This is a genomic window from Pseudomonas hormoni, from assembly GCF_018502625.1.
Lineage (GTDB): Bacteria > Pseudomonadota > Gammaproteobacteria > Pseudomonadales > Pseudomonadaceae > Aquipseudomonas > Aquipseudomonas hormoni.
The window spans coordinates 1434374-1543008 of record NZ_CP075566.1 but is presented as its reverse complement, the minus strand read 5'-3'; the positions used below and the strand labels follow the sequence as shown (position 1 = coordinate 1543008).

127 protein-coding genes, 5 tRNA genes and 1 pseudogene are annotated in these 108635 nt (G+C 58.6%); 41 read left to right on the top strand and 92 right to left on the bottom strand.

From position 1 onward, the window contains the following. The first annotated feature begins 92 nt into the window (after positions 1 to 92). Positions 93 to 350 (top strand): hypothetical protein, encoded by a 258-nt coding sequence (locus tag KJF94_RS07290; protein ID WP_214382243.1) that lies wholly within the window; start codon positions 93 to 95, stop codon positions 348 to 350. Between the two features lie 7 nt (positions 351 to 357). Here the strand turns inward: KJF94_RS07290 and KJF94_RS07285 are convergent, their stop codons facing one another. The 14 genes and pseudogenes from KJF94_RS07285 to KJF94_RS07220 all read right to left on the bottom strand — a co-directional run bounded on the left by KJF94_RS07285 (position 358) and on the right by KJF94_RS07220 (position 11823). Then, complete coding sequence (locus KJF94_RS07285; RefSeq protein WP_214382241.1) at positions 358 to 723, bottom strand: hypothetical protein; 366 nt, start codon at positions 721 to 723, stop codon at positions 358 to 360. Further along, the gene (locus KJF94_RS07280) at positions 720 to 2675 is read right to left on the bottom strand and encodes a hypothetical protein (protein WP_214382239.1); all 1956 of its coding nucleotides are present in this window, start codon (positions 2673 to 2675) and stop codon (positions 720 to 722) included. The genes KJF94_RS07285 and KJF94_RS07280 overlap by 4 nt, the downstream gene beginning before the upstream one ends. Next, positions 2672 to 3010 carry a phage tail protein gene (locus KJF94_RS07275; protein WP_214382238.1) on the bottom strand — a complete coding sequence of 113 codons (339 nt, stop codon included), beginning with the start codon at positions 3008 to 3010 and terminating at the stop codon, positions 2672 to 2674. The genes KJF94_RS07280 and KJF94_RS07275 overlap by 4 nt, the downstream gene beginning before the upstream one ends. A 44-nt stretch (positions 3011 to 3054) precedes the next feature. Then, a pseudogene (locus KJF94_RS07270) lies at positions 3055 to 6092 on the bottom strand (phage tail tape measure protein). Between the two features lie 27 nt (positions 6093 to 6119). Beyond that, positions 6120 to 6392: a DUF1799 domain-containing protein gene (locus KJF94_RS07265; RefSeq protein ID WP_214382237.1), complete on the bottom strand. Its 273-nt coding sequence runs from the start codon at positions 6390 to 6392 to the stop codon at positions 6120 to 6122. 47 nt (positions 6393 to 6439) lie between these two features. Further along, a complete protein-coding gene (locus KJF94_RS07260) occupies positions 6440 to 6823 on the bottom strand; it encodes a phage tail assembly chaperone (protein WP_214382236.1) in 384 nt (127 codons plus the stop codon). 9 nt (positions 6824 to 6832) lie between these two features. Continuing rightward, positions 6833 to 7480 carry a phage tail protein gene (locus tag KJF94_RS07255; protein WP_214382235.1) on the bottom strand — a complete coding sequence of 216 codons (648 nt, stop codon included), beginning with the start codon at positions 7478 to 7480 and terminating at the stop codon, positions 6833 to 6835. Between the two features lie 390 nt (positions 7481 to 7870). Then, the gene (locus tag KJF94_RS07250; RefSeq protein ID WP_214382234.1) at positions 7871 to 8287 is read right to left on the bottom strand and encodes a phage tail terminator-like protein; all 417 of its coding nucleotides are present in this window, start codon (positions 8285 to 8287) and stop codon (positions 7871 to 7873) included. Then, positions 8284 to 8880, bottom strand: a complete 597-nt coding sequence (locus tag KJF94_RS07245; RefSeq protein WP_214382233.1) for a hypothetical protein — start codon at positions 8878 to 8880, stop codon at positions 8284 to 8286. Before KJF94_RS07245 ends, KJF94_RS07250 begins: the two co-directional genes overlap by 4 nt. Continuing rightward, positions 8877 to 9248: a hypothetical protein gene (locus KJF94_RS07240; protein ID WP_214382232.1), complete on the bottom strand. Its 372-nt coding sequence runs from the start codon at positions 9246 to 9248 to the stop codon at positions 8877 to 8879. Before KJF94_RS07240 ends, KJF94_RS07245 begins: the two co-directional genes overlap by 4 nt. A gap of 15 nt (positions 9249 to 9263) precedes the next feature. Continuing rightward, positions 9264 to 9764, bottom strand: a complete 501-nt coding sequence (locus KJF94_RS07235; RefSeq protein ID WP_214382230.1) for a DnaT-like ssDNA-binding protein — start codon at positions 9762 to 9764, stop codon at positions 9264 to 9266. A 3-nt stretch (positions 9765 to 9767) separates the two neighbouring features. After that, on the bottom strand, positions 9768 to 10082 hold the full coding sequence (locus tag KJF94_RS07230; RefSeq protein WP_214382228.1) for a hypothetical protein: 315 nt from the start codon (positions 10080 to 10082) through the stop codon (positions 9768 to 9770). Positions 10083 to 10135: 53 nt separating this feature from the next. Next, the gene (locus KJF94_RS07225) at positions 10136 to 11104 is read right to left on the bottom strand and encodes a major capsid protein (protein ID WP_214382226.1); all 969 of its coding nucleotides are present in this window, start codon (positions 11102 to 11104) and stop codon (positions 10136 to 10138) included. A gap of 11 nt (positions 11105 to 11115) precedes the next feature. Next, on the bottom strand, positions 11116 to 11823 hold the full coding sequence (locus KJF94_RS07220) for a hypothetical protein (protein WP_214382224.1): 708 nt from the start codon (positions 11821 to 11823) through the stop codon (positions 11116 to 11118). Between the two features lie 111 nt (positions 11824 to 11934). On the opposite strand from KJF94_RS07220, the gene KJF94_RS07215 reads away from it, so the two are divergent. Beyond that, positions 11935 to 12402 (top strand): hypothetical protein, encoded by a 468-nt coding sequence (locus tag KJF94_RS07215; RefSeq protein ID WP_214382222.1) that lies wholly within the window; start codon positions 11935 to 11937, stop codon positions 12400 to 12402. 18 nt (positions 12403 to 12420) lie between these two features. Here KJF94_RS07215 and KJF94_RS07210 read toward each other — a convergent pair whose 3' ends face one another. From KJF94_RS07210 to KJF94_RS07185, 6 genes are all read right to left on the bottom strand, one after another. Beyond that, a complete protein-coding gene (locus tag KJF94_RS07210; RefSeq protein ID WP_214382220.1) occupies positions 12421 to 13509 on the bottom strand; it encodes a minor capsid protein in 1089 nt (362 codons plus the stop codon). Beyond that, a complete protein-coding gene (locus KJF94_RS07205; protein ID WP_214382218.1) occupies positions 13484 to 14944 on the bottom strand; it encodes a DUF4055 domain-containing protein in 1461 nt (486 codons plus the stop codon). The genes KJF94_RS07210 and KJF94_RS07205 overlap by 26 nt, the downstream gene beginning before the upstream one ends. Then, complete coding sequence (locus tag KJF94_RS07200) at positions 14941 to 16242, bottom strand: terminase large subunit domain-containing protein (protein WP_214382217.1); 1302 nt, start codon at positions 16240 to 16242, stop codon at positions 14941 to 14943. Before KJF94_RS07200 ends, KJF94_RS07205 begins: the two co-directional genes overlap by 4 nt. Then, positions 16229 to 16690 (bottom strand): DUF2280 domain-containing protein, encoded by a 462-nt coding sequence (locus tag KJF94_RS07195; protein WP_214382215.1) that lies wholly within the window; start codon positions 16688 to 16690, stop codon positions 16229 to 16231. The genes KJF94_RS07200 and KJF94_RS07195 overlap by 14 nt, the downstream gene beginning before the upstream one ends. Before the next feature lie 32 nt (positions 16691 to 16722). Further along, positions 16723 to 17346, bottom strand: a complete 624-nt coding sequence (locus tag KJF94_RS07190; RefSeq protein WP_214382213.1) for a putative metallopeptidase — start codon at positions 17344 to 17346, stop codon at positions 16723 to 16725. A 70-nt stretch (positions 17347 to 17416) separates the two neighbouring features. Continuing rightward, complete coding sequence (locus KJF94_RS07185) at positions 17417 to 17977, bottom strand: hypothetical protein (protein ID WP_214382211.1); 561 nt, start codon at positions 17975 to 17977, stop codon at positions 17417 to 17419. Positions 17978 to 18140: 163 nt separating this feature from the next. On the opposite strand from KJF94_RS07185, the gene KJF94_RS07180 reads away from it, so the two are divergent. Then, positions 18141 to 18569, top strand: a complete 429-nt coding sequence (locus KJF94_RS07180; protein WP_214382209.1) for a hypothetical protein — start codon at positions 18141 to 18143, stop codon at positions 18567 to 18569. A gap of 61 nt (positions 18570 to 18630) precedes the next feature. On the opposite strand, the gene KJF94_RS07175 is transcribed toward KJF94_RS07180, so the two are convergent. From KJF94_RS07175 to KJF94_RS07110, 14 genes are all read right to left on the bottom strand, one after another. Beyond that, positions 18631 to 18963 carry a phage holin, lambda family gene (locus KJF94_RS07175; RefSeq protein ID WP_214382207.1) on the bottom strand — a complete coding sequence of 111 codons (333 nt, stop codon included), beginning with the start codon at positions 18961 to 18963 and terminating at the stop codon, positions 18631 to 18633. A 402-nt stretch (positions 18964 to 19365) separates the two neighbouring features. Next, a complete protein-coding gene (locus KJF94_RS07170; protein ID WP_214382205.1) occupies positions 19366 to 19575 on the bottom strand; it encodes a hypothetical protein in 210 nt (69 codons plus the stop codon). A 140-nt stretch (positions 19576 to 19715) separates the two neighbouring features. Next, positions 19716 to 20393, bottom strand: coding sequence for a bacteriophage antitermination protein Q (locus KJF94_RS07165; protein ID WP_214382203.1), 678 nt, complete (start codon positions 20391 to 20393; stop codon positions 19716 to 19718). Continuing rightward, a complete protein-coding gene (locus KJF94_RS07160) occupies positions 20390 to 20971 on the bottom strand; it encodes a recombination protein NinG (protein WP_214382201.1) in 582 nt (193 codons plus the stop codon). The genes KJF94_RS07165 and KJF94_RS07160 overlap by 4 nt, the downstream gene beginning before the upstream one ends. After that, the gene (locus KJF94_RS07155; protein WP_214382199.1) at positions 20971 to 21219 is read right to left on the bottom strand and encodes a hypothetical protein; all 249 of its coding nucleotides are present in this window, start codon (positions 21217 to 21219) and stop codon (positions 20971 to 20973) included. Before KJF94_RS07155 ends, KJF94_RS07160 begins: the two co-directional genes overlap by 1 nt. Continuing rightward, complete coding sequence (locus KJF94_RS07150; RefSeq protein ID WP_214382197.1) at positions 21216 to 21686, bottom strand: NinB/YbcN family protein; 471 nt, start codon at positions 21684 to 21686, stop codon at positions 21216 to 21218. Before KJF94_RS07150 ends, KJF94_RS07155 begins: the two co-directional genes overlap by 4 nt. Before the next feature lie 92 nt (positions 21687 to 21778). Continuing rightward, positions 21779 to 22573 (bottom strand): ATP-binding protein, encoded by a 795-nt coding sequence (locus KJF94_RS07145; RefSeq protein ID WP_214382195.1) that lies wholly within the window; start codon positions 22571 to 22573, stop codon positions 21779 to 21781. Continuing rightward, positions 22563 to 23360, bottom strand: coding sequence for a phage replication protein (locus KJF94_RS07140; RefSeq protein ID WP_214382193.1), 798 nt, complete (start codon positions 23358 to 23360; stop codon positions 22563 to 22565). Before KJF94_RS07140 ends, KJF94_RS07145 begins: the two co-directional genes overlap by 11 nt. Beyond that, the gene (locus tag KJF94_RS07135) at positions 23360 to 23590 is read right to left on the bottom strand and encodes a hypothetical protein (protein ID WP_214382191.1); all 231 of its coding nucleotides are present in this window, start codon (positions 23588 to 23590) and stop codon (positions 23360 to 23362) included. Before KJF94_RS07135 ends, KJF94_RS07140 begins: the two co-directional genes overlap by 1 nt. Beyond that, entirely contained in the window at positions 23587 to 24447 is an 861-nt protein-coding gene (locus KJF94_RS07130) for a phage antirepressor KilAC domain-containing protein (protein ID WP_214382189.1), read from the bottom strand. Before KJF94_RS07130 ends, KJF94_RS07135 begins: the two co-directional genes overlap by 4 nt. A gap of 65 nt (positions 24448 to 24512) precedes the next feature. Then, the gene (locus KJF94_RS07125; RefSeq protein WP_214382187.1) at positions 24513 to 25130 is read right to left on the bottom strand and encodes a DUF8585 domain-containing protein; all 618 of its coding nucleotides are present in this window, start codon (positions 25128 to 25130) and stop codon (positions 24513 to 24515) included. A gap of 149 nt (positions 25131 to 25279) precedes the next feature. Next, on the bottom strand, positions 25280 to 25477 hold the full coding sequence (locus tag KJF94_RS07120; protein ID WP_214382185.1) for a hypothetical protein: 198 nt from the start codon (positions 25475 to 25477) through the stop codon (positions 25280 to 25282). 27 nt (positions 25478 to 25504) lie between these two features. Continuing rightward, the gene (locus tag KJF94_RS07115; protein WP_214382183.1) at positions 25505 to 25708 is read right to left on the bottom strand and encodes a hypothetical protein; all 204 of its coding nucleotides are present in this window, start codon (positions 25706 to 25708) and stop codon (positions 25505 to 25507) included. Between the two features lie 40 nt (positions 25709 to 25748). Beyond that, positions 25749 to 25979, bottom strand: coding sequence for a helix-turn-helix domain-containing protein (locus tag KJF94_RS07110; protein ID WP_214382182.1), 231 nt, complete (start codon positions 25977 to 25979; stop codon positions 25749 to 25751). A 101-nt stretch (positions 25980 to 26080) separates the two neighbouring features. On the opposite strand from KJF94_RS07110, the gene KJF94_RS07105 reads away from it, so the two are divergent. Genes KJF94_RS07105 through KJF94_RS07095 form a run of 3 tightly spaced genes read left to right on the top strand, consistent with a single transcriptional unit; the run spans position 26081 to position 28282 of the window. Then, positions 26081 to 26557 (top strand): hypothetical protein, encoded by a 477-nt coding sequence (locus KJF94_RS07105; protein WP_214382181.1) that lies wholly within the window; start codon positions 26081 to 26083, stop codon positions 26555 to 26557. Further along, positions 26535 to 27410 carry a hypothetical protein gene (locus KJF94_RS07100; protein ID WP_214382180.1) on the top strand — a complete coding sequence of 292 codons (876 nt, stop codon included), beginning with the start codon at positions 26535 to 26537 and terminating at the stop codon, positions 27408 to 27410. The genes KJF94_RS07105 and KJF94_RS07100 overlap by 23 nt, the downstream gene beginning before the upstream one ends. Then, positions 27407 to 28282: a hypothetical protein gene (locus tag KJF94_RS07095; protein ID WP_214382179.1), complete on the top strand. Its 876-nt coding sequence runs from the start codon at positions 27407 to 27409 to the stop codon at positions 28280 to 28282. The genes KJF94_RS07100 and KJF94_RS07095 overlap by 4 nt, the downstream gene beginning before the upstream one ends. An 876-nt stretch (positions 28283 to 29158) precedes the next feature. Here KJF94_RS07095 and KJF94_RS07090 read toward each other — a convergent pair. After that, positions 29159 to 29476 (bottom strand): hypothetical protein, encoded by a 318-nt coding sequence (locus KJF94_RS07090; RefSeq protein ID WP_214382178.1) that lies wholly within the window; start codon positions 29474 to 29476, stop codon positions 29159 to 29161. 537 nt (positions 29477 to 30013) lie between these two features. On the opposite strand from KJF94_RS07090, the gene KJF94_RS07085 reads away from it, so the two are divergent. From KJF94_RS07085 to KJF94_RS07045, 9 genes are all read left to right on the top strand, one after another. Then, entirely contained in the window at positions 30014 to 30262 is a 249-nt protein-coding gene (locus KJF94_RS07085; protein ID WP_214382177.1) for a hypothetical protein, read from the top strand. Further along, positions 30259 to 30474, top strand: coding sequence for a hypothetical protein (locus KJF94_RS07080; RefSeq protein WP_214382176.1), 216 nt, complete (start codon positions 30259 to 30261; stop codon positions 30472 to 30474). The genes KJF94_RS07085 and KJF94_RS07080 overlap by 4 nt, the downstream gene beginning before the upstream one ends. Next, positions 30471 to 30665, top strand: a complete 195-nt coding sequence (locus tag KJF94_RS07075; RefSeq protein WP_214382175.1) for a hypothetical protein — start codon at positions 30471 to 30473, stop codon at positions 30663 to 30665. The genes KJF94_RS07080 and KJF94_RS07075 overlap by 4 nt, the downstream gene beginning before the upstream one ends. A gap of 524 nt (positions 30666 to 31189) precedes the next feature. Further along, positions 31190 to 32125, top strand: a complete 936-nt coding sequence (locus KJF94_RS07070) for a coiled-coil domain-containing protein (RefSeq protein WP_348772791.1) — start codon at positions 31190 to 31192, stop codon at positions 32123 to 32125. A 7-nt stretch (positions 32126 to 32132) separates the two neighbouring features. Continuing rightward, the gene (locus KJF94_RS07065; protein WP_214384760.1) at positions 32133 to 32915 is read left to right on the top strand and encodes an ERF family protein; all 783 of its coding nucleotides are present in this window, start codon (positions 32133 to 32135) and stop codon (positions 32913 to 32915) included. Then, the gene (locus tag KJF94_RS07060) at positions 32899 to 33516 is read left to right on the top strand and encodes a lambda exonuclease family protein (protein WP_214382173.1); all 618 of its coding nucleotides are present in this window, start codon (positions 32899 to 32901) and stop codon (positions 33514 to 33516) included. The genes KJF94_RS07065 and KJF94_RS07060 overlap by 17 nt, the downstream gene beginning before the upstream one ends. A gap of 9 nt (positions 33517 to 33525) precedes the next feature. Then, positions 33526 to 34005: a single-stranded DNA-binding protein gene (locus KJF94_RS07055; protein WP_214382172.1), complete on the top strand. Its 480-nt coding sequence runs from the start codon at positions 33526 to 33528 to the stop codon at positions 34003 to 34005. Position 34006: 1 nt separating this feature from the next. Continuing rightward, entirely contained in the window at positions 34007 to 34363 is a 357-nt protein-coding gene (locus KJF94_RS07050; RefSeq protein WP_214382171.1) for a hypothetical protein, read from the top strand. Positions 34364 to 34457: 94 nt separating this feature from the next. Then, the gene (locus tag KJF94_RS07045; RefSeq protein ID WP_250548229.1) at positions 34458 to 34757 is read left to right on the top strand and encodes a hypothetical protein; all 300 of its coding nucleotides are present in this window, start codon (positions 34458 to 34460) and stop codon (positions 34755 to 34757) included. Between the two features lie 3 nt (positions 34758 to 34760). Here KJF94_RS07045 and KJF94_RS07040 read toward each other — a convergent pair whose 3' ends face one another. Continuing rightward, positions 34761 to 35198, bottom strand: a complete 438-nt coding sequence (locus tag KJF94_RS07040) for a hypothetical protein (RefSeq protein WP_214382170.1) — start codon at positions 35196 to 35198, stop codon at positions 34761 to 34763. A gap of 122 nt (positions 35199 to 35320) precedes the next feature. Between KJF94_RS07040 and yejK the strand changes: the two genes are divergently transcribed. Further along, positions 35321 to 36328 (top strand): nucleoid-associated protein YejK, encoded by a 1008-nt coding sequence (gene yejK, locus KJF94_RS07035; RefSeq protein WP_214382169.1) that lies wholly within the window; start codon positions 35321 to 35323, stop codon positions 36326 to 36328. A gap of 121 nt (positions 36329 to 36449) precedes the next feature. Here yejK and KJF94_RS07030 read toward each other — a convergent pair whose 3' ends face one another. After that, positions 36450 to 36671 carry a hypothetical protein gene (locus KJF94_RS07030; RefSeq protein WP_214382168.1) on the bottom strand — a complete coding sequence of 74 codons (222 nt, stop codon included), beginning with the start codon at positions 36669 to 36671 and terminating at the stop codon, positions 36450 to 36452. An 86-nt stretch (positions 36672 to 36757) separates the two neighbouring features. Continuing rightward, complete coding sequence (locus KJF94_RS07025; protein ID WP_214382167.1) at positions 36758 to 37246, bottom strand: hypothetical protein; 489 nt, start codon at positions 37244 to 37246, stop codon at positions 36758 to 36760. A gap of 98 nt (positions 37247 to 37344) precedes the next feature. Between KJF94_RS07025 and KJF94_RS07020 the strand changes: the two genes are divergently transcribed. Beyond that, a complete protein-coding gene (locus tag KJF94_RS07020; RefSeq protein WP_214382165.1) occupies positions 37345 to 37653 on the top strand; it encodes a hypothetical protein in 309 nt (102 codons plus the stop codon). 3 nt (positions 37654 to 37656) lie between these two features. Continuing rightward, positions 37657 to 38034, top strand: coding sequence for a hypothetical protein (locus KJF94_RS07015; RefSeq protein ID WP_214382162.1), 378 nt, complete (start codon positions 37657 to 37659; stop codon positions 38032 to 38034). Positions 38035 to 38080: 46 nt separating this feature from the next. On the opposite strand, the gene KJF94_RS07010 is transcribed toward KJF94_RS07015, so the two are convergent. Continuing rightward, positions 38081 to 38356 (bottom strand): hypothetical protein, encoded by a 276-nt coding sequence (locus KJF94_RS07010; protein WP_214382160.1) that lies wholly within the window; start codon positions 38354 to 38356, stop codon positions 38081 to 38083. 60 nt (positions 38357 to 38416) lie between these two features. Here KJF94_RS07010 and KJF94_RS07005 point away from each other — a divergent pair, with 60 nt between their 5' ends. Beyond that, positions 38417 to 40222 (top strand): DNA cytosine methyltransferase, encoded by a 1806-nt coding sequence (locus tag KJF94_RS07005; protein ID WP_214382158.1) that lies wholly within the window; start codon positions 38417 to 38419, stop codon positions 40220 to 40222. A gap of 32 nt (positions 40223 to 40254) precedes the next feature. Here KJF94_RS07005 and KJF94_RS07000 read toward each other — a convergent pair whose 3' ends face one another. Then, positions 40255 to 40524, bottom strand: coding sequence for a hypothetical protein (locus KJF94_RS07000; RefSeq protein ID WP_214382157.1), 270 nt, complete (start codon positions 40522 to 40524; stop codon positions 40255 to 40257). A gap of 98 nt (positions 40525 to 40622) precedes the next feature. Here KJF94_RS07000 and KJF94_RS06995 point away from each other — a divergent pair, with 98 nt between their 5' ends. Beyond that, positions 40623 to 41150, top strand: a complete 528-nt coding sequence (locus tag KJF94_RS06995; protein WP_250548228.1) for a DUF4406 domain-containing protein — start codon at positions 40623 to 40625, stop codon at positions 41148 to 41150. On the opposite strand, the gene KJF94_RS06990 is transcribed toward KJF94_RS06995, so the two are convergent. The 3 genes from KJF94_RS06990 to KJF94_RS30045 form a co-directional block, all read right to left on the bottom strand. Further along, positions 41129 to 41374, bottom strand: a complete 246-nt coding sequence (locus tag KJF94_RS06990) for a hypothetical protein (RefSeq protein WP_214382156.1) — start codon at positions 41372 to 41374, stop codon at positions 41129 to 41131. The two genes, KJF94_RS06995 and KJF94_RS06990, sit on opposite strands and share 22 nt — an antisense overlap. A 111-nt stretch (positions 41375 to 41485) precedes the next feature. After that, positions 41486 to 41728, bottom strand: a complete 243-nt coding sequence (locus KJF94_RS06985) for a hypothetical protein (protein ID WP_214382155.1) — start codon at positions 41726 to 41728, stop codon at positions 41486 to 41488. 104 nt (positions 41729 to 41832) lie between these two features. Further along, positions 41833 to 42132, bottom strand: a complete 300-nt coding sequence (locus tag KJF94_RS30045) for a hypothetical protein (protein WP_250548227.1) — start codon at positions 42130 to 42132, stop codon at positions 41833 to 41835. A 166-nt stretch (positions 42133 to 42298) separates the two neighbouring features. Here KJF94_RS30045 and KJF94_RS06980 point away from each other — a divergent pair, with 166 nt between their 5' ends. The 5 genes from KJF94_RS06980 to KJF94_RS06960 all read left to right on the top strand — a co-directional run bounded on the left by KJF94_RS06980 (position 42299) and on the right by KJF94_RS06960 (position 44799). After that, the gene (locus KJF94_RS06980) at positions 42299 to 42613 is read left to right on the top strand and encodes a hypothetical protein (RefSeq protein ID WP_214382154.1); all 315 of its coding nucleotides are present in this window, start codon (positions 42299 to 42301) and stop codon (positions 42611 to 42613) included. Continuing rightward, positions 42610 to 42798 (top strand): hypothetical protein, encoded by a 189-nt coding sequence (locus KJF94_RS06975; protein WP_214382153.1) that lies wholly within the window; start codon positions 42610 to 42612, stop codon positions 42796 to 42798. The genes KJF94_RS06980 and KJF94_RS06975 overlap by 4 nt, the downstream gene beginning before the upstream one ends. A gap of 272 nt (positions 42799 to 43070) precedes the next feature. Beyond that, positions 43071 to 43430 carry a hypothetical protein gene (locus tag KJF94_RS06970; protein ID WP_214382151.1) on the top strand — a complete coding sequence of 120 codons (360 nt, stop codon included), beginning with the start codon at positions 43071 to 43073 and terminating at the stop codon, positions 43428 to 43430. A 44-nt stretch (positions 43431 to 43474) separates the two neighbouring features. Continuing rightward, entirely contained in the window at positions 43475 to 43687 is a 213-nt protein-coding gene (locus KJF94_RS06965; RefSeq protein ID WP_214382149.1) for a hypothetical protein, read from the top strand. Beyond that, the gene (locus tag KJF94_RS06960) at positions 43687 to 44799 is read left to right on the top strand and encodes a phage integrase Arm DNA-binding domain-containing protein (protein ID WP_214384754.1); all 1113 of its coding nucleotides are present in this window, start codon (positions 43687 to 43689) and stop codon (positions 44797 to 44799) included. Before KJF94_RS06965 ends, KJF94_RS06960 begins: the two co-directional genes overlap by 1 nt. An 89-nt stretch (positions 44800 to 44888) precedes the next feature. Here the strand turns inward: KJF94_RS06960 and KJF94_RS06955 are convergent. From KJF94_RS06955 to thrS, 9 genes are all read right to left on the bottom strand, one after another. After that, positions 44889 to 44965: transfer RNA gene (locus tag KJF94_RS06955), tRNA-Pro, on the bottom strand. A gap of 89 nt (positions 44966 to 45054) precedes the next feature. Then, entirely contained in the window at positions 45055 to 45411 is a 357-nt protein-coding gene (locus KJF94_RS06950) for a MerR family transcriptional regulator (RefSeq protein ID WP_003179985.1), read from the bottom strand. Continuing rightward, positions 45392 to 45694, bottom strand: a complete 303-nt coding sequence (ihfA, locus tag KJF94_RS06945; RefSeq protein WP_002553164.1) for an integration host factor subunit alpha — start codon at positions 45692 to 45694, stop codon at positions 45392 to 45394. The genes KJF94_RS06950 and ihfA overlap by 20 nt, the downstream gene beginning before the upstream one ends. Positions 45695 to 45697: 3 nt before the next feature. Next, entirely contained in the window at positions 45698 to 48079 is a 2382-nt protein-coding gene (pheT, locus tag KJF94_RS06940; protein WP_214382147.1) for a phenylalanine--tRNA ligase subunit beta, read from the bottom strand. A 26-nt stretch (positions 48080 to 48105) separates the two neighbouring features. Then, a complete protein-coding gene (gene pheS / locus KJF94_RS06935) occupies positions 48106 to 49122 on the bottom strand; it encodes a phenylalanine--tRNA ligase subunit alpha (RefSeq protein ID WP_007905876.1) in 1017 nt (338 codons plus the stop codon). Between the two features lie 109 nt (positions 49123 to 49231). After that, on the bottom strand, positions 49232 to 49588 hold the full coding sequence (gene rplT, locus KJF94_RS06930; protein ID WP_007905879.1) for a 50S ribosomal protein L20: 357 nt from the start codon (positions 49586 to 49588) through the stop codon (positions 49232 to 49234). A gap of 28 nt (positions 49589 to 49616) precedes the next feature. Continuing rightward, positions 49617 to 49811, bottom strand: coding sequence for a 50S ribosomal protein L35 (gene rpmI, locus KJF94_RS06925; RefSeq protein ID WP_002553160.1), 195 nt, complete (start codon positions 49809 to 49811; stop codon positions 49617 to 49619). A gap of 60 nt (positions 49812 to 49871) precedes the next feature. Further along, positions 49872 to 50423 carry a translation initiation factor IF-3 gene (gene infC / locus KJF94_RS06920; protein ID WP_172668659.1) on the bottom strand — a complete coding sequence of 184 codons (552 nt, stop codon included), beginning with the start codon at positions 50421 to 50423 and terminating at the stop codon, positions 49872 to 49874. Continuing rightward, positions 50423 to 52345: a threonine--tRNA ligase gene (gene thrS, locus KJF94_RS06915; RefSeq protein ID WP_214382145.1), complete on the bottom strand. Its 1923-nt coding sequence runs from the start codon at positions 52343 to 52345 to the stop codon at positions 50423 to 50425. Before thrS ends, infC begins: the two co-directional genes overlap by 1 nt. Positions 52346 to 52718: 373 nt before the next feature. Between thrS and KJF94_RS06910 the strand changes: the two genes are divergently transcribed. Together KJF94_RS06910 and KJF94_RS06905 are read left to right on the top strand one after the other, a co-directional pair. Further along, positions 52719 to 53021, top strand: coding sequence for a hypothetical protein (locus KJF94_RS06910; protein ID WP_214382144.1), 303 nt, complete (start codon positions 52719 to 52721; stop codon positions 53019 to 53021). Between the two features lie 291 nt (positions 53022 to 53312). After that, entirely contained in the window at positions 53313 to 53525 is a 213-nt protein-coding gene (locus KJF94_RS06905) for a cold-shock protein (RefSeq protein WP_003179963.1), read from the top strand. Positions 53526 to 53597: 72 nt separating this feature from the next. Here KJF94_RS06905 and KJF94_RS06900 read toward each other — a convergent pair whose 3' ends face one another. Continuing rightward, on the bottom strand, positions 53598 to 53918 hold the full coding sequence (locus KJF94_RS06900; RefSeq protein WP_214382143.1) for an I78 family peptidase inhibitor: 321 nt from the start codon (positions 53916 to 53918) through the stop codon (positions 53598 to 53600). Positions 53919 to 54083: 165 nt separating this feature from the next. Further along, positions 54084 to 54389 (bottom strand): hypothetical protein, encoded by a 306-nt coding sequence (locus KJF94_RS06895; RefSeq protein ID WP_214382142.1) that lies wholly within the window; start codon positions 54387 to 54389, stop codon positions 54084 to 54086. A 132-nt stretch (positions 54390 to 54521) separates the two neighbouring features. Between KJF94_RS06895 and KJF94_RS06890 the strand changes: the two genes are divergently transcribed. Then, complete coding sequence (locus KJF94_RS06890) at positions 54522 to 54734, top strand: hypothetical protein (protein ID WP_033061806.1); 213 nt, start codon at positions 54522 to 54524, stop codon at positions 54732 to 54734. A gap of 32 nt (positions 54735 to 54766) precedes the next feature. On the opposite strand, the gene KJF94_RS06885 is transcribed toward KJF94_RS06890, so the two are convergent. The 8 genes from KJF94_RS06885 to KJF94_RS06850 all read right to left on the bottom strand — a co-directional run bounded on the left by KJF94_RS06885 (position 54767) and on the right by KJF94_RS06850 (position 62412). After that, a complete protein-coding gene (locus KJF94_RS06885; RefSeq protein ID WP_214382141.1) occupies positions 54767 to 55795 on the bottom strand; it encodes a nucleoside hydrolase in 1029 nt (342 codons plus the stop codon). Between the two features lie 43 nt (positions 55796 to 55838). Continuing rightward, positions 55839 to 56243: a D-ribose pyranase gene (gene rbsD / locus KJF94_RS06880; protein ID WP_214382140.1), complete on the bottom strand. Its 405-nt coding sequence runs from the start codon at positions 56241 to 56243 to the stop codon at positions 55839 to 55841. Next, positions 56240 to 57157: a ribokinase gene (gene rbsK, locus KJF94_RS06875; RefSeq protein ID WP_214382139.1), complete on the bottom strand. Its 918-nt coding sequence runs from the start codon at positions 57155 to 57157 to the stop codon at positions 56240 to 56242. Before rbsK ends, rbsD begins: the two co-directional genes overlap by 4 nt. A 58-nt stretch (positions 57158 to 57215) precedes the next feature. Further along, a complete protein-coding gene (locus KJF94_RS06870) occupies positions 57216 to 58235 on the bottom strand; it encodes a LacI family DNA-binding transcriptional regulator (RefSeq protein WP_214382137.1) in 1020 nt (339 codons plus the stop codon). Between the two features lie 3 nt (positions 58236 to 58238). Next, complete coding sequence (locus KJF94_RS06865; protein WP_008028232.1) at positions 58239 to 59216, bottom strand: ABC transporter permease; 978 nt, start codon at positions 59214 to 59216, stop codon at positions 58239 to 58241. Then, positions 59213 to 60766: a sugar ABC transporter ATP-binding protein gene (locus KJF94_RS06860; protein WP_214382135.1), complete on the bottom strand. Its 1554-nt coding sequence runs from the start codon at positions 60764 to 60766 to the stop codon at positions 59213 to 59215. The genes KJF94_RS06865 and KJF94_RS06860 overlap by 4 nt, the downstream gene beginning before the upstream one ends. Positions 60767 to 60822: 56 nt before the next feature. Further along, on the bottom strand, positions 60823 to 61779 hold the full coding sequence (locus tag KJF94_RS06855; protein WP_017337663.1) for a sugar ABC transporter substrate-binding protein: 957 nt from the start codon (positions 61777 to 61779) through the stop codon (positions 60823 to 60825). A gap of 183 nt (positions 61780 to 61962) precedes the next feature. Next, complete coding sequence (locus KJF94_RS06850; RefSeq protein WP_214382133.1) at positions 61963 to 62412, bottom strand: hypothetical protein; 450 nt, start codon at positions 62410 to 62412, stop codon at positions 61963 to 61965. A gap of 352 nt (positions 62413 to 62764) precedes the next feature. Here KJF94_RS06850 and KJF94_RS06845 point away from each other — a divergent pair, with 352 nt between their 5' ends. From KJF94_RS06845 to KJF94_RS06835, 3 genes are all read left to right on the top strand, one after another. After that, positions 62765 to 63853, top strand: a complete 1089-nt coding sequence (locus KJF94_RS06845) for an asparaginase (protein ID WP_214382131.1) — start codon at positions 62765 to 62767, stop codon at positions 63851 to 63853. Between the two features lie 157 nt (positions 63854 to 64010). Beyond that, the gene (locus tag KJF94_RS06840; RefSeq protein ID WP_214382130.1) at positions 64011 to 64301 is read left to right on the top strand and encodes a DUF1654 domain-containing protein; all 291 of its coding nucleotides are present in this window, start codon (positions 64011 to 64013) and stop codon (positions 64299 to 64301) included. 4 nt (positions 64302 to 64305) lie between these two features. Beyond that, positions 64306 to 64995 carry an endonuclease gene (locus KJF94_RS06835; protein WP_214382129.1) on the top strand — a complete coding sequence of 230 codons (690 nt, stop codon included), beginning with the start codon at positions 64306 to 64308 and terminating at the stop codon, positions 64993 to 64995. 109 nt (positions 64996 to 65104) lie between these two features. Here the strand turns inward: KJF94_RS06835 and KJF94_RS06830 are convergent, their stop codons facing one another. Continuing rightward, the gene (locus tag KJF94_RS06830; protein ID WP_214382128.1) at positions 65105 to 65470 is read right to left on the bottom strand and encodes an SPOR domain-containing protein; all 366 of its coding nucleotides are present in this window, start codon (positions 65468 to 65470) and stop codon (positions 65105 to 65107) included. A gap of 250 nt (positions 65471 to 65720) precedes the next feature. On the opposite strand from KJF94_RS06830, the gene csrA reads away from it, so the two are divergent. Continuing rightward, positions 65721 to 65912 carry a carbon storage regulator CsrA gene (csrA, locus tag KJF94_RS06825; RefSeq protein ID WP_008028241.1) on the top strand — a complete coding sequence of 64 codons (192 nt, stop codon included), beginning with the start codon at positions 65721 to 65723 and terminating at the stop codon, positions 65910 to 65912. 179 nt (positions 65913 to 66091) lie between these two features. Here the strand turns inward: csrA and KJF94_RS06820 are convergent, their stop codons facing one another. After that, entirely contained in the window at positions 66092 to 66547 is a 456-nt protein-coding gene (locus KJF94_RS06820; RefSeq protein WP_214382127.1) for a DUF2214 family protein, read from the bottom strand. A gap of 88 nt (positions 66548 to 66635) precedes the next feature. On the opposite strand from KJF94_RS06820, the gene KJF94_RS06815 reads away from it, so the two are divergent. Then, a complete protein-coding gene (locus tag KJF94_RS06815; protein WP_214382126.1) occupies positions 66636 to 67352 on the top strand; it encodes an alpha/beta fold hydrolase in 717 nt (238 codons plus the stop codon). A 53-nt stretch (positions 67353 to 67405) separates the two neighbouring features. Here KJF94_RS06815 and KJF94_RS06810 read toward each other — a convergent pair whose 3' ends face one another. Together KJF94_RS06810 and KJF94_RS06805 are read right to left on the bottom strand one after the other, a co-directional pair. Beyond that, a complete protein-coding gene (locus KJF94_RS06810; protein WP_214382125.1) occupies positions 67406 to 67846 on the bottom strand; it encodes a hypothetical protein in 441 nt (146 codons plus the stop codon). Between the two features lie 228 nt (positions 67847 to 68074). Then, positions 68075 to 68151: transfer RNA gene (locus KJF94_RS06805), tRNA-Val, on the bottom strand. Positions 68152 to 68334: 183 nt separating this feature from the next. Between KJF94_RS06805 and KJF94_RS06800 the strand changes: the two genes are divergently transcribed. Beyond that, the gene (locus KJF94_RS06800) at positions 68335 to 69618 is read left to right on the top strand and encodes an NAD(P)/FAD-dependent oxidoreductase (protein ID WP_214382124.1); all 1284 of its coding nucleotides are present in this window, start codon (positions 68335 to 68337) and stop codon (positions 69616 to 69618) included. A gap of 290 nt (positions 69619 to 69908) precedes the next feature. Here the strand turns inward: KJF94_RS06800 and KJF94_RS06795 are convergent, their stop codons facing one another. Then, the gene (locus tag KJF94_RS06795; RefSeq protein WP_214382122.1) at positions 69909 to 70850 is read right to left on the bottom strand and encodes a LysR family transcriptional regulator; all 942 of its coding nucleotides are present in this window, start codon (positions 70848 to 70850) and stop codon (positions 69909 to 69911) included. 124 nt (positions 70851 to 70974) lie between these two features. On the opposite strand from KJF94_RS06795, the gene KJF94_RS06790 reads away from it, so the two are divergent. The 4 genes from KJF94_RS06790 to aldA are packed head-to-tail and all read left to right on the top strand — an operon-like array spanning position 70975 to position 75726. After that, positions 70975 to 72270, top strand: coding sequence for an MFS transporter (locus tag KJF94_RS06790; RefSeq protein WP_214382120.1), 1296 nt, complete (start codon positions 70975 to 70977; stop codon positions 72268 to 72270). Positions 72271 to 72287: 17 nt separating this feature from the next. Further along, on the top strand, positions 72288 to 73472 hold the full coding sequence (rhmD, locus tag KJF94_RS06785; RefSeq protein WP_214382118.1) for an L-rhamnonate dehydratase: 1185 nt from the start codon (positions 72288 to 72290) through the stop codon (positions 73470 to 73472). 14 nt (positions 73473 to 73486) lie between these two features. Continuing rightward, positions 73487 to 74287: an aldolase/citrate lyase family protein gene (locus tag KJF94_RS06780; RefSeq protein WP_214382116.1), complete on the top strand. Its 801-nt coding sequence runs from the start codon at positions 73487 to 73489 to the stop codon at positions 74285 to 74287. A 14-nt stretch (positions 74288 to 74301) separates the two neighbouring features. Next, positions 74302 to 75726: an aldehyde dehydrogenase gene (aldA, locus tag KJF94_RS06775; RefSeq protein ID WP_214382114.1), complete on the top strand. Its 1425-nt coding sequence runs from the start codon at positions 74302 to 74304 to the stop codon at positions 75724 to 75726. Positions 75727 to 75869: 143 nt separating this feature from the next. On the opposite strand, the gene KJF94_RS06770 is transcribed toward aldA, so the two are convergent. The 18 genes from KJF94_RS06770 to truA form a co-directional block, all read right to left on the bottom strand. Beyond that, the gene (locus KJF94_RS06770; protein WP_214382112.1) at positions 75870 to 78287 is read right to left on the bottom strand and encodes a TonB-dependent receptor; all 2418 of its coding nucleotides are present in this window, start codon (positions 78285 to 78287) and stop codon (positions 75870 to 75872) included. Between the two features lie 67 nt (positions 78288 to 78354). Beyond that, positions 78355 to 79299 (bottom strand): FecR domain-containing protein, encoded by a 945-nt coding sequence (locus KJF94_RS06765; protein ID WP_214382110.1) that lies wholly within the window; start codon positions 79297 to 79299, stop codon positions 78355 to 78357. Continuing rightward, on the bottom strand, positions 79296 to 79805 hold the full coding sequence (locus tag KJF94_RS06760; RefSeq protein WP_214382108.1) for a sigma-70 family RNA polymerase sigma factor: 510 nt from the start codon (positions 79803 to 79805) through the stop codon (positions 79296 to 79298). The genes KJF94_RS06765 and KJF94_RS06760 overlap by 4 nt, the downstream gene beginning before the upstream one ends. 253 nt (positions 79806 to 80058) lie before the next feature. Next, complete coding sequence (msrA, locus tag KJF94_RS06755) at positions 80059 to 80508, bottom strand: peptide-methionine (S)-S-oxide reductase MsrA (RefSeq protein ID WP_214382106.1); 450 nt, start codon at positions 80506 to 80508, stop codon at positions 80059 to 80061. Between the two features lie 49 nt (positions 80509 to 80557). Then, positions 80558 to 81607, bottom strand: coding sequence for an ABC transporter substrate-binding protein (locus tag KJF94_RS06750; RefSeq protein WP_214382104.1), 1050 nt, complete (start codon positions 81605 to 81607; stop codon positions 80558 to 80560). Positions 81608 to 81616: 9 nt separating this feature from the next. Continuing rightward, positions 81617 to 83662 (bottom strand): ATP-binding cassette domain-containing protein, encoded by a 2046-nt coding sequence (locus tag KJF94_RS06745; RefSeq protein ID WP_250548295.1) that lies wholly within the window; start codon positions 83660 to 83662, stop codon positions 81617 to 81619. A gap of 633 nt (positions 83663 to 84295) precedes the next feature. After that, positions 84296 to 84372: transfer RNA gene (locus KJF94_RS06740), tRNA-Asp, on the bottom strand. Between the two features lie 102 nt (positions 84373 to 84474). Further along, positions 84475 to 84551: transfer RNA gene (locus KJF94_RS06735), tRNA-Asp, on the bottom strand. Between the two features lie 54 nt (positions 84552 to 84605). Next, positions 84606 to 84681, bottom strand: a tRNA-Val gene (locus tag KJF94_RS06730). Positions 84682 to 84796: 115 nt separating this feature from the next. Beyond that, complete coding sequence (locus KJF94_RS06725) at positions 84797 to 85573, bottom strand: SDR family oxidoreductase (protein ID WP_214382102.1); 777 nt, start codon at positions 85571 to 85573, stop codon at positions 84797 to 84799. Then, the gene (locus KJF94_RS06720) at positions 85570 to 86781 is read right to left on the bottom strand and encodes an O-succinylhomoserine sulfhydrylase (RefSeq protein ID WP_214382100.1); all 1212 of its coding nucleotides are present in this window, start codon (positions 86779 to 86781) and stop codon (positions 85570 to 85572) included. The genes KJF94_RS06725 and KJF94_RS06720 overlap by 4 nt, the downstream gene beginning before the upstream one ends. Before the next feature lie 66 nt (positions 86782 to 86847). Next, entirely contained in the window at positions 86848 to 88353 is a 1506-nt protein-coding gene (gene purF / locus KJF94_RS06715) for an amidophosphoribosyltransferase (RefSeq protein WP_007935163.1), read from the bottom strand. A gap of 41 nt (positions 88354 to 88394) precedes the next feature. Continuing rightward, the gene (locus KJF94_RS06710) at positions 88395 to 88955 is read right to left on the bottom strand and encodes a CvpA family protein (RefSeq protein WP_214382098.1); all 561 of its coding nucleotides are present in this window, start codon (positions 88953 to 88955) and stop codon (positions 88395 to 88397) included. Positions 88956 to 89054: 99 nt separating this feature from the next. Next, on the bottom strand, positions 89055 to 89720 hold the full coding sequence (locus KJF94_RS06705; protein WP_214382096.1) for an SPOR domain-containing protein: 666 nt from the start codon (positions 89718 to 89720) through the stop codon (positions 89055 to 89057). Then, entirely contained in the window at positions 89704 to 91011 is a 1308-nt protein-coding gene (gene folC, locus KJF94_RS06700) for a bifunctional tetrahydrofolate synthase/dihydrofolate synthase (protein ID WP_214382094.1), read from the bottom strand. The genes KJF94_RS06705 and folC overlap by 17 nt, the downstream gene beginning before the upstream one ends. Beyond that, entirely contained in the window at positions 91008 to 91928 is a 921-nt protein-coding gene (gene accD / locus KJF94_RS06695; RefSeq protein ID WP_214382092.1) for an acetyl-CoA carboxylase, carboxyltransferase subunit beta, read from the bottom strand. The genes folC and accD overlap by 4 nt, the downstream gene beginning before the upstream one ends. A 209-nt stretch (positions 91929 to 92137) precedes the next feature. Then, entirely contained in the window at positions 92138 to 92761 is a 624-nt protein-coding gene (locus KJF94_RS06690; protein WP_214382090.1) for a phosphoribosylanthranilate isomerase, read from the bottom strand. A 63-nt stretch (positions 92762 to 92824) separates the two neighbouring features. Then, positions 92825 to 93649 (bottom strand): tRNA pseudouridine(38-40) synthase TruA, encoded by an 825-nt coding sequence (gene truA, locus KJF94_RS06685; RefSeq protein WP_214384750.1) that lies wholly within the window; start codon positions 93647 to 93649, stop codon positions 92825 to 92827. A 188-nt stretch (positions 93650 to 93837) separates the two neighbouring features. Here truA and KJF94_RS06680 point away from each other — a divergent pair, with 188 nt between their 5' ends. Next, positions 93838 to 94497, top strand: a complete 660-nt coding sequence (locus KJF94_RS06680) for a M24 family metallopeptidase (RefSeq protein WP_214382088.1) — start codon at positions 93838 to 93840, stop codon at positions 94495 to 94497. Between the two features lie 177 nt (positions 94498 to 94674). Here the strand turns inward: KJF94_RS06680 and KJF94_RS06675 are convergent, their stop codons facing one another. The 7 genes from KJF94_RS06675 to leuC form a co-directional block, all read right to left on the bottom strand. Then, positions 94675 to 97311, bottom strand: a complete 2637-nt coding sequence (locus tag KJF94_RS06675) for a FimV/HubP family polar landmark protein (RefSeq protein WP_214382086.1) — start codon at positions 97309 to 97311, stop codon at positions 94675 to 94677. Between the two features lie 208 nt (positions 97312 to 97519). Then, complete coding sequence (locus KJF94_RS06670; protein WP_214382084.1) at positions 97520 to 98530, bottom strand: aspartate-semialdehyde dehydrogenase; 1011 nt, start codon at positions 98528 to 98530, stop codon at positions 97520 to 97522. A 281-nt stretch (positions 98531 to 98811) separates the two neighbouring features. Continuing rightward, positions 98812 to 99924, bottom strand: a complete 1113-nt coding sequence (gene asd, locus KJF94_RS06665; protein WP_046026895.1) for an aspartate-semialdehyde dehydrogenase — start codon at positions 99922 to 99924, stop codon at positions 98812 to 98814. A gap of 69 nt (positions 99925 to 99993) precedes the next feature. Then, positions 99994 to 101076, bottom strand: coding sequence for a 3-isopropylmalate dehydrogenase (gene leuB / locus KJF94_RS06660; protein WP_214382082.1), 1083 nt, complete (start codon positions 101074 to 101076; stop codon positions 99994 to 99996). Positions 101077 to 101156: 80 nt separating this feature from the next. Then, on the bottom strand, positions 101157 to 101924 hold the full coding sequence (locus tag KJF94_RS06655; RefSeq protein WP_214382080.1) for a class I SAM-dependent methyltransferase: 768 nt from the start codon (positions 101922 to 101924) through the stop codon (positions 101157 to 101159). Positions 101925 to 102060: 136 nt separating this feature from the next. Next, entirely contained in the window at positions 102061 to 102705 is a 645-nt protein-coding gene (gene leuD / locus KJF94_RS06650) for a 3-isopropylmalate dehydratase small subunit (RefSeq protein ID WP_157711688.1), read from the bottom strand. A gap of 11 nt (positions 102706 to 102716) precedes the next feature. Next, a complete protein-coding gene (gene leuC, locus KJF94_RS06645) occupies positions 102717 to 104135 on the bottom strand; it encodes a 3-isopropylmalate dehydratase large subunit (RefSeq protein ID WP_214382078.1) in 1419 nt (472 codons plus the stop codon). A 148-nt stretch (positions 104136 to 104283) separates the two neighbouring features. On the opposite strand from leuC, the gene KJF94_RS06640 reads away from it, so the two are divergent. Then, on the top strand, positions 104284 to 105174 hold the full coding sequence (locus KJF94_RS06640; RefSeq protein ID WP_214382076.1) for a LysR family transcriptional regulator: 891 nt from the start codon (positions 104284 to 104286) through the stop codon (positions 105172 to 105174). 66 nt (positions 105175 to 105240) lie between these two features. Further along, positions 105241 to 108519, top strand: coding sequence for a PAS domain S-box protein (locus KJF94_RS06635; protein WP_214382074.1), 3279 nt, complete (start codon positions 105241 to 105243; stop codon positions 108517 to 108519). The last annotated feature ends 116 nt before the right edge of the window (positions 108520 to 108635 follow it).

The following is a 108635-nucleotide window of genomic DNA, read 5'->3' as shown; positions in this document are numbered from 1 at the left end:
CCTCAAAAAGAATTCGCCAAAGGCGGTTGGCAGATCAGGAGGTTTGACAGTTATGGGATGTGAGCTACGTTCATCGAAACTCAGGAGATCCTATGAACATCACCGATGAAGTGCAGATTTCAAAACAGCTGGTAGATGCTTTCGACGTCCACATAAAAACATCAAACCTTCTACGATGGGTCAGATGGCGTCATACAGACGGATCGAGCGACACAGTGAGCGGCATGGATTTAAAGCTCACAGCTGTGGGACCTTTCGTCAAAATCGAACTAACGAAATCGGAAGTTTGGTTGATACGAGCAATCCACATCGACTCGATCAGCACAAAAGAATTGAAGCCGAAGGTTTAGCAGAAGATCAGCTCGGGCGTGGCGGTCTCTTCGTGAGGTCCGGGTAGTCGGGATTGCCATCCTTCCAGTTGCGCAGCGCGATCCAGTACGCCTTCCATTCGGCTTCTGTACCAGGCAATGCGTCGGGGTCCTCGAATTGGATTGCAGTCACATTATCCTTGGCGACTGGTAGCTCTACATCACGCCAAACGCTTTCAAAAACTGCCGCTTTGGAGCGCAGTGTTTCCTGTGTAACCGCCCAACTGCCATCAGCCTGCGCTGTGTAATCAGTCGAATTATCGCCTTCAGGCCTGGGCTCTTTCATTATGATCCATCCCTCCGGACACTCGCCGCCAACCTGCATAAAACTAGACCCAAGCTCCGCGTAATTCATGCTTTCACCTTCCATACTTTTACTCGGAACGGGAGTGCTCCTGTTGAGATTGCGCCCGGCGCGGTGCTGTTGACATAGCCGCCCACGTTGTAGATCAGGTATGTAATGGCGGTCCTTACGACAATCGTGTCATCCACCTGGCCGCAACTCGCCCCGCCCGCAACTGCGCCCGCGGCGATAGGGTAAGCGCAGTACCACTTACCACCCGACAGGAACTCTACTTCGGTGATCACGTTAAAGCCCGGAAATGGGTTGGCTGAAATGTATTGCGCGTTGAGTGCAGCGGTGGCCGGCGATCCTGCTGTTCCACCATTCGGGTAAATAATGATGAAATCTGTCGATGCCTCCAGCGCCGCGATCCGCGAGCCCTGCGAATTAACACTCGTGGCCAGCGCCGTAACATCAACGGTTCCGGGGTTGCTCACGCCGGTCGCACCAACAGTCACCCAAACAACCGTGACGTTTGTGCCGCGGGTTTCGGGACCTACCCGTGGAGTTCCGTTTGAGCCATCGGCAAGATATCCCGCAGTTTGATATGCCCAGTCGGTGCTGGTATTTCCTGCAACCCAACTGAGCGCCGCCGCTGATGGTCCGGCGACAGAGCCCCCGGACGACGCCCCTGATCTAATTGAGCGGTTGTGCGCTTGAAGCTGGTCAAGCTGAAATAGCCCCGGAGTACCCGCCGAGTTCTTGCCATGACCGCGAAGGACGGCGGCGGCGGGCGTCAGGCCGTCAGAATATTTGCCATTGGTGTCAGGCATGCGGAACGTGCTCGTGCCGTTACCTGTGGACGGCTTGCCGCGCTGCAACGGATCAGCGATCCAAGTAGCATCTGAAATAGCCTGCGAAGAATACAGCGCCCACAGATCAGGCCAGGTTGCGCGATCAACAAGCTGCCCATTATCAGGCAGCCCGCCGCCAGGTATCGAGGCCTCGGAAAGCGGCCAAGCGATCTTCATCCCAACCCACATCCCACCAGTTGCAGCGCCACCGTCGGCCGCCAGCATCTTGCCGGTGCAGCGCCAGCTCCCGCCTCCGAGTGATGTGAATTGCAGGACGTCGCCTGCGGCGGTGGTGATGCTTGCTGCCTTTGGCAGAATCAATGACGTCGCGTGATGGGTCAGCGTGACGACACCCGCGAACACCAGCGTACGCACAGCGCCGCTGGCGATGGAGTCAAATCCGGTGATGCCGGTGGTTCCGGTGATCGTGATCGTGTTAGCCGCCGAAGCGCCGATGGCGGGTGTCGCCGAACTGGCGATGGTGACGATGTCGGCGCTGTTCAACGCCCCGGTCAGCTTGCCCCCAGTCTTGTCGAACTTTCCCGCCAGCTCCACAACCGCATCGCTGACTTGTTTTTGCAGCTTGCCGATACCGGTCAACACGCTGTCTGTAGCGACCACCGCCGCATTAATCGAGGCGTCCAGACCAGTCAGCGCCGCCGATCGGACCCGGGCGGCGGTGTGGTAGAGATTGGTCGTACCCTCTGCCACTTGGTCGGTCGAACCCGGCGATGACGGGATCATCACGAAGGCCGTACCGCTCCAGCGATACTGCCGAGTTGGATTGCTCGGACTGTCGCCGTCATTGATCGCGATGTAGATCTTGCCGGTCTCGCCAGTGGCCGGAAAGTTTGCCAGGGTCGGAAACTCCAGCACGTCGTCGACATAACTCGGCAACTGCAATGCAGGAACGACACCGTTGACCAACTGCGCAATAGAGCTTCCTGCCGCACTGCCTGGAATCGCTGCGTCGGCCTTCGCCTGAGCCGCTTCCGCCGCGGCCTGAGCAGTGCCCGCATGAGCAACACCTTGCTCCGCTTTCGCCTGGGCTGCTGTGGTGCGGGTATCAAGCTCCGAAAAATTGGCGTTGATGACCGCCCCGCCCGACCGCAATGTCTGCCCGTTACCGTCGTTCGCAGCCCCGCCAATGTTGATTGGATCAATGCTCATGGGTGGAATGCCTGTTCGAAGGTTGCGGTCAGCATGTAGACGTCACCACCTGCATGCCGGGGCTGGTATTCGGCGCACTTGAAAAGCGCTGTGTCACCCAGCGGCTCAGTCCAATAAAAAGGGGTCGCGCCTCTTTGCCTGTCGAGGAAGGCCGCGATTTCCTTGATCCTGGCCTTTGGACCCGAGAAGGTCAGTGGCCACGACTGTGTTTTGTTGTTGATACCGTCCTCCGTGGTCTGCTCGTAGCCATCGCCAAATTTGGCTGACTTGGTGCGAAAGGTGACCGTGCCGGCGGGTTCCTTGTTGGGCACCCAGGTAAAAGTTTCCGTTGCCATGCTTTTCCCCGGCAAAAAATAACCCCGCCGAAGCAGGGTCTGGATTATCCGCGACCGTTGATGGCCGCCCATATTTGGCCGCCAGGCCGCAAGTCTCTGGCTATCTGCTCTTGTGCGCCCTGTTTGGCGGCACGCGCATATGCCTGTGCAACTGCTTGGCCGCCCCCATCGTCAGTGGCGGCCCCCTGACCTTCAGGCACGGCGAACGTCTGCTGGATTACCACCTGGTTGCTGCTTGAGCCCTGCTCTCCACTGCCGCCGATTGACATGACGCCCAGCTTGCCATTCGCAGTGCGGGTCAGTGGCATGATGGCCTCGTCCCCCGCCTCACCCATCACCCCGGTCTTGCCGTTGGCCATGCCGAACGCAGTCGGCTTGCTGACGATGGAGTTGGTGAAGGCTCCGCCCTCTGCAAACATCTGCACGCCCGATGACCAGGCACCACCTTTGGCTTGAATGCTGCCTGGAGTGAAACCTGAAAGGTCTCCCGAGTACCCACCCTGCGTAGACCCCGCCGACGATGCTCCGCCACCGAAGTAACTGGTAGCGGCGCCGAACAAGCTGCTCAGGAGTGCCGAACTGGCTTGCCGTGTGGCAATCCTCGCCATATCCGCCAAGATCGACTTCGCAAAATCCGCGAACGACAGCTTCCCGGTCATGGCGAAGTTGACGACCGCGTCTTCCATCGAGCTGAAGGCGTTGGCAAACAGGCTTTTCGTCTGCCCAGCAACGTCTCTCGCCGATTCCAGGTAGTTCTGCCATGCCGACGATGCGCCGGCGCTCCAGTCACCCTGGGCCGCTGTCATGTCGTCGTAGTTGGCCTGTACCGTGTCATGCAGATCCTGCTGTGTGGCTTTCAGCGCATCCAGCTTGGCGGTGTACTCCTCGAGGCTCATGCCGCGCGAACCATCGCCATACTGGTTGGCCAGTTCAAGGCTTTGCTGGTTGAAGCGATCGTCGATGCCGTTTTGCTGATCCGTCAGCCCGCGCTGTCGATCACCCTGGCCAAGGCCAGAAGCCGCACGCAACCCCTGCTGACGGAGCGTATCGACCTGCTGCTTCAGGGCGCTGGTGTAGGTGTTTACGGCCAGGGTCTGCTTACGCAGGCGGCCTTCTTCGTTCGTGGCAATGATCGACAGTTCACTGTCGCTATCCTGCTGCGCCTTGACCATAGCGCTGCGGGCGTCGGCAATCTTCTGGTCGATCTGAATCAGTTGCGCTGCAGTCGTGCCTTTTTTGTCTTGGCAGCTTCCAGCGCATCGATTTCTGACTGGTAGCCGTGGGCAACTTCCTCGGCCTGCTGTTGCAACAAACTGACGCGTTGTTCGGTGTAACTCGCCTGCGAAATGACGCCGGCGCGCTGTGAAGCTTCGAGCTCCTTGTCTGCGTTTTTGTAGTAGGCCAAGGTTTCAGCCAATACGTTCTTCGCGTTGTTGAAGCCGGTCAGGTCGACGCTGCCCGCAGCACCCTTCGGATCCTTGAACTTATCGTTGATGTTCGCCAGGTTCTTGTCGATCGCGGACTGATCAAGCCGTGAGTCGTTCGGGTCGACCTTGCGAATATCGTCGAGCTGTTTCTTGTAATCCTTGATGGCCTCGGCGCGTTTCTGCTCATTGGTCAGCGACGACTTGGTGAGCGCGTCGATCTTCGACATCGCTGTAACTGCATCGCGCTGTGCCTTGGCCTGCTCACCATCGTATTTGGCGATGTCGGCCGCCGCGGCCTTCTGGTCCTCAAGCATGTTGAGCTGATTGCTATACAGCTCAACCATCTCTTTCTGGTTTTGGAAGGCACCAATATCACCAGCCTTGGCTGACGCTAAATTGCGCTGGGCCTTCTCGATATCACCGTCAATATCGGGACGACCGATGTTCTTCAGATTGTCCGCAGCACGTGCTACAGCGTTGTAACCCTTTTCCCAGAAACTCAGGTTTTCGAGAATCTTCGGCGTGCGCTCATTGATTGCGTCCGCATATTCCTCGGTCGCGAGCTTCACCGCGCCAGCATGATCGCCCTGCTCTTCCAGCGCCGCGATTTGCGAGTACACCGAGGCTGTCAGGTAGTGGTACTGCTCGTTTAGCGCGGCCGATGCTTTGACCGGCTCATCAGCAATTTTCTCGAACTCAGCAACCGTTTCCTTGATAGCCCTGCCCGTAGCCTCCTGCATGGAGACAGCCGCTTGGGCGATGCCAGAAAAGCTTTCTCCTGCGATCTTGCCATTGCCGGCCAGCAGTGCGAGCACTTCGGCTGCTTGCCCGGTTGAGCCCACAGTTGCGCCGACTTGCCGAGCCATTACACCCAGCTGCTCTGCGCTCACTCCCGCAGAATTGCCAGTCAGAATCAGGCCCTTGCTGTACGCGTCTTGCTCCTCGCTGCCCTTGTAATAAGCGTATGCCAATGCGCCCACAGCAGCGGTTGCCAGGGCGATTGGACCGAGGACGGCAAGCAAGCCTGCGGCGGAAGCGCCAGCTCCGGCCCCCAACTGTGCGACCGCGCGAACACCGCTCCCCCAATCCCCTGACGACAGAGCGTTGCCCAACTGAACGACATTTTCCTGCGCCTGGCGGCTGCCGAGCTTCAGCCTGTCAAAGCCTGTGGCTGTTTTTTCGAGGGCTGCGTAATTGCCGTTCAGCTTACCCAGCGCAGAGTTGTACTGATCCTGACTAATGCGGCCGGCATCGAGGTGCTTGCCCAGCTGCTCGACCTGGCCGTCTAATTTCGCCATGGCGGCGCGGGCCGGATCAATCGCACCGAGCAGGCTGTTCAGCGCCTTCTGTTCGTCCAGGGTGGACTTGGCCAACGCTACCTGTTGCTTGTCGAGCTGCGCGGTGATTTTGGTAAATTCGGCTTCGCCATAGGCGCCGGTCTTTGTGAGCTTTGCCAGACTCTCGCGCTGCTTGGCCAGTTCCTGTGTAGTGGTCGCGCCTTTCGAAAGCGACTTTTCCAGCGCTTCCATCTCTTTCATCAGGCCGACGGCGGATTGCTCAGCGCGATCACCAGCCTTGGTCAGCTTGTCGAGATCGGTTGCAGCGTTGGCGGCATCAGCCGAATCGACCTTGATGCCGAGTTCTGCAATGTTCATCGACTCACCTTGAATAAGTGCCCGCCTTCACGGGCTGTTGTCGCGTGCTTTGGCCATGACCGCGATGGCCTCCGATTCCATAACGCGGATGTCCTGAAAAATGCGCGGGCGATCCTTGGCGGGAACGCCGACAAGTTTCATCACATCTGGCAGTACGCCGTAATCGAGGCCGGTCGCGCCGCATGTGCCTATGCGCCACTGAGTCCACATCGAATCCATGACGAGGAACGACTTCCAGTTGTCCGGCCAGACTTCGAAGGTTTCGTCGTAGTCCTCGGGCGAAAATCCGAACACCGCCATTTGCTCGGCAGAACTATCGGCCTCATAGAGCGCACGGGCAGCGGCAGTCAGTTTCCCAAGCGGGCCTTGCCGAATGCTTCGCTGTACGCCTTCACGACAGCGTCCGACACTCCGATGCAGCTCTTCACCAGAGCAGTTATCGACTCATCGTTGAGCTTGTCGCCAAAGCCCCACGACACCACTAGATCCTTGATTTGGTCGACGCCCTGCTCTACCTCTGCTGCAGTAATTTCCGAGAGGGTCGGTTCAGTCCCTTTGAAGCGTTCGCCGATGGCCGCTGCTTTTTCCTTCCAGGAGTCGAACAGCTCGGCCAGTGCGGTGCGGTCGCGATACTTGAACGTGAATGGCACCATTGCCGGTTTACCGCCGACCTGCGGGATAGCCACATCGACAGTGAATGTCGGCTTTGGCGCGATGGAAAACTTTGCCATGGGAACCCCTTAGGCGTTGTAGCGGGTTGGGCGAGAGGCGAACGACAACGTGATGGTCCGCGTCATGATGTTGTTGCGGCTCAAAGTCGGGGTCGCGGTGATCGACACGTACGCGTAGTAGTAAATGGTCGCGCCGCCCGGCAGGTTTGCACGCACCAGTCGCGGCTCTTTATCTTCGTCCGCCGCCTCAACGATCGCGACATAAGCCTGGGCGGGATCATCAGCGACTGGCAGCGTCATGCTGCTGGCCGACTTGTTGGTCGGCAGCTGACGGTCGTCATCGTCTTCAAGGAAGCCGTAGATGAGGAACTGCTGCTCACCGCCGTTGGCCGCCGGCTCAGTAATCTGTGCGATCTGCGTCCAACCAGAAGCCGCACGGACTTTGCCCGCACCGGAGCCAGCTGGGTAGTTCTTCACGCTGGTGGTGTCCACACCTTCAGCCGCGAACTCGCCCGCTTCCGAATCGATGACGCGGGCCGGGCGGCCGTTCAGCTTCGCCCAGGCAGAGTCGATGACAATTACGTCACCATCATTGAGGCCGTGCGCCGCAGCCGTGAGAAGCGCTGGCTTTGCGTTGGTGATGGCGGTGAAGGGTTTCGCAAGGCTCAGCGTGGCCGCGATCTCGAACGTGGTGCCGTTGGGAATCCTGACGCTCATGGGTTTTCCTCTTTGCAGAAATGACAAAACCCGCTCAATGGCGGGTTCTGGGGGGTTGCCCAACGGGCGAATTTTAGATGCTGCTATTCGACTTTCATGTTGCTTCGATACTCCTCCAGTGGGATGCCAGACTTTGAGCCGACGACCGCGCCGGCGAGTCCGCATTCTGGACAGCACGCGTGCTTGCCCTCATACCACCTGGTGATGTCACTCGGGATCAGCCACAGGCCACAACCAGTACAAAGGCACTGCTCACTGGCAACGATTTCCGCTCGATTATCCCAGCAATGGTTGTCTACCATCTCGCCCAAGACCTGCAGCCGCTGTTTCCTACTTTCATCCATAGTGAACACCCCTTCATCATTTCTCAGGGGATTCTACCTGCGTCGATCAGTTGGTGTCGGCTCGGTAAAGGAGCGAAACGGGCACGGTGAAGGTTGTGTCGTCTGGGATGCCAGGGCCTGGGTGAACTGGGCTCATGGTCACCACCGTCAACGGCCCCTTCGTGTTTCGTTCGTACAGCGGGAACAGCGCGGCGATCTGGTCGGCAATGACGCCGGCGTCCCCGCGATACTTGCCCGATGGCGTCACGATGCTGACCTGAAACACGCCGGTGTACAGCTTGTGGTCGCCGCCAAGCGTGTTGCTTGCGGTGTCGGCCGGCAGCGTGAACGCCTTCAGGTAGGTTTCGCCATCGACCGGCTTGTAGGTCTCGTTCTCGACGACGACCTTCAGGGGCGTTGGCCTGGCTTTCGCCCAGGCGATCAACTTGGCCTCATAGATCGAGGCGACGATGTTGTGGCTCATACCTGGTTGTTCCTGATGGCGTCATCGACGATTTGCTGGAAGCGGGCCACAGTGATGCGGACCATGCCACTGGGGGCCTGGGTCGAGTGGCCATATTCCAGCGGTATCGCATACGGCAGGTTGTTGATGAGGTAGGCCGTCTGCCCGGCGGTGAAGTCGCTGACCGCGGAGACCAGTGCAGCAATCGTCGCCTGGCCGCCGGGATCAACCTCGTCGAAGGTGACGCTCTCGACTACATCGATCGACAGGTGCCAGTTCGCGCGGAACCGGCCGCCGACGTAGCCTTCGGGCGCGACGATATCCATGCCGTCGTTCAGCTTTCGCCCAGGCTTGAGGCGTCCCGCCTTCGTAAGGTTGGCCTGATTGCTACGCAAGTCGCTGTTGTGATCGTCTACGGCTTTGTTGTACTGGCTGGCCACTGCGTTCTGCGCCCAGATCTCGGGGTTCCCCACTGGTGACATGCGGATAACGCTGCTGCCAACCTCGATGATGATCTCGCGCAGACTAGCGTCGATGGCTTCCGTGGCCTGGGCCGCAAATTCTGCGAGACTCATCGCGAAGCTGCCGGACTGACCGGAGCCGGCGCGGCTCATGACCGCACCTGCAGCTCATACAGAATCGGCGTGCCGGCCGGGTTGATCTCTTTCAGCGGCGGAACGATTGACCAGGTGCGGCCCTGAACGATGACCTTGTTCAGCAGCTCCGGCGCCCACGCCAAATCCTGCGCGGCGATCTTGAGCTTCTTGTCGCCCCGCTTGATGAGGCTGTTGTTCTGGAATTCTTGGCCGGAGAAGTCGAGCAGGATGCCTTGGGCGGTTTGATCGGTGACGGTGTCAGGCGGTGCACTGCCGGTATCCGGGTCGTACTCGCCGACGGTGGTTGCCCGAATGATCACGGGTTGGCCGAACTCTGTGATCATGTCCAGAGCCATCACGGCCATTTCGTCGTAGAAGGTGGCCATGGTGCTCCATTTTGTCTATACGCGGACGGCGAACAAGCCCCGCTTCTGTAGGTAGTCAGCGAACTGTGTAGCACTCGGCCGATCTGGCGCCGCCGGCAGCAGTCGGCCGCTGGTGTTTGGGATCGTGGCGTACTCGCGAGTTACTGCGCCTTCGACACGCTCCAGCGTCACAGCACCTTTACGCTTGTCAATCGGGTCGATGTCGTCGGCGTGGATCTCAGCGGCCAAAGCCATCTGGCCGTATTGGATGCGCGCCGGCAGGTAGTTGTCGGGCTTGATCTGCTGATCGAGTTCAACCCCGCGGCGCGGCCAGGCTAGGGCCTGATCGCTGTCCGTCTTGCGCCCCTTCCAGGTCTTGCCATCCATCGCCAAGGCGGCCCGGCGCAGCAACGCTTCTTGCGCAGGCACTTCTGCGGGAATGACCACGCCGAACTTCACGGCGTACAGCGTCAGGTCCTCTGCAGATGCGTAGCTTTCGGCGTCTGGCTTGCCGGTACCGTCCTCGATGATGAGCATGTGTCAGTCCTGATCTTTCAGCAGTTGCAGAAGGGTTGGCTGATCGGCGTTGCTGTCAAAGGTTACGCCTTTCTTCGTCAGCGCGTCGTGGAGCTCTTCGATCTTCAGCTTTTCGCGAGGATCCGCGGTTGGAGCCTTCGAGGCTGGACGGAACTCAGGTTTCAACTTCGCCTTCGGCGGCTTCTCAACCTCGCCACCGCGATCTTCCGTCACGTTTGCGTCGATGATGATCAGGCCTTCCTTCTTGGCGATCGCCTTCACGTCATCTTCGTAGCGGTGGAACGGACCCGGCAGATACCAGATGTTGTTGTCGGTCATCACTGTCACTCCGCTGGGCCAGGGCATTATGCCCCGGCGCAGACATCAATTAGTTACTTGGAGGCGTCGCCGATCAGGGCAACACCGGCGGTGTCCTTGATGCTGGCTGCGGTCTTGTCCCAGTTGGTGCCAGTGGCGAGCGCGGCGCTGGATGGAGACTTGCCACCACTCGCGGTATCCCAGGTGTAACCCTTCAGGCCCAAGCCAAAGGTGTAGTCAACCTGGATGGTGGTGGTGATGCGCTCGTTGCCGTTGTTGGTCTGCACGTTCGAGATGATGTCTCGGTTGTCGTGCACCAGAGCGGCGCCAGCGGCCAAGCCCAAGATGATTTCCTTGTTCGGCGTGCCGGCCTGTGCGAGCGCCGGGGCATCGGTGACGATCGAGGTCTTGCCGAGGATATCGACGACGCGAACGTTGCCGGCCTGAAACAGGTTGTTTGGGTTGGCGAGACCTTGGCCAACCAGTTTGTGCCAGGTGGTGCCCTGCATGACTTGAGCAATCAGGTTCTGGCTGGCATCGCCGAACTTCGCATGCGCGCTGTTCAGGCCAGCCTGAGAGATGCCGGAGGTAGCCGACACGTCGTTTACCGCGCCTGCTTGCGCAGTGATTGCGGCCACCAGTGCAGCGATAGCGGTATTCAGCTGGTCCTTCAGCAGCACTTCGGCGAACGCGCGGCTCGCAACTTCAACGCCCTGCGCAGTTGGACGCTGCAACCAGGTCATTTGCGACGGCTCGTAACGAATCGGACCGAAGCCGCCCGCCACTTTCACGGTGGTGTCTTGCAGTTCAGTAAGGTCAACCGGCGCCACCACGGCGTTGGCACCGTATCGATTCACGCGGCGCTGGGCTGCACCGAGGTTCTGGAAGAACGACTCTTGCAGGAAGTCGCCGGTGAAGCCGTTGGGAGACAGCACGATCGCGCCATTACTAGCAGCGTTGAACGCCTCCAGCATTTGATCCAGCGTCTCGAGAGTCGCCGGCATGATGTAGTCGTTGAAAACCTGCATTTGAGACAGGGACATGAGTTATTTCCTTACGATTGAGGGAGATCTGGGAACCGGCTTGCGATAGCGGCCGTGCGTTCCTCTTTGTTACCGCCGATTTTTCCTTTCGGGGCCCCGCCCCCACCACCTGCACCGCCGGCCCCGCCGCCCGATGCCTTACTACCCGCGATCAACGGCGCGAACGCCGTGTCATTTGCGAATTCTGCTTTCAGCTCATCCAGTGTTGCCGCCGAGAGCTTGCCCTGCTGGTCGAGCACGACCACAACAGGCTTCCCGTCGCGCTGCTCGACGCTCAAACGGCGCTCGATGTGCGGCAACAGGGCTTTTGCGCTGCCTGGGATTGCCAGGGCAGACGCGATATCAGTAGCGGTGCGGCCAACAGTCAGATCCCGGATCTGAGTGCTCAGCGTGTTCCGCTCCTGCTCCAGCGTGCCGTTCAGCTCAGCTTCGCGGCGGTTGTATTTTTCGGACCAGGACTTTTCGAGCTCTTCGACGTTGCCGGATTTGCGGGCAGCCTCTTCGCGCTCAGTGCGGGCCAACTCTTCAGCCTCCCGGGCTTTCTTCTCGGCCAGTTTCTTTTCGCCGAGCAGCTCATCGACCTTGGCTTTCAGTCCGGATACATCTTCGTGTTGGGGCAGACCTTCAATGCCGAGTACGAACTTGCCGTCCTTCTCGGTGTAAAGAGCGCGCACGGATTCATCGACACCGTCCAGGCTGTCCAGTTGGAATTTCAGCATTGGTTGTCTCCCAGAGACGTTGGCGCAGGCCCGGCCTGCGATGTGAAAAAGCTTGACGAGCATCTACATTGTAATTACATTGCACACACCAACGGAGAGGAATCAGAAATTATGAGTTCAGTTCAGTTCATTCATGGTGAAAGCGGCGAGGCAGTATTTGCGGTGCTTCCAATCGACGACTACCGCGCACTAATTGCAGGAGGCAGCGCGTCAGAGTCACCAAGTAGGTTGAACCCCCTACTTAATGAGGAACAAACCATGATCAAACTTCCATATGGCGGCCCTAACGCATATCTGAGCGTGCCAGAACTGCTCGATTACCTCCGTAAACATGAAATCCAACACCTTGCAGTAAACCAACGTGCTCAGACCTTGGATAAATTTCCGGACAATCAATTGATGACGCTTGACCCGATCATTCGTCGTGAATTTCTCGGAGATCTTCGCTACAAAAACACCATGCAAGCGACCAATGAGGTTGTTGACGCACTGGTCGCGACCGGGAAATTCCGCCGCTGCAAGCAGCGTTACGAAGGCATCTTTAGCCGCCCTGTGAATGCATTGGAAGTTGTTGGTTAAACACGATAGCGGGCCTCTTCATCTGAGGCCCGCCTTTGCAAATGCCAAAGGCTCAAGCGCTTTCATTTGCACAAGCGTTAGCGGTGAAAAGTTACGATCAAGCTGCAGCTCGGAGAATCGTTCGATCGTCAGGCCACCCTCGCGAAATAACTTCGCGCGGACCGGGCCGATGGCCTTGTCCTGAAACGCCGCCGGTTGCTGCTTGAGCCAGTCGTAATAGCTCAGGTCTGCCCTCACCTGCTGGGCGCCACCGTCGCCGATGGATGCGCGCGTGGCATCCTTGGCGAACAACGCGCTGAAGCGGGTCACCGCGACGATTGTCGAACGGCAGTTGATGTGGATCGGCGGCCGCGGCCCCTCGGTGAGCTTGAAGCGCTGCTTGTCGAGCGTCCGGCACTGGCTGGTGGTCTTCGTGTCCAGCGTGCTGACCCACTCCACCGCCTGCACAACATCGGCGTTCTCTTTTAGAGTCTCCATGCGCGCCTGGGTGGCGACGTGCTGCACCGCAGTTCGCACCACGGCGCTGGCATTGCGGTTGGTCGTGGCCAGGATGCCGTCGTTGTACTGGAGCGCCTTAGTCCCGCGGATCTTCTTGATGATCTGAAAGTTCGTCTGGCCTTCGAAGAAGCCCTGCCGGATCGCGCCTGTGAGGCGTTGTCGCTCGGTAGTGGTGAAGCCATCAATGAACGACTTGAGCAGTTTCCCGCCGTCCGCACCGCGCACGCTGAGCGGGTTCGTGAGAATGGCCGCCCTGATTGCAGCAGCACCAGGCACCGCGGCGTCAAACGAGACTCCCACCGGTGCCGCCCGGGTCAGGCTGGTCGCTTCAAACTCAGCCTCGTAGTTGGCGATGTCGATCAGGTCGAGGTTCAGCTTTTCACTGTATCGGTCGAAGATGCCCAGCAACAGGCTATCAACCTCGCTCAGCAGCCTCTCCAGACGCGCGATGGTGTAATCCGTCAGGTCGGCTCGGGTCAGCCGCTCACGGATCGAGCGGTCGATCTCCTTGAGGAATGGCCCGAACTTGGCGACCTCCCCCGACTTCAGTTGCTCGAGGAAGACGGCGTGTCGAATCGTGGCGTCAAGGATCGCTTGGTTTGCCGCCATTCGGGATTACCTCTTCGTCATCCAGATCAGGCCCGGGGTTCTCAGTTTCCAGTTCGTCGCGGATCTGATCGTCGGTCTTCTCGGGATCAATCACCCCGCGATCACGCAGGTACTGCCAGAAGTCAGACGACGGCAACTTGCCGCCCTGCACTGCATTGAACAAACCGGTGAGGATCGTCGCGTCCAGGGTGATCTGGCTGAAGTCCTGGTTGAGTTTGTAGAGGGTTTCGCCGGTGGCATTCACGAACTCAGCCATCCAGACCAAGCACTGGCTGTAGGCCTCGCTGACGTTGCTCACCACCAGCGACAACACGCTGTGTTCGGCGGCGCTGTCGTTGTCGGCTTGGGTCGCGGTCTTCACCGCGCTCCCCCGCTCGATCAACCGGGCGCCGAGCGACACCATGTCCTCTTTCTTGCTGTCCATGGCCTCTTTAGCGACCGTGTTGGGCTGAGCCTGCCACACGCCGCACGCGCCATTGACCGGAAGCAGCCACGGTGCCCTCGACCCCAGGAATATCCCGGCTTTTTCCAGATGGTCGCGCCATTGCTCGTCCAGCCCAGACATCCATGGCTGAGGCTGGCCCACCAGGTAGGCGGCCTCCTCGTAATCCGCGCTGTTGCGGTAATGGCCGATGTTGATTTCGGCCATGTCGTACAGCGGAGAGTCATCAATGCTGGTGTCGTTATTCTCGCTGCCTAGAAACTGGAACGGGATCACACGCCATGGTTGGCCGAGGCCATTCAATGGTGTGAAGGGCGCAACGATCATCGCTGTCTGGCTTGACCCCTCTTCCCACACTTCCTGCGTGTAGACGCCGGCGTCATCCAGGCGCAGCACTCGGTATTGAACAACCTGCTCGCTACCGAAGCCGTCGTCAGTGTCGACGTCGACCGTTTCGCGCAGCACCACCAGGCTCAACAGATGCTGGCCACCAACTTGGCGAGTCTTCCAGTTAATGATGGACTCGGCCGGGTAACTGGCGACGCTCGCCCGGGCGCGGCCGGACAGTTCGTCTGCCTTGCTTACGGTGCCTGCCTCGACAGCTGCGTAATCCACCAGCAGACCATGACGCCCGACTTCGAGCAGATGCCCGATCACCGACTGCGACTGCTGGTAAACGCTTACGCCCTGCCCGTCGATATCCTTCGACACGTAGCCGAGTGCGCCGGGGACGGTCAGCGTTGGCCAAGTGCGGAACACCGCGCCAACCAAGCTGTGTTTCGTGCGGCCCGTGGCGTTGTAGAACACAGCGCGTTTTTTGTACGCGTCGTAGCGATCCTTGTTGTCATCGCTGGTGTCCGAGGCATTCGGTCGGGGAAGGTACTTGTCGCCGGCCGCTTTGATGGTTTCCGAGCCCTTGCAGACGTCGCGGACCAATTTCCAGCGGTACTGCGCCGCCTTGTAATCGTCCCGAGTAAAAGTGACGTCCGTCATCGGGCGACTCCCATTTTCATTGAGGTGACCGGTTTAATGATCGGGTACTCGCGATGAATGAAGTAACCGCCGCCATCGTTGGCGTGGTCGTTGCCCTGGCTCTTGTCCGGTTCACCGTTGGGCGCCCAGATCTGCTGCTCAAGGCCGTCGGCGTAAGTCGGGCAAGTGAACGGATTGACCAGGTATCGCCGCTCACCCTGTGCATTGCAGAACATGGCGTTCATGGCGTTGATCCGGTCCTTGACTGGCGGGTTGGCAGCCGGCGCGATGACTTCGAAGCCTGCCTGCTTGAGCAAGGCGAGGTCGGTTTCGCTGGCATTGACCGACTTGCGCGAATTACCGGAGGCATCCGGGTAAATCCGGATTGCACAGGTTTTCGTGTAGTCGTTGCCGTTGTGTTCCCAGTAGCGCTCCTTGATACGGCGGATCATGTCCGGCGTGTCGTAACCATCCATCAATTCATCAACCGCGCGCGGCAGGCCCTGCTCACGTTTGACGTGCGTCACCGCCGCCATCTTGCCGACGTTAAAGTCCATGCCGATGAACAGCGGCTCGCCCGGCTGCACAGTGTCGAAGCACTGATTCAGCTTGCGGTCGTACGCGTGGTAGATCGATCCAGACGTCAGGTTGACGAACTGGCCGTTGAGGTAAGCGAGGATCAGCTGGGGCGGATACGACTCCATGAGCGACAGGATGTAGTCGTCAGGCAGGTTCAGTTCGTTGTCGAACGTGCTTGCCTGCACCAGGCCGTACATCTCATTCAGCTTTGGCTTGTCGCGGAGCTGCTTCACGAACTGCAGGAAGACAAACTTGAAGCCTTCCGGCGTCGTGGTCACGTCGACGCCGTTTTTCAGCCCTGGCAGGTTGTAACGCATCCGGGCAATGATCTTGCGCCAGGCCTGCTGCGCCTTGATCGACGTCAGCACGTCCAGCTCATCCACCAGGGCGTGACCGATCTTGAAACCAACAATGGTTTGCGGCTTCTCCATCGACCGGCAAATCACAGTGCCGCGATACTGCCGGCCGCTGTAAATGTGAACCTCATGGTTCGCTTGGTTGATCTTGGTCTTCAGCCCCCAGTCATAAGCCACCTCGTCCATGGTTGGATAGAAGATGTCCCGGATCTGCGGGTACGTCGGTGCGAAGTAACCAGCGTTGACGCCGGGCCACTCCATGAAGTGCTTGCTGAGCGCCGAGCATCCCACCCAGGTCTTTCCTGAGCCGAACCCTGCGACGAATGCGCGGAACTTGTGTGGCAGCGTGAGGAAGTGAGCCTGAGGAACGTTAAGGCTCGGCATTCGGCTTCCTCGCATCCACCACGTCTACTTGAATGCGGGTGGGGATTGCCGGCTCATCGTCCGGCTCATCTTTGCGGTGCCGGTTGACGTAGATGTCACCGACTTCCTTGGCGGCCTGCTCCAGCAGCTGGGCAGTCAACGCCATGTTCTTCATGTTCTCGGCCTTCTCAGCCATGCGGCCAAGTGCGCGGAGCCGATACGCTCGGTTGGCGATCGGGATGTCGACAGTTTCTTCGCGAAAGCGCTTGCGGGCAGCGTGAAACAGTTCCACCCACTTCGAGCCAAGCCCCTGTCCTGCAAACTTCGTGGGGTCATGAGACTCGCACTGCTGGCGACTCATCTCGATCCCGAATTCCTTCTTGACCGATTCGACCACCTGAGATGGCGTATCAAAGCAGGCCAGAGCCTGAACAATGAAGGCTTTGACCTCGCTTCGTAACACTGCCATAGGGTTGTCATCCGTCAAAACCTGTCATGGGTTCAGGCCGACTTGAGCAGACAGGTTCCGCAGGCCCTCGATATATTCAGCTTCCCTACCTCGGCAGGACTGTTTGCAGCATCCACCAGAGCCTGAACGTCATGGCTCGCACCATAGCGGCGGACCACACCGACGAACTCTTCAACGTCGTGTCCGCGCATCTCAAGCTTCGGTGCGCCGTCTTTGGTGAAGGCTGGCTGACCGTACTTATCGGTGGCATGGGCAATGTGGTAGAGCTCATGCTCGACCAGCGCGCAGAAGTCAGCGTCGGAGCACTGGGCGCAGTAATCGGCAGCCAGGGTGATGATGTAAGCCGGCACCTCGCCGAACCAATCGAACATCTGCTGTTCCATTCGGGCTTTCTGCCAGCCACCTGCGCGGAACGCTACCTGTTCGGCCTGGCCAACTACCGTACGACCCTTCTTGGTGAATGCTGACGATGCCCACATGACCTGGATGTCTGCATCCAGTAGATGGGCATGATCTTCGTTGTGAATGCTGCCAGTGTCGGCGAGGATCTGGTTTTGGAGCCATTCCCAGACCTCGGTGGCAGGCGTCAGGCGGATTCCAAAGTCGGAAAACTCAGAGCAATCGAGCATGGATGCTGGAGGCATTGGCCTAGCCATAGGGGTCCCCAGTAAAACCGTTCAAAAAAAAACCGCCAACATGGCGGTCTTTTTACATCGAGCGAGCTAGTTAGAGGCTCAACTCGCTTTCAAAGTCGGGAAGATGTTTTACAAACAACATTTCGATTGCAACCTCAGGATCGCTTGTCGAAAGCGCCTCTGTAAGCCGCCCATAGCCAACCCGAGGCCATACTTCAATTTTCGCCGACTGAATGAAAGCAAAATCGCCGTCCGGCATATTGATCATCGACCACCCCATTTCAGCAAAGACGCTGCGCAGATCCTCGAAGAACTGGGCTGATGGAAGCGAGCGGCCGGACACCATCTTCATGCCATGCATGCTGAAACGAAACCGATTTATATCGCGCCCCTTCTCCTCGCCATACATCATGGCGTTCACAACAAGGGCTTGTGCGGTTGAGCTTGCAGAGAGCTGCTTTCTGAGACTGTTCATAGTCAATACCGATTTAAGTGAGTGTGTTGGATGGAGGGCATCCAACGGGGTCGTGTTCATTTCGAACACCACCACACTACCATAAAAACCTGATTTGACAATAGACAGGTAAAAAACCAATGCATACTTGTGATTCTGGTTGATATTTGACACATGCCAAGCATTCGAAAAAGGCATCCAGCCACGCCAACCAGCGGCACACCCACCCCTCTCTGCCGTTGAGCAGCACATCGATCAGCTTCTGCTCACCCAAGCGGAACAGGGCAAGGCGGCGCAACCTGAATAATTCGTCATCGTTGGATAAACTCCGCGCTCGATTCATTTGCATCAGGAAAGATTGATGAGCGACGAAAGCCCTCCCCATAACACTAGGCCAAGCTGGATTACCGTCGGATTGATTTCTGCTCTCTGCACGGGTCTCGGCTCTGCGGCAACCGTAGGGGTGAAGTACGGACAACAGGAAACCGCTCTGTCTTCACTAGCAGAGAGAAACCAGGAATACCGGGAGACGAACAAAGAGCTACTGCAGAACCTCAAGGAATGGCGACAAGCCTACGAGAACCAGCAATCACAACTTCAATCCACTCGAGCAAGCTTGCAACGACTACAGAACGATCGATGCAACCCAATCAGAGACAAGGTCGATGATCTCAAGATTACAATTGAGGTCGCCTCGAGTGGAGCGCCTTCACAAAACATTGGGGTTCTTCAAGAAATGATGAAGGACTACCAGAGCTCACTCCGCTCTTGCTACAGCGCGAACCCATAAGAGGGCTGATAGCCAAGGCGCGTCGCGACACGATTTGATAATTCGCGAAGCGTGTCGCGGATTACTCAGGCTTGCGGCTTGGCAACTTGAAGTCAGTCACCCGGTCAGCGATGTTGCGAATCTTCTCCACGCCCAGGAAGCCAACCCAGCCACCGGCAAAGGTGGCCATGCTCTGAGGCAGACCGAAGAAATCCAGCCCGCTGATGATGGTCAGGGTCAAGCCACCGCAGATCGCCCCTTCCACCAGCATCTGACGTCGAGTGCCACCACCGTATGTGATTCGAAGCACAGCCATGGCACAGGACAGTCCAGCGGCGAAGAGGATCGGCGAATGCTGGCTCAACCACGCAAGCGCTATCGCCCAGGTGTCTGGTTTGTCTGGCATGTTGGGCATCTCAGTTCCTCCCCGTCAGGGAGCGGTGATCTGTTGGCAGGCGATTGCCTGCGGATTTGAATCAGCTCCAACAGCACTCCTAGCTCAGAGCGATGGGTGTGGTGGAGCCGAAAACGAAAAAGCCCCAGCAGATGCTGAGGCTAGAAATAAGCGTGAGGGTCTTTCCCCAGCTGTCTGCCGAAGACCTTCTCTGCGTCGACGCCCATTTGCATCGATCTCGCAGTCCAGTCTCGCGCCACCCGGGAGCATGTACCGCCAGGGTGCGCGGGCTGCAGGTGTTTTCTCGTGTCACTCCACTTGCCGGCTTATCAGTGTCCAGGCCTTCCGTGAGGCCGCCCTGGCTGCGGTGAATTTCGGGCATTAAAAAAGGCCGCCTAAGCGACCTTTGAAAAGACTGTCTTTCTATGGATGCGTGCCACCCTGCCCATCTTCACCGCCATGCTTAATCGCCTTTTCTTGTCGATTCTTTTCGATCAAAAATTTCATATACGAGGCGGCCAAGTCTTTTGTGAGAAAAGGTGGATCAATCGGCTTTCCAAAAACATGCACCCGCCAACTACCAGGTTCACCTTCAATGCCGCTTTTTACTTCGCTGACGGTATAAATGGCCATTCAAGCCTCCTAGCCAGATTGAAAGGCAGGATGCTAACAAAAAACCCGGCGCGATGGCCGGGTTCAGATATTTGTGTGCGTGTTGCGTGAATTGCGCACTATGGGAAAAGTACGCACAAATCCCCGTCATGTCAATATGTTTATGCTGCCTCTTCTTCTTTTTCCGCGTGAATGACCTGCCATACCGGCTGCTGTGCCTGAATATCCACTTCAGCAATGACAGATTTCAGGGACTCCCAGAGGTCGAGCCAGTCACGAGTCCAATTCTTCGGATCGATCGTCACTCCGAAGAAGCTTTCCATCTCGGCGGCGACACGTGCCGGCCCCCACTCCGCCGCCCCGCTTACCTGAGCCTTGTACGATTGAAGCGCCAGAGTCACCAGGTAGTGCGCCTTCACGCGCTTTGCCGAGGTCAGATCAGGCAGCTCGGCTTTCGAGGCGACCAACAACACCGCATTCATGACGTGCTGCATGGTCATCATCGGGTGGTAGAGGAAGTGACCGAACTGCTGTACCTGGAAAGGAAGTGTGTCGATTGCACGCAGTACCTTGCCGATGGTGGCCAGGTGCGCGGCCCGGGCGGTGGATCGACCAATTGGTGCGCCGCGTGACTCACTGATACTGATCTTCTGGCGCACGATCTGAATGCGCTCTTCCTTGTCATCGCCCAAGGCAGCGAATACTGCCTCATGTCGTCGCATGCGGGCGCCCTTCTTGATTGGCGCCGATTGAGCCTTGTCGATGGCTACAGCACTGATTGCCGCGTTCGATTCGTGCTGAGCTTCAGTCCATACCTGCCTTGCGTTGATCAGTTTCATGCGGCCTGCCCCTTTTTCAAGTCTCTTGTCTTTGCCCGGTATTCGGCGGTCATCGCCTTCAGCTCTTCGATCGTGTACTTCTTCGGCTCATGCGGACCCTCCAGCCACTCGACCGCCTCAGCGCCGATCCGCCTCACCAGTTCGATGCGGTAGTTCACGATGTTTCCGGACAGCCGGGTGTTGCATGGTGAGCACTGGCGGTGGCAATTCAGCGGCTCGAAGCGAAGCGCAGGGTTACTCCCAACAGTCCGGTAGTGGCCGGCGTCGTACTTGCCTTGGTGGTGTCGCCCGCAGCTGATGCAGGGCTGTGCGGCATCACGCTCTCGCACCCAGGCATTGAACGCCTGTTGCGTGTCTTTCAGGTGATCCGCCCTGCTCTTCAGTTTCTCCCTGCGGACCTTGATTTCTTTGCGCCCGATCTGAGCCAACGACTTGCGCGCCTTCTCCTGATTCACGTCCTTGATGGCCAGGCCGCAGGTGTAGTTGCAGACCGCTTGCCCAAGGCGCTGCGGGGTGAATGAGACCACGCAGGCCGGGTTCTTGCACTTCTTCGGCTTGGGTTGTTTGGCGGCGAGCATCAGCGGTCCTCCCGCTTCTGACGCATGTAGAAGTTCGCCACCACCTCGGCAAGGAAGCGGCAACCAAACTCAGACAGACCGCCTGCGAACTCACTGGCCGCATCTGCTCTATTCGCATACTCGCCATCCAGCCGAAGCGCGACCGCACTGCAAAAGCTTCCGATGTCTTCCGCATCCATTTCCTTGACCAGCTTGTCGACGGACAAAAACACAGTCGTTTCGGTGGTTATTCCAAGTCCTTCACTCATGCAGCCTCCTTGCTCAGCAGATCCGTGAACACAACGCCCTGGCCGGTGAAGTACGCGGCGATGCGGTCGGTGTAAGCGATGCCCTGGGCACGATTGAACAGACTGGTCACCGGGAAGCCGTCGGGCCCGAACAATTTGTGCTCACCCATCAGAGCCAGCTTCTCCTCGTACGGCAGGTGACGCATGACCCGGTACCACGCCGCTTGGAATCCCGAATCTTCGTTGAGCAGGATCTGTACGCCGAAATGCAGTTTGCAGTAGCGCCGGGCGTCCGCTGCGTCGCCGATCTGGGTCATCTCGGAAATACGCTTGTACATCGCAAACCAAAGAGCGTTCTGATCGAGCGTGCGGTCCTTGCCCGGTCGCAGCGACACCACCACGAACTTCTTCTCGCGGAACATCGCACTGAGGCAAGTGATGGCTTCGGTGAGCTTGGCCTGGCAGTTGACGCTGATCTTGTCCGTCATGACGTCACCGCAAATGTGATCAAGACGCAGAACACGCCGATGGCGAAACCGGCAAAGGTGCAAAACAGTGTCATTGCTGATTTAGGGATCATCTAAAAACCCTCCTTGCCGCGCTGAGATTCCCACTCGAACGGAATGACGATCACTCCGCCCTCTCGAAGCCGGTCCACGCAACGCTCGCCCATGGCCGAAGGCAGCGATTTACCGTCGAGGTTTGAGATGATCACCGTGGGGCGCATTTGCTCGTAACGGCCGTTGATGATCGTGAACAACGTCGTCAGCTCGAAGTCGCTCGGGGATTCCTTGCTCACACCGATCTCGTCCAAAACCAGCAGAGACGGTGCGATCAGCCCGGAAAGGATCATTCCCTCAGTGCGTTCGGTGCCGCCGCCGTACGTGGACCTGATGTCGTGCAGGATTGAGCCGATCGTGCGGTACACGACAGTAGCGGCGGTCTTGCGCATCAGCTCATTGGCGATTGCGACGGCCAGGTGAGTTTTGCCAGTTCCAGGCTTGCCCAGCATCAGCAGGCATCGGCCCGACTCGGAGATTTCCGGGAATTTGTCCACGTACTTCCGGCAGATCCGCAGCGCCTCTTTCTGCTCGGGCGACTCAGCGATGTAGCCATTGAGCGTCTTGTCGGCGAAGCGCTTTGGAATCAGCGCCGAACCGAGTTTGACGGAGAGCTCGTAGCGTTCGTGAATCTTGGCCCGCTCAGCCTCTTCTTCCTTCGCGATGCGCATGCACTCCGGGCAACCAGTCTTGAAGACTTTGCCGAAGATCACGTTCACGGTTTGCGAAAACTGGCCGTGTTCTTCGCAAACCCCGGTGGTCTTTTGCGGAGCTGGCAAGGCGCTAGGCATGGCGATTACTTTTTCAGATCGCATAGCTGCCGTCCTCCCGTTGGGTCAGGCCGGCGGTGTAGTCGCGTTCAGCGAAGCCGGTGTGACGGGATTGGGGGAACTGGTGGACGTTGCTGGCGACCTTGACCTCGTCTTCCCAGCGCTTGCCGTTGAGCCAGGTTGCAGGGTGCGGGATGTACTGGCCGCCGTCCTTGGTCCAGTCAGGGCAGACGACTTGCTTGGCCAAGCCGCTGGCGATCAGAGTGAACAGTTCGTCAGTGACCTTGAGTTTCTTCCAAGCCTTCTCCGCGTTCGCCTTGCCCTTCTTGTTCGGGTACAGCTTCCAGAACTTCGGGAACAGATCCTCGGTCGCCGATGCCGCAGGTGTCGGTGGTGTGAGGGGATCAGCAGTCAGGTTAAGGGAGTCAGTAGAGAGGGAGTCAGCCGGAGCGCTTACGATTTTATCGGTAGGACTTCTGCCAAATTCCGAAGTGATACATCCATTTGATACTGAAGGGATAAACGACTCGGGTTCGTTGCGGTGCGGGTTCTGATGTTTCACGAAGTTGTCGATTTCGATGTAGCGCTTTTCACCCACGGTGTAGCGAAAGATGAAGCCGGTTTCCGCAAGCCAGTTGAGCATGTCGTCCATATCGAGCCCGTCGCGGTACGGAAACAGTTCGCCCTTGATGCGAAGCGGACGATCTTCCAGGCGCCCTTCCCGATCAGCGAGAAGCCACAGGCCTTCGAACAGGAGGGTGAGCATTGGATCTGCCACGCCGAGCAGTTCATTTTTGAACAGGGCGGGTTTGAGGTTGCGTGCACGGGCCATTACGCGGCCTCCACTTTTTCAATGAGGTCGCGGGCATTGCGCTCAATAACAAGTCGCTCTGCTTCGGGCATCTGGTTGTAATAGAAGAGCGCTCTCAAAAGGCTCTTGGCTGTTTCGAGCATTTCGGAGTGGTCGCCCAACGAGGCGCTGGTAAGGCGTCCTCCTGCCAAAGCCATACCAAGATGGATTGGCACTGTCGCGCCCTCGATTACTACGGTGAGTCGGCTCATGCGGCATCTCCGAGCAGATCGGCGTCACGGCGCGCCCACAGGGCCTGCAGCTTGGTCAATCCTTTGCCGGTGACTCTTGGAGTCGACACGGTGGTCTTGCCGTTCTCGGGATGCTCGAAGGTGCTGAGCTTAGCGGTGAGGTAGCCGGATTCAATCGGGCCTTGCATCGGTTCGTTTTTGCGGAGGGTCACCCAGCGGCGCTGACGCAGGAATGCCATCAGGCGGTTCTGGCCGGTGCCGATCAGCTTCGCGGCCTCGGCAACCGAGTAGGTTTCATGAGTGACAGTCACTGCGTCGAAGAACGCTGCCTTCGGCGCATCGGCGGCGACCTTCTGCTCGAGCATTAGGTTTTCCTGGGAAAGCTCCGTGTTGTCAGCTTCCAGTGCGACGACCTTCTTCACGTTGTCAGTGAGCAGGGCCAGTAAGGTACGAGGATCGTTGAGGGCGGCGGCGTAGTCGAAGGTTGGCTTGGCGTGAACCAGGCGCCAGAAGTCTTTGACTAGGCGTTTTTTAAACTCACGAACAATCGAACTGTTGCGCATGTAGGTGAGGATGAGCGTCGACTGCTGCTCGTTAAGGACGGCGAATTCAGTATCTGCGCCGCCGTGCTGGCCGGCTGGTCTTGGCTGGATTTCAAATCCGAGCAAGCCGAACTCTTCCAGATCCGCCTGATACGCGCGAACAAGTTTGATAACGCTTGCGTGATCGACGCTGCAGCCGGCAGCGATTGCCAGAGTCGTGGTGACAGCCTCGCCATCTATAAGGCTGACGATTTCGGTACGCGACACGTTTTCGGAGTTAACAAAACGTGTCGCGACATTGGGAGAGGTATTGCTTGAATGGAGTTGGCTCTGCATAATCGACCTCATGAAGTGGTAATGAATCAGCCGGGGCGCAATCCCGGCTTTTTTGTGCCTGGAATTCAGGCGATGGATTTCAAATTCGGACGGTGCTTCACAAGCAGGGCTTCAGCCTTCCGCCCCAACTCCCCTGCCCGAGCTTCAACCTGACGGCACTGCGCAACGAATGCCGGAAGGTGAGGCAAGTCGACTTCGCACATCACCTGGTCGTCGAACACTTCGCTGCCGGTGTCGATCACGTCGCCAAGGGCGCGAATCAGAGCGCCGAAGCTCCTGTTTGCACATTGGTCGCTGGTCATCTGGCGGGCGCCGATCAGTCCGTGGCGGCCGGCCAATTCATTGATGCAGTGATCGCGGAACTCAGGTTCAAGCGCGTTGACCCACGACTCTTCAAGCCAGGACGGCATGTCTTGATCGCCGGAGAGCCAGCGCTGAACACGCTTCAGCCAGCGGCCGGTTGCTTTCACGAATTCACCGACGTCGTTTTGCCCGGTGAGCGCGGCGAAGTCAGGCACCTCTTTGGAGATGGCCTTTTCCGGGCAAGCCAAGTGCAGCTCGCGGCTCAGCGCCTGGGCGAAGTCGTCCTGGCTCAAGCTGGTTCGAGCGATCTGGTTCGCTGCATGAGCGACCAGCACCTGGTCACGGGTTTGAACGCTGTGTCTTGAACTGGACGTATTCATAAGGCTCTCTCGTTCGTATTCTGGGTTCATGCCAAATCGCTACTACTGATCAGGGATGAACCCATGACCCTTTCTGCTTCCAGTCCCGAATTAAGGACCGGTGGTGTCACCAATCAAACCGCCTTGCAGTCCTCAATAAAGGACCCGTATTACCGCTTCAAAGGGAGCCGAAACACGTTGCTTGGCGGCGAGCGATTCGCCTTCTCGGCTTGCTCAAGGGAGTCAAGAACTCGCTTGAGTGTTTGCCTGACGAGCTCTTCGCCTGTGATGCCTGCGTTGTTCGCCACTCGCTCAAGTACGTCCATCTGTTGCTGGTCCAGCAGTACTGCCGGTTCTAGAAAATTCATTGCCCGTCCTCTGGTGAGCGGGATTGGCTAGGCCCGTTTTATTTCGATCCATTCGGGCAGCTCACCCGTTTGCTCGATGACTTCGATCACAGCTTTGAGAATCACTCGGCTGAGAGCGCTGTGTTGTGTGCCGACGCTGTGCGCGTATTCCCGTAGCCGGATGAACTCTTCGTCATTCAGCAAAACCTTCACTTGGCGTGCGTGGCGGTGTTCTTTTTTTCCGTAGGCCATGGGGTTCACTTCCGCTTTCGGTCTTTTTTGTAAGTGAGAATTAGGCGGCAGAAAGCTCCGGCCAGATTCGGCTCCAGTCTTCTGGGCGCAGAGCCTTTCGGGTTACAGCGCCCCTGGTTGCCAGCTCTGTTCGAGCTGCGATTTCGGCGGACGCCGTCTTATGTCCGTAGGCGATGAGTCGCAGATACGCACGACTTGTCCCGGTCGCAGCCACCTCAATATCTGTCGCCGTTTTCAGCCAGCTCAGCAGGTAAGGGTTTTTGGTCCGCATTTCGGGCCTCCTTTAAGAAGCTCGATTATTACCCTCAGGTAATCACAAATCAATACCCACGGGGAATTTACCTTTCGGTAACAGGTGGCGATGATCCGCAAATGGATATTTCAGAAATTCGAAGAGCCAATCTTCAGACGCTGATGAACGACAGATTTGGCGGAACAAAGGCGCGCATTGCGGATGAGCTCGGCAAAAGTCCCAGCTATATCGCTCGCTGTCTGTCGCTGACTATCGCACCCGAAAATCGAAAGAAAATCGGCGAAGATTTCGCGCGACATATCGAAACGGTTCTCGGGCTGGATCGTTACTCGATGGACGTACCATTGAAAAAATCTGGCGATAGGGCGGTGGTGGCTAAGGCCAAGGCGCTGGATCTAGTTGCCTCTCCGAGATCTCAGTCTGCGCTTGCAAAAATCGTCGCAGCCGCGGAATCCGGACGACTGACGGAAGAGGACATGGTGCTGCTGGAGCGCATCGCTGCAAAAATTGCAGGCAGCACTCCAGCTGCTTCCGGAAATAGCAATTCACGACTTAGGGACAGGTTGAAAATTAATGATTCCGGTACTGAACAGTAGTTTTTTTGGTGGACAGATCAGTGCGCCAAAAAATGTCGGTCTAAATCCAATCTTTAGAGCAAAAATTTCTGTAAACGACGAGTCAATTCGGTGCTATGTGAAGCCGATGCCGGACTATTACAGGAATGCCGACGGCTCGCATTTCCTCAACCGTGAAATCACAAGTGAAGCGTTGGGCCACGTTCTAGGAAAGGCATGCGGCATGAGCATGCCAGACAATGCCGGCGTGATCGTGCTAGAGCGCGGCATGATTCCAGATAGCGTTCTATCCAAGCTGGACGAAGTCACCCACGGCCATGCGCAAGACTCATTCCTGGCTTGGTTCAGCCAGGACATGATCTATCCGAACCTGGTTGAGCGCCTAATAGGGGATCCTGCAAACGACTTCCAGTCGAAGCGCATTCGCAGGATCGCGGAGAAGCTGTCCAAGCACCCTGACGCTCCAGCTCTCGTTTCGTTTGACGAGTGGCTGCTCAATTCAGATCGGCACCTCGGAAATCTGCTTGCGGCGGCGAAAGGCAAAATGATGCTGATTGATCAAGGAAGAATCTTTCGGCTACCCTCTTGGCAGCCAGGATCTCTTGGATCGACGGACTCCAGGTGTCAAAACACTTTTGAACTGATGTTGAACACCTATACTCCTAGGTGGAGCGAGCAGTTGCCTATAAAAAGCGCTCGATCCCTAGCCTACAATACGTTCTCTGTTGCATTCCGCAGTCATGGCAGTTCTGCGGCCCGAAGCACTCTTAAAGAGATGATGATGGAGGACTCTGACGTGGACACGGTTATCAACTACCTAGGGGGGCGCCTTGATCCCGTCCAGTACAGCAAATTTGTCGAGCTATTGGCGTGAGCGCGGGACTACTGCGTCAGCGGATAGCTGAGGGGGCATCAGCTAGGCCCGTGCAGGGCCACTGGCAGCCGATAAGCGTATGTTTAGATCAGGATGCTGGTGAGTTTCTCAACGTCGGCGTCGTCTTCTCAAGCGGCTCAAAGGTCGAAGTCAGAATGCTCGACACGTTCGACCGTATGAAGTGTCTCTACGATCGAAGATTTGATCAGAACGATTTCGCCCACTATCTCCTTGATATTGAAGAATACTTATACAAAACGAAGGGCGATTTTCCCGACGAAATCGATCCAAACATTCGACTGGGCAATAAACTGTTTGCTGCCGGGGCTTCTGCTGAAGCCATCGTAAATGAGTATTTCGAAGACGTGGTCACACTGGCCAAGCCTAAAGGGAATGCTCGGAATACTGGGTTTCGTTATACCTCGACGCCAAAACTGCGTGAAAACATCTTTCAGATCATGAAGCAGAAAATGCACATGACCGCCTCGGCCATTATCAAGGATGAGCGCTATAGGCTGAAGATGAGAAATGGCGCCTTTATGGATGTGGACACGCCACTTCTCAGCGCTTCAGCGGCAGGAAGTATCGTATCCGCTTGGTACAAAAGCCCCTTGGTCGTATCCAATAACATCCTCCAGGGCTACTCAGACCTGATGGTCGTGTCGAGCAACAGCGACAGAAAAACAGCTATGTCCATTTTGATTCCAGATAACGAAAGCGGCCTCGACACCATCGAGTATCAGAAGCTAAGCGATGCCGTAAGCAGGCAAATCGATCGCATCAGGAACTCTGGAGTTGAGGTGCTTGCCGCAAGCTCAACAGACGTGCTTGCCAACAAAACCATTGAGTGGTGGTCCGACAAGGCCGCATGAGAACTCGAAACGAGAATCGCCGCTAGAAAATAGCCGCCCAAATTAAAGCCCGCCTTCGTGCGGGTTTTTTAATGGAAAAAAGATTACCTATGGGTATTGACGATATGAGTTACCTACAGGTAATGTCCACTCCATCGCAACCCAGTCCCCACATCGGGACCGGCAGCGAAGGATCGAGAGATCCGCCGCTCTTTAACAACTTGATGGACGCCGAGCTGGCCGATGCATAGCCAGCGGACGTACCGCGCAACGGTACGCAGCGATTCGACCTCATGTCGGCGCTGGGCATAGGAGACCTCATTCGGAGGGCGTAGCTGGAGAGGCTGCGTGGTGGTGAGTAGGTGTATGGCTAATGGCGGCATGACCCCAGGCACACCGAAAGACACTAACGGGAAAGCGACCGTTGGCCTATGCAAGGAATAGAGATTACCTGCCCGTTACCAGCGGGCAGGATGCTCTCCAGAAAGCCTTGAGAAGGGCTTTGCGGAAAGCTAACTAACTGCGGCGGCCAGAGCCGGGTGAGCCGCCGCGAACTGGTCTACCTTGGTGCTCGTAATAGCCAGAGAGGATATGCATTTCCTCCCTTTTGATTCGAGTCTCAAGCGCCCTGATTTCTGCAGGCATGCCAGCGCCGCGACCAGGTGGCATCTCTTCAAAACGTTTTTTGAGTTTCTCTAGGCTGATTCGGAGTCGCTCAAGTCGCTGCTGGTGTGTCTCGTCAGGATTATTCTTCGTGGTCATTTGTGCCTGCCTCCACCTGGTGAGCCGCCATGGAAGACCTTGGTATTCGAATAGAGCGTGTCGCCCTCTCCGGGCTTGTAGCGAGTCTTTCGCTCATTTCGGCAGCCCTCGCACATGATCGGAGGATTTACCCAGTCAGCTCTGTAGCTGAACTTGGTTGTTTTGCAGAAGCGACAGTTTTTGACTAGCCATCCGGTTTTCGATTGCGGTGGTTCGGTCTCTAAGTACGGAGTTCGGGCTGGAGATGGGCTCGCCATTTCCATAGCGTTTTTCAGCTTCATCAATACGGCAAGGTTCTTCGGATCCATGGCTACTGCCTCTGACTTCACCTGGCACCGAGATTAGCAGCGGCGTAACGCCAGCACCACCCAGCACCACCCAGAACAACCAGCGCCACGGCAGCCTGCCGTTAACTGCCCTATACCGGTGATGGTTGAGGAAGTGGGTGGTCACTTCGAATCCGGTTTACCCACCCGATCCTCTCTCTGAGAGCGCATCGGGTAAGCCTCTGCGCAATGTCCTCTGTATGCCCGAGCAAACATAACCGGTGTGGCAACCGGAAGCCGCAACCGGGCGACAAGAGAAAGCGATCAGAGGCTTACCCGATGCGGACGAAACTGCGGCTTATAACCGCCCACCTGCATCAATCCCAGAATCGGATGTTATCGAGCGCTGGCGAACTGAGCACGGCCGTGGAACTCGGCGCCGGAGACGTGACCGGTACGCAGATGCGGCGTTGAAAGCTGGGTTGAACGCTTCGGCGGCCCTGGAGAAACGCAGGTTAATACGGCGCCAGATAATGCTGGTTGCCCCTCCGAGCGGTCGTCCCGAAAGGGTCCGCTCTCGCTGGATTCGCGCCCGGCCATCTGCACCCACCCTTCCCCGACACCACCCGCATGCACTCCCCTCCGCGCCCAACGACAACCAGCGGAACGGATGAGTGCAGCCGAGTTTTGTTGACTCAATACCGCCGCTCTTGGAGGCGACACCATGGCAACCAGCTACGCAGATAGTGCGCAGGCCCGAGAGTGGGACAGGCGCTACGACGCTTGGGGGCGAGAGAAGAAATCTCAGCCTGACGAATTCCACGACTACGAAGCTGCCGAGCAGATACGTACTCAGGCGCTGGCTGACCGTGCGACCCGTGCAATTGAGGAGCGCAAAAGCCTGAAGCGCCGCATCGGCCTGGCAATGGCGCAGATGGAAATGATTTGCCCGCCAACAGGAGGCGCAGCGTGAGCACCACCAATCACGATCTGGCTGTCGGCATGCTCAATGGCTACATCGAAAGCATGGTCGACCCGCAATGCAGCGCTGTTGCGGTCAAGGCTTCTGCCAATACCGCTCTTCTGATCTTCCGCACGCTGAGCGTCATCAGCGCCACAGAGGAAGCCCACTACATCGAACGTCTGCGCCGTGTTTACGAGCGCCGGCAAGGAAGAGCGGCATGACCACTCCACCAGTTAAATCACTGATCGACGATCAGCTCGATGAGATTGAATCGAAGCTGATCATGCTCGGCTTCGGCCTTCCGTTTAACGAAGTGATCGGTCAGCCGCGCGAACGTGCTGTGGCCAGCCTGCCGCAACGATTGGCGGCCACCATGAAGGGCGGACGAATTGCGGTGAGGGTTCGGCCATGACGATGGTTTGCAGCAAGTGCAACAGACTCGGCATCCATTGGGTTGGGCCGTTTGGCAATATGACCGGCACCAAGTGTCCTCACTGCGGCGGTGAAAACTGTCATTACGATCTGCAACCGGTTGATCAATGCCGCGAGTGCGACAGCGAGGTCTGCAACGGCGAGTGCTTCGGCGACGACATGATGGGGTCATCGGGGTGACCACTACTCAGCGGTACCGGCGCCGCGCCATCCGGTGGACATCATCCTTAGTCGGATTCCTGTTCCTCTCCATCGTCCTGCTGGCCCCTGCTATCGGCGGCCTGATCACTCAATAACCAACTACTTCAAGCGCTGCGTGCATCGCGGCAAGGAATTCCCGTGTCCGCAAATACCGAACTGGCCGTAGTGCCGCCGCAAGAAACTGCTCTCGCCGTCTACAGCACTGATAAGGGTCTTGAGCCTTGGCTCCAGGTAATCCGCAGCAAGATCGACGGCTTCACTCCGGACATCAGCACCCGCAAGGGTCGTGACGCAATCGCCTCAATGGCCTACGCCGTCGCTCGCTCCAAAACAGCGCTGGATGACGTCGGCAAGAAGCTGGTCGCCGACCTGAAGGAAGTCCCGAAGAAAATCGACGCTGAACGCAAGCGCGTTCGGGACACGCTGGAAGCCTGGCAGGAAGAAGTGCGGCGACCACTGAACGAATGGCAGGCGGTCGAGGATGCGCGAGTCGACAAGCACAACGCAGCAATCGAGCGGATCCGGTTTCAGTCGATGGACTTGGACGGCATCACCGCGGAAGACCTGGCCGACCGACTCGTTCAGCTTGAAGCAATCGCCCTGGGCGACGACTGGGAAGAATTCGAAGCAGAGGCAGCCCGTGCCAAGGATAAAGCTCTCGGAGTTCTGCGCGCTGCTCTTACCGCACGCCAGCAATACGAAGCCGAGCAGCTCGAACTGGCCCGGCTGCGCGCAGAGAAAGAGGCGCGTGACAAGAAGGACAACGAGGACCGCATTGCCCGCGAAGCTGCAGAGCGAGCCACACGGGAAGCCGAGGAAAGGGCTCAGCGTGAGCGTGATGCCGAGGCCCGGCGCGTGCGAGACGAGCAGGCAGCCGCCGAGCAACGCGAAAACGATCTGAAGCTACAGACGGCAGACGCCGAACGCCGAGCTGAGCAGGCCAAGCGCGAGAAGATCGAAGCCGATCAAAAGGCCGAACGCGATCGCCTGGCGGCTGTGGAAAGCCAGAAACAAGCCGTTGAGCAGGCCCGCCTGAATGAAAAAGCCCGAGCAGACGCAGCAGCTGACGAAATCCTGCGACAAGAAAGACTGCGCGAGGCTGACAAGGCGCACAAAGGCGCGATCTACAAAGCCGCCAAAGAAGCGTTCATGCAGCACGGCATGACCGAGGACTGTGCTCGCCTGGCTGTGAAGCTGGTAGCGAGTGGCCTCATCCCTGCAATTTCCATCAAATACTGAGGTCGCCATGAGCAATCTTGCAGTGACAGATAAGGTCGAGCACTTGCCGACCTTACAAACCGAATCCGCGACGATTATGTCGATCATTCAGCAGGTGGCCATGTCTCCAGGCGCCGACATCGACAAGATGGAACGCCTGATGGCGATGCACGAACGCTTCCAGGCGCAGCAGGCTAAGCAGCAGTACGACGATGCCCTGGCCCAGTTGCAGGAAGAGATGCCGGTGATCGGCGAGCGCGGCGGCATCAAGGACAAGAGCGGTCGCATCCAGAGCACCTACGCGCTTTGGGAAGACGTCAACGAAATGATCAAGCCGGTGATGGCGAAGTACGGTTTTGCCATCACATTCCGCACCCCGCGCAACGAGCGCGGCATCGAAGTCGAAGGTGTACTTAGCCACCGCGCCGGACACCGCGAGGTTACATCAATCGTTCTGCCGGTCGATGCCTCAGGCAGCAAGAACGGCGTACAGGCAGTCGCCTCCAGCGTCAGCTACGGCAAGCGGTACACCGCGGGCCTTCTGCTGAACATCACCACCACTGGCGAAGACGACGACGGCAACGGCCCGGCCGCACAGGTAACGCCGCGAGTCACATCCGCTCAGGCCGCGCAAATCGCGATGCTGCTGGAAAAGTGCAGCGACAAAGCGAAGTCAGCGTTTGCAGGAATTCACGGCACACCGACCGCTGTCGAAAAGTCCGTGTTCGACCAGGTGCTGGCGATGCTCACGAAGTCGGCAGCCCAAAACACCAAAATCACCGAGGGGAAAGACGATGCAAATCATCAGTAACGTGGAGCAAGGCACCCAAGAATGGCTGGATCTGCGCCTGGGCATCGTGACCTGCTCGGAGCTGGACAGCTTGCTGGTCAACGGCAAAGGCGAAGCTGGCTTCGGCGCCGGCGCATTCACCTACATGAACACGCTGATCGGTGAACGCATCACCGGCGAGGCTGCCGATCCATTCCAAGGCAACCGGCATACCGAGCGCGGCCATGAGTACGAAGGCGTGGCCCGCGGCCTGTACCAGTCGCAGGTTGATGTCACGACCAACCAGGTCGGGATTATCTTGAATCACGGAATCGGCTACTCGCCTGATTCACTTATCGGCGACGACGGGCTCTGCGAGATCAAAACCAAACTGCCGAAGTTTCAGGTTGAGGTGATCCTATCCGGCGAGATTCCAAAGGAACACGTCGCGCAGTGCCAGGGTGGTTTGTGGGTGTCGGATCGTGAGTGGATCGACTTTGTCAGCTACTGGCCCGGTATGAAGCTGTTCGTGAAACGCGCCTACCGCGACGAGGTGATGATTCGCAAGATGAGTGAACGCGTCAAAACCTTCTACGAAATCCTCGACGAGCGCATGAACCGCGTCCTCGGCATCGCAGCTTAAGGAATCCCCATGCCAACACTTACCGACGTCGGCCGCATTGGCCGTGACGCTGAGCTGCGCTACACCCCAGGCGGTGACGCCGTGATCAACCTGGCGCTGGCCTGCGAGTACGGCCGCAAGGTCGAGGGCAAGCGGCCAACCCAGTGGGTCGATGCCACGCTCTGGGGCAAGCAGGCCGAGGCCATGGCGCCCTATCTACTCAAGGGCCAGCAGATCCATTTCACCATGGACGATGCCCACATCGAAACCTACTCCAAGACTGGTGGCGGTGAGGGCTACAAGCTGACAGGCAAGATCATCGTGATCAAGTTCGCCGGCTCCCCGCCGCAGGCTGCCAGCCCGCCGGCACAGCAGGCCAGGCCTCAGCAAGCACGTCAGCAAGCGGCCGCTCGCCCAGCTCAAAATCAGCAGGGTACGAACGGGCCGGACTACGACAGTTTCGACGATGACATCCCCTTTGCCCCACACCATCACCTGAACGGTGCCTGATATGGACCCAGCAATCGAAGAAGCCGCAAAACGGCAAAGTGGACTGGAGGCGGCGAAAGCTGCCTTCTTTGCATCTGGCGGTCAGGCTCAGTTGATCCCTACCGGTATTGGCAAGGACAGCCCTGGCGTCGAGCAGGTGCCGAAGCCGGCGTATGGCTACCGGACCATTGAGACAGCGAAGAGCAAGCGCGGCCGTGTCATCGGCGATGAGGAAAGGCGAGAGTTGGCCGGCCGGCTTATGGAGTGCAAAGCCGCCGGCATGACGCGCTACAAGGCCAGCAAGCATATCGGCATCAGTGAAACGCTTTGCCGCAAGCTTATTGCCGAGCACTCGCTCGACTTCCCGACGTCCCAATGAGACGAATCAACCACCAGGTGCGCCAGCGCCGGCGACAGACATGGCTGGATATACCGGCCCACGGAATTGAAGAGGCAGGCCATGGCCAAGAGCAATGCAGATCGCTCAGCGAAAGCTGCGGCGAAGAGGAAGGAGCGCCGCGAAGGAGATTCGATTTCATTGCTTGCCCGGCACGCGCCAAGCACTTGCTGAACTGATGGCCTGGAGCGGCATCGAGGAACAGGGCGAGGCGATCACGCTGATGATTCACCACCTGCACGGACTTGGCCAGGGTGGCGCCCTTCCTTTGCTCACACCGCCGCGACACGAATACGTGATACCGCAAAACGTGTCGCGGAAATTGGAGTTCGCTAACCAGCGTGAAGAAATGCGTGTGCCCATCGATGAAATTTGACGATCACTTCAATTCAAAAGGAGTGGGCGCTTCGAGCACCGCCTGGAGAACTGTGGAAAAAATTTTGTAGCTGTAGCCCTGGATTTCCGGATCGACAAGAAGCGAGCCATTGGCGCTGAAGATTGCTCCATCACGACTGATATTAAATCGACCCAACTCCGATTTCGAACCTCCGCTTTTTCGCAAAAACAATATCGCCTCTGCGAGTCCAGCTTTATCCGCAGAGATTGGGCTCAGTTCAATAAAGAACTGTTTGCCTAATACCTCTCCTTCGATACTGCGCTCCTTTGCCGTTATTGAAGTCACACCTGCGAAATGATTCAACGACAAGTCTTGCCAGTGCTCGACAAGACCTAGGAACCGGGAAGATGCACGATCCCAATCCCGTTTGACTGAGGTGATGTAGGTAAAAAAACCCTCTGGGTCTCGCGTGAAGTCCATAGCACTGCTCCGAGTAAGTCCGATATCGGACGAGAAGCAGACTTTTTAACTGATGTACCACTAATTTGCCACCACGCTGCGCATCCGGTCACGGAGGGCGGCGCCTACCCGAGGTAACCGCAATGCCTGTTCTCCACAGCATCATCCACAAGATTGACAAGAAGCCCGACGGCACCCCGGCCATTCTACATTTTGGTAACGCTGAGCTGATCGGAAGCCAGGCTCGTGACGACCTGATGAGCCAGTTCAACGAAAGCTACAACGCCAAGACTAGTAAAGCCTGGGGTTTCTTTCACGCCGAATCTGGCGCCTTCCCACTCAGTGGCTGGCTCAGCAAGTACTTGGCTGGACCCGATGATTTCATGACTTTCAGCAACAACGCCGTTGAGCACCTGACCAGGCTGATGGAAGAGTCAAACTTATCGGTCGGTGGCAACGCGCTGTTCTGCCATTACCAGCAAGGCCTGACCGAATACCTGACCATCGCCCTGCTGCAGGAAACCGAAGCGGTGACCATGACCGAAGAGCTGCACTTGATGACGGTGAAGCGCCTGGACCTGGACCATATACGCCTAGCGGCGCGCATCAACGTCAGCGAGTGGCAGAACAACCCTCAGTCGCGCCAGTACATCTCATACCTCAAGGGCAAGCAGGGCCGTAGGCTCAACGAGTACTTCCGCGACTTCATCGGCGCGCAGGAGGGCCTCGACGGCCCGGGAGAAACCCGCACCCTGCTGAAGGCGTTCAGTGATTTTGTTGAAAGCGAAGACCTGGGCGAAGATGCGGCCCGCGAGAAGACCGGCACGCTGGTCAGCTACGCCTTGTCCCAGGCCAAACTGGGCGAGCCGATCACGCTCGACGAACTGTCCGAAGTACTCGACGACGACCAGCCACTGGCGTTCGCTGAGTTCGTTCAGGGCAAGGACTACGGTCTTTCGGCGTCGATCCCGCCGGACAGGAAAACACTGAACAAATTCCGGCGCTTCACCGGCCGCGCCGAAGGTCTGTCGATCAGCTTCGAGCAGCACCTGCTGGGCTCCAGGATCGAGTTCGACGAGGCCGGCGGCACACTGACCTTGCGCGGCCTGCCAACGCAGCTCACCGAGCAATTGAAGCGCGCCGCTGCTTGACAACGAACATTGTCCGCGTGCTCGCCAGCATGTCGCGACCTTAAATCGCGGTCACTGAAAAGCAGTCGCGACAGCTTGAAGAGTTCGCCAAGACCGGCATCGAGGCTTGATGGCTCCAGGCCTATCGATCTGACGAGACTGTCAATGCTTGTGCGTGAGCATCACTCATCACTTGAATGGCGTTCGATACATGTGGGTGACCAACCCATCGGTAGGGGGCATTACCCTGTAGGCCGGTCGCCGCATTGTCGATCAGGTTTTTTGCATCCAGCCCACTAGCAATCGCTGCCCCAATAATGGCTACAAGCGCCTGCTCAAGTGCAACTTCGCGATCAGTTTTCATCTGCATCTCCTTGATCCGGCTCCACGCCGGGAAGACACAAATACCCCACACGCACCCAAAATGCCACTACACCCTGTCGCATCCGGTCACGGCAGTGCGGCGACTTCGCGCTCGTGCCGATAATCAATCCAGTACTTCCAGACTCGCTGGGCAATATCGCAGAGATCATGGCTAATTCCGGACTTGTCGGTGTAGATCCAGCAAGGGAGTTGATTTCCACCATCCTCATCAGTTTCTACCCGATCTCGAAAGCCAAATGTTTGGGGCTGGGTTTTTGGATGCTTAACATCGTTGGTAAGTGATCGGCACACATCGAGTGCAGTTCCAGCATCGGGGTCGCGGGCCTTTACCATCCTGATTACCTCCCCAGGATTTTCGGCTCCGCGCTGTTTTGCTGCTTTATCAGTCATGTGATTTAAGAAGAAGAGCGCCGTGACCAACCGACGGTAGATGAACATGTGCCTGCCAATATCGACAGGTATGTCCGCCTGATACTCAAACCAGAACTCCTCAAATGCCGGAGCAGCAAGCTCCTTGAAATAACCTCGCAGGTCGCTGAGCTCAATCGTACCCACACGCATCTCCTTCCGGCTCCTTGCCGGGCCGAACACAAATACCTCACTTCAACGAATCACGCCAGCCGGCGAGGCAGGCGTCTGCCTGGAGATTGCCAATGAGCATTCCCGCAAATGCGTTAAGCGACGAAGAGTGCCTGCACTACGCCGCGCTTGATCCGGCGGCCGCCGCCGAACTCACCCGGCGCCTGACAGCGCAAAGCATCGACCCGAGCGCTGAGCGCGAAGAGCTGCGCGAGGACATCCGCCGGATCGAAAGCGAAGCCGATGAAGTTGCTGATGAGCTGGCGGACCTGCGTGATAACGCAGAAGAAGCCTGCATGTGGATAAAGCGAGCGATGAATCCCGCAGATCAATCGAAGACCATCAACGAATTTTTGCAGAAGGCTCTCGACTGCCTGGAGTGACCCATGAGCACATTTGCCGTATTCGGAATGAGTGAGAACTGGGCTCGCGAAGAGGCCAAAGAGCACACCAACACCTACAAGATGGAAAACGGAAAGATGGTTGAGCGGACCATCCCGGAGTGGGAGCTGGCAGTTGAGGCGGAGGTAGCAAGAATCATGGCAGGCAAAAAGTGCGTCCGCCTGTCTCCGATGTTCGATGCACCCCAGTACGCCCAGCAGTTCATGGAGATGGCCAGGGCAAGCATTGTTTGTCGCGACCTGAAGATCCGCACGAAGGCGGTACTGGTCGATGCCAAGAGCAAGCCGATCTTGAATGCCAAAACCGGCGCGCCAAAAGTCGGGTTCGCTGATTGGGTGCCAGCAAAGTCTCACGCCGCCTGATTCCTTCCGTTTCTCAACCACTTAATTTCGAATCATGCCAGTCGGCCTACTGGTATTGACGGTTAGCGGACATCAGCCAGTAAAGGTCCCAGACATTTTGGAATAACCGCTCGTACTCTTCTAACGGAATCGCCGAGCCACTCACATCAAACGACATGATTTTCTCGAAAAGAGATCGAGCATTTTCGTTCGGGAATTCAGAAGCCAGCAATGGAAAGAGCTCACTGTGCACGGAGCTGGATCTTTGAGAAGCGCTTCCGCCGGTAGCCATTGCTTCAAGCGCTTTCGTCAGTCGCTCAATCGTGTTGTGCGGATCTTTCACAGCTTCACCTCACTTACTTAATCCATCGAACCACCGACTATAGCCCGTCGAGGATCCCCTATGTCCGCACACCAGAAATTGCCCCAGTTCATCCATGATCAGCCAAGTATGGGCCTGCCGTTCGAAAAGGAACTGGTGGTGGACCTGTTCGCCGGCGGCGGTGGCGCCAGCACCGGCATCGCCCGTGCGTACCGGGAGCCGGATGTAGCGGTAAACCACAACCCGATCGCCCTGGCCGTGCACCGCGCCAACCACCCGCAAACGGCTCACTATGTGGCCGACGTGTATGAGGTGTGCCCTCGAGCAGCAACCGGCGGGCAGCCGGTGGCGATCATCTGGGCATCGCCTGACTGCCGCCATCACAGCAAGGCGAAGGGCGGCGCGCCGCGCGATCGAGGCGTTCGCGGCCTGGCATGGGTAGTGATCCGCTGGTGTTTCGTCACCAAGACGCGGTTGCTCTTCTTGGAGAACGTCGAAGAGTTCTGCGACTGGGGACCGATCGACGACGAAGGCCAACCGATCAAGGCCGAACGTGGGCGAACCTTCCAGGCATTCATTGCAGCCCTCAGCACTGGGCTTCCCGCCGATCACCCGGACATGGTCGAGATCATGCAGGCCATCGGGGAGTTCGTGCCGATGGAAGCACTGGTGCGTGGTCTTGGCTACAACGTCGAATGGCGCGAACGCATCGCCGCCAACGCCGGCACCCCAACCATCCGGAAGCGCCTCTACCTGGTGGCCCGAAGCGACGGTAAGCCGATCGTCTGGCCAGCGCCGAAACGCCACAAGGTGCCGACCGCTAAACAGCAACCCTGGCGCACCGCCGCGGAGTGCATCAACTGGAGCAACCTCGGCCGCACCATATTTCGCGAGAAGCCTATGGCAGAGAACACCATGCGCCGCGTTGCCAAAGGCTGCTGGCGTCACGTGCTGACCAGCGCGAAGCCTTTCATTGTCCCGATGCGCGGCACGTCGGAATCACACACCAGCACCCACGGCGTGGACGAAGCACTGTCGACCATCAGCGCCGGCGGCACACATCACGCGTTGGTGCAGCCAGTCGCAGCGCCCTTCCTCACCGAGTGCGCGAACGGCTCTTCGCAGCGTAATTTCGATGTGCAGGAGCCACTGCGGACTCAGGTCGCCCAGGTCAAGGGCGGCCACTTCGCCCTGGCCGCGGCGAATATGGTCACCCTACGCAAAGGATCGGTCGGGGCCGATGTCGACAACCCGCTCGGCGTGGTCGCAACCAGCACGGGGCACCATGCGGTATCTGCGGCGTTCTTCGAGCAGGCAAACGGCGGGTTCTACGACGGTGATGGCCGCGCTGCCGACTCGCCGCTCTCGACAATCTGCCAGTCCGGCGCCAATCAGCGGTTGGCCAACGCTTACCTGGTGAAGTATTACGGCAACGAGAAGGACGGCATTTCGCTCACCGAGCCGATGCACACGCTGCCAACGAAAGACCGCGTGGCGCTTGTCGAGGTTGTGCAGGTGCCGGACACGCTTACGACGGAGCAGATGGAAGGCGCCCGCCGCTGTGCCGCCTTCATGCATGAGTATCTGCCGGAGCACTTCAAAGACCCGGCTGAAATGGTGATGGTCGGCGGCTATGTCCTGGTGGATATCACTCTGCGAATGCTGCAACCGCCTGAGTTGAAAGCGGCGCAGGGCTTCGACCGGGGTTACATCATCGACCGCGGGCTGTTCGTCGATCCGGTAACCGGCGCTGAGGAATGGCGCGACATCAACAAAACTGACCAGGTTCGACTAATCGGCAACAGCGTCTGTCCGGATGAGGCGGAAGCCTTGGTCGCAGCAAACGCCGCAGACATCATCGAGCTCTATCAACGCCTCGCGGCCTGACCCACCCTCACCTATTGAGCTGAGCTTGATGCTTATTTCGGTCGGGCTCCGCGAGCCAGCCACTCACCATGACCGATGCCGTGCTGGATCGCCTGATAGTCAGAATCGTCCGAGATATCGAAAACATGCTCCGAGTGTTTTGCCCCACTGGGATGAAACAGCTGGGTTAGCATGATGCCTTCATGCCTGCTCTGGCGTCTGAGCCTAACCGTGATGACAAAGCCACGCTCTGCGTCGTGCTTATGGCATACGTCCGAAGGATCTTCACCCCAAAGCTCCGACTGCCAATATTTGTTCGACATCTCCGCTCCTTGAACCGGCCCTATGCCGGGATATCAAGCAATAGCTCACAAACTCAAATCACGCCACCACCCGGGCATGCCCCGGCATAGGACGCCCCATGCCCACAGAAAACCGCAAGCCGGATCTCCGAACCATCGTGACCGAGTCGCTGATCGGCATGATCGCAGCGGTTACCCGACTGGTGCCGCCGGCGAACGAGCCACCGCCGCCTTTCATTCAAGGCCCGATTGACCGTGCGGTAGACCGCATTCGGGCAGTCATCGCCCCGGGCGTGACGCTCGCCACCGCCCGCGCAAAACGCGTTTACGTCGCGGGGCCAATGACTGGGATCAAGGACTTCAATTACCCGGCCTTCAACGTCATGGCTGACCGGCTGCGGGCCCATGGTTACGAAGTCGAGAACCCCGCAGACCACGGCATCGTCGAAGGTGCGCAATGGACTGACTACATGTCCTACAACCTGACTCGCCTAGGGCTGTGCGGCGTGATCGCCCTGCTGCCCGGATGGGAAAGATCGGAGGGCGCGAAGCTCGAAGTTCAAATCGCCCACCGCCTCGGCATGACGGTTGTGAATGCCCATGATCTGGTATCGATGGAAACTGGTCAGTCGGCAAATTGGCCGTAGCTACCCGCAGCCCGACCGTCTAAGGAAGGCATCGGATCAGTTTTAGGTGCATAAAGGAAAGCAGTCCACGCTTCGTACGCAGCCTTTTGGCGCCTGGCAGCTTCATCCCATGAATAGCCTTCAGCCTGCCTTGCTGAGACCAGCATCATCATGTGGTTTGTGGCTGCGTCGAGTTCAAGCAGTAGGTGATGCGACTGGAAGCGGAAATCATCTGTATTGCTCATGAAGCGGTACGCCCGTTATAGGTCAGCCACTGAATAGAGCCGATACACATACGCAGGCATTTTGACATCACCATTGGTTGCCGCGCCAGTTCGCACGACAATCGGTTCGCTCTAAGGAAGCTGGCTGTCAATCCACTGCTCGGCCAATGCCATCGCGTCGGCCAGCGCTTCGGGGTAATTATCCCATGGCCCAACAAGATCTACCGCTCCAACGCCCAAGCCTTCGACACTCCCTTCGGCAATGATATGCGCGGCCGTCGGAGTTTCATCGTTTGGCTTCCGCCAACAAAACTTCACAAACACATCCCGGCCGCGGTAGTGATGAACAATCGGCACATCCATGAAGTGAGACACGGCCCCTCCGGAGAGTCTGCAAAAGTAAGAGTCTGGGTTTTATCTCTTTCGGGCGCATTACGCCATAACGGCAAATTGCTATCCCCTGCCTTCAAAGTCAGCCGCTATCTCGAAGAAGCTGAGCGGCAAGTACTCCCCCTTCCTGCGGTAGCCAACTGGCGAGCTCGACCGACACCCCAAGCCAAAGCTCTGGTCATCGATTCACCAGGGCGTGGATCAACAGCCTCTTCATGCAACGCCATGCCATCGGGAGCATAAATCCCGATGAACATTTGAGTCTCGCCGGCACGCGATAGCCTGACTTGCACGTCGATGAAAGTCCCATCATTCAGAGTTTCATCGTGTGTTCTGCTGTGGAGCTCGGGATCTGCCCACGCCCAAAACACATCGCCTCGAAGTCTCATAGAGCCCTCCTGCCGGTTCCTTGTGAGGGTTAACACAGTCCAAAACTAGACCCATTCGAACGAAGCGCAACCGTGCCGAAACGGTATCGGACAGTTGGTCACAACAGTTATACGAATCCAAATTTTATGTACAACTCTCAGCCGCTATAGCGGCAAAGGAACAGTCATGCCTGAAGAAAAGTTGATTGGCCCCGTCGAAGTTGTGCGCGACGAGGATGGGTACTGGTACCACCCTCACATCCCGGACTTCGATGAAGACGCCGAAGCATGGAAAGCGTGGCTCGAAGCCCAGGGCCTGAAGGTAACCGGCTGGCACATGGATTCAGACTTGGATGCCCACCCGTACTGGGAGGTTGGCGAGGCCCACTGCCTCGGCTGGAATCCTGAGACGCCGATCGATGATGGATGGCTCCTGCTCGGCATCTTCGACACGGATGATGGCCCATATGTGCAATGGGCGCGCCGCGAGGTGACGCCATGAGCAAGCAAGTCATTTTGACAGGTAAAGCGGTCGTGAGCTTTCGCAAGGTTTACAGCAGCATGACCGATGATGAGATTGAGTACCTGCGAGCCAGCAACGACTTGCGCGAAGCCCAGATCGACGAGGACGACCTGCTCAGCATCGAATGGATTCACGACGACGTCGATATGCAGGTGACGCCATGATCATCCCAGTCTATGCCCTCGCCTACATGGCCTGGCTCATCTACACGGGGCCGCGCGGTTAAAGAAGTAGCCCACCCTGACCAGTTGCGGCCACTCAGCATTTCTCTGAAACAGCTGGCAGGGCGAACTGCTGAACCTTATTCGAGTGAGGCCTTCTCGTATATCAGCTGTTCCCTGATGCCCACCGCCAGCGCCCCCACCGAATTCACCCGACTGCAAACCAAAACCTTACAACTCACAGCCTGCCGGTGAACGTCGGGCGAGGATTCGTTATGTCCGACTTTCAAACCGAAACCACGCCCACCGCACGCAAGCAGCATAAGTGCTGCGAGTGCTACGGCGTCATTCAGCCGGGCCAGCAGTACAGCCTCGTCACGGGCTGCTGGGGCGGCGACATGGACACCTTCAAAACCTGTATGCCCTGCGTCGAGGCGCGTACCTGGGCGACCGTTCAGCCCGAATGGGGTGGTGACGGCGAACACCTCTACTACTTCGGTCGCCTCGATGAGGACCTGGCCGACCTTGCGCCAGAGATCAGGTCACACGACGGACGTCGATTTCACGCGTACCGGCTGCAGGTGCTCATGACCAGGCGTCGTGACGCGGGCCGGACAATCAGGGCAGCGGCATAAATCATTCACCACCTTCTGCCGCCACGCGCGGCATGGAGCACCCAATGAAACGAGAGCTGATCAAGATCAGTGAGTTCCAGCGCCGGCGCTGGGGCGAAAACGGAACACCGCAATGCCCACAAGCGATCCGCAACCACATCCGCAACGGTATGGTGCCCGGCGAGCAGATCGGGAAACTCTGGTACGTTGACTGGACGGCATTCAGCCGCTCGGACGGTAACGACCTCGTGGCGATGGTATTGAAAGGAGCTGCATGATGGTCCCTCGGCCGCGGAACAAGGCGAATAAGAACCTCCCGCAGAACCTGTACTTCGATGCGCGGCGCTCGACTTATCGCTACCGCCGGCCTACCGATGGAAAGTGGTTTCAGTTCGGCACCGACCGCATTAAAGCGATCGATGCGGCCAAGCAGCTGAACCTGGAATTCATGCGTGGCGCTGACTTGGTCGGTGCGGTGCTCTCCGCATCGTCAGAGTCGTTCGCCACCTTCCTCGACACCTACGAACGCGACGTCCTGCCGCCACGCGAGTTGGCCAAAGGCACTCTCGGATTGTACGCGGTGCACTTCCGGCGTTTCCGCAAGCAATTCGAGGGCAAGGCCGTCGACCAGATCACGATTCGGATGATCGCCAAGATGTTGGACGCTATCACGCCGCGCTCTGCGAACCAGTGCCGGGCCCTGCTGATCGACATTTTCAACCACGCCGCGGCGAAAGGGCTCTGTCCGGACAACCCGGCGGCCAGCACCATCAACCGCATCGAGAAGAAACAACGCAAGCGCCATACCGTCGAGGGACTGAAAGCTATCCGGGAGAAATCACCGGCCTGGTTGCAGAACGCCATCGACTTGGCCCTGATCACCGCGCAACGCCGAACCGACATCCTTGATATGCGCTTCGATGGGGTGCGGGAGGGATTCCTGTACGTCGTGCAGAAGAAGACGGCCAAGGCCAGTGACGCGGCATGGATTCGCTTCCGCGTTACGACGGAGTTGCAGGCGGTGATCAGCCGGTGCCGCGACGATGTGGTCTCGCCATACCTGGTGCACCGCAAGCCCGATCGCCTGAAACAGAAACAAGCACAAACCAAGGACCACTGGACGAAGATTGAAGAGAGGTATTTGACTCGAGCATTCAAGGACGCCCGGGAGGCGGCGGAATGCTACAAGGGGTGGAAGGAGGAAGAGATGCCGGGCTTCCACGAAGTGCGAGCGCTGTCGCTGCATCTCTACAAGAAAGCCGGTAAGGATGGGCAGAAAATTGCTGGCCATGCGAGCGAGGGCATGACCAAAAACTACCAGCGGGACCACGAGGAAATCATCTGGTCCGAGGCAATTCCGGACCTGAATATCACTGAAATCACCGGGTAGTTTTGCGCCAGTTTTGCGCGGGTTTTGCGCAGACACAAAAAAGCCGATCCAGATGATCGGCTTAACTGTTTGATTTTACTCAGGAAATATGGTCGGGACGGAGTGATTCGAACACTCGACCCCTAGCACCCCATGCTAGTGCGCTACCGGACTGCGCTACGCCCCGACTAGGCGTGAAACTCGTTCTTCACCTCGAAGAACGCTCAAGAATATATCGCAAGCTTTTGAAAACTGGAAGTATTCAAACGCATGAATTTATTTCTTGAGCACCACCAACACATCTTCCAGTTCGGCAATCATCTGCCGAATCATCTGCTTGTATTGAGTGGTGTCGTCTTTGGCTTCATCGCCGGACAAACGCAAGCGCGCGCCGCCGATGGTGAAACCTTGATCGTAAAGAAGCGCGCGGATCTGCCGGATCATCAGCACGTCTTGTCGCTGATAATACCGGCGGTTTCCGCGTCGTTTGACGGGGTTGAGTTGAGGAAACTCCTGCTCCCAATAGCGCAGCACGTGCGGTTTTACGGCGCACAGCTCGCTGACTTCACCGATGGTGAAGTAGCGTTTGCCTGGGATGACGGGTAGCTCGTCGTTATGACTTGGTTCCAGCATAAGCCTCAACTCGGGCCTTCAACTTCTGCCCTGGACGAAAGGTGACCACACGGCGAGCCGTGATCGGGATTTCTTCACCCGTTTTCGGATTGCGGCCGGGCCGCTGGCGTTTGTCCCGAAGGTCGAAATTGCCGAAACCGGACAATTTGACTTGTTCGTTGTCTTCAAGAGCGTGCCTAATTTCTTCAAAAAACAGTTCGACCAATTCCTTGGCCTCCCGTTTATTCAGGCCCAGCTCTTCATACAGACGTTCCGCCATTTCAGCTTTCGTCAGAGCCCCCATACGTCACTTCCTTAACGTGGCGTTCAACCTTTGTTCGAGCGAGGTGAGGATGTTTTGCGTCGTAGTATTCACCTCATCGTCATTAAGAGTGCGCGATGGATGCTGCCAGGTCAAGCCGACTGCAAGGCTTTTTCTATCAGGATCAATGCCTTTACCCTGATATACGTCAAATAGCCTGAGGTCCGTCAGCCATTCCCCTGCATTTTCACGGATTACGTCCAGTACAGCGCTAGCCGCGACGTCTTTTTCGGCAATCAGCGCAAGGTCACGACGCACTTCAGGAAAGCGCGATAACTCCTGGAATTTAGGCATTTTGCCCAACGCCACTTCAGCCAGAACCAGCTCGAAAACGAAGACCGGACGATCGAGGCCGAGGGTTTTCGACAATTCAGGGTGGATTGCGCCAACGAACCCTACCAAACGACCTTCACGTTCGATGCGCGCGGTTTGACCCGGGTGCAACGCAGGGTGTTTACCCGGCACGAACGTGAACGAACCCAGCGCACCAGCGAAGCCCAGTACCGCTTCCACATCCGCTTTGACGTCGAAGAAATCCACGACATCGCGACCTTGCGCCCAGCCTTCCGGCAGACGGCTACCGCAAACAACACCGGCCAACATCGGCTCTTGCTTCAAGCCTTCCAGCTGACCGACGAAACGCAGGCCGCTTTCGAACAGACGGACGCGATCCTGTTGACGATTCAGGTTGTGCTGAAGCGCCTTGACCAGACCAGGCCACAGGGACGAGCGCATGGCCGCCATGTCGTTGGAAATCGGGTTGGCCAGCAGCAGCGGCTCGACACCCGGATTAAACAACTCGAATTGTTTCGGATCGATGAAGCTGTAGGTGATCGCTTCCTGATAACCACGGGCCACCAGCAGGCGACGCAATTCAGGCAGGTCGCTACGCGCTTCAGCCTTGGCCTGCGGCGCCAGACGAGCTTGCGGGTAACGAACCGGCAGACGGTTGTAGCCGTACAGACGGGCAAGCTCTTCGATCAGGTCAACTTCGAGGCTGATGTCGAAGCGATGGCTTGGCACTTCAACGCGCCATTGCCCTGCCCCATCGGCAGAAATCTTCAGACCCAAGCCACTGAGCAATCGCTCGACTTCGGCCGAATCCATTTCCATGCCCAGCATCTGAGTGATGCGTTGCGCGCGCAGAGTAACCGGTGCAATCGAAGGCAGGTGCTGTTCGCTGACGGTTTCGATGATCGGCCCCGCTTCGCCGCCAGTGATTTCCAGCAGCAGGCCAGTGGCGCGCTCCATGGCTTCACGGGCCAGTTGCCAGTCCACGCCACGCTCGTAGCGGTGCGAGGCGTCGGTGTGCAGGCCGTAGGAACGGGCCTTGCCAGCGACGGCAATCTGATCGAAGAACGCACTTTCCAGGAAAATGTCGCGAGTGGTCGCGGTGTTGACGCCGCTGTGCTCGCCCCCCATGACGCCGGCGATAGCCAGAGCGCGGGTATGGTCGGCGATCACCAGCGTATCGCTACGCAGGCTGACTTCCTGACCATCGAGCAATACTAGCTTCTCGCCTTCTTCAGCCATGCGCACACGGATGCCGCCATTGATTTCGGCGAGATCGAACGCGTGCAGCGGTTGACCCAGCTCCAGCATCACGTAGTTGGTGATGTCGACGGCAGCATCAATGCTGCGCACGTCGGCACGACGCAGACGCTCGACCATCCACAGCGGCGTAGGCTTGGACAGGTCGACGTTACGGATCACACGGCCCAGGTAACGCGGGCAAGCAGTCGGTGCCAGGACTTCAATCGAACGCACTTCGTCATGCACGGCTGGCACGACTGGAACGATCGGACGAGTGACTTTAGCGTCATACAGCGCGCCGACTTCACGGGCCAGACCGGCCAGGGACAGGCAGTCACCGCGGTTCGGGGTCAGGTCGACCTCGATGCTGGCGTCATCCAGGCTCAGGTATTCACGAATGTCCTGGCCAACCGGCGCATCGGCCGGCAGCTCCATCAGGCCATCATTGCCTTCGCCGATTTGCAGCTCGGCTTGCGAGCAGAGCATGCCGTTGGACTCAACGCCCCGCAGCTTGGCTTTCTTGATCTTGAAGTCGCCCGGCAGTTCAGCACCGATCATGGCGAACGGGATCTTCAGGCCCGGGCGCACGTTTGGCGCGCCGCAGACTACCTGAAAGGTCTCCGAGCCATTGCTGACCTGGCAAACACGCAACTTGTCGGCGTCCGGGTGCTGCTCGGTGCTCAGCACCTCGCCCACCACCACACCGGTGAATTCGCCGGCGGCCAGCGTAACGCTATCGACCTCAAGACCGGCCATCGACAGACGAGCAACCAGCTCGTCGCGACTTACCTGCGGGCTTACCCAGCCACGCAGCCATTGTTCACTGAATTTCATCCTGCTCTCCTAAGAATTCGTTACGACTAGCGAAATTGCGCGAGGAACCGCAAGTCGTTGTCGAAGAACAGACGCAAGTCGTTCACGCCGTAACGCAGCATGGCCAGACGCTCAACGCCCATGCCGAAGGCAAAGCCCGAAAACTCTTCCGGGTCGATCCCGGACATGCGCAGCACGTTCGGGTGAACCATGCCGCAGCCCATGACTTCCAGCCAACCAGTCTGTTTGCAGACACGGCAGCCTTTACCGCTGCACATCACGCATTCCATGTCGACTTCAGCGGATGGCTCGGTGAACGGGAAGTACGAAGGACGGAAACGCACGGCCAGTTCTTTTTCGAAGAACACGCGCAGGAACTCTTCGATGGTGCCTTTCAGGTCGGCGAAGTTGATATCGCGGTCGACCAGCAGGCCTTCGACCTGGTGAAACATCGGCGAGTGGGTGATATCGGAGTCGCTGCGGTACACACGGCCTGGGCAGACGATGCGGATCGGCGGTTGTTTCGATTCCATGGTGCGGACCTGTACCGGCGAGGTATGGGTGCGCAGCAACATGTTGGCATTGAAATAGAAGGTGTCATGCATCGATCGGGCCGGGTGATGGCCTGGGATGTTGAGCGCTTCAAAGTTGTGGTAATCGTCTTCGACCTCAGGGCCTTCGGCGATGCCGTAGCCAATGTGGGTGAAGAACTGTTCGATACGTTCCAGAGTACGAGTAACCGGATGCAGACCACCCGAGGTCTGGCCACGGCCAGGCAGGGTCACGTCAATGGACTCGGCAGACAGTTTGGCGGCCAGGTCGGCCTCTTCAAACAGTGCCTTGCGGGCATTGAGAACCTCTGTGACACGCTCCTTGGCAACGTTGATCAGGGCGCCGACTTGCGGACGCTCTTCTGCCGGCAAATTCCCCAGGGTCTTCATCACCTGAGTCAATTCACCCTTTTTGCCAAGGTAGTGAACCCGGATTTGCTCCAGGGCATTGATATCTTCAGCGCTTTGCACAGCCTCTAGTGCTTGAGAGACGAGCGCATCCAGGTTTTCCATGTACAGACTCCAGATACAAAATAGGGGAAGAGCTTGAAGGCTCTTCCCCTATTTATGACGTTTAACACCTGGCCCCACAGAGGTGAGGCCGGGTGACTGTCGGGGGTACTTAAGCCAAGGTGGCTTTAGCTTTCTCGACAATCGCAGCAAACGCCGCTTTTTCGTTCACTGCCAGATCAGCCAGAACCTTACGGTCGATCTCGATGGACGCTTTTTTCAGGCCGGCGATGAAACGGCTGTAGGACAGACCGTTGATACGTGCACCAGCGTTGATACGAGCGATCCACAGAGCGCGGAACTGACGTTTTTTCTGACGACGGTCACGGTAGGCGTATTGGCCTGCCTTGATTACCGCTTGCTTGGCAACACGGAATACGCGCGAGCGAGCGCCGTAGTAGCCTTTAGCAAGTTTCAGAATTTTTTTGTGACGTTTACGGGCAATGACGCCACGCTTTACACGAGCCATGAGTTACTTCCTCTATTCTTGACTAAAATTAACGAAGGCGCAGCATGCGCTCGACTTTTGCCACGTCAGACGGATGCAGCAAGCTGCTACCGCGCAGTTGACGCTTACGCTTGGTCGACATTTTAGTCAGGATGTGGCTCTTGAAAGCGTGCTTGTGCTTGATACCGTTAGCAGTTTTCAGAAACCGCTTAGCAGCACCACTTTTCGTTTTCATTTTTGGCATGTTCGGATACTCCGCATTCAGTTGATAAACATAATCAGAAGGCCTGCCGTGCCCTGTTGATTACTTCTTCTTTTTCGGGGCGATGACCATGATCAGCTGGCGTCCTTCCATCTTAGGATGCTGTTCGACCGAACCGTACTCGAGCAAGTCACCTTCAACTCGCTTGAGGAGTTCCATCCCCAGCTCCTGGTGGGCCATCTCACGGCCGCGGAATCGCAAGGATACCTTGGCCCTGTCCCCATCACTCAGGAAACGTACCAGGTTGCGCAGTTTTACCTGGTAATCCCCTTCCTCCGTCCCTGGACGAAACTTGATTTCTTTAACCTGAATCTGCTTCTGGTTTTTCTTGGCCGCGGCAACCTGCTTCTTCTTCTCGAAGATCGATTTGCCGTAGTCCATCAGTTTGCAAACAGGGGGTACTGCATCGGCGGAAATCTCCACCAAATCCAGCTTGGCCTCTTCAGCCTTAAGAAGCGCGTCTTCAATTGACACAATCCCAAGCTGTTCACCTTCAGCCCCAATTAACCGAACCTCGCGTGCCGAGATATTCTCGTTGATCGGGGCTTTCGGTGCAGCTCGTTTATCTTGTCTCATTTCACGCTTAATAATAATTACTCCGAATCTGGGCGACCACGCCGGGAAACCGCTTGCGCGAGAAACTCAGCGAACTGGGCGACGGGCATCGAGCCCAGGTCAGCACCTTCACGAGTACGCACAGCGACAGTCTGCATCTCGACTTCCCGATCTCCGATAACCAAGAGATAGGGAACCTTGAGCAAAGTATGCTCGCGGATTTTAAAGCCGATCTTTTCATTTCTCAAGTCAGACTTGGCACGAAATCCGCTTTCGTTGAGAGTTTTTTCAACCTCGGCGGCAAAATCGGCCTGTTTGTCAGTGATGTTCATGATCACTGCCTGGGTCGGAGCCAGCCACGCAGGGAATGCACCCTCGTAGTGCTCGATCAGGATGCCGACGAAACGCTCGAAGGATCCGAGGATCGCCCGGTGCAACATCACCGGGTGCTTGCGACTGTTGTCTTCGGAGACGTATTCGGCTCCCAGACGGACAGGCAGGTTAAAATCGAGCTGCAGGGTACCACACTGCCAGACGCGGCCGAGGCAATCTTTCAGCGAGAACTCGATCTTCGGACCGTAGAACGCACCCTCGCCCGGCTGCAGATCGTACGGCAAGCCAGCGCTGTCAAGGGCTGCAGCCAATGCAGCTTCGGCGCGATCCCACAATTCGTCGGAACCGACGCGTTTTTCCGGACGAGTGGACAGCTTCATCTCGACTTCTTTGAAGCCGAAGTCGGCATAGACGTCCATGGTCAGCTTGATGAACGCGGCGGATTCGGCCTGCATCTGCTCTTCGGTGCAGAAGATGTGGGCGTCATCCTGAGTGAACGCACGCACGCGCATGATGCCGTGCAGCGCACCCGATGGCTCGTTACGGTGGCAGGCACCGAATTCGGCCAGGCGCATTGGCAACTCGCGGTAGCTTTTCAGGCCCTGATTGAACACTTGCACGTGGCAAGGGCAGTTCATAGGCTTGATGGCGTAATCGCGGTTTTCCGACTGAGTGGTGAACATGTTGTCGGCGTAGTTGGCCCAGTGCCCGGATTTCTCCCACAGGCTGCGGTCAACGACTTGTGGAGTCTTGATCTCCAGGTAGCCGTTGTCGCGCTGAACCTTGCGCATGTACTGCTCGAGCACCTGGTACAACGTCCAGCCGTTCGGGTGCCAGAACACCATGCCCGGTGACTCTTCCTGGGTGTGGAACAGGCCCAGGCGCTTACCGATCTTGCGGTGATCGCGCTTTTCAGCTTCTTCGATGCGCTGGATGTAAGCCGCCAACTGCTTCTTGTCAGCCCATGCGGTGCCGTAAACGCGCTGCAATTGCTCGTTCTTCGCATCGCCACGCCAGTAGGCGCCGGACAACTTGGTCAGCTTGAAGGATTTCAGGAAACGCGTGTTCGGCACGTGCGGACCACGGCACATGTCGACGTATTCTTCGTGATAGTACAGGCCCATGGCCTGCTCGTTCGGCATGTCTTCGACCAGGCGCAGCTTGTAGTCTTCGCCGCGGGCCTTGAACACTTCGATCACTTCGGCGCGCGGAGTGACTTTCTTGATCACGTCGTAATCTTTTTCGATCAGCTGCTGCATGCGCTGTTCGATGGCGGCCAGATCGTCCGGAGTGAAAGGACGTTCGAAGGCGATGTCGTAATAGAAGCCTTCGTCGATGACCGGCCCGATCACCATTTTGGCGGTCGGGTACAGCTGCTTGACCGCATGGCCAACCAGGTGGGCACAAGAGTGGCGAATGATCTCCAGCCCCTCTTCATCCTTTGGCGTAATGATTTGCAGCGTAGCGTCGGCGCTGATGATGTCGCTGGCGTCGACAAGCTTGCCATCGACCTTGCCGGCCACGGTGGCCTTGGCCAGACCTGCACCAATGGATGCGGCGACCTCGGCTACGGAAACCGGGTGATCGAATGAACGTTGACTGCCGTCGGGAAGAGTAATAGTTGGCATGGCGCCTCCTCTCCTAGTGGTGACCCCTACCAAAGGTCACGTGGGTTGGGATGAGCCAGTACAAGATCCGGTCCAGGCCGTTCAATGACGAACGCCTGCCTTACAGCGGCAGGAGCCTTGCGACCAACCGGAAAACCGAACCAGAGTGACTGGGATTCAAATCAGGGTTATTCGAACATTTGCCGCCGCCGGGACTGAAGGTCATCCGGAGCTTGCAAATACCCGAGCGGGGCATGCTAGCACAGATGAACGGTCGTCGCGGTGCCGGGTTTTCTGCTGGGGCAAATCAGGAGTTTTTATGCCAGAGTGCTGAACTTGAACCCTGCTTTACCCCTCAGATAACAAGACATTGACCCACAAGGAGCATCCCAGCATGCGTCTGAATCGTTTGTTCGCAGTAGTCGCCCCCATCGTCCTGCTGCTGCCGTTGGCCGCCCATGCCGATTGGCCGAAGGGCGAGCGCGAGAAATACATGGCTCAGTGCACTCAGGCAGCCACTCCCCAAATCGGCGCGGCCGCTGCCAAAGCTCATTGCGCTTGTGGTGCCGATGCAATCAAATCGTATCCGGCCAGCGACATTCAGGCATTGATGGATAACAAGGCCAGTGATGCGCTCAAGCAAAAAGCACTGACCCAGATTGCGGCATGCAAGGCCGATAACAAGGCGAAAAAATAAGCTCGGCAAAACGACTTGGGGGCTGCATCAATCGATGAAAAACCCCTGAAAAGCGCTTTTTCGTACATTTTATGCAGGATTTACAGCTTTTTTTATCGTCTTTACTTTCGGCTGAAAGCCTTTTAAATCGGGGCTTTCAGCCACATTGAGCAACAAAGAACGCATGACTGTAGGGCAAACAGCACGTCCGGGGGGCTCCCAAAGCGAACATTTCGACTATGATACCCCGGTGTGCCCAGTTGGCCTGAGCAACACAGTACTGAAAAAATATATGTTTCTTGGAGATACACCATGTCTAATCGCCAAACCGGCACCGTTAAGTGGTTCAACGATGAAAAAGGCTTCGGCTTCATCACTCCTCAAGGTGGCGGTGACGACCTGTTCGTACACTTCAAAGCTATCGAAAGCGACGGTTTCAAAAGCCTGAAAGAAGGCCAGACTGTTTCCTTCGTGGCTGAGAAAGGCCAAAAGGGTATGCAAGCTGCTCAAGTTCGCCCAGAGTAATTTCCAGGCGCACTAAAAAAACCCCGTCCATGTGACGGGGTTTTTTATGGGTGAAGCAATAGCCTGACGGGGTCAGCCGCAGTTGATGCGCGTGATCACCAGGTTGGTATCGGTGTTCAGGTTCAGGCGATCGGAGCGGTACTCCAGGGTCACCATATCGTTGGGCTTGAGGATACGGGCATTTTGCGCGCCGGCGCGAAGGCGCGCCTGTTCCAGCAGTTCAGGCGAAGCCTTTTTGCCAATGGTGAATTCGGCAGCCTTTGCTTCGCAACGGCTGTGACCGGTATCCGTCGTCGTGACAGGGTCTGTTGCCGACTCGGTAGACGTACTGCTGCAACCCGCCAGCAGACTAGCGGCCAACAAAGTACCCAATGACGCGAGCTTCCAAGGCATGAAGCCTCCTTTTTTCAATAAGTGAGCTGAGATCGTGCGACCGCCAATCTGGCGTTTGGTTTCACAGGTAGCGCTTTCACCCTACCCTCGATCCGGACAATCGGCGAGTTTGCCTGAGCATTCCCGGCCGTTCATCCCTCAATCATGACTGAATATGAACAGCACTCAATAAATGTCGATGTAGTCGAACGGTGGTGTTGGCCAGTTCTCTTTCAGCGCATTGAAAATCTGCATGACCCAAACCTCGTCACTGGCCGCAACCAATCCCACATACCCGGAACCCTTGGCCCACGTCTCCAGACGAAACAGCAGGCCGCCGATGTCGGTGCCGCCCACGACGCCCGATGAAATATAGGCAATACCGCCCTTGGTGACCCGCAATTGGGTATGCTCATCATCGCTGGCACTGGCCAGTAGCTGGCGCACCGCTTCAAGGGTCAAGCCGTCAGGAGTGTTCAAATCGATCTGCACAGCGCTGTCCTTGAAAAATTCATCTAGGACCAAGTGTCGCATAGCCCTCCTCTCATGCCTAAGTCGGAGTGCCAAACGTCCGGCAAAATGGTTAACTCACCCACAGACTTTTCCGAATTCACGAGCGCCATCATGACCACCGTAAGCATCGACGCCGACATCAAAGCCAAGTGGCCACAAGGCCATAGCTCCTACAGCCCGGGCAGCCCGGAAGAGTTGGCAATCATTGGTATCGATCTATTGGTCAAGGAGTTGGGGACTGAAGCGGCGCAATCCTTTATCGCGCAGGTATTCGAGAAGTACCCGGCCGACTACAAGGGCGCTGAATACAACGAAAGGGAGTGAAACCCGCAGGCTGGCACCTGCGGGTGTGAAACTTACTTCAGACGCGCCAGACGCTGGGTCAACAGATCGAAGAAACCCTGAGCGTCGCCGCTTTCAACCCAGAAAGCGTTCTTTGGCGCTTTCAGACCGTCATACCAGTCGACGATGGTTTGACCGAACGTCGGGCCCTCGCGGCTATCAACTACCACATTGACCGAACGGCCCGTGAACAGCTCCGGCTTGAGCAGGTAGGCAATGACCGTAGCGTCATGCACCGGGCCTCCCGGAAGACCGTAGTGCTCCATGTCGCCTTTAACGTATTCGTTGAGAATATCGCCCACCAGCTTGCTGGCGTTGTTGTTCAGCGCGGCGATCTGCTTCAGGCGCGCTTCGCTGGTGAGGACCTTGTGGGTCACGTCCAGCGGCAGATACGTCAGTTTGACGCCACTTTTCAGCACCACTTCCGCCGCTTGCGGGTCAGCGAACAAATTGAATTCCGCCACCGGAGTGATGTTGCCGCCATTGAAGTGCGCACCACCCATGATCACCACTTCCTTGATGCCCTGAACGATTTCAGGTTCCTGGATCAGTGCCAGGGCCAGGTTGGTCTGAGGACCGAGCATGGCGATGGTGATGCTGTGGGGCTTGGCGGTTTTCAAGGTATCGATCAGGTAATTGACCGCATTGCCCTTGGCCAGGCCTTTCTTCGGTTCATGCACGGTAACGCCCGACAGGCCCTCCTTGCCATGAATGTTCTCGGCATAGATCGGCGTGCGCATCAGCGGCTTCGGCGCACCGGCATACACCGGCACCTCTTCACGCCCCGCCCACTCGCGGGCCAGCCGCGCATTACGCGACGTCTTGTCCAGACGCACGTTACCGGCGACGGTGGTCAGCGCGCGGATGTTCAATTCTTCCGGCGATGCCAAGGCAAACAGCAAGGCCACCACGTCGTCGGCACCCGGATCGGTGTCGATGATCAAGTCGATCTTTTCCGCCGCCTGGGCGCTTGTTGCGGTAATCAGGGACAAAAGCAGCAGACTCCGGAGCAGGTGGTGCAGTTTCTGAGCATAGCGGTGCATAGCGCACTCCTTGTGCGTGGGAAAGCAGAGAGACGATGGCGAATCAGAACGTAACCCCAGCCACCAGCACAATGTTGCAGTACGGCTGACATTCGCCTGTACGAACAATCGCCCGCGCCTGTCGGCTCAAGACTTTGAATTGGTCATGACTGAGCAGCTCACGCTGACCCAGCGCACCTTTTGCATTTAGTTCGTCCAGCGCGACCAGCGCCGACGGTTGCTTGTCCAGGATCTCGCGGGCCAACACGTGGCTTTCGACCTGCATTTCGCTGAGCACGACGTTCAACGTGCTGATGAAATCCGGAATGCCGTGGGTCAGGGCCAGGTCGATCAGTTCGACGCCCGGCGGCACCGGTAGGCCCGCATCGCCAATCACGACCATGTCGCCGTGGCCCAGGGAAGCGATCAGTCGCGACAACGCGACGTTGAGCAGTGGTGTTTTCTTCATGGTGTTTTAAAGGCCTGTACATCGGACAAATCAGGAATCGAGGGTTGCGCGCCAGCACGGGTCACCGACAGCGCGGCGGCCACCTGGCCGAAACGGATCGCGTCGCCCTCGTTTTTGCCGGCCGCCAGCGCGGCGGCGAAACCACCGACAAAGGTGTCGCCAGCCGCCGTGGTATCGACCGCTTTTACCTTCGGCGCCGGAAAGTGTTCGAAGCTTTTGCCATTGGCAAACAGCGAGCCCTGGGCACCCAGGGTGATGATGACCTTGCCCGCCCCCATGGCAATCAGCCGGGTCGCTGCGGCTTCGGCGGTTGCCAGGGAGTCCACCGGCAAACCGCTCAGTGCCGAGGCTTCGCTCTCGTTCGGGATCAGGTAATCGATGGCGGCATACCAGTCTGCCGGCAACGGACGACTGGCTGGCGCCGGGTTGAGAATCACGGTTTTGCCCAGCTCACGACCGCGCTTGAGCGCATGACCGACCGTGGCATCCGGCACTTCCAACTGACAGATGATCACCTCTGCCGCCTGCAATACCGCGTCGAAACGATCGATCACTTCTGGCGTCAGTGCGCCATTGACACCGGCGACGATGACGATCGCGTTCTGGCTGTTGTCATCCACCACGATCAACGCCACGCCACTGGCACCGTCGACGGTGCTGACCGCCTGGCAATCGATCCGGTCGGCCAACAACGCCTCGCGCAGTTCAACGCCATAGGCGTCGTTGCCCACGCAACCGACCATCGACACCTGCGCTCCCAGCCGCGCCGCAGCAACCGCCTGATTGGCGCCCTTGCCGCCGGAGACCGTGGCAAACGACTCGCCGATCAGCGTTTCACCGCCACGGGGCAACCGCGACGCGCGGGTCACCAGGTCCATGTTCAGGCTGCCTATCACCACTACTTTTGCTGACATACATTGCTACTCATCAATTCTTTTTCAGTGGTGCTTTTGGTTTAACGACTGTCTATTTTCAACGGAAGTGATCAAACACACCGGCCAGCGGCGCGGTCGATTCCCGCAAGACAATACTGGGTGTCACGATCCGTTGATCGGTGGCCATGTCCGGTGTGGCGATCCTGCGCAAAAGCACGCCGGCCGCCATCTCGCCGAGTTGCAGGATCGACTGGCCCACGGTGGTCAGCGCCGGATAGACATAACGGCTCATCTGGATATCGTCGAAGCCGATCACCGACAGCTCGCTCGGCACTCGAATATTGCGCTCGGCGGCGGCTCGCAGCACGCCGATGCCGATCATGTCGTTGCCGGCAAAAATCGCGCTGGGCGGGTTCTTCTCCAACAGGATCGCGGCGGCGCTGTAACCACCGGTGCTGGTGAAATCGCTTTCCAGCATGCGTTCGCGAGGCACTTCGACGCCCGCCTCTTTCAGCGCGTGGCAATAACCTGCCAGACGCATCTGCGCCACGCTGGTACTTGCCGGCCCGCCAATGGTGGCGATGTCCCGATGTCCCAGTTCCAGAAGGTGCCGGGTCGCCAGATAAGCGCCGTACTCATGATCGATACGCACCAGATCGGCATTCACGCCTTCCAGCCCGCGGTCGACGATGACCATCGGCGTACGCACGCCTGCCAGACCTTCTGCCAGCCCCGCATCACCACCGGCCGATGCCACGATCAGCCCGTCGATGCGCTTTTCCAGTAGCACGCGCAGGTAGCTGCGCTGCTTTTCCGGGTTGTCGTCGGAGTTGCAGAGGATCACGCAATAGCCATTACGCTCGCAGTAATCCTCGATGCCACGCGCCAGTTCGGCGAAGTACGGGTTGAGGCTGTTGGGCACCAGCAGGCCAATGGTCGCCGTGGTCTTGGCCTTCAATGAGCGGGCCACGGCGCTGGGCACGTAGTCGAGAGTTTTGATCGCGGCTTCGACCTTGACCCGCACTTCCTCACTGACCGGCCGGGTCTTGTTCACCACGTGAGAAACGGTGGTGTAGGAAATTCCAGCGAGCGCTGCCACATCCTTGATTGTTGCCATGACTCAGGTCCGCCGGCTTGCGCGCTGACTGCGATAGGTATCAAGCACCACCGCCACCACGATGACCGCGCCGGTGATGATGCGTTTGGTCGGCTCGGTTGCGCCGATCTGCGCCAGACCAGCCGCCAGCACGGAAATGATCAGGACCCCGAAAAAGGTGCTGATGACCGAACCGCGACCGCCCATCAGGCTGGTTCCGCCGATCACCACGGCGGCGATCACTTGCAGTTCCAGACCCGAACCGGCATTCGGGTCCGCAGCTTCCAGGCGAGAAATCTGGAACAGCGCGGCGATACCGGCCAGCAGCCCCATCAGACTGAACACCAGGATCTTGTAGGGCTTTGGATTGATCCCTGCCAGACGTACCGCCTCTTCGTTGGTGCCGATGCCGATCAGGTAACGACCGAACACCGTGCGGGTCAACACCGCCTGAGCAATGAAGATGATCAGCAAGGCAATGATGAACGATGGCGAGATGCCGAAGGCGATCGGGTTGGACAGCCAGGCAAAGGCATCACCGATGTAGGCCGTGCGCGAACCGGTCATCTGATACGCCACGCCACGCGCCATTTCCAGCACGCCGAGGGACACGATGAACGACGGAATCCGCCAGGCCACGGTGATAGAACCGGTGATGGTCCCGGCCAGCGCTGCCGCCGCCATGCCGAGCAGCGCTGCCGGCAATACGCTCCAGCCCCAGCCGAGAATCGCCACGCTAACCGTCGACGCTGCAAGTGCCAGCACCGAGCCCACCGACAGGTCGATGCCGCCAATGATCAACACGAATGTCATGCCGACCGCGAGCACCATCAAGTCCGGAATCTGGTTGGCCAGGGTGCTGAAGGTGTCGTAGGACAGGAAATGGCTGCTCAGGACCGAGAACAGCGCGACCATCGCCAGCAAGGCACCGGCCAGGCCCAGATAGGTGCCGAGGCCGTAAAAATTGCCACTACGTTTACCGGCAGACGTTGCAGTTTTCATTGAGGATCCCTAGGCGCTGCTTCATTGAGCAACGCATCACGTTTTTGGTAGCCGGCAAAAGCGGCGGCAAGCAAGTCATCCTGGGTCCAGCTATCGCGTTCGAACGTCTCGATCAGGCGCCCCGCCGACAGCACGCCGATGCGGTCGCAGATCAGCATCAGTTCGCGCAGGTCGCTGGACACCACCACCAGCGCCTTGCCCTGACGGGTCAGCTCGCCGAGCAGTGCATAGATGTCGAATTTGGCGCCGACGTCGATGCCGCGAGTCGGCTCGTCGAACAGCAACACCGAACAATCGCGCTCCAGCCAACGGCCGATCACGACTTTCTGCTGGTTGCCGCCGGACAGCTCCGAGACCAATTGCCTCGGACTGGAGCTGCGGATGCGCATGGCGTCGATCTGACGCTGGGCCAGGGACATCTCGTCACCGTTGTTGACGAAGCCACCGCTGGAAATCTCTGGCATGTTGCCCAGGGCAATGTTCGCGCTGATCGATTGGGTCAACAGCAAGCCTTCGCCCTTGCGGTCTTCGGTGATCAGGGCAATGCCATGACCGACCGCGTCCACTGGCGAACGAATACTCACGACCTGTGCAGGCGAACCCAGCGCAACCGTGCCGCTGTCCGCCGTGTCGGCGCCGAAGATCAAGCGAAGCAACTCGGTACGCCCTGCCCCGATCAAACCGGAAATCCCGAAAATCTCACCGGCGCGTACTTCGAAGGACACGTCGCGCACCTTGTCCGAGCGGGTCAGCCCCTTGACCGTCAACGCCGGAGCGCCAATCTTGCGCGGGCCCATGTCGATGTGTTCGCCGAGTTCACGGCCGACCATCAGCGTGACCAGTTGCTCGCTGTTGTAATTGGCCATCGGCTCGACGCAGACCAGGTTGCCGTCGCGCAACACCGCAATGCGCTGAGCGACACGGGCCAACTCTTCGAGGCGGTGCGAGATATAGATGATCGACACGCCGCGCGCTTGCAGGCGAGTGATCTGCTCGAACAGCATTTCGACTTCACGGGCCGTCAGCATCGCGGTCGGTTCGTCGAGGATCAGCACATGACAATCGCCGATCAGGTTACGGGCGATTTCGACCATTTGCTGGTGACCGATGCCCAGCTCTCCGACCAGGGTGTCCGGGTCAATCGCGTCGAGCCCGACCTGGGCCATGGCCTCGATCGCGGCCTTGCGCAATTGTTTGCGACTGATCCAGCCCGCATTGCTGGGCAGGTTGTCGAGAAACAGGTTTTCCGCCACTGACAGGGTCGGCAGCAGATTGAGTTCTTGCATGACCATGCGAATGCCCAGGTCTTCAGCCTGGGTGCGACTGCCGGGGCGGTAATCCTGCCCCTGGAATTGCATCTGACCGGTGGTCGGCGTGACCAGCCCGCCGATGATCTTCGACAGCGTGCTTTTGCCGGCGCCGTTCTCGCCGGTCAGCGCCAGCACTTCACCGCGCATCAACGTCAGGTCGATGCCGGCAAGGACAGGTTGCGCATAGGTCTTACCGATACCGCTGACCGAGAGGACAGCGTTCGGAGCGGAAACTGACATAAAAACTCTCCATGTGCTCACCCGGACGGGCGAGCACCGTTGTGTCGCCAGAAGGACTACTTGGTAACCAGCTCTACCGGAGTTTCGATGACGCCGTTGGTACCGCTGTCGACCTTCTCGCCCTTGATGATTTTCAGCGCCGTCTCGATACCGAACACGGCTTGCCTGGCGGCAAACTGGTCAGCGGTGGCCAGGACACGGCCATCCTTGAGCATCGGCTTGATGGCATTGATGTTGTCGTAGCCGACCACTTGAACCTTGCCGGCCTTGCCCGCGGCACGCACGGCGGACACTGCGCCGACGGCCATACTGTCGTTGCCGGCCAGCAGGGCTTTGATGTTCGGGTATTCGCTGAGCATGGAAGAGGCAACCTGGTTGCCCTTGTTGATTTCCCAATCGCCGGATTGCAGGGATACGACCTTGATCTGCGCCGCTTCCATCGCATCCTTGAAGCCTGCAGTGCGGGCCTGGGCGTTGGTGGTGGTGGACACGCCTTCGATGATGCCGACTTCGTCACCGGCCTTCAGTTGCTTGGCCAGGTATTCGCCCACCAGCCGTGCGCCTTTGCGGTTGTCAGGACCTACAAACGGGACGGTGATGTTCTTGCTTTTGACGACAGCTGGATCCAGCTGGTTATCGATGTTGATCACGGTGATGCCGGCATCCACCGCTTTCTTGATCACTGGCACCATGGCTTTGGAGTCAGCCGGCGCGATGACCAGCGCATTGACCTTGGAGACAATCATCTGCTCGACGATGCGGATCTGGTTGGCCGTGTCCGTTTCGTCCTTGATGCCGTTGGAGATCAGTTCGAAATCGCCGGAGTGGTCTTTCTGGTAGGCCTTGGCGCCGTCTTCCATGGTCAGGAAGAATTCGTTGGCCAGGGATTTCATGACCAGCGCGACTTTAGGTTTTTCAGGGGATTCGGCCAAAGCCGAGGAGACAGGCAACGCGGCGGATGCGGCAGCCAGCATAGCGACAGCGAGAAGACGTCCAGCGAATGGCAGCTTCATGGGTTCACTCCGATCTTATGATTATTCTGAGCAACGCTTGCGCTGGCATAAGCTTCACCGAATTCGCCGAGGGACAAGCCATCGGCGGAGCCGCGCAAACGTTTGCGTAGACCGAACTATGCGAACCCTGTCGTCATTTGTCAACGACCGAAAAAGCCGTTTTGTGCTTCGGCGAGCGTCTCTTTACGCCGTGGTGCTGACAATACCACCCGCGCTGGAACCCTTGGCCAGTTCCTTGACCAGATTGCCGGTTACTTCCGCCAGCGCACCGCTGGTGTTGGCGACCTGCCCCTGAATTGACATGATTACCGCAGTCTTGGCTTCCGGTGTCGGGTAAGACGCAACCTGAGCCGCAGCCAGTTGTTGCTGTTGCTCACGCAGTTGCTGCTGCAGTTCCTGCATACGCTTGAGCAACATTTTTACTGCGATGCTCTGGTCGCTGCCGCTTTCTGCTTTGGCTTCGGCCGGGGCCCCGCCACCCGTGCGGACTTTGGTTTCGCCAGTCGCTTCCTCGCTACCCAACGCCAGCGTCGACGCTTCGGAAGTCGATTCGCTCAAAGCGTTGATCGTCGCCGTGGACTTGCCACCGATGGTGATTGCGCCTGCATTGGGAAAGCCAACCGAAAATGACATGTGAACTCCTGGAGTAAAAGATCCTTTGAAGGGCATCGACCTGCGAGCGATTTTCTTTAGTGCCGATTTGCCATCTGGCAAGACGACTTGTTCGACAGGCGCCGTAGCCCTTTTCGGAGAGCCGAACGTAAATGCCAAACATATTCGGAAACCCGGACAACAAGCTGTTTAAGATTTCTCTGGCGAAAACCAGATAATTGATACAAATCATTAGGTTAAAGGCATTTTTTCAATTCTGGATACGACTGGTACAGATCCTGCTCCCTCTACTCCACCCCAGGCGTTCAGATCAGCCTTGGGCGCATCTAGATGAACCTGCATCAGCACCGTCTCACTACTAGAGAGAAAAATAATGACATCTGCTTTCAAGACTTTCGTTCCGGGCGCTTTGGCCCTCCTGCTGCTCCTACCGACAGCCCTTCAGGCAAAAGAAGCCGAAACCCAACAAAAACTGGCGAACGTGGTGATCCTCGCCACGGGCGGCACCATTGCCGGCGCAGGCGCCAGTGCCGCCAACAGCGCGACTTATCAAGCAGCGAAAGTCGGCATCGAACAATTGATCGCCGGGGTTCCGGAACTGAGCCAACTGGCTAACGTTCGCGGCGAACAAGTCATGCAGATTGCGTCAGAAAGCATCACCAACGACAACCTGCTGCAACTGGGCCGTCGCGTGGCCGAACTGGCCGACAGCAAAGACGTCGATGGCATCGTCATCACCCACGGCACCGACACCCTGGAAGAGACCGCGTACTTCCTGAACCTGGTCGAAAAAACCGAGAAGCCGATCATCGTCGTTGGCTCCATGCGCCCGGGCACCGCGATGTCCGCCGACGGCATGCTGAACCTGTACAACGCCGTCGCCGTAGCCAGCAGCAAAGACGCTCGCGGCAAAGGCGTGCTGGTGACCATGAACGATGAAATCCAGTCCGGTCGTGACGTCAGCAAGATGATCAACATCAAGACCGAGGCGTTTAAAAGTGCCTGGGGCCCACTCGGCATGGTGGTCGAAGGCAAATCCTACTGGTTCCGCCTGCCAGCCAAGCGCCACACCATGGATTCGGAATTCGACATCAAGAACATCAAGAGCCTGCCTGACGTCGAAATCGCCTATTCCTACGGTAACGTGAGTGATACAGCCTACAAAGCGCTGGCTCAATCCGGCGCCAAAGCCATCATCCACGCCGGTACCGGCAATGGCTCGGTGTCTTCACGGGTGGTTCCAACCCTGCAGGCCCTGCGCAAGGATGGCGTGCAAATTATCCGGTCCTCCCACGTCAACGCCGGTGGTTTCGTACTGCGTAACGCTGAGCAACCTGACGACAAATACGACTGGGTCGTTGCCCATGACCTGAATCCGCAGAAGGCTCGCATCCTGGCCATGGTCGCCCTGACCAAGACCAATGACAGCAAAGAGCTGCAGCGGATGTTCTGGGAATACTGATTCGCCCTCGCCCGGCCGGTTCCGGCCGGGCACCGCTGTCACCACTCGCCACTCCTGGCGAGTGGTCTCGTATCCGATAAAAAAATTTCCCTCTTCCTACACCAAACAGGAAAAACCGCTGTCAGAGGATTTTCTTGAATTTTAAGCAGTTGCGAAAATGCCTACAGTTAAATACTGTATGCACGTACAGCTTAATAAGGATAATTCCGTGGCCACCACCTCTGCATCTCCTGACGCCTATGCACGTATGGGCATCCGCGTTCAGAAAATCATCAATTCCCCCACCGCCCAGAAAGCCAAAGCTGCGCTGATCTTTCGTCTTCCGGACGAGCCCGTGGATGAGTGGGAACAGTTGCTCGAAGAAATCGACGAGAACGACAACGTCACCCTCGCCTACCGCGACGATGGCGGTGTGCAGATTTTCTGGGTTGTGCCGAAGGAAGATTGAGTCAATGAGTGTCCGTTGTTTTGCTTTGCTGTTTCTGCTCTTCGCGATGGGTGCCCAGGCTGACGCCCCGCGCACCTTCAGCGAAGCCAAGAAAGTCGCCTGGAAGTTGTATGCGCCGCAATCCACCGAGTTCTACTGCGGGTGCAAGTACACCGGCAATAAGGTGAACCTCTCCGCCTGCGGTTATGTACCGCGCAAAAATGCCAAGCGCGCTTCCCGAATCGAATGGGAGCACATCGTCCCCGCCTGGCAGATCGGCCACCAGCGTCAGTGCTGGCAGGAAGGCGGACGCAAGAACTGCACGCGTTACGATCCGACCTATCAGAAAGCCGAGGCCGATTTGCACAATCTGGTGCCGAGCATCGGCGAGGTCAACGGCGATCGCAGCAACTTCAGTTTTGGCTGGCTGCCGGAGCAATCCGGACAATACGGCTCGTGCCTGACCCAAGTTGATTTCAAGGCGAAGAAGGTCATGCCCCGCCCTTCCATTCGCGGCATGATCGCCCGGACTTACTTCTACATGAGCAAGCAGTACGGTTTGCGCCTGTCGAAGCAGGATCGGCAACTGTATGAAGCCTGGGACAAAACCTACCCCGTGCAAGCCTGGGAACGGCAACGCAACCAAAGTGTGGCGTGCGTGATGGGACGGGGTAACGAGTTTGTCGGGCCGGTTGACATGAAAGCGTGCGGTTAAACGCTGACTGAACGCAAAAAAAGGCCTCGGGTTGAATGCCCGAGGCTTTTTTGTTTTTAACCGCGCTGGTAATACCAGGGGCGGTCGACCGACGGCGTCAGCAACGCCGTTACTGAGTCACCGGATGCTCGACGACCAGCAATTCGATGTTCTGTTTTTTCGCGCGGGTCAGCGCCGCGCGCACCTCCGCCTGTTTAGCTTCAGCCTCGGCTTTCGAGTTGTAGGGCCCCATCAGGATGCGGGTCTTGCCATTTTCCTTGACCACACTGGCAACGAAACTGTGCTCAATCAGCCAGCCGCTCAGATCGCTGACAGCCTGGGTTATTTCACCGCGCACTTCCAGATCCCACTGGGGTGCGGAAGCCACCACAGGCGCGACAGTCGCTGCCGGCTGCGGTTTTTGCGCCTCTACGCTCTTGCCTTCACCACATCCCGCCAATGCCAGTACTGCGATTACCAAGGCCATTTTGCGCACAACGCGTCCCTCTGAATGCTGAAAGCGGGGATTTTAACATCCATGAATACTTCCCGAGCGCCGCAAAATGGGCTCAAAACAACGAGAATGATGGATGCGGCCTCTGTATAGTTACGCCTTGGGAATTAATGCAGCATCTGCGCGTCAGAAAGAGGCACCCAAACCGTGAGACTTCGCACTAATCTATACATACCACCGACCTCTGCACTGTCCGAATCAGGTGTCCCATAAAGCAATCAAGGAGAAGACCATGCTGATACTCACCCGCAAAGTCGGTGAAAGCATAAACATTGGCGATGACATTACGATCACCATTCTGGGCGTAAGCGGCCAGCAAGTCAGAATTGGCATCAACGCCCCGAAAGACGTTGCGGTGCACCGCGAAGAAATTTATCAGCGCATTCAGGCCGGCCTGACCGCCCCGGACAAGCCACAATCCTGAATCCTGCTGCAGTCAGTAGCCAGCCCGTTCGCCCCGGAACCACGGCTGGCTAAGATTCAAGCGTCGCTATCACCCTCTGTCACCCACCCAAAACGTGAAGCCGATACTAACGGCATGTCTCACGTCATGGCTGTCGGACGTTTCGGATAAATCCTGGCGAAGTGCGCAATCGCACTCGACTAACCAAACGTCACACCCCGCGCCATGCCCGTAGCCGCCACGACCATCAGCAGCACCAGCAACGCTTCGATATGACTGATCCGTGCAAACAGCGTTATACGGCCGGTATTGATGGCTGCCCCCCGCGCCTGTGCAATCCGCCATTTGATCAGCGTCACCATCGGCGCAACTTCAAGCAGCAGGATGAGGACGAAAAGCGTCATCTTGAGGTGGAACAGTGGCTGGTGAAGATAGTAGTCAGTGCCCTTTTCGTACCCGCCAAAGGCGCGCATCCCACCAGTGACCAGCAGGATGACTGCAGAAATCCCCCACAGGTTATCCGCGATCAATACACTGCGAGCGTCCCCCGCGCCCTTGGCCAGGCGCCGAAAAGCCGTACCGCGGGACAGGACCGCCCAGAAACCCAGGGCAAATGCCAAGAGATGGATCGCAGCAAGAAACCAGTGCACAAGCATCGATATACTCCCGTCAGGCTAATGTTCGAATTGGCCTGAAGTAGTAGCCCAAAAAGCAGGAGCTTGCCTGCACCCAAGGATGGAAGACGTGAATCGCTCAGAACTGCCAACGCTCGTATTGCTGCCGGGAATGGACGGTACCGGCCAACTTTTCAGTCCCTTGGTCTCTGCCCTGAGGCCGGATATAGAAACGATTGTTGTCCGCTACCCTTGCGACATTGCGCTGAGCTATGAAGAGCTGGAAGCGATAGCGCGAAAGTCGCTGCCCACCGATCGCCCCTTCATCTTGCTGGGAGAGTCCTTTTCCGGCCCCATCGCCATTTCACTGACCGCCCTGCATCTGCCTCAACAGACTGGCTTGATCCTGTGCAGCACCTTTATCAAAAACCCGCGACCGGTATTCAAGTCACTCAAACGCTTGATAACCCTGCTGCCCATCGAGCTTTTCCCCACCAGATGGCTCAGTAAAATCTTGCTGGGTCGATTTTCCACAGCAAGCTTGCGCGCAGCACTGAATGAGGCGATCACCCAGGTCACGCCCTCGGTGATGCGCTCACGGCTTCGATCAGTAGTGGAAGTGGATGTGTCGGTACAACTTGCGGGCCTCGACATTGCTACCCTGTACCTTCGCGCCAGCCAGGATTGGGTTGTACCGCAAACCGCGTCGATACGAGTCCTGGAAGCAAACCCCAAAGTATTGGAAGTCGTTCTGGATGCACCCCACTGCCTGCTTCAGGCATCTGCGACAGAGGCCGCCCGCGCTATCCGGCACTTCATGGAGAGTGTCAGCCCGGCAGTTGAATGATTACTTCGCAGCATTACGACACTCAACGCGCACGAAAAACCCGGCCAAGAGAGTCAGAGTCCGCCCACTTCGCGCCCCTGACGCGACCTGAAATCCTGATTACGGAACAGCAACCGCGGCAACTTGAAGAGTTCGCACGCACGATCAATCATCTGGAAAGCAGTTGATTTGCGACGCTGCGCGACAATCATTCGGCCGATTTCGAAACCAAACTCAGTGGCATCTTCACGCGATACAAAACGCATCGAAGGTAACTCACTTGCCTCTCTGATCTCTTTGCCGTTGAACCAAATCGATATCTTGGCTTTATGATGCGCGTCCAGGTTTTCCGGTTCGACGTGCAGTGTTTTGATCGGCCCGACTGTAGCAACGTGGATTTCGTAACCTAAGTGAGTCTCTAGTTTCGTAACGATTGAAGGCTCTGATGTCATTACCGCCATCCATTGCTTGTAAAAGATTGGCGCAACAATACTCGTTAATTTGAGCAATGCCAAATTGCCACCATCTCAACGTCGCATCCGGTTACGGGGGCGGTACCAGACTTGAATGACCATGGAGCCTTGGTTGCGCCTCAACGAATGCCTTGAGGTGACGACCTGGAGGTGGGCGCCGAGTGGGCGGTTGAGCGGGGGATTTGCAAACGTTGCGCAAATCACAGACAACAAAAAAGGGACCACCTTTCGGTGAGCCCTTCTAGACCGCCCAGCAGAGCGGATTTTGTTTGGTAGGCGCGATTGGACTCGAACCAACGACCCCCACCATGTCAAGGTGGTGCTCTAACCAACTGAGCTACGTGCCTGCTGTGAGGCGGCATTCTACGGAATTCCGAAGGGGTGTCAACACCTTTTTTCGAGCTAACCCTATGAATATGCAAAATATTTAATTTCGCCGCTGCAAAGAAGATTTTGCGGTGGCTGGCGGTCGATTTTTAACTCGGGTAGGATCGGTGCACTCGTAAAATATATTAAACAGAGGCTGCCGGATGGCGAACACCCCCTACCCAGAGTCCTATTACGCCGCATCGGCCAATGCGGTTCCGCCGCGCCCGGCCTTGCAGGGTGACGTAGAGACTGATGTCTGTGTGATCGGTGCCGGTTACACCGGTCTGTCCTCTGCCCTGTTTCTGCTGGAGAACGGTTTCAAGGTTACGGTGCTGGAAGCCGCCAAGGTGGGTTTTGGCGCCTCGGGCCGCAACGGTGGCCAGATCGTTAACAGCTACAGCCGCGACATCGATGTGATCGAACGCACCGTTGGCCCCAAGCAGGCGCAGATGCTTGGGCAGATGGCGTTCGAGGGCGGGCGGATCATTCGTGAGCGGGTCGCCAAATATAATATTCAGTGCGACCTGAAGGACGGTGGTGTGTTCGCCGCGATCACCGCCAAGCAGATGGGCCATCTGGAATCGCAGAAGCGACTGTGGGAGCGTTTCGGTCACACGCAGCTTGAGCTGATGGATCAGAAACGCATTCGTGAAGTGGTGAACTGCGATCAATACATCGGCGGCATGCTCGACATGAGCGGCGGGCACATACATCCGCTGAACCTGGCACTCGGCGAAGCGGCGGCGGTCGAGTCATTGGGCGGCACTATTTATGAGCAATCGCCGGCGGTGCGCATCGAGCGCGGCGCGAACCCGGTGGTGCATACGCCTCAGGGTAAAGTCCGGGCCAAGTTCATCATCGTCGCGGGCAACGCTTACCTCGGCAATCTGGTGCCAGAGCTGGCGGCCAAGTCGATGCCTTGCGGCACTCAGGTAATCACCACCGAACCCCTGAACGATGAATTGGCGAAAAGCCTGCTGCCACAGGATTATTGCGTCGAAGACTGCAATTACCTGCTCGACTACTATCGCCTGAGCGGTGACAAGCGCCTGATTTTCGGTGGCGGCGTGGTGTACGGCGCACGGGACCCGGCGAACATCGAGGCGATCATTCGGCCGAAGATGCTCAAGGCGTTCCCGCAACTCAAGGACGTGAAAATCGACTACGCCTGGACCGGCAATTTCCTGCTGACCCTGTCGCGTCTTCCGCAGGTCGGGCGCCTGGGTGACAACATCTACTATTCCCAGGGCTGCAGCGGTCACGGTGTGACGTACACGCATCTGGCGGGCAAGGTGCTGGCCGAAGCGTTGCGCGGTCAGGCCGAGCGTTTTGATGCGTTTGCAGGCTTGCCGCACTATCCCTTCCCCGGCGGACAACTGCTGCGCACGCCGTTTGCGGCGTTGGGGGCTTGGTATTACGGGTTGCGGGATAAGCTGGGGTTCTGACTGACAGATACGAATAGGGCCGCTTGATGCAACCCGTTTCTTTAAAATACCAATAACCCTGTGGGAGCGAGCCTGCTCGCGAAGACGGATTAACATTCAACATTGATGTTGAGTGTAAAACCCTCTTCGCGAGCAGGCTCGCTCCCACATTGGTATGGGGTTAGAGCCGATCTCGTGGAATGCCGCTACGGATTCGCAGGAGGTGGCTAAGCTTCTCGGCGAAACCGGGCATCGATTGCATGTATTCGAACCCGGCAAACTTCTGCTCACCGATACATCTGACCAAACAATCAAAAAACCGCTGCTTTCCGGCGGAGCAAATCAATGAACACACCCAACTCCCGGCTGATGTGTTCGCCCTTGCGCAACAGCAACCCGAACGGCGCCAGTTGCACGTCCAACTGCACCGGCAGCGCCACCACCAGACCCATTTTCAGGTAGTCGCGCAATGCGGTTTCCGACAGCACCATGATTGCATCGGTCAGTTGAATCAGCTGCTGCATGGAATACACCGAGCTGCACTCGATGATGTCGGCAGGTGTCGGCAAGGCCAGTCGTTGCAAGGCCTGATCAAGACCGATGCGCGCCGGACTGGTTTCCGGTTGCAGGATCCACGGCCAGCCGCTGACCAGTTCCGCCAGCTCGAGTTTTTTGCGTTTGGCCAGTGGATGACCGGCGTGCACCACCACGAGTAATCGTTCGTTGCCCAATTGCTCGAACTCGTAATGCTCGCTGTCAGTGGCCGCATTGCGTCGAGCGATGGCGAGGTCGATGCGCCCCTGCTCCAGCAGTTGAATCACCTGGTCGCTGGTGTCGCCCATGATGCGGATTCGCAGTTGCGGATTGAGCGCCTTGATCTCGGCAATCGAATCCATGACCAGGTCCGGCGCGGCGCCCATGATGGTGCCGATCGAGAGATAACCGTAGCCGCCCTGCTGCCTTGCGATCAGGTCTTCGGCGCAACGGTCGAGGCCACTGATAGCGGACTCGGCGAAGCGGATCAACTCAGCGCCCAACGCCGTCGGCCGCATTCCGCGTGGCAGGCGTTCGAACAGGTCACAGCCGAACATGTCTTCAATCTCATGCAGCATGCGGGTAGCGGCCGGTTGCGACATGTTCAGGTTTTGCGAGGCGCGGTGCAGGTTCAGACTGGTGCTCAGCGCCACCAGCATGTGCAGATGCTTGTAGCGCAGACGGTTGAGCAGGCTGCGGGAAACGGTTGGCGTAGTCATGACAAGCCTTTTTATCGATACCCTGAAGGTATCAGTTGTTAGCTAGATTCGATTTGTAACGCATCGATCCGCGGCCGTACAGTCTTTCCCATAAGAACAAATGCCCTACCAAAGGAAAACTGCGATGAAGACTCTACCCGCGCCTCTGCTCGCCAAAATTTCCTGGCGGCTGCTCCCGTTTCTCCTGCTGATGTACATCATGGCCTTCCTCGACCGCGCCAACGTCGGGTTCGCCAAGCAAGCCTTTCAAGCCGACACCAACATCAGCGATGCCGCGTTCGCCTTCGGCGCCGGGGTGTTCTTCGTTGGCTACGCGCTGCTCGAAGTGCCGAGCAACCTGATCCTGCACCGCGTCGGCGCCCGCCTGTGGATGTGCCGGATCATGGTCACCTGGGGCCTGGTCTCCGCCGCCATGGTCTTCGCCCACACCGAAACCAGTTTCTATGTCCTGCGCTTCTTGCTGGGCGTGGCCGAAGCCGGTTTCTTCCCCGGCGTCATCCTTTACCTCACCTACTGGTTCCCCAGCGCGGTACGCGGCAAGGCCATGGGGTTCTTCTACTTCGGTGCGCCGCTGGCGTTCATCTTTGGCAGCCCGCTGTCCGGCCTGTTGCTGGAGCTGGACGGGTTTGCCGGCGTCCACGGCTGGCAGTGGCTGTTTGCCGTTGAAGGCTTGATGGCCACGGCGGTGGGTGTCTGGGCCTACTGGTATCTGGACAATCGCCCGGCCGACGCCAAGTGGCTGACGGTCGAAGAGCGCCAACAAGTGCAAAGCCTGCTCGACCAGGAAGACAGCCACAAACAGAACCATGGCCGTAGCCTGCTCAACGTGATCTGCCAGCCCTCGGTGCTGTACCTGTGCCTGATTTATTTGCTGATTCAGGCGAGCGTTTACGGCGTGGTGTTCTATCTGCCGACCCAGGTCGGCGGGTTGCTCGGCACCAAGGTCGGGCTGATGGTCGGACTGGTCACCGCGATCCCATGGATCTGTGCGTTGGTGGCCGCCTATTTGATTCCCGGTTACAGCGACCGCACCGGTGAACGTCGTCGCACCGCGTGCCTGACGCTGTTGATGGCCGCCGCCGGGATCGCCTGCTCGGTGACCTTCAGCAGTCCGTTCCTCGGCATCGTCGCCCTGTGCTTCGCCGCTTCCGGCTTCATCGCCGTGCAACCGGTGTTCTGGACCTTCCCTTCCAGTTACCTCGCCGGCAGCGCCGCTGCGGCGGGAATCGCGCTGATCAACTCGTTCGGCGCCCTCGGCGGCTTCATCGCCCCGGTGCTGAAAAACTGGGCCGAAGGCGCCTTCCATTCACCGGCCGCAGGTTTGTACGTGTTGGCCGGCACCACCGTCATCGCCGCGTTGCTGGTGCTGGGCGTGCGTTCGCCCGGCCATAAAGCTTCGAACAAACCGGCCACCGTTTAAACCTGAGGAGTCACACCATGGGCATTCCAACCATCAAACACGTCCGCGCTTTCACGCTGCGAGGCGGCGGCGCGGATTATCACGATCAGGCGGACGGCCACTGGATCGACGATCACATTGCCACGCCGATGAGTAAATACCCGGAGTACCGCCAGAGCCGCCGCACCTTCGGCATCAACGTACTCGGCACGCTGGTGGTGGAAATCGAAGCCAGCGACGGCACCGTCGGTTTTGCCGTGACCACTGGCGGTGAGCCCGCGGCCTACATCGTTGAGAAACACCTGGCGCGTTTCCTTGAAGGCGCACGGGTCACCGACATCGAAAAAATCTGGGATCAGATGTACCAGTCGACCCTGTATTACGGGCGTAAAGGCATCGTGATCAATACGATTTCCGGGGTCGATCTGGCGCTGTGGGACCTGCTCGGCAAGATCCGCCAAGAGCCAGTGCATCAGTTGCTCGGCGGCGCGGTACGCGATGAATTGCAGTTCTACGCCACCGGCGCTCGCCCGGACCTGGCGCAGAAAATGGGATTCATCGGCGGCAAGATGCCGTTGCACCACGGCCCGGCCGAAGGCGAGGAAGGCCTGCGCAAGAACCTCGAAGAACTGGCGACCATGCGCGAACGGGTCGGCCCGGACTTCTGGCTGATGCTCGATTGCTGGATGAGCCTGGACCTCAACTACGCCACCAAACTGGCAGTCGGTGCTCACGAATATGGCTTGAAGTGGATCGAAGAAGCCCTGCCGCCGGACGATTACTGGGGCTACGCCGCGCTGCGCAACAATGTGCCCAAAGGCATGCTGGTAACCACCGGCGAACACGAGGCCACTCGCTGGGGCTTTCGCATGCTGCTGGAGATGGGCTGCTGCGACATCATCCAGCCGGATGTCGGCTGGTGCGGCGGGATCACTGAACTGGTGAAGATTTCCGCCCTGGCCGACGCCCACAACGCGCTGGTCATTCCTCACGGCTCGTCGGTTTACAGCTATCACTTCGTCGCGACGCGGCATAACAGTCCATTCGCCGAGTTCCTGATGATGGCGCCGAAGGCTGACGAAGTGGTGCCGATGTTCCATCCGCAACTGCTCGGCGAACCCGTACCGGTGAACGGCCGTATGCGCCTGTCGGCACTCGACCAACCGGGCTTCGGCGTGACGCTCAACCCGGATTGCCAACTGCATCGGCCGTACAACCGCTGAGAAAGGACCCCGTCATGAACATGCCTCACAACGCTTTCAAGGCTGCCCTGAAAAACCCGACGACCCAGTACGGCATCTGGGCCGGTTTCGCCACGGGCTACGCCGCCGAGATCGTCGCCACTACCGGTTACGACTGGATGCTGATCGACGGTGAACACGCGCCGAACACCGTGCCCGGCGTACTCGCGCAACTGCAGGCGGTGGCGCCCTACTCCACCGCGCCAATCGTGCGTGCGGTGACGGGCGACGCCAACCTGATCAAGCAACTGCTGGATATCGGCGCGCAGACGCTGATGATCCCGATGGTCGAAACCGCCGAGCAGGCGGCGGCCCTGGTGCGCGCCATGCGTTATCCGCCGCACGGTATTCGTGGCGTCGGCGGCGGCCTGACCCGCGCCACCCGCTGGGACGGCGTGCCGGATTACCTGAACACCGCCCATGAACAGCTGTGCCTGATCGTTCAGGTGGAATCACGATTGGGTGTTGAAAACGTCGAAGCGATTGCCGCCGTCGAAGGCGTCGATGCGGTGTTTATCGGGCCCGCGGATTTGTCCATCGGGCTTGGTCATGCCGGAAATCCCGGTCACCCGGAAGTCCAGGAGCGCATTCAATACACGGTGAACGCCACGCTCGCGGCCGGCAAGGCGTGCGGCATTCTCGCGCCGAACGAAGAAGACGCGCGCCGCTATCAGAGCTGGGGTTGTCAGTTCATTGCGGTGGCCATCGATATCAGCCTGTTGCGTCAGAGCGCCATGACCACCCTTGCGCGCTATCGCACACCGGCCACCGCTCAAGCGCCGTCGCGCACCTACTGATCAAGGAGTCGTCCATGCCTGTTTACGAAAACTTCATCAACGGCCGGTTTGTGGTCAGCGCTGCTCATCTCGATGTGATCAACCCGGCCACCGGCGCGGTGCTGTCGAAAGTCCCGGCCTCGACTGCCGAAGACGTTGATCGCGCCCTCGCCGCCGCCCGCGCCGCGCAAAAAGACTGGGCGCGCAAACCGGCGATTGAACGCGCCGGGCATCTGCGTCGCATCGCCGCCAAGCTGCGGGAAAACGTCGCGCACCTGGCGCGCACCATCACCCTGGAACAAGGCAAGATCAGCGGCCTGGCGGAAGTCGAAGTCAACTTCACCGCCGATTACCTCGACTACATGGCCGAATGGGCAAGACGCATCGAAGGCGAAATCATCACCAGTGACCGGCAGAACGAAAACATCTTTCTGTTCCGTAAACCGCTGGGCGTGGTCGCCGGGATTCTGCCGTGGAATTTCCCGTTCTTCCTCATCGCCCGCAAGATGGCGCCGGCCCTGCTGACCGGCAACACCATCGTGATCAAACCCAGCGAAGAAACGCCGAACAACTGCTTTGAGTTCGCCCGCCTGGTAGCCGAAACCGACCTGCCGCCCGGCGTGTTCAATGTGGTCTGCGGCGATGGCCGAGTCGGCGCAGCGCTCAGCGCGCACAAGGGCGTGGACATGATCAGCTTCACCGGCAGCGTGGATACCGGCTCGCGGATCATGGCCGCCGCAGCGCCGAATATCACCAAGCTCAATCTGGAACTGGGCGGCAAGGCACCGGCGATTGTGCTGGCGGATGCCGATCTGGATCTGGCGGTGAAGGCCATCCGCGATTCGCGGATTATCAACAGCGGTCAGGTGTGCAACTGCGCCGAGCGGGTGTATGTCGAGCGCAAGGTCGCCGACCAGTTTATCGAACGTATCGCGGCGGCCATGAGCGCTACCCGCTTCGGCGACCCGATTGCCCAACCCGATATCGAAATGGGTCCGCTGATCAACCGCCAGGGTCTGGACAGCGTCAACCGTAAAGTCCGTACGGCGTTGAGCCAGGGTGCGAATTTGATCAGCGGCGGGCAGATTGCCGATCTGCCCAATGGTTTCCACTTTCAGCCCACCGTGCTGGCCGGCTGCCGGGCGGACATGGAAATCATGCGCGAAGAGATTTTCGGCCCGGTGCTGCCGATTCAGATCATTGACGACCTCGACGAAGCCATCGCCCTGGCCAACGACTGCGACTATGGCCTGACTTCATCGATCTACACCCGCGACCTGAGCAAAACGATGCATGCGATGCGCGAACTGGATTTTGGTGAAACCTATGTGAATCGGGAGAATTTCGAAGCCATGCAGGGCTTCCATGCCGGGGTGCGCAAATCCGGGATTGGTGGTGCGGATGGCAAGCATGGGTTGTATGAGTACACGCATACGCATGCGGTGTATTTGCAGGGCTGAAACTGGCGGCGTTGCTGATGCCGCCATCGCGGGCAAGCCCGCTCCCACAGGATCTTTGTTGTTCACTCAATTTGTGTCACAACGCAGATCACTGTGGGAGCGGGCTTGCCCGCGATGGCGTCAGGTCAGCCAATGAGATGGCGTCAGAAATCGACGGTTGCCGAAAGCAGGTAAGTCCGCGGCGTCGACAGCGTCAATCCAGGCTCGCTGTCATCCGAGGCTCCGGCTGAACTCCAGTAACGCTTGTCCGCCACGTTCTCGACATTGGCGCGCAGGGTGATGTTCTTGTCTTCGACCTTGAACGCATAGCGTGCGCCCACGTCGAAACGCTCCCACGAATCGATTTCCTTGTTGTTGGACTGGTCCAGAAACTGCGAGCTGGAATAGATGCCGCGGCTGGTCAGGGTCAAGCCCTGTACGGTCGGCACGTCCCACTCGGCGCCCAGGTTGACGTTGTATTTGGGCGTGGCAGGCGCGCGGTTGCCGTCGAAAGTGCCATTGGTGGTGTTGGTCAACTCGCTGTCGATGTACATGACACCCCCGAGCAAGCGGAAACCTTTGAGCGGCTCACCGAACACACTCAGCTCCACACCGTCGTTCTGACGTTTTCCATTCGGGCCGAAAACGCGCGTCGTGGCGTTGGTCTCATAGGCCGGCTGCTTGATCCGGAACACCGCGGCGGTCACGGCGAACTGACCCGCGTCGTACTTGGCGCCGACCTCGACCTGGCGGCTGACGAATGGCGGGAAGATCTCGTCCTCGTTGATCGAGGTCGACGGTGCGATCTTGCCCTGGCTCAGGCCTTCCATGTAGTTGGCATACAGCGACAGCTTGTCAGTCGCCTTGAACAGGATGCCGCCTGACGGCGAAATCTTTTCCTCGTCGTAGGCGGTGTCGCCTCTGACGTTATCGGTCCAGTCGTCAACCTTCACGCGCTGCCAGCGGGCGCCGAGGGTCAGCAGCAGTCGGTCATCGAAGAACCCCAGGGTGTCGGACAACGCCACACCGGTGGAGCGGTTCTCGGTGTAGACCTTCGAATCGAGTCGAGTGGGCCTGACGGGCGTGCGTGTTTCCACGGGGTTGTAGAGGTTGCTGTTGGCATTGGCATAACGGGCGCCGCCATTTTCGAAGTCCATGTAGAAATAGCTGGCGGCCAGGTTGACCTCATGGCTCACCGGGCCGGTGTGGAACCAGTTGCGCACTCCGGCGGTAGCCGTCCGGACACTTTCGTCACGGGTGAAGTCACGGGGTTGAACAATGAAGTCGCCCCTGTTGTTGGTGACCGAAACGGCATGACGAAGGAAGTCATGATTGCTCTCGCGCGCGCCCACACCGCCGTACAACATGACGTTATCGCTGACATCGAATTCGCCGTTCACCGTGCCGAACGTGTCGTTGGTACTCGCCTTGCTCCAGGGTTGCGCATAGTTGTGACGTACATCGCTGGCATGCGGAACCTGCGCGTTGGCGCCGACCTGCACGCGCTCTTGCGGCGCGTCGGTATCACGCTCGGTGCGCCCGAGGTCGGTCGAGAGTCGCAGGCGTTCACCGCGAAAATCCAGGCCCAGCACGGCCATCTCGCGGTCGACATTCTGGTGATCCCATTCGGTGTCGCCGGACTGCTTCACGCCGTTGAAACGAATCCCGAACTTGTTGTCTTCACCGAAGCGCCTGCCGATATCCACGGCACCGCCGGTCTGGCTGTCGGACGCGTAGTTGCCGGTAAACGAAGTGATCGGCTTGTCGGTCGCGCGCTTGGGCACCACGTTGATCCCGCCACCCACGGCGCCTCGCGGCGAGATGCCGTTGATGAGCTGGCTCGGGCCTTTGAGAATGTCGACGCGATCGGCCATTTCCATGTCGATCGTATAAGTCGGCAAGACGCCGTAGAGACCGTTGTAGGCGACATCACTGTTGAACAGGCTGAACCCGCGAATGGTGAATTGCTCATAACGCCCGCCCGCCGGGTTGGTGGCGCGAACCGAAGGATCGCTGGCGATCAGCTCGCCCAGGGTACGCGCCTGCAAGTTCTTGACCGCCTCACTGGTGTAAGTGGTCATGCTGAACGGCGTTTCCATGAAGTCTTTCGAGCCCAGCAAGCCTTGCGATCCGCGGCGCGCGACCTGGCCACCGGCATACACCTCGCCGTCCGCCCCGCCGGTGACACCGAGAATTGAGGTGGGGGCCAGTTGCAGGCTGCTGCCTTCTGGCGCCGGGGTCAGGATGTAAGCCTGTTCGCCCACCGGTTGCAGTTGCAGACCGGAACCCTGCAACAGCCGGGCAAAGCCCTCCTCCACGGCGAATTCACCGGACAGACCGGCGCTGTTGCGACCACTCACCAACGCCGGGTCTACCGAGAGATTGACGCCAGCCAACCCGGCGAAACGGGTCAGCGCATCGCTCAGGCTGCCGGCAGGCACCTGATAACTGCGCCGGGCACTGTCTTCAGCCCAGCTTGCGGTCATGAACATTGGACTGGCACTCAGGCCCAACAACAGGCTCAGGTGCAACAACGGACGCAGGCGCAAAGAAGCCGGGCGTGGATGGCAGGTTGCGGACATTGAAATGGCTCTCTTGATTCGTTCACATGCCTTGAATGACAAGCGAGCCGAAAAAAGGGGACAGGCTTCACACACTATTTTTGCGCGGCAGCAACGTGACCCAGTAACGGGTTCGGGAATGCACCTCCAGCGGCAGGCTGGCCGCGAGCAGCGCGAGGACGCGATCAGTGTCGTCCAGCAGGAAACTGCCGGTGACGCGCAGTGTTTCCAGCTCCGGCTCCCAGCGCAGAACGCCCGGTCGGTAAGTGCCGAGTTCGCGGAGGAAATCGCCCAGCGGCTGGTTCTTCGCCATCAGCACACCTTCGCGCCAACCTGGAGCCAGCGCATCGAATGGCGTGATCGCTCCGGCACCTACCGCTTGCAGGCTGACCTGCTGACCGCCGCGCACTGCCAGCGCGGGCCCCTGCAAGGGCTGCAACTGCACGGAACCGTTGAACACCGACACTCGACAGCCTTGCGCGTGCTGGCGAACGCAGACTTCGCTTTGACTGACGATTACATTTCCGAACTTCGTCTGGATCGTCAGCGGCGTAGTACCCGGAACCTTCAGCGACAGTTCGCCCTCGATCAATTTCACGCGGCGGCTCTGCAAATCCACATCGACGGCGCTGGCGGTGTTGAGTTGCAAGGAACTGCCATCGGCGAGCTGCACTTTTTTGCGCTCGCCAGTGGCCGTGTGCAGGTCGGCACTCCAGACATCCAGCGGCAATTGTCGACTGAGCAGCCAGGCCGTCGGCACCAACGCCACGGCGCCCAATGCGCGCTTGAGCACCACGCGCCGCGCCGGATCAGGACGATCCAGACTGCTCAACGCCAACCCTGAAGGCAGATCGGCGAAACGCTGACGCAAGGCTTGCGCCTTCTGCCAGGCCTGATCGTGAGTGGCACAGGTATCAAGCCAACGCTGCAAATTCGCTCGGTCCTGTTCATTGGCGCCGCCCGATTCCAGCAACGCAAGCCACTGCGCCGCCGCACGGACCGCCTGACGGGCATCGGATGCTTGACTGTTCACAGGTCCACCAACAGGCAATGCTCGTAGGCTTGCGCCATGTAGCGTTTGATCGTGCGCTCGGACACCTCCAGGCGCTCGGCGATTTGCTGGTAGTTCAAGCCTTCGAGCTGACTCCAGAGAAACGCCCGTCGCACTGCCCTCGGCAGTCCGTCGAGCAGCTCATCCAGTGCTTGCAGGGTTTCCAGCAGCAGCCAGCGCTGTTCGGGTGATGGCGCACACTCGTCGGGCATCGACGCCAACGCAGCCACATAGGCCTGCTCCAGACTGCGACGCTGGTAGAAATTGCTCAGCAGGCGTTTGCCCACGGTCAGCAGATAGGCACGGGGTTCTTGCAGGTCGGCGATCCGCTGGGAGCTGGCAAGCAAACGCAGGAACGTATCCTGGCTCAGGTCCGCCGCATCACAACCGTTGCCCATGCGTCTTCTCAACCAGCTTTCAAGCCAGCCACGGTGATCGCGGTACAGGTCGTGAAGGGTTTGCTCCTTCGGCATCGCTGCATCACTCATCTCAAGAAGCCCTGTGCCAAGGAGTTATCGTAAATGAGAGTGATTCTAATTAATGTCGGAGCTGTGGACCAAGTCCTTTATGCACCGCACGTGCAGAAAGTTGGGACTGGAAAGACTGGAGAGGCATAAAAGCCCAATTTCAGACACAAAAAACCCCGGTCTTTCGACCAGGGTCTTTTGCTATCGAGCCGAGCGCATCCCGTGCGGCGCGACCTTTACTGGATGACTACGCCATAGAAAGGCTGTAACCGATCTAGAGCGCGCAGCTGGTTTTGCCATGCTTTTCCAGATAACGCTGTTGCTCTTCATCGGCCAGTTCGAACGTACCCAACGCCAGCAAGTGGGTGACAACAGGCCTGCTGTAGCGGCCCGACGCTTCCAGCTGCTGTTTGGCATGGCTGGCCAACGTGTGTTGCTGCGCTGATTGAAAGAAAATCGCCGAGCGGTATTTGACGCCGGCATCAGCGCCTTGGCGGTCCACTGACGTCGGATCATGCAGCGCCCAGAAATGTTCGATCAAACCCGAATACGACAACGTGGCAGGGTCGAAATCCACCTGTACGACTTCGATTTTCAGTTGGGCTTCATCGGGTGCAGAGGCGTATCCAACCCGAGTATCGATCACCCCCTCCAGCGCCCGAATTGCCGCTTCGGCGCCCCAGAAACACCCTGCACCCAACGTGGCTTGTTCAAGCTGACTCATAGAAGTTCCTCTTGGTGCTTAACCGCACATGACGCTTATCGTTGATGAGTTATTGAGCGGAACTGACTTTTTCCGCGGACGGGACCAACCAGCGATCAACAATGTCCGGGTTGGCGATGACCCAGGTTCTTGCCACCACATCGGCCGGCTGTTTGTCTTTTTCGATTTTCAGAATCAAATCATTGATGACGTTGGGATCAATGGCAACGTTTTCCAGAAAGCTGGCGATACGAGGTGCACGCTTTTGCAATGTGCTGGAGGCGAGTACATAAATCTTCGCATCAGGAAACGCGCAGGTGATTTTGCTTTTGCTCAGCCAGTCAGCATCGACGGTCGGACTGATAAATTTCCAGCAACCATCGACCTTATAGAGAGGATCGTCTTTTTTGTTGTCCTGGGCGTAGCCATCGAACGCAGGTTCATCGAGGCGACGAAGATCGAAAGCGGAAAAAATCCAGTCTGGGGTGTAGGCATAAAACACCACACCTTTCTCTCTCTGATAAGCAGCGGCCAACTTGGCATAGGTCACCGAAGCTTCGGTGGACACCGATTCAAATTTGTCGGAAAAACCATAATCCTTGGCCTTGATTTCACCGATGTAACTCGACTCCCAACCGGCCGGCCCAACCAGCAATTGCGACTTTCCACCGCCCAGCGGTTCAAACAGTTTAGCCACTTCCGGTTTCTTCAAGTCGTAGACGGAGTGGACGTTGTATTTATCCTGAATGTAACCGGGAATATAAAACCCCTGTACGCCGATGTAAGGGTGTTTGTTCGCCACCAGTGATTTCGTGCCGCCCGCGACGTACTTTGCCCACGCTGCCGACTGATTGGGCAACCAGATGTCGCTGACCACGTCGACTGAACCATCACCTTTCGCCGCGGCTGCCAACAACACCGGCACATCACCCGCCAAGTAAGAAACATCACCGTCCAAGCGAGTTTTTATCACTTCGCCAAGGATGTGTTGAATCGCGATGGCGCCTGTCCAATTCAGTTCGCCGATCACTACTTTGTCTTTGGCCATGACAGGGTTGACGCCCGCCAACAGACCGAACAACGCCGACGCAGCGACGGCACGATTCCACAATTTACCCATGTCGACATCTCACTTTTGATTGAAGGTGCGGTCCTGCTCACGCAGAGTTGATTGAATAATGCGATCGGGGATCAAGGCACAGAACACAATGGCGATACCCGCTAACATGCCCTCGCCCCCTTTGATATTGCGCAGCGCCGTCATCACGTCGTACCCCAGCCCCCCGGCACCGATCAACGCCGCGACAACGACCATCGAAAGGCTCATGACCAGTGTCTGATTGACCCCGAGCAATAACGACCGGGCGGCCAACGGCAATTCGACTTTGAGCAGCGTCTGCCATGACGTGGCCCCGTGGGCGACAGCAGCCTCGATGGCATTTTTCGGGACTTCCTGAATACCCAGCGCCGTCAGGCGAATCATCGGTGCCAGGGAAAAAATCACCGTGGCGATCACTGCTGGCGTTTTGCCCACAGAGAAAAAAGCCACCGCAGGGATCAAGTAGACGAAGGTCGGCAAGGTTTGCATGACATCGAGTATCGGCGTGACGATTCGGCGCAGCAGCGGCTTCCTGGCCAACACAATGCCCACCGGTACACCAATCACCAGCGAAATGAACACGGAGGCTCCCACCAATGCCAATGTCGCTACGGTTCTGTCCCAGAAGCCGAACAAGCCGATGTACATCATCGCTGCCGCACTGACGAGCGCCAATGTCAGGCCGGCAGAGCGCCACGCAAGTACGATCACCGTCAGTGTCAGCACTGGCCATGGCAGCCAGCCAAGGACGCTTTCGATGCCCTCGATCACAGAACGGACGGCCACGATGACGCCAACAAAGCTGCTCTCGAAGGTGACTTGCGACCAAACGATCAATTGGTCGATCGCACCGGCTGTCGCCAGCATCGAGGCACGATGAACCGGGAACTGCTGCAGGACGCCAAGGGTGTCCGGCGAGAACACGCGCCATGCCACTAACGCCTGGCCGACCAAGAGCAACACCACAGGTAAAACCCAGGCATTACTGACGGTCCGCACTGCCGACGTCGCCCACGAAACACTCACGACTCGGCTTGCAACACCGATGACGGCACCGGCGAGAGCGATAGACCATTGCTGCGTCAACCATCCATGCCCGAACAGCGCCACAGCTGCCAACTCCAGGGCAAACATCAGCCAGAACATAGCGCCTCGCCCATAGGCAGCGAAGGTCGCGGGGCCCAGCAACAACGCTTGCCATTTATGAAGTGTCGGATGGCCCGATCGAGGTAATGGCGGGTCGGACACGGGACGCAGCGGAGTTTTTTTCGGGGCCGGTCGCCGGATTGGCGCGACAGTGGCGTCACGGAAAAAGTCAGCAACCTCGTCATCAGCCGGATGCTGCAATAACTGTTCGCACGAGCCAACCTGAATCAGCTTGCCACCCCGCAGCACCGCAACCCGATCGCCAAGGCGCAAGGCTTCGGCGGGATCATGGGTCACCAGCAGCGCGGTGATTCCCCGTTCGCGAACAAGTTGCAAGAAGTGACTTTGCAGGTCGCGACGAATAGTCGGGTCCAGCGCACTGAATGGCTCGTCCATCAACAGAATGTCGGGATGGGTCACCAATGCGCGAGCCAGCCCGACCCGCTGCTGCATACCGCCCGATAGCTCATGAGGATAGTGGTCGCCCCAACCTTCAAGCCCCACGGCTCGCAGCTCTTTATCAGCGGCAGCGTTTCGGATTGCCTCGGCCTCACCGCGCAGCTCCAGCGGCAACGCTACGTTGTCGCGAACGCTACGGTGCGGCAGTAAACCGAAGTGCTGAAAGACCATGCCGATGCGCCGTGATCGGAGGTCTCGTAAGGCCTTGCCCGACAGCGTGCTGATATCTTCACCACCGATGAGCACCTCACCCCGGGTGGGCTCAATCAATCTGTTGATATGGCGCAAGAGTGTCGACTTGCCGCTGCCGGAGGCTCCCATCAAGCACAGCACTTCGCCGCGAAATACCTTGAGGGTGACGTCGTCTATGGCCTGCAGCAAATCATTCCTTCGCAATGACTTATAAACTTTGCTGATGCTGCGAAGTTCGACCACTACTTCCCGGTCGAGCAAACTATGAACATCCGACACGCGATCGCTCGCTCCGGGCAATAACTGTACGGGCACGCCATTCAACTCCGAGCACGGAAAGTCCCACGCACTTATATAAGTACGAAAACAATGGGACTTGAAATTATTGGGCAAGGACTAGCGGCTGATAGAAGCCAGCGTTTGCCTCCCTGGCGGCGGAGTATGGTAGAAACCACGCGGACACCAAAAGATTTAAAAACACTAACCTTATGCTAATTGAGCGCTGATTTATTGGTTTGTTCGGCGTTTGTATCACACTGTATCAAGTGGGTATTTAGATACACTGAGACACTTAACAAAACTGAAAATGCCAATAGCGAACACACGTCTGCGGCAACGCTACTTCGATCTATAGACAACTTGGAGAACAGGAAGGCCTTACAGTCATCGTAGACAGCAGATAGCTCCAGCACGGACAACCGAGCGAGCGAAAGCGCATCGACGAATGATGATCAAGTTTGTTTGGAGGAGTCGTATCAAAGGGGGGGAGGACAACGTTCGGAAACTGCAGAAAGGCAAATTTCAGACACAAAAAACCCCGGTCTTTCGACCAGGGTCTTTGCTATCGACGCGAAGATAAACCAGTGGTTTCCTTCGTAGCTCCAAGGCGTTCAGTGGGCCTTGAGGCAGATATGGCGCAGCGGACGGGACTCGAACCCGCGACCCCCGGCGTGACAGGCCGGTATTCTAACCGACTGAACTACCGCTGCGTATCGCTTTGGACTTGCGTCCTAACTCGTCTGATTGAAGCTCCGAGACTTTTCAATCTCTCTTTCAATCTCAAATCAGGGATAAACCTGACTCGGAAAATATGGCGCAGCGGACGGGACTCGAACCCGCGACCCCCGGCGTGACAGGCCGGTATTCTAACCGACTGAACTACCGCTGCGCGTCGGTGGAGGCTTTTCAGCTTCCATCTTGCTTTCGCAAGACTCTCAAGAAGTGGTGGGTGATGACGGGATCGAACCGCCGACATTCTGCTTGTAAGGCAGACGCTCTCCCAGCTGAGCTAATCACCCTTTGCTTCTCTGAGGCCGCGAAATTTACGCACCTAACGAAGCTAAGTCAATAGCCCGCTTGAAGTTTTTCTGAAAAAGACAAAATCGTGTCATTCGGGGCAACGCCCCTGCCCCATTACTCGCTGTAAATCATCTTCTTGGTCATGCCGCCATCGACCACAAACTCCTGGCCCGTGACGAAACCCGCATTCTTCGACAGCAGCCAGGCCACCATCGCCGCCACGTCCTCGACCGTCCCCACCCTGCCCGCCGGATGCTGTGCATGGTCAGCTTCGGTGAGTGGCTCGGCACGCCGCACCGCAGGGTCCCGCGCATCGATCCAGCCAGGACTGACGGCATTGACGCGAACTTCCGGACCCAGGCTGATCGCCAACGCGTGAGTCAGGGCCAACAGCCCGCCCTTGCTCGCCGCATAAGCCTCTGTGTCGGGTTCTGACTGCCCGGCACGGGTCGAGGCCAGGTTGACGATCGCGCCACTGTGAGCACGCAGGTACGGCGCACAGTGCTTGGCCAACAGCATCGGCCCACTGAGATTCACCGCCAGCACCCGATTCCAGTAAGCCAGATCAAGGCTTTCCAGAGTGTTGTTGTGCGGATCGGCCACTGCCGCATTGCATACCAGCGCATCCAGGCGCCCGAACTGCCCCAGCACTTCGGCAACGCCCAGCGCGACCTGCCCTTCATTCGAGACGTCCATGGCGATGAACCAGGCGTTCTCACCCAGCACCTTCGCCACTTTCGAACCGCGCACCCGATCCAGGTCCGTCAACACCACCTGCCAGCCTTCGCTGATCAGCCAGGCCGCGATCCCCAGACCGATGCCCCGCGCTGCACCGGTCACCAGTGCAACACGGCCATTGGAACCGGTAGTCGGGATGGACAACTCGATCACAAGGCAGCCAACCCGCGCGCCAGATCGGCCTGCAGGTCAGCCACGTCTTCCAGACCGACTGCAATGCGGATCAGGCTGTCACGAATGCCCGCCGCTTCACGCTCTTGAGGCGCCAGACGGCCATGGGAGGTGGTGCTCGGGTGGGTGATGGTGGTCTTGCTGTCGCCGAGGTTGGCGGTAATCGAAATCAACCGGGTCGCATCGATAAAGCGCCAGGCGCCCTCTTTGCCACCCTTGACCTCGAAACTCACCACGGCGCCGAAACCTTTCTGCTGACGCTGAGCCAACTCGTGCTGCGGGTGGCTTTTCAGGCCGGCGTAATGGACTTTTTCGATACCGTCCTGCTGCTCCAGCCATTCGGCCAGTTGCTGGGCATTGGCACAGTGCGCCTTCATGCGCAGGCTCAGGGTTTCGAGGCCCTTGAGGAAAATCCAGGCATTGAACGGGCTCAAGGTTGGCCCGGCAGTGCGCAGGAAACCGACCACTTCTTTCATCTGCTCGCTACGACCGGCTACAACGCCGCCCATGCAACGGCCCTGGCCGTCGATAAACTTGGTCGCCGAGTGCACGACGATGTCCGCGCCCATCTTCAGCGGCTGCTGCAACGCAGGCGTGCAGAAGCAGTTGTCCACCACCAGCATCGCGCCTTTGGCGTGAGCGATTTTCGACAATTCGGCGATATCCACCAGCTCGGCCAGCGGGTTGGACGGCGACTCGACGAACAGCAATTTGGTGTTGGACTTGATCGCCGCATCCCAGCCGGACAGGTCCGCCAGAGGCACGTAATCGACTTCGATGCCGAAGCGCTTGAAGTACTTCTCGAACAGGCTGATGGTCGAACCGAAAACGCTGCGCGATACCAGCACATGGTCGCCAGCACTGCACAGGCTCATCACCACCGCCATGATCGCGGCCATGCCGGTGGCGGTGGCCACCGCTTGCTCAGCGCTTTCCAGCGCGGCAATGCGCTCTTCGAACGCGCGAACGGTCGGGTTGGTGTAACGCGAGTAAACGTTGCCCGGCACTTCCCCGGCAAAGCGCGCGGCCGCGTCGGCGGCGGTACGGAATACATAGCTGGAAGTGAAGAACATCGGATCACCGTGTTCGCCTTCCGGCGTACGGTGCTGTCCGGCGCGTACGGCCAGGGTATCGAACGCTACGCCTTCGAGGTCGCTGTCCAGCCGACCGGCATCCCAATCCTGACTCATGCTGTCACTCCTTGCCTTGCTCTTTATTGGTAGATACAAAACCGGCCCCTCAGGGCCGGTAGTTACTCAGTTGTTGTACAGATCGATGATCGCACTGACTGCCTGCGTCTTGACCTTGGAGGCATCGTTACGTGCCTGCTCGATCTTGTTCAGGTAAGCCTCGTCGACGTCGCCGGTGACGTACTGGCCGTCGAACACCGCGCAATCGAACTTGTCGATCTTGATCTTGCCGCCACCTACCGCTTCGATCAAGTCAGGCAAGTCCTGATAGATCAGCCAGTCTGCGCCGATCAGATCCGCCACGTCCTGGGTCGAACGGTTGTGGGCGATCAGCTCGTGGGCGCTCGGCATGTCGATGCCGTAGACGTTCGGGTAGCGAACGGCCGGTGCCGCGGAGCAGAAGTAGACGTTCTTGGCACCGGCTTCGCGGGCCATCTGGATGATCTGCTTGCAGGTGGTGCCGCGAACGATCGAGTCGTCCACCAGCATCACGTTCTTGCCGCGGAATTCCAGTTCGATGGCGTTGAGCTTCTGGCGTACGGATTTTTTCCGTGCAGCCTGGCCCGGCATGATGAAGGTCCGACCGATGTAGCGGTTCTTCACGAAGCCTTCGCGGAACTTGACGCCCAGGTGGTTCGCCAGTTCCAGCGCCGCGGTGCGGCTGGTGTCCGGAATCGGGATGACCACGTCGATGTCGTGATCCGGACGCTCGCGCAGGATCTTCTCGGCGAGCTTCTCACCCATGCGCAGACGGGCCTTGTAGACCGACACGCCGTCGATGATCGAATCCGGACGCGCCAGGTAGACGTGTTCGAAGATGCACGGGGTCAGGGACGGGTTGGTCGCGCACTGACGGGTGTGCAGCTTGCCGTCTTCAGTGATGTAGACCGCTTCGCCCGGTGCCAGGTCGCGAATCAGGGTGAAACCGAGCACGTCCAGGGACACGCTTTCGGAGGCGATCATGTACTCGACGCCTTCGTCGGTGTGACGCTGACCGAAGACGATCGGGCGGATGCCGTGCGGGTCGCGGAAACCGACGATGCCGTAGCCGGTCACCATCGCCACGACGGCGTAACCACCCACGCACCGGTTGTGCACGTCAGTCACGGCGGCGAACACGTCTTCTTCGGTCGGCTGCAGCTTGCCGCGCTGGGCCAGTTCGTGCGCGAACACGTTCAGCAGCACTTCCGAATCGGAGTTGGTGTTGACGTGGCGCAGGTCAGATTCGTAAATCTCCTTGGCCAGCTGTTCAACGTTGGTCAGGTTACCGTTGTGCGCCAGGGTGATGCCGTAAGGCGAGTTGACGTAAAACGGTTGAGCTTCGGCCGAGGTCGAGCTGCCCGCGGTCGGATAACGCACATGGCCAATGCCCATGTGGCCGACCAGACGCTGCATGTGACGCTGATGGAACACGTCACGCACCAGGCCGTTGTCCTTGCGCAGGAATAACCGGCCGTCATGGCTGGTCACGATACCGGCAGCGTCCTGGCCGCGGTGCTGGAGGACGGTTAGCGCGTCATACAGCGCCTGATTGACGTTCGACTTACCGACGATACCGACGATGCCACACATGCGACGCAACCCCTACTTAATGGATCTGAACTGAACACAACTCACTGAGGCATTTTGGCCGTCGGCAAGAGGTGCTCCTTGAACGGTATTTCAGCGGGTACGCTGATACCGCTGGCAAGCCACTGACTGCTCCACCCGAGGATCAGGTTTTTGGACCAGTCTGCGACCAATAGAAATTTTGGCACGAGCTGCGACTGTTGCCACCACCCGTCCTGCTGTACCGGCCCCAGGCTCAACAGCCCGACCGCCACGACCACCAGCAACACGCCACGCGCGGCGCCGAAGGCCATGCCGAGGAATCGATCGGTCCCGGACAACCCGGTAACGCGAACCAATTCGCCGATAAGATAATTGATCATTGCGCCTACGATCAGCGTGGCGACAAACATTATTGCGCAGCCCGCTATCACGCGAGCCGATGGCGTTTCGATGTATCCGGCGAGGTACTCGGACAATGCACCACCGAACATCCAGGCGACGACTCCTGCAATGATCCAGGTCACCAGCGATAATGCTTCCTTGACGAAGCCGCGGCTCAGACTGATCAATGCGGAGATGGCGATGATTGCAACGATCGCCCAGTCAACCCAGGTAAATGGCACAGTGCAGCCTACAGACGGATAAGGCGGCGCATTTTAGCAGAGCCCATGCTTATCGGTAAGCTGCGATTGTCAGTGCATTTCAAATCGGGGCGATAGTTTTCAACCGCGCTCAGGCTGGAAGCGCACCACAAAACCCTTGAGGTTCTGCTGACGGTTCAACAAGTCGCGCAGACGATCGGCTTCTGCACGCTCGATCAGTGGCCCGACGAACACCCGATTCTTGCCGTCAGCCGTTCGAATGTAGGCGTTGTAACCCTGGCTGCGCAGGGTTTTTTGCAGGTTTTCCGCGCTGGCACGGTTCGACAGGCTGGCCAGTTGCACCGACCAGCTGACCGAGAGGCCATTGGCGTCGACGCGGCTTTGAGTCGTGTCCGGCTTGCCCGGTGCGGCAGTGATCGGCTGGCTTGGCGCAGTCGTTGGTTTGTTGACCGGAGCCGGTGCCGGAGGCGGCGTTACCGGTTTCACGGCAGGCGCAGGCGTGACGGGCGCCGTCGGTGCGACCGGTATCGATGGCTCTTCCTGCTGGGCGATGTCGTCATCACTCGGCACGGGTTCTTGCGGCAAGGCTTGAGGCTCGGGCACGACCACCGGCTCAACCTGAACCTGCGGCACCGAAGGCGCCTGCGGCGCAGCCGGTGCTTCGACCGTGACCTGACGCTGCTCATCCTGACGGGAAAAGAGCATCGGCAGGAAAATCACTGCCAGCGCCACCAGCACCAGGGCGCCGACCATGCGCTGTTTGTAGGCCTTATCCAGCAATGCCATTTGCCGCTTCCTCCGTGGAGCGCCGGGCCAGCCATTCAAGGGCCTCGGCAACACAATAAAATGATCCGAACAACAGAATCTCGTCGTCACTCGTCGCCAGCGCGCACTGCCCTTCCAAGGCGGCGGCCACGCTGTCATAGGACGTTACCGACGCACCAAGGTTCTGCAACGCTCCGTGCAAATCGGCAACCGGCCGCGCCCGCGGTGAATCCAGCGGCGCAACGGCCCAGTGCTGGACACTAGCATTCAATTCGCCGACAACACCATCCAGATCCTTGTCCGCCAGCAATCCAAACACTGCCAGACGCTTGCCGACCGGTGGCCGGCTCGCCAGGCGACGAGCCAGATACTCGGCCGCATGAGGGTTATGCCCCACATCCAGCAACAGGTTCAGACGCTTGCCCTGCCAGTCGAATTGTCGGCGATCGAGACGCCCGACCACTTTCGTGGCTTTCAGGGCATCAATAATTTGCGCATCCACCCAAGGCAAACCGAGCAGCAGATAGGCTTGTAACGCCAGTGCGGCGTTTTCCATCGGCAGATCGAGCAACGGCAAATTACGCAATTCGACCACACGCCCTTGAGCGTCCAGACCGCGCCATCGCCAGCTGTGATCGGTCACACCGAGGTCAAAATCGCGACCCCGCAGGAAAAACGGGCAAGCCAGCTCGCGCGCCTTGTCCAGCAGAGGTTGAGGAGGATTCAGATCGCCACAGAGCGCAGGCGCGCCCTGGCGGAAGATGCCGGCTTTCTCAAATGCCACGGATTCACGGGTGTCGCCCAGATAATCGGCGTGATCAACGCCAATGCTGGTCACCAGCGCCATGTCGGCATCCACCACGTTGACCGTATCCAGACGCCCGCCCAGGCCGACTTCCAGCACCACGGCATCAAGCCCGGACTGTTGAAACAGCCAGAACGCCGCCAGGGTGCCCATCTCGAAATACGTCAGGGACGTCTCGCCACGACCCGCCTCTACCGCAGCAAAGGCCTCGCACAGCTCGGCATCAGTCGCTTCGATGCCGTTGACCTGCACCCGCTCGTTGTAACGCAGCAGGTGCGGAGAATTATAGACACCAACTTTCAGACCCTGCGCCCGCAGCAACGAAGCCACGAATGCGCAGGTAGAACCCTTGCCGTTGGTGCCGGTGACCGTGATCACCCGAGGCGCCGGCTTGCCCAGCCCCATGCGGGACGCTACCTGTTGCGAGCGCTCCAGCCCCATGTCGATGGCCGAAGGGTGCAACTGCTCAAGGTAGGCGAGCCACTCGCCAAGGGTGCGTTGGGTCATATGTTTGCAGGCACCGGCGGAACCACGATCGGCTCGATGGGTGCAGCGACGAATTTCGGCGTCGGCTTGCCGGTCAGTTGCGCCAGCAGGTTGCCCAGACGCGGACGCAGTTCCTGGCGGTGAATGATCATGTCGATCGCACCGTGCTCCAGCAGGAATTCGCTGCGCTGGAAGCCTTCCGGCAGTTTTTCGCGAACGGTTTGCTCGATCACGCGCGGGCCGGCGAAGCCGATCAGGGCTTTCGGCTCACCGACAATCACGTCGCCAAGCATCGCGAGGCTGGCGGAAACGCCGCCGTAGACCGGGTCGGTCAGCACGGAGATGAACGGTATGCCTTCTTCACGCAGACGCGCCAGCACCGCGGAGGTCTTGGCCATTTGCATCAGGGAAATCAGGGCTTCCTGCATCCGCGCACCACCGGAAGCGGCGAAGCAGATCATCGGGCATTTGTTTTCCAGGGCGTAGTTGGCGGCGCGCACGAAGCGCTCACCGACGATGGCACCCATGGAACCGCCCATGAAGGAGAATTCGAAGGCCGAAACCACCACCGGCATACCCAGCAGGGTGCCGCTCATGGAGATCAGTGCGTCTTTCTCGCCAGTCTGCTTTTGCGCAGCGGTCAGACGGTCCTTGTACTTCTTGCCGTCACGGAATTTCAGGCGGTCGACCGGCTCCAGGTCCGCACCCAGCTCATTGCGGCCTTCGGCGTCGAGGAAAATGTCGATACGGGCGCGAGCGCCGATACGCATGTGGTGGTTGCACTTGGGGCAAACGTCCAGGGTCTTTTCCAGCTCCGGACGATACAGCACAGCCTCGCAAGACGGGCATTTGTGCCACAGACCTTCAGGCACCGAGCTCTTCTTGACCTCGGAACGCATGATCGAAGGGATCAGTTTGTCTACTAACCAGTTGCTCATGCTTTCTTTCTCCAGTACCGGCGGCCCGAACGCTCTGGTTCGCAGCCCCGCGTATGCCCTTGAGCTAAATTCATGTGTGTGGCGATGATCGGTGGATGGCCGGGTCAGTGAAGCGTGACCTGCGTACAACCCATCAATCCTCAGCCGTGCCTGCTTTGTGCAGCGCAGTGCATTTTGGGACGGCGGCAGTCTGCCAGCCGTCACATCAACTACGTGCTACTACGTACAGCCTTGATGAATGCCTGAATCTTTGCGTGATCCTTGATGCCCTTGCTCGCCTCTACCCCACCGCTGACGTCCACGGCGTAAGGCCGGACCCTTGCAATCGCCTCGGCGACATTGTCCGGCGTCAAGCCGCCCGCCAGGATGATCGGTTTGCTCAAGCCTTGCGGTATCAGAGACCAGTCGAATGCTTCGCCGGTTCCGCCGGGTACGCCTTCAACGTAGGCGTCGAGCAGGATACCGCTCGCGCTCGGAAACGCATCGCATGCCGCCGCGATATCGTCGCCGGCCTTGACCCGCAGCGCCTTGATGTACGGCCGGTGCCAGCCTTCACAGTCGGCAGCGGTCTCATCGCCATGAAACTGGAGTAAGTCCAGCGGCACGGCATCGAGCAGTTCGCCCAACTCGCAACGGCTGGCGTTGACGAACAAACCCACGGTAGTCACGAACGGCGGCAGCGCCTTGATGATGTCGCGCGCCTGCTGGAACGTCACGGCCCGTGGGCTCTTGGCGTAAAACACAAACCCGATCGCATCCGCGCCAGCCTCGACCGCCGCCAACGCATCTTCTATGCGGGTAATCCCGCAAATCTTGCTGCGAACGGCTGACATGTCGATAAAACCTCAGGGCAAATCCGGGAAAGTCCCGGATGGTAACAAATGCGTTCGAGGGCGTCAGCCGTCAAGTTCGGCGAAACCGGTCAGGAAGTGTGGGCCAATGTAACGCTCGGGCAATTCGAACTCATCGCGGTACTCGACCTGCACCAGATACAGGCCGAATGGATGCGCCGTCACCCCGCCGGAACGGCGAATCCGGCTCTCCAGCACTTCTTTCATCCACTCCACCGGACGCTCGCCGGCGCCGATGGTCATCAGTACCCCGGCAATGTTGCGCACCATGTGGTGCAGGAAGGCGCTGGCGCGAATATCCAGCACGATCATCTTGCCGTGGCGCGTGACGCGCAGGTGATGCAGCTCCTTGATCGGTGACTTGGCCTGGCACTGGCCCGCGCGGAAAGCGCTGAAATCGTGGGTGCCGACCAGGTATTGCGCGGCCTCGGCCATGCGCTCGACGTCGAGGGGGCGGTGATTCCAGGTGATTTCTTCGTTCAGGTGCGCCGGGCGGATCTGATCGTTGTAGATCACGTAGCGATAGCGCCGGGCGATGGCCTTGAACCGCGCATGGAAATGCGCCGGCATGACCTTGGCCCAGCTGACACTGACGTCGTGGGGCAAGTTGATGTTGGCGCCCATGACCCAGGCTTTCATCGAACGCTCGACCTGCGTGTCGAAATGCACCACCTGGCCGCACGCATGCACGCCCGCGTCCGTACGCCCGGCACAGAGCAGCGACACCGGTGAGTCGGCGACTTTGGACAAAGCCTTTTCCAGGGTTTCCTGCACCGTGAGCACACCGGACGCCTGACGCTGCCAGCCGCGAAAGCGCGAGCCTTTGTATTCAACGCCCAAGGCGATGCGGAAAAAGCCGTCGGCCGCCATTTCGGCAGCCGGGTTATCTATATTTGCCAAGGAGTGACAGCCTGCTGATGTACGCAAAGGCGGGCATTATAAGGCCGCCGGACCGGGACGCCAGAGGCGTGTGATGTTTGTGCCGTTGCGGTGCCCATGCAGATTTCGCTATATAGATAAATACACAACGAAAAACAGAAAACCACCGAGACCTGACGATGACCGCACTCCTCAAAGAAGCCGTCGGCCTGGCTTACAGCCTGGAAGGCATGGTGCACGCCAAACGCAAGACGTGGGAAGCCATCGACGAGATGGCCCGACGCATCAAACCCGGCATGCGCGAATCCGAGGCGCTGGCCATGAGCCTTGAAGTATTGAACGAGCTAGGGATGGATCGCATCTGGCACCCCTCGAAGATCCGCTTTGGCAAAAACACCCTGAAAACCTTCAAGCAACGTTCCGAAGGCGATCCGGTACTGGCGGAGAACGACATTTTCTTTATCGACCTCGGCGTCGTCTGGGATCGCCATGAAGGCGACTCTGGCGCAACGTTTGTCGTCGGCAACGATCCCGAAATGAAGGCGTGCGCGACGGCAGCCAAGACGTTGTTCGATCAGGTTCACGATTACTGGCGCACCCGGCAAGTGGCCGGCCCCGAGTTGTACCGTTACGCCGACGAACAGGCAACGGAGATGGGCTGGAAGTTGAACCTGGAGATCAAGGGGCACCGGGTCAGTGATTTTCCCCATGCGATTTATCGTGCCGGGGATTTGGGCAATTTCGAGGAGTGTCCGAATGTCGGGCTGTGGATTCTGGAAATCCAGATCGCCCACCCTACCCGGCCGTTTGGTGCGTTTTATGAGGATTTGTTGGCTTGAGCCAAAAAGCTTCGCGGCCAAGTCGGATCGCCGCACCGCTCGCTCCTACGGGGATCACCGAACCTGTAGGAGCGAGCTTTGCCCGCGAAGACATCCCGACAAACACCATCGCATTATCATTCAAACAAAAACGGCAGCCTCAATGGGCTGCCGTTTTTTTTACAACTTACTGACTCATCAAGCCAGACGCGCCAGCATTTCCTTCGCTTCGCTCTTCTGACCCGCATCACCCTCGGTCACGACTTCGTTGAGGATGTCCCGTGCGCCGTCGGCGTCGCCCATGTCGATGTAGGCCTGGGCCAGATCGAGTTTGGTGGCGACTTCGTCGGTGCCGGAGAGGAAATCGAATTCCGGCTCGTCAGCGGCGGAAGCCAATGCGTCTTCTGCGGTAAAGGTTGGTTCGCCAATGCTCTGGGACAGACGATCCAGCTCGGCGTTGACGTCATCCAGCTCAGCCGCGAATGCATCCGGAGCATCCATTTCATCGGCCAGCGACAGATCGAAATCCGCCGGCAGCTCCAGATCATCCAGCGCTACCTCAGGAGCGGCCGGCACTTCAGCAGCAGGCAAGTCCTTGACGTCGTCATCCAGGCTCAACAGGAAATCGTCTTCAGCGAGGATCCCCGACGACGGCTCTCCACCGAGGTCCATGTCCAGATCGAAGTCCGACAGGTCGTCGAGGTTTTCCTTGATTTCGGTCTGCTGCTGCAGCACCGACTCAAAGCTCAGGTCGTCGTCCAGCGGGAATTCATCCAGTTCGGCCAAAGCCTCTGGCGAAGGCGCCGACTCAGGTGCAACCACCGCAGGAGAGGCCGTTTCCAGATCATCCAGACTCAGATCAAACGCGCTGTCGAAGTCGTCATCGGCCAGTGCCGGTGCCGGTTCTTCGGGCTCGTCCTTCAACAGATCCTGGACGTATTGGGCGTCCAGCTCGGCAGCGACGGCCGCAGCAGCCAGACCACCCGCCACGACGACCGCCATGGCCGGGAAGCGGCTTTTCAGCTCTTCGACACGGGCAAAGTTTTCGCCGTTGGCCACGAGCTGACGCTCCTGGGCCACGAACGCATCGCGATCGCCCTGCTGACCGTAGACTTCCATCAGCTTCAGACGCAGGTCACTGCGCTGAGGTTCTTGTTTGATGCCGTCTTCCAGCAACGCAGCAGCCTGATTCAGGCGACCGGCGGCCATGTGCGACTGCGCCTTGGTCAGCACGTCGTCATCGCGATCAGCGGCAGGCGCGACCAGTGGTGCGGCAATCGGCGGCGTTACCACCACTGGCGCAATCACTGGAGCTGGAGCCGGTGCCGGGGTCAGCGCTGGTGCAGGAGCCGGTGCGGTCGCGAGCTTCACGCTTGGCGGCGGCACTTCCAGACCTTCAAAGCTGCTTTCAGGCAAGTCCAGATCAGCAGAGAACTCCTGCTCCTCGGACAACGCACGGGCCATGCGCAGGTGTTTTTCGGCTTCCTGCTGGGCTTTGCGGCGACGGGCCAGCAACAGCAGCAACAGCAGCACAACCACCGCCCCGCCACCGACCATGCCCAGCAACCACGGATTGGTCAGCAGTTCGTTGAACTTCTGGTCGTCAGATGTTGCAGGCGCTGGCTCGGTTGGCGTCTCGGCCGGGGCCGGCGTTGCTTCAGGGGCCGCCGCCGAAGGGGCAGGCGTTGCCGGCGCGGCTGCGACTGGCGCAGGGCTCGGACTCAATTCGGCCGAGATGGCCGGAGCCGTCGTCGCAGCAGCCGGCGCACCCGCAGCACCTTCAGCCTGCAACTTGGCCAGTTGATTGTTCTTCAGCTCGATCAGGCGTTGCAGCTTGTCCAACTGGCTTTGCAGATCGGTCATGCGGCCTTTCAGTTCAGCGTTGTCACGACGGGTCGTGTCGAGGCTTTCCTGGGTCACTGCCAGTTTGTTGCTCAAGGCCTTCGCATCACCTGCCGCACCTTTGCCACCGGCCTTGCCGGACTCGGCAGACACCAGGCTCAGATTGTCCTTGGCGGGCTGCCCAGGAGCGCCTTCACCGCGAGCGCGTTTGGTCGCGTCGAGTTGCTGCTGCCCTGTACCAGGCTTGGCTACATAGCGACGACCCTGACGCCACGCGGTGTTCTGCGCGGCGACTTCAGCAATCGCCTTGGGTTGCGGCACGCTGGTGGCCTGCGTCTGATCCGGCAGGCGCAGGACCTGACCGGTCTTCAGCAGGTTGATGTTGCCGTTGATGAACGCATCCGGGTTCAGCGCCTGGATGGCCAACATGGTTTGCTGAACCGAGCCGCCATTACGCGCCTTCTCGGCGATTTCCCACAGGGTATCGCGTGGCGTGGTGGTGTATTGGGTCGGTTTGGTGGCGCCGGTCACGGGTGCAGTGACCGTCTGGGTCGGTGCCGGTTGCGCAGCCGCTTCAGCGGTTTGCGGCGAGAATTTGGACGGATCGAGCAGCACGCTGTAATCGCGCAGAAGGCGACCGTTGGGCCACATCACCTGAACCAGGAATTTCACCATCGGTTCGGACAGCGGCTTGCTGGACGTCACACGCAGGACGCTTTTGCCACTGGCGTTGAGCACCGGGGTGAAGCTCAGGTCGTTGAGAAACGCCTGGCGATCGACACCGGCCTTGGCGAAATCTTCCGGCGACGCCAGGCTCGGCACCACTTCGGCAGCGGTGAGGTCCTTGACGTCGAGCAGCTCGATTTCCGCCACCAGCGGCTGGTTCAGCGACGATTTCAGGGTCAATTCCCCGAGCCCGAGCGCATGCGCCATACCGGAGGACAGCGCCGAGGCGGCCGCTATTGCTAACACCAGTTTGCGAACTTGAACCATAGCCTCATCCTTTGTCTGAACATTCCTCGGCCAGCGAGAAGGTGTTGATAGTCGCTGCCGTAAGGCATTGCGCGCGGCGGCGAAGGGTCGTCGCGCGCGATCATTTCTTTCATGCCCCGGAAAGCCCCGCAGGGTGACTCGCCTTCAGCAATCCGGCCAGGCATGGTGCCCGGCCAGAATCATTCTGCAAATTGTTGCCAAGTATCTTTTACAGCAGGTCTTTTATCAACAATTCAGCCACCTGCACAGCATTGAGCGCCGCGCCTTTGCGTACGTTATCTGACGTCAGCCACAAATTAAGTTCCGACGGGTCGTCGATTCCAGCGCGAACCCGACCGACGTAGACCACGTCTTGCCCCACCGCGTCGCCGACCGCGGTCGGGTAATCGCCGGCTTCTACCAGTTCGATACCCGGCGCGTCTTCCAGCGCTTCGTTGATTTTCGCCAGGTCCACAGCGCTTGCTGACTGCAAGGTCACGCTAAAGCTATCGCCAAAAAACACCGGGGCTTGAATGCAAGTGACGGAAATCTTTAATAAAGGCAAAGCCATGACCTGACGCAGTTCACGCACCAGGCGCTTTTCCAGCAGCGTATGGCCCTGATCATCCGGCTTGCCGACTTGCGCCAGCAGGTTGAAAGCCATCTGCCGGTCGAAGAAAGTCGGCTCCAGCGGACGCACATTGAGCAGTTCGGCGGTTTGCCGGGCCAGTTCAGTGACGGCTTCGCGCCCCTGGGCAGAAACGGCCAGACTGGCGGTCACATTGACGCGCTGCAGGTCGAGCAGACCGAGCAACGGTGCGAGCACTACGGCCAACGTGGTGGCCGATGGGCTTGGACTGCTGACCTGGTACGGTTTTTTCAGACCGGCCAACACCTGGGCATTGGCTTCCGGCACCACTTGTGGCGCCTGATCGGCCGGCAAGGCGCCGGACAGATCGATCAACGAGCAACCGGCGGCTGTGGCGCGCGAGGCGAAACTCAAGGTCACCGCCGGGCCTGCGGCGAAAAAAACCAACTGCACTTTGCTGAAGTCGAACTCATCCACTTCCCGCACCCGCACGTTCTTGCCGCGAAACGGCACTGAATGCCCGGCGGATTCGCTGCTGGCCAGCAGATGCAGGTTGCCGACCGGAAAGTCGCGTTCTTCGAGAATCTGCACCAGCGTTTCGCCGACAGTACCGGTGGCGCCGATCACGGCAATATCAAAGGACTGGCTCATGGTTCTACCTCTGGCGAAACGGGGGGAGCGGCACTTTACCGGGTGGTGGGCACGCAGGCAATTCGGTGGAGATTTGCGGCGCCTGTTCCGGCCCCATCGCGGGCAAGCCCGCTCCCACAGTTTTCAGCGGTGTACACAAATTTTGTGTATGACACCAACCACTGTGGGAGCGGGCTTGCCCGCGATGGGGCCGGGTCAGGCAACCGATCAACGTCAGAATGTTGCCCATAAAAAAACCCGCACCTCTTTCAAGGCACGGGCTCTTTGATTACTTCAATCAATCAACGCTCAAGCAGAATCCGCAACATGCGACGCAGCGGCTCGGCCGCGCCCCACAGCAGCTGGTCGCCGACGGTGAACGCGCCGACGAACTGCGAACCCATGTTCAGCTTGCGCAGACGACCCACCGGAACATTCAGGGTGCCGGTGACCTTCGTCGGGCTCAGCTCCTGCATGCTGATGTCGCGGTTGTTCGGCACCAGTTTGACCCAAGGGTTGTGCTGGCTGATCAGCCCTTCGATGTCGGCGATCGGCACATCTTTGTTCAGCTTGATGGTCAGCGCCTGGCTGTGGCAGCGCATGGCGCCGATGCGCACGCAGATACCGTCCACCGGGATCGGGCTCTTGAAGCGACCGAGAATCTTGTTGGTCTCGGCCTGGGCCTTCCACTCTTCGCGGCTCTGACCGTTCGGCAGTTCCTTGTCGATCCACGGGATCAGGCTGCCGGCCAGCGGTACGCCGAAGTTTTCGGTCGGGTACGCATCGCTGCGCATGGCTTCGGCCACACGGCGGTCAATGTCGAGGATGGCGCTGGCCGGGTCGGCCAGTTGATCGGCGACAGCAGCGTGGGTCGCGCCCATTTGCTTGATCAGTTCACGCATGTTCTGCGCGCCGGCACCGGAGGCCGCCTGATAAGTCATGGCGCTCATCCACTCCACCAGGCCGGCTTCGAACAGACCGCCCAGGCCCATCAGCATCAAGCTGACGGTGCAGTTGCCGCCGATGTAATTCTTGGTGCCCGCGTCGAGCTGCTGGTCGATGACCTTGCGGTTCACCGGGTCCAGCACGATCACTGCGTCATCCTGCATGCGCAGGCTGGAAGCGGCGTCGATCCAGTAACCCTGCCAGCCGGCTTCGCGCAGCTTCGGGAACACTTCGCTGGTGTAGTCGCCACCCTGGCAGGTCAGAATCACGTCGAGGGTTTTCAGCTCTTCAATGCTGTAAGCGTCCTTGAGCGGAGCAATGTCCTTGCCCACGGACGGGCCTTGGCCACCGACATTGGAAGTGGTGAAAAACACCGGCTCGATAAGATCGAAATCCTGCTCTTCCAGCATCCGCTGCATGAGCACGGAACCGACCATACCGCGCCAACCGATCAGACCTACACGTTTCATCGCAACTACACCTTCTTTAAAAAGTGGGCCGCTGCTTTCAAGAGTGAAAGTTGCAGCGGGCCCGAGAGATTACAGATTCCGCAGCGCGGCGACTACTGCGTCACCCATTTCCTGCGTACCGACTTTAGTGCAACCGGTCGACCAGATGTCGCCCGTCCGCAGGCCTTGGTCCAGAACCAGACTGACGGCTTTCTCGATCGCGTCCGCCGCGCCCTGCTGGTTGAAGCTGTAGCGCAACATCATCGACACCGACAAAATGGTCGCCAGCGGGTTGGCAATGCCTTTGCCCGCGATGTCCGGCGCCGAACCGTGGCAAGGCTCGTACATGCCCTTGTTGTTGGTGTCCAGGGAAGCCGACGGCAGCATGCCGATGGAACCGGTGAGCATCGACGCCTGGTCAGACAGGATGTCGCCGAACATGTTGTCGGTGACGATCACGTCGAACTGCTTCGGTGCACGCACCAGTTGCATGGCGGCGTTGTCGACGTACATGTGGCTCAGTTCGACTTCAGGGTAATCCTTGGCCACTTCCTCGACGATTTCACGCCACAACTGGCTGGAAGCCAGGACGTTGGCCTTGTCCACCGAGCACAGCTTCTTGCCACGCACCATGGCCATGTCGAAACCGACACGGGCGATGCGGCGGATTTCGCTTTCGCTGTACGGCAGCGTGTCATAGGACTGACGCTCGCCGTTTTCCAGGGTGCGGGTGCCGCGTGGCGCGCCGAAGTAGATACCGCCAGTCAGTTCGCGAACGATCAGGATGTCCAGACCGGAAACGATTTCCGCTTTCAGGCTGGAAGCTTCGGCCAGTTGCGGGTACAGGATCGCCGGGCGCAGGTTGCCGAACAGACCCAGTTGCGCACGAATTTTCAGCAGGCCGCGCTCAGGACGGATGTCACGTTCGATGGTGTCCCATTTCGGACCGCCCACGGCGCCCAGCAAGACAGCGTCGGCTGCGCGAGCACGCTCCAGGGTTTCGTCGGCCAGTGGCACGCCGTGCTTGTCGATGGCGGCGCCGCCGATCACATCGTGGCTCAGCTCGAAGCCCAGGCTGTACTTGTCGTTGGCCAGTTCCAGCACCTTGACCGCTTCGGCCATGATTTCCGGACCAATACCATCACCCGGGAGAATCAGAATCTGCTTGCTCATGCTTTCCTCATGTCTTCAGTCGGTGTGCCCTTTGAGCACACCCGGAAAAATTCTATCTTTCGACGGCAATCGTTCAGAGCCTATCGTTCAGCCATCAGTACCAGCACATCTGTACTGAACGAACCATCGGCCTCAATCTCAAAATATTCGCGCACTTCGTTGCCCATCGACTGCTGCAACTCGCGGATCGCGGCGCGCATCACTTGTGGCGTGCGCATGCGCTCGACCCAGCTGTTGTACTCCAGACGCAGGCGTTGGCGCGTAGTGGTGCGAGTGTGCAACCCCGCTTCGCTGACCTGACGCAACCACTCACCGGCGGAATAATCGCGCACATGGCTGGTGTCGCGCAGCACTTCGACGCTTTGCAGGTAAGTGTCGAACAACGGGCTGCCCGGTGACAACACGTCGACGAACGCCGCCACACCGCCCGGCTTCAGCACCCGGCGAACTTCACGCAGGGCCAGGCCGAGATCGCTCCAATGGTGCGCCGAATAACGGCTGAAGACGAAATCGAACTCGCCATCGGCGAACGGCAGGCGTTCGGCGGCGCCGAGGACCGTGGTCACATTACTCAAACCCCGATCAACGGCTGCGGCAGCGACCACGTCGAGCATTTGCTGCGAGAGGTCGTAGGCCACCACTTCTTTCACCAGCGAGGCCACGTGGAAACTCACATGACCGGCGCCGCAGCCCAGGTCCAGTACCCGAGCATCGCCCTGCTCGGCCACTTCGGCTTGTAGCAGTGCGAATTCGGTGCCTTGAGCGTGAACGGCGCTGCTCAGATAGGCCGAGGCCTGTTCACCGAATTGCTTTTGTACAACCTGAGCGTGCTGGGCGGTGCTGGTCATAGTCATATCCTTGATATATGTGTTGTCTGAGCTGCCGTCATCGCGAGCAGCCTCGCTCCCACAGGGTTTTGTGAACGCCGCAAATCAATGTGGGAGCCAGCCTGCTGGCGATGGCGTCATCACGCCTTACGCAAACTTACGCGTCGCGAAACAACCACGGCTGGCTAGCCCGGTGCTTGGCTTCAAACGTCGCAATCGCCTCGTGGTCCTGCAAGGTCAAACCGATGTCATCCAGGCCATTGAGCAGGCAATGCTTACGGAATGCGTCGATTTCGAAGCTCAACACTTTGCCGTCCGGACGGGTCACGGTCTGGGCTTGCAGATCTACCTGCAATTGGTAGCCAGGATTCGCTTCAACCTGTTGGAACAGTTCATCAACCTCAGCGTCGCTCAAGATGATCGGCAGCAAGCCGTTCTTGAAGCTGTTGTTGAAGAAGATGTCGGCGTAGCTCGGCGCAATGATGCTGCGGAAACCGTACTCTTCCAGCGCCCACGGCGCGTGTTCACGGCTGGAGCCGCAACCGAAGTTTTCGCGGGCCAGCAACACGCTGGCGCCTTGATAACGCTCGGCATTGAGGACGAAGTCCTTGTTCAACGGGCGTTTGGAGTTGTCCTGATATGGCTGGCCCACATCCAGATAACGCCATTCATCGAACAGGTTCGGGCCAAAACCCGTGCGCTTGATCGACTTCAAGAACTGCTTCGGGATGATCTGGTCGGTGTCGACGTTGGCACGATCCAGAGGCGCGACAAGACCAGTGTGCTGGGTAAAAGCTTTCATGCTGCGCTCCTTTAGATCAATTCACGGACGTCGACGAAACGACCGTTCACCGCGGCGGCGGCGGCCATGGCCGGGCTCACGAGGTGGGTACGACCACCGGCGCCCTGACGGCCTTCGAAGTTACGGTTGGAGGTCGATGCGCAATGCTCGCCCGACTCCAAACGGTCCGGGTTCATCGCCAGGCACATCGAGCAACCCGGCTCGCGCCATTCAAAACCGGCGTCGAGGAAAATCTTGTCCAGACCTTCCGACTCGGCCTGCGCCTTCACCAGGCCCGAGCCCGGCACCACGATGGCCTGCTTGATGGTCGAAGCCACTTTGCGGCCCTTGGCGATGACGGCTGCAGCGCGCAGGTCTTCGATCCGCGAGTTGGTGCAGGAACCGATGAACACGCGGTCCAGCTGAATGTCGGTGATCGCCTGATTGGCGGTCAGCCCCATGTATTTCAACGCGCGCTCGATGGAACCGCGCTTGACCAGGTCCATTTCCTTCGCAGGATCGGGAACGTTCTGGTCAACAGCCAACACCATCTCGGGCGAGGTGCCCCAGCTGACTTGCGGTTTGATCTGGGTCGCATCGAGTTCGACGATGGTGTCGAATTTGGCGTCTTTATCGGTCACCAAGTCTTTCCAGGCTTCGACGGCCAAGTCCCATTCCGCACCTTTCGGAGCAAATGGACGACCCTTCACGTACGCCACGGTTTTTTCATCCGCCGCCACCAGGCCTACGCGAGCGCCGGCCTCGATGGACATGTTGCAGATGGTCATGCGGCCTTCAACAGACAGATCGCGAATCGCACTACCGGCGAACTCGATCGCATGGCCGTTACCGCCAGCGGTACCGATCTTGCCAATGACCGCGAGAACGATGTCCTTGGCGGTCACGCCGAACTGCAATTTGCCTTCGACGGACACCAGCATATTCTTCATTTTCTTGGCGACCAGGCACTGGGTGGCGAGCACGTGCTCGACCTCGGAGGTGCCGATACCGTGAGCCAAAGCGCCGAATGCGCCGTGGGTCGAGGTGTGGGAGTCGCCGCAGACCACGGTCATGCCCGGCAAGGTCGCGCCCTGCTCCGGGCCGATCACGTGAACGATGCCTTGACGCACATCATTCATCTTGAATTCGACGATGCCATATTCGTCGCAGTTGTCGTCGAGGGTCTGAACCTGCAGACGCGAGACCTGGTCGACAATGGCGTCAATGCCGCCCTTGCGCTCCGGCGTGGTCGGTACGTTGTGGTCCGGGGTCGCGATGTTGGCATCGATGCGCCAAGGCTTGCGCCCGGCCAGACGCAGGCCTTCAAAGGCTTGCGGCGAGGTCACTTCATGGATGATGTGACGATCGATGTAGATCAGCGCAGAGCCATCGTCGCGCTGTTTGACCAAATGCGAATCCCAGAGCTTGTCGTAGAGCGTTTTGCCGGCCATCAGACGGTTTCCTCATCAGCTTGTTTCTATGCCCCGGGTTCTGAACAGTTCAATAACCCTTTGGCTTGTGAGGTCGATCCTAGGGGGTTACATTAAATAACTCAAATTCATATTTTTTATGCTTTGGATAACCAACTGGAATACATAAATGGACCTCGCCAACCTCAATGCTTTTATTGCCATCGCCGAGACCGGAAGCTTCTCCGGTGCCGGTGAACGGTTGCACCTGACGCAACCGGCGATCAGCAAACGCATTGCCGGGCTGGAGCAGCAATTGAAGGTGCGCCTGTTTGACCGCCTGGGCCGCGAAGTCGGTCTGACCGAAGCCGGTCGCGCCCTGCTGCCGCGGGCTTATCAGATTCTGAACGTGCTGGACGACACCCGCCGCGCCCTGACCAACCTGACCGGTGAAGTCAGCGGCCGCCTGACCCTGGCCACCAGTCACCACATCGGCCTGCACCGTTTGCCGCCCTTATTAAGGGAGTTCACCCGCCGCTACCCACAAGTCGCGCTGGATATTCAGTTCCTCGATTCGGAAGTGGCCTACGAAGAAATCCTCCATGGTCGCGCCGAGCTTGCCGTCATCACCCTCGCGCCGGAGCCCCACGCATTGGTCAAGGCCACGCCGGTGTGGGACGACCCGCTGGATTTCGTGGTCGCGCCGGAGCATTCACTGATCAGCAATGGCGCGGTCAACCTGGCGGACATCGCCCTGCATCCGGCCGTGTTTCCCGGCGGCAACACCTTTACTCACCACATCGTCCAGCGCCTGTTCGAAGCGCAAGGCTTGACGCCGAACATCGCCATGAGCACGAATTATCTGGAAACCATCAAGATGATGGTCTCGATCGGCCTGGCCTGGAGCGTGTTGCCGCGCACCATGCTCGACGATCAAGTTGCACGAATACCTTTGCCGGGCATACAACTGTCTCGCCAGCTAGGCTATATCTTGCACACCGAACGGACGCTGTCGAACGCAGCACGGGCTTTTATGGCCTTGCTGGATGCACAAATCGATCTGCCAGGGACTCAAGGCTAACTTGTGCTACTCCTATAGAGCCGCGAAATCCTGTGCCTAACGCCCAATTCAGCCCAAGGCCTGCCAATGCCGAAATCTGTTGACCGTATTCCGCCGATGCCACGTATACAGGCGCTTGACCCGAAACGGTCCGAGCAGAGTTGGGAAAGCGCGCCGCAGTTGCTGGCCGCCCTCAACGGAGCACGTCTGGGCGCCTGGTATTGGGACATCGAGCGCGGGCAGATCAGTTGGTCGCGGGGTACGCAGGCTTTGTTCGGCTTCGATCCCCGGCAGCCATTGCCGGCCGACCTGGAATACCTCGACCTGCTGCCGCCCGAAGACCGGGCCAAAACCATTCGCGCGTTCCACGCCGTGATTGCCGGCGCTCCGCTGGAGCAGGCAATGCACCACCGCATTCGCTGGCCCGATGGCAGCCTTCACTGGCTGGAGATCAATGGCAGTTTGCTGCCGGATAAACACGGTCGGCCGCGCATGATCGGGGTGATCCGCGAAATCACCCACCAGCGCCAGCGCGAACAGGCGCTGAGCAGCTCGGAAAAACGTTTCGCGACGCTGTTTCACCTGTGTCCGAACATGGTACTTCTGACCCGCCAGGAAGACGGGCTGATCACCGAGGCCAACCAGTATTTCGAAAGCCTGTTCGGCTGGCCGGTGCAGAACGCAATTGGCCGCACCACGATAGAACTGGGCCTGTGGGTGCACCCGGAACAACGCGAAAAACTGGTCAAGGCGACCAAGGCCAAAGGCGAGCTGATCAGCATGGAAGTGCAGTTCCGCGCCAGCAATGGCCAGATCCACGACGGCATCCTCAGCGCGCAAAAAGTCGAACTCGAGGGCCAGCCCTATCTGCTCAGTACCTTCCTCGACACCACCGAACGCAAGGCCGCCGAACTCGCCCTGAAAGACAGCCAGGAGCGCCTCGATCTGGCGCTGGATTCGGCGCAACTCGGCACCTGGGACTGGCACATTCCCAGCGGCATGCTCTATGGCTCGGCCCGGGCCGCCCAGTTGCACGGGCTGGAACCCAAACCGTTCCATGAATCCTTCGAAGCGTTTTTCGAAGGCGTGCCCGGCGAAGAGCGCGACAGCATGCGCGATGCCTATCGCAGCCTGCGCGAAGGTCCGGCGGGCAACTATCAGTTGACCTACCGCGTACAGCTGGAGGACGGCACTTCGCGCTACCTGGAAAGCCGCGCCCGCCTCTACCGCGATGATAACGGCGTGCCGGTGCGCATGGCCGGCACCTTGCTCGACATTACGGATCAGGTCGAGCGCGAGCAGATGCTGGTCGCCTCCGAAGAGAAATTTGCCACCCTGTTCCAGGTCAGTCCGGACCCGATCTGCGTCACCCGCCAGGACACCGGCCAGTTCATCGAAATCAACTCCAGTTTCACCCAGACCTTCGGCTGGAGCACCGCCGAGGTGATTGGTCGCAGCGCCGACGAAATCGGCCTGTGGGACGCGTCGGCAAAAAGCCTGCGCCGGATCGAACAAGTCATCCGCGAACAAGGCCTGAACAACGTCGCCATCCTCGTTCAGCACAAGGACGGTCAATCGCTGACCTGCGTGATTTCCAGCCGCCAGATCAGCGTCGGCGACCAGCCGTGTATCGTGACCACCTTGCGCGACATCACCCAGCAACAACGCTCGGAAGCGGCGCTCAAGGCCAGCGAAGAGAAGTTCGCCAAGGCTTTCCACTCCAGTCCCGACGCCATCACCATCACCGAACGCGACACCGGGCGCTATCTGGAGGTCAACGATGGTTTCTGCCGCCTGACCGGCTATCGCGCCGATGAAGTGGTCGGCCGCACGGTGTACCAGGTCGGCATCTGGGCCGAAGAAAAACAACGCTCGGCGCTGCTGGCCGAGCTACAGATCAAGGGCCGGGTGCATCACCAGGAGATGCTCGGCCGCAACAAGCGCGGCGAACTGCTGACCGTCGAAGTCTCGGTGGAACCGATCACGCTCAACGAAACTGCTTGCCTGCTGCTGACCGCGCGGGACGTCAGCCTGCTGAAAAACGCCGAAGCGCAGATCCGTCACCTGGCCTACCACGACCCGCTGACCAACCTGCCCAACCGCGCACTGTTGATGGACCGCCTGAGCCAGCAGATCGCCCTGCTCAAACGCCACAACCTGCGTGGCGCCCTGATGTTTCTCGATCTCGACCACTTCAAGCACATCAACGACTCGCTCGGCCACCCGGTGGGCGACACGGTGCTGAAGATCATCACCGCCCGCCTTGAAGCCAGCGTGCGCATGGAAGACACCGTCGCGCGACTCGGCGGCGACGAATTCGTGGTGTTGCTGAGCGGTCTGGAAGGTTCACGCAATGAAGTCAGCGCCCAGGTCCGCGACCTCGCGGACACCTTGCGCGAACTGCTGTCCGAGCCGATGTTCCTTGATGGTCAACGCCTGCAAGTGACGCCGAGTATCGGCATCGCGCTGATTCCCGATCACGGCTCGACCCCGACCGATTTGCTTAAACGCGCCGACATCGCGCTTTATCGGGCCAAGGATTCCGGGCGCAACACCACGCAGATGTACCACAACACCATGCAGAAGGCCGCCAGTGAACGCCTGCGCATGGAAACCGACTTGCGCCTGGCCCTTTCCCGGGGCGAGTTCGAGGTGCATTACCAGCCGCAGGTAGACGCTCGCGACAACCGTATCGTCGGTGCCGAAGCGCTGGTGCGCTGGAGCCATCCGGAGCTCGGCGCCCAATCGCCCACCGAATTCATCAAGGTGCTGGAAGACAGCGGGTTGATTCTGGAGGTCGGCACCTGGATCGTCGACGAAGTATGCGCGGCCTTCAAACGGTTGATCGCCAAGGGCCTGATCGACCCGTTGAATTTCAGCCTGTGCGTGAACATCAGTCCGCGGCAATTCCGCCAGAACGACTTCGTCGAGCGCATCGAACACAGCCTCGTCAGCCACGGCCTCCCCTGCTCGCTGCTGAAACTGGAAATCACCGAAGGCATCGTCATCCAGAATCTGGAAGACACCATCAGCAAAATGCGTCGCCTGAAAAAACTCGGCGTGAGCTTCGCCATGGACGACTTCGGCACCGGTTATTCCTCGCTGACCTACCTCAAGCGACTGCCGGTCGACACGCTGAAAATCGACCAGTCATTCATCCGCGACGCCACCACCGACCCCAACGACGCCGAGATCATCCGCGCCATCGTCGCCATGGCCCGCAGCCTGGAATTGAAAGTGATTGCCGAAGGGGTGGAGACCCCGGAGCAGCTTGAATTCTTGCAGGGGCTGGGCTGCCATTTTTATCAGGGGTATTTGCACAGCTCGCCGTTGCCGGTGGAGGCGTTCCAGAAACTCCTGAAATAACACGAACCCGTGTAGGAGCGAGCTTGCTCGCGATGAACGTTAACGATGACGCTCATTTTCTGGATAAACGAGCCCCGAAGTCCATCGCGAGCAAGCTCGCTCATACAGGGGACAAG

Excerpts from the sequence above, each read along its gene's own strand:
- KJF94_RS07260 (WP_214382236.1), bottom strand. The coding sequence starts at position 6,823 with ATGGCAAAGTTTTCCATCGCGCCAAAGCCGACATTCACTGTCGATGTG.
- KJF94_RS06720 (WP_214382100.1), bottom strand. The coding sequence starts at position 86,781 with ATGAGTCAGGATTGGGATGCCGGTCGGCTGGACAGCGACCTCGAAGGC.
- leuB (WP_214382082.1), bottom strand. The coding sequence starts at position 101,076 with ATGAGCAAGCAGATTCTGATTCTCCCGGGTGATGGTATTGGTCCGGAA.
- KJF94_RS06750 (WP_214382104.1), bottom strand. The coding sequence starts at position 81,607 with ATGGGTAAATTGTGGAATCGTGCCGTCGCTGCGTCGGCGTTGTTCGGT.
- KJF94_RS07225 (WP_214382226.1), bottom strand. The coding sequence starts at position 11,104 with ATGTCCCTGTCTCAAATGCAGGTTTTCAACGACTACATCATGCCGGCG.
- KJF94_RS06885 (WP_214382141.1), bottom strand. The coding sequence starts at position 55,795 with ATGCACCGCTATGCTCAGAAACTGCACCACCTGCTCCGGAGTCTGCTG.
- rpmI (WP_002553160.1), bottom strand. The coding sequence starts at position 49,811 with ATGCCAAAAATGAAAACGAAAAGTGGTGCTGCTAAGCGGTTTCTGAAA.
- KJF94_RS06905 (WP_003179963.1), top strand. The coding sequence starts at position 53,313 with ATGTCTAATCGCCAAACCGGCACCGTTAAGTGGTTCAACGATGAAAAA.
- KJF94_RS06995 (WP_250548228.1), top strand. The coding sequence starts at position 40,623 with ATGCCCACAGAAAACCGCAAGCCGGATCTCCGAACCATCGTGACCGAG.
- KJF94_RS06800 (WP_214382124.1), top strand. The coding sequence starts at position 68,335 with ATGGCGAACACCCCCTACCCAGAGTCCTATTACGCCGCATCGGCCAAT.
- KJF94_RS07200 (WP_214382217.1), bottom strand. The coding sequence starts at position 16,242 with ATGCCGAGCCTTAACGTTCCTCAGGCTCACTTCCTCACGCTGCCACAC.
- KJF94_RS06820 (WP_214382127.1), bottom strand. The coding sequence starts at position 66,547 with ATGCTTGTGCACTGGTTTCTTGCTGCGATCCATCTCTTGGCATTTGCC.
- KJF94_RS07235 (WP_214382230.1), bottom strand. The coding sequence starts at position 9,764 with ATGCTCATCATCGAGGACGGTACCGGCAAGCCAGACGCCGAAAGCTAC.
- KJF94_RS07170 (WP_214382205.1), bottom strand. The coding sequence starts at position 19,575 with ATGGCCATTTATACCGTCAGCGAAGTAAAAAGCGGCATTGAAGGTGAA.
- KJF94_RS07085 (WP_214382177.1), top strand. The coding sequence starts at position 30,014 with ATGGCAACCAGCTACGCAGATAGTGCGCAGGCCCGAGAGTGGGACAGG.
- KJF94_RS07205 (WP_214382218.1), bottom strand. The coding sequence starts at position 14,944 with ATGACGGACGTCACTTTTACTCGGGACGATTACAAGGCGGCGCAGTAC.
- KJF94_RS06655 (WP_214382080.1), bottom strand. The coding sequence starts at position 101,924 with ATGACCAGCACCGCCCAGCACGCTCAGGTTGTACAAAAGCAATTCGGT.
- KJF94_RS06855 (WP_017337663.1), bottom strand. The coding sequence starts at position 61,779 with ATGAAGCTGCCATTCGCTGGACGTCTTCTCGCTGTCGCTATGCTGGCT.
- KJF94_RS07045 (WP_250548229.1), top strand. The coding sequence starts at position 34,458 with ATGCAGATCGCTCAGCGAAAGCTGCGGCGAAGAGGAAGGAGCGCCGCG.
- KJF94_RS06870 (WP_214382137.1), bottom strand. The coding sequence starts at position 58,235 with ATGGCAACAATCAAGGATGTGGCAGCGCTCGCTGGAATTTCCTACACC.
- rbsK (WP_214382139.1), bottom strand. The coding sequence starts at position 57,157 with ATGTCAGCAAAAGTAGTGGTGATAGGCAGCCTGAACATGGACCTGGTG.
- KJF94_RS06990 (WP_214382156.1), bottom strand. The coding sequence starts at position 41,374 with ATGAGCAATACAGATGATTTCCGCTTCCAGTCGCATCACCTACTGCTT.
- KJF94_RS06850 (WP_214382133.1), bottom strand. The coding sequence starts at position 62,412 with ATGTCATTTTCGGTTGGCTTTCCCAATGCAGGCGCAATCACCATCGGT.
- KJF94_RS07275 (WP_214382238.1), bottom strand. The coding sequence starts at position 3,010 with ATGGCAACGGAAACTTTTACCTGGGTGCCCAACAAGGAACCCGCCGGC.
- KJF94_RS06950 (WP_003179985.1), bottom strand. The coding sequence starts at position 45,411 with ATGCTGGAACCAAGTCATAACGACGAGCTACCCGTCATCCCAGGCAAA.
- asd (WP_046026895.1), bottom strand. The coding sequence starts at position 99,924 with ATGAAACGTGTAGGTCTGATCGGTTGGCGCGGTATGGTCGGTTCCGTG.
- leuD (WP_157711688.1), bottom strand. The coding sequence starts at position 102,705 with ATGAAAGCTTTTACCCAGCACACTGGTCTTGTCGCGCCTCTGGATCGT.
- KJF94_RS06975 (WP_214382153.1), top strand. The coding sequence starts at position 42,610 with ATGAGCAAGCAAGTCATTTTGACAGGTAAAGCGGTCGTGAGCTTTCGC.
- purF (WP_007935163.1), bottom strand. The coding sequence starts at position 88,353 with ATGTGTGGCATCGTCGGTATCGTCGGTAAGTCGAACGTCAATCAGGCG.
- KJF94_RS07240 (WP_214382232.1), bottom strand. The coding sequence starts at position 9,248 with ATGGCCACCTTCTACGACGAAATGGCCGTGATGGCTCTGGACATGATC.
- rbsD (WP_214382140.1), bottom strand. The coding sequence starts at position 56,243 with ATGAAGAAAACACCACTGCTCAACGTCGCGTTGTCGCGACTGATCGCT.
- KJF94_RS30045 (WP_250548227.1), bottom strand. The coding sequence starts at position 42,132 with ATGAGACTTCGAGGCGATGTGTTTTGGGCGTGGGCAGATCCCGAGCTC.
- KJF94_RS06840 (WP_214382130.1), top strand. The coding sequence starts at position 64,011 with ATGCCTACAGTTAAATACTGTATGCACGTACAGCTTAATAAGGATAAT.
- KJF94_RS07220 (WP_214382224.1), bottom strand. The coding sequence starts at position 11,823 with ATGCTGAAATTCCAACTGGACAGCCTGGACGGTGTCGATGAATCCGTG.
- ihfA (WP_002553164.1), bottom strand. The coding sequence starts at position 45,694 with ATGGGGGCTCTGACGAAAGCTGAAATGGCGGAACGTCTGTATGAAGAG.
- yejK (WP_214382169.1), top strand. The coding sequence starts at position 35,321 with ATGCCTGTTCTCCACAGCATCATCCACAAGATTGACAAGAAGCCCGAC.
- KJF94_RS07140 (WP_214382193.1), bottom strand. The coding sequence starts at position 23,360 with ATGGCCCGTGCACGCAACCTCAAACCCGCCCTGTTCAAAAATGAACTG.
- KJF94_RS07070 (WP_348772791.1), top strand. The coding sequence starts at position 31,190 with ATGGCCTACGCCGTCGCTCGCTCCAAAACAGCGCTGGATGACGTCGGC.
- KJF94_RS06635 (WP_214382074.1), top strand. The coding sequence starts at position 105,241 with ATGCCGAAATCTGTTGACCGTATTCCGCCGATGCCACGTATACAGGCG.
- folC (WP_214382094.1), bottom strand. The coding sequence starts at position 91,011 with ATGACCCAACGCACCCTTGGCGAGTGGCTCGCCTACCTTGAGCAGTTG.
- KJF94_RS07050 (WP_214382171.1), top strand. The coding sequence starts at position 34,007 with ATGGACCCAGCAATCGAAGAAGCCGCAAAACGGCAAAGTGGACTGGAG.
- KJF94_RS07005 (WP_214382158.1), top strand. The coding sequence starts at position 38,417 with ATGTCCGCACACCAGAAATTGCCCCAGTTCATCCATGATCAGCCAAGT.
- msrA (WP_214382106.1), bottom strand. The coding sequence starts at position 80,508 with ATGAGTCAGCTTGAACAAGCCACGTTGGGTGCAGGGTGTTTCTGGGGC.
- csrA (WP_008028241.1), top strand. The coding sequence starts at position 65,721 with ATGCTGATACTCACCCGCAAAGTCGGTGAAAGCATAAACATTGGCGAT.
- KJF94_RS06900 (WP_214382143.1), bottom strand. The coding sequence starts at position 53,918 with ATGCCTTGGAAGCTCGCGTCATTGGGTACTTTGTTGGCCGCTAGTCTG.
- KJF94_RS07245 (WP_214382233.1), bottom strand. The coding sequence starts at position 8,880 with ATGAGCCGCGCCGGCTCCGGTCAGTCCGGCAGCTTCGCGATGAGTCTC.
- KJF94_RS06960 (WP_214384754.1), top strand. The coding sequence starts at position 43,687 with ATGGTCCCTCGGCCGCGGAACAAGGCGAATAAGAACCTCCCGCAGAAC.
- KJF94_RS06845 (WP_214382131.1), top strand. The coding sequence starts at position 62,765 with ATGACATCTGCTTTCAAGACTTTCGTTCCGGGCGCTTTGGCCCTCCTG.
- KJF94_RS06675 (WP_214382086.1), bottom strand. The coding sequence starts at position 97,311 with ATGGTTCAAGTTCGCAAACTGGTGTTAGCAATAGCGGCCGCCTCGGCG.
- KJF94_RS06795 (WP_214382122.1), bottom strand. The coding sequence starts at position 70,850 with ATGACTACGCCAACCGTTTCCCGCAGCCTGCTCAACCGTCTGCGCTAC.
- KJF94_RS07115 (WP_214382183.1), bottom strand. The coding sequence starts at position 25,708 with ATGGCCTACGGAAAAAAAGAACACCGCCACGCACGCCAAGTGAAGGTT.
- KJF94_RS07195 (WP_214382215.1), bottom strand. The coding sequence starts at position 16,690 with ATGGCAGTGTTACGAAGCGAGGTCAAAGCCTTCATTGTTCAGGCTCTG.
- KJF94_RS07155 (WP_214382199.1), bottom strand. The coding sequence starts at position 21,219 with ATGAGTGAAGGACTTGGAATAACCACCGAAACGACTGTGTTTTTGTCC.
- aldA (WP_214382114.1), top strand. The coding sequence starts at position 74,302 with ATGCCTGTTTACGAAAACTTCATCAACGGCCGGTTTGTGGTCAGCGCT.
- KJF94_RS07285 (WP_214382241.1), bottom strand. The coding sequence starts at position 723 with ATGAATTACGCGGAGCTTGGGTCTAGTTTTATGCAGGTTGGCGGCGAG.
- KJF94_RS06970 (WP_214382151.1), top strand. The coding sequence starts at position 43,071 with ATGTCCGACTTTCAAACCGAAACCACGCCCACCGCACGCAAGCAGCAT.
- KJF94_RS06760 (WP_214382108.1), bottom strand. The coding sequence starts at position 79,805 with ATGAGTGATGCAGCGATGCCGAAGGAGCAAACCCTTCACGACCTGTAC.
- KJF94_RS06640 (WP_214382076.1), top strand. The coding sequence starts at position 104,284 with ATGGACCTCGCCAACCTCAATGCTTTTATTGCCATCGCCGAGACCGGA.
- KJF94_RS07055 (WP_214382172.1), top strand. The coding sequence starts at position 33,526 with ATGCCAACACTTACCGACGTCGGCCGCATTGGCCGTGACGCTGAGCTG.
- KJF94_RS07215 (WP_214382222.1), top strand. The coding sequence starts at position 11,935 with ATGAGTTCAGTTCAGTTCATTCATGGTGAAAGCGGCGAGGCAGTATTT.
- KJF94_RS07210 (WP_214382220.1), bottom strand. The coding sequence starts at position 13,509 with ATGGCGGCAAACCAAGCGATCCTTGACGCCACGATTCGACACGCCGTC.
- thrS (WP_214382145.1), bottom strand. The coding sequence starts at position 52,345 with ATGCCAACTATTACTCTTCCCGACGGCAGTCAACGTTCATTCGATCAC.
- pheS (WP_007905876.1), bottom strand. The coding sequence starts at position 49,122 with ATGGAAAACCTGGATGCGCTCGTCTCTCAAGCACTAGAGGCTGTGCAA.
- KJF94_RS07165 (WP_214382203.1), bottom strand. The coding sequence starts at position 20,393 with ATGAAACTGATCAACGCAAGGCAGGTATGGACTGAAGCTCAGCACGAA.
- rhmD (WP_214382118.1), top strand. The coding sequence starts at position 72,288 with ATGGGCATTCCAACCATCAAACACGTCCGCGCTTTCACGCTGCGAGGC.
- KJF94_RS07015 (WP_214382162.1), top strand. The coding sequence starts at position 37,657 with ATGAGCACATTTGCCGTATTCGGAATGAGTGAGAACTGGGCTCGCGAA.
- KJF94_RS07255 (WP_214382235.1), bottom strand. The coding sequence starts at position 7,480 with ATGAGCGTCAGGATTCCCAACGGCACCACGTTCGAGATCGCGGCCACG.
- KJF94_RS07280 (WP_214382239.1), bottom strand. The coding sequence starts at position 2,675 with ATGAGCATTGATCCAATCAACATTGGCGGGGCTGCGAACGACGGTAAC.
- leuC (WP_214382078.1), bottom strand. The coding sequence starts at position 104,135 with ATGGCCGGCAAAACGCTCTACGACAAGCTCTGGGATTCGCATTTGGTC.
- KJF94_RS06780 (WP_214382116.1), top strand. The coding sequence starts at position 73,487 with ATGAACATGCCTCACAACGCTTTCAAGGCTGCCCTGAAAAACCCGACG.
- KJF94_RS07110 (WP_214382182.1), bottom strand. The coding sequence starts at position 25,979 with ATGCGGACCAAAAACCCTTACCTGCTGAGCTGGCTGAAAACGGCGACA.
- KJF94_RS07265 (WP_214382237.1), bottom strand. The coding sequence starts at position 6,392 with ATGGCGGTGTTCGGATTTTCGCCCGAGGACTACGACGAAACCTTCGAA.
- accD (WP_214382092.1), bottom strand. The coding sequence starts at position 91,928 with ATGAGCAACTGGTTAGTAGACAAACTGATCCCTTCGATCATGCGTTCC.
- KJF94_RS07100 (WP_214382180.1), top strand. The coding sequence starts at position 26,535 with ATGATTCCGGTACTGAACAGTAGTTTTTTTGGTGGACAGATCAGTGCG.
- KJF94_RS06890 (WP_033061806.1), top strand. The coding sequence starts at position 54,522 with ATGACCACCGTAAGCATCGACGCCGACATCAAAGCCAAGTGGCCACAA.
- KJF94_RS07130 (WP_214382189.1), bottom strand. The coding sequence starts at position 24,447 with ATGCAGAGCCAACTCCATTCAAGCAATACCTCTCCCAATGTCGCGACA.
- KJF94_RS07030 (WP_214382168.1), bottom strand. The coding sequence starts at position 36,671 with ATGAAAACTGATCGCGAAGTTGCACTTGAGCAGGCGCTTGTAGCCATT.
- KJF94_RS06835 (WP_214382129.1), top strand. The coding sequence starts at position 64,306 with ATGAGTGTCCGTTGTTTTGCTTTGCTGTTTCTGCTCTTCGCGATGGGT.
- KJF94_RS07145 (WP_214382195.1), bottom strand. The coding sequence starts at position 22,573 with ATGCGATCTGAAAAAGTAATCGCCATGCCTAGCGCCTTGCCAGCTCCG.
- KJF94_RS07180 (WP_214382209.1), top strand. The coding sequence starts at position 18,141 with ATGAGCGACGAAAGCCCTCCCCATAACACTAGGCCAAGCTGGATTACC.
- KJF94_RS07190 (WP_214382213.1), bottom strand. The coding sequence starts at position 17,346 with ATGGCTAGGCCAATGCCTCCAGCATCCATGCTCGATTGCTCTGAGTTT.
- KJF94_RS07125 (WP_214382187.1), bottom strand. The coding sequence starts at position 25,130 with ATGAATACGTCCAGTTCAAGACACAGCGTTCAAACCCGTGACCAGGTG.
- KJF94_RS07160 (WP_214382201.1), bottom strand. The coding sequence starts at position 20,971 with ATGCTCGCCGCCAAACAACCCAAGCCGAAGAAGTGCAAGAACCCGGCC.
- pheT (WP_214382147.1), bottom strand. The coding sequence starts at position 48,079 with ATGAAATTCAGTGAACAATGGCTGCGTGGCTGGGTAAGCCCGCAGGTA.
- KJF94_RS06965 (WP_214382149.1), top strand. The coding sequence starts at position 43,475 with ATGAAACGAGAGCTGATCAAGATCAGTGAGTTCCAGCGCCGGCGCTGG.
- KJF94_RS06790 (WP_214382120.1), top strand. The coding sequence starts at position 70,975 with ATGAAGACTCTACCCGCGCCTCTGCTCGCCAAAATTTCCTGGCGGCTG.
- KJF94_RS07230 (WP_214382228.1), bottom strand. The coding sequence starts at position 10,082 with ATGACCGACAACAACATCTGGTATCTGCCGGGTCCGTTCCACCGCTAC.
- rplT (WP_007905879.1), bottom strand. The coding sequence starts at position 49,588 with ATGGCTCGTGTAAAGCGTGGCGTCATTGCCCGTAAACGTCACAAAAAA.
- KJF94_RS06705 (WP_214382096.1), bottom strand. The coding sequence starts at position 89,720 with ATGGCATTGCTGGATAAGGCCTACAAACAGCGCATGGTCGGCGCCCTG.
- KJF94_RS07105 (WP_214382181.1), top strand. The coding sequence starts at position 26,081 with ATGGATATTTCAGAAATTCGAAGAGCCAATCTTCAGACGCTGATGAAC.
- KJF94_RS06770 (WP_214382112.1), bottom strand. The coding sequence starts at position 78,287 with ATGTCCGCAACCTGCCATCCACGCCCGGCTTCTTTGCGCCTGCGTCCG.
- KJF94_RS07120 (WP_214382185.1), bottom strand. The coding sequence starts at position 25,477 with ATGAATTTTCTAGAACCGGCAGTACTGCTGGACCAGCAACAGATGGAC.
- KJF94_RS06865 (WP_008028232.1), bottom strand. The coding sequence starts at position 59,216 with ATGAAAACTGCAACGTCTGCCGGTAAACGTAGTGGCAATTTTTACGGC.
- KJF94_RS07020 (WP_214382165.1), top strand. The coding sequence starts at position 37,345 with ATGAGCATTCCCGCAAATGCGTTAAGCGACGAAGAGTGCCTGCACTAC.
- KJF94_RS06680 (WP_214382088.1), top strand. The coding sequence starts at position 93,838 with ATGACCGCACTCCTCAAAGAAGCCGTCGGCCTGGCTTACAGCCTGGAA.
- KJF94_RS07290 (WP_214382243.1), top strand. The coding sequence starts at position 93 with ATGAACATCACCGATGAAGTGCAGATTTCAAAACAGCTGGTAGATGCT.
- KJF94_RS07040 (WP_214382170.1), bottom strand. The coding sequence starts at position 35,198 with ATGGACTTCACGCGAGACCCAGAGGGTTTTTTTACCTACATCACCTCA.
- KJF94_RS07065 (WP_214384760.1), top strand. The coding sequence starts at position 32,133 with ATGAGCAATCTTGCAGTGACAGATAAGGTCGAGCACTTGCCGACCTTA.
- KJF94_RS07135 (WP_214382191.1), bottom strand. The coding sequence starts at position 23,590 with ATGAGCCGACTCACCGTAGTAATCGAGGGCGCGACAGTGCCAATCCAT.
- KJF94_RS07000 (WP_214382157.1), bottom strand. The coding sequence starts at position 40,524 with ATGTCGAACAAATATTGGCAGTCGGAGCTTTGGGGTGAAGATCCTTCG.
- truA (WP_214384750.1), bottom strand. The coding sequence starts at position 93,649 with ATGGCGGCCGACGGCTTTTTCCGCATCGCCTTGGGCGTTGAATACAAA.
- KJF94_RS06670 (WP_214382084.1), bottom strand. The coding sequence starts at position 98,530 with ATGAGCCAGTCCTTTGATATTGCCGTGATCGGCGCCACCGGTACTGTC.
- KJF94_RS07250 (WP_214382234.1), bottom strand. The coding sequence starts at position 8,287 with ATGAGCCACAACATCGTCGCCTCGATCTATGAGGCCAAGTTGATCGCC.
- KJF94_RS07175 (WP_214382207.1), bottom strand. The coding sequence starts at position 18,963 with ATGCCCAACATGCCAGACAAACCAGACACCTGGGCGATAGCGCTTGCG.
- KJF94_RS06980 (WP_214382154.1), top strand. The coding sequence starts at position 42,299 with ATGCCTGAAGAAAAGTTGATTGGCCCCGTCGAAGTTGTGCGCGACGAG.
- KJF94_RS07075 (WP_214382175.1), top strand. The coding sequence starts at position 30,471 with ATGACCACTCCACCAGTTAAATCACTGATCGACGATCAGCTCGATGAG.
- KJF94_RS07150 (WP_214382197.1), bottom strand. The coding sequence starts at position 21,686 with ATGACGGACAAGATCAGCGTCAACTGCCAGGCCAAGCTCACCGAAGCC.
- KJF94_RS06860 (WP_214382135.1), bottom strand. The coding sequence starts at position 60,766 with ATGTCAGTTTCCGCTCCGAACGCTGTCCTCTCGGTCAGCGGTATCGGT.
- KJF94_RS07060 (WP_214382173.1), top strand. The coding sequence starts at position 32,899 with ATGCAAATCATCAGTAACGTGGAGCAAGGCACCCAAGAATGGCTGGAT.
- KJF94_RS06690 (WP_214382090.1), bottom strand. The coding sequence starts at position 92,761 with ATGTCAGCCGTTCGCAGCAAGATTTGCGGGATTACCCGCATAGAAGAT.
- KJF94_RS07185 (WP_214382211.1), bottom strand. The coding sequence starts at position 17,977 with ATGCCTTTTTCGAATGCTTGGCATGTGTCAAATATCAACCAGAATCAC.
- KJF94_RS06910 (WP_214382144.1), top strand. The coding sequence starts at position 52,719 with ATGCGTCTGAATCGTTTGTTCGCAGTAGTCGCCCCCATCGTCCTGCTG.